Source organism: Vibrio sp. 947 (assembly GCF_033339115.1).
GTDB lineage: Bacteria > Pseudomonadota > Gammaproteobacteria > Enterobacterales > Vibrionaceae > Vibrio > Vibrio alginolyticus.
In genome coordinates this window covers 283,327-398,669 of the sequence record NZ_JAWOTX010000001.1, presented here as the reverse complement: position 1 = coordinate 398,669, position 115,343 = coordinate 283,327, and the positions used below count along the sequence as shown (strand labels likewise).

Annotated in this window: 95 protein-coding genes and 1 riboswitch (1 of these 96 running past the window's edge); of the genes, 43 read left to right on the top strand and 52 right to left on the bottom strand. The window is 45.7% G+C overall.

What is annotated here, in order from left to right:
* The 9 genes from R7Q39_RS01745 to R7Q39_RS01705 form a co-directional block, all read right to left on the bottom strand.
* Positions 1 to 469: the start of a LacI family DNA-binding transcriptional regulator gene (locus R7Q39_RS01745; RefSeq protein ID WP_017820101.1), read on the bottom strand. The gene continues 539 nt to the left of window position 1, outside the view; 469 of the gene's 1,008 nt are visible here — the first part of the coding sequence; it begins with the start codon at positions 467 to 469; the stop codon falls past the left edge of the window.
* 217 nt (positions 470 to 686) lie between these two features.
* Positions 687 to 2,420: a sodium:solute symporter family transporter gene (locus R7Q39_RS01740; protein ID WP_318075697.1), complete on the bottom strand. Its 1,734-nt coding sequence runs from the start codon at positions 2,418 to 2,420 to the stop codon at positions 687 to 689.
* Positions 2,413 to 3,408, bottom strand: coding sequence for an ester cyclase (locus tag R7Q39_RS01735; protein WP_318075696.1), 996 nt, complete (start codon positions 3,406 to 3,408; stop codon positions 2,413 to 2,415). Before R7Q39_RS01735 ends, R7Q39_RS01740 begins: the two co-directional genes overlap by 8 nt.
* Positions 3,409 to 3,457: 49 nt before the next feature.
* Positions 3,458 to 4,432 carry an ester cyclase gene (locus tag R7Q39_RS01730; RefSeq protein ID WP_054574863.1) on the bottom strand — a complete coding sequence of 325 codons (975 nt, stop codon included), beginning with the start codon at positions 4,430 to 4,432 and terminating at the stop codon, positions 3,458 to 3,460.
* 524 nt (positions 4,433 to 4,956) lie between these two features.
* Positions 4,957 to 6,237, bottom strand: coding sequence for a TRAP transporter large permease (locus R7Q39_RS01725; RefSeq protein ID WP_318075694.1), 1,281 nt, complete (start codon positions 6,235 to 6,237; stop codon positions 4,957 to 4,959).
* Complete coding sequence (locus tag R7Q39_RS01720; protein WP_318075692.1) at positions 6,234 to 6,797, bottom strand: TRAP transporter small permease; 564 nt, start codon at positions 6,795 to 6,797, stop codon at positions 6,234 to 6,236. Before R7Q39_RS01720 ends, R7Q39_RS01725 begins: the two co-directional genes overlap by 4 nt.
* Before the next feature lie 58 nt (positions 6,798 to 6,855).
* Positions 6,856 to 7,851 carry a TRAP transporter substrate-binding protein gene (locus tag R7Q39_RS01715; protein WP_318075691.1) on the bottom strand — a complete coding sequence of 332 codons (996 nt, stop codon included), beginning with the start codon at positions 7,849 to 7,851 and terminating at the stop codon, positions 6,856 to 6,858.
* A 267-nt stretch (positions 7,852 to 8,118) separates the two neighbouring features.
* Complete coding sequence (locus R7Q39_RS01710) at positions 8,119 to 9,075, bottom strand: LacI family DNA-binding transcriptional regulator (protein ID WP_005374746.1); 957 nt, start codon at positions 9,073 to 9,075, stop codon at positions 8,119 to 8,121.
* Between the two features lie 150 nt (positions 9,076 to 9,225).
* Complete coding sequence (locus R7Q39_RS01705; protein ID WP_318075689.1) at positions 9,226 to 9,975, bottom strand: HpcH/HpaI aldolase family protein; 750 nt, start codon at positions 9,973 to 9,975, stop codon at positions 9,226 to 9,228.
* 289 nt (positions 9,976 to 10,264) lie between these two features.
* Between R7Q39_RS01705 and hisD the strand changes: the two genes are divergently transcribed.
* The 4 genes from hisD to R7Q39_RS01685 all read left to right on the top strand — a co-directional run bounded on the left by hisD (position 10,265) and on the right by R7Q39_RS01685 (position 14,084).
* Complete coding sequence (hisD, locus tag R7Q39_RS01700) at positions 10,265 to 11,557, top strand: histidinol dehydrogenase (protein WP_237305660.1); 1,293 nt, start codon at positions 10,265 to 10,267, stop codon at positions 11,555 to 11,557.
* A 1-nt stretch (position 11,558) separates the two neighbouring features.
* Positions 11,559 to 12,293 (top strand): SDR family NAD(P)-dependent oxidoreductase, encoded by a 735-nt coding sequence (locus R7Q39_RS01695; protein ID WP_047102420.1) that lies wholly within the window; start codon positions 11,559 to 11,561, stop codon positions 12,291 to 12,293.
* Positions 12,294 to 12,358: 65 nt separating this feature from the next.
* Positions 12,359 to 13,363, top strand: coding sequence for a cupin (locus tag R7Q39_RS01690; protein WP_017634482.1), 1,005 nt, complete (start codon positions 12,359 to 12,361; stop codon positions 13,361 to 13,363).
* 1 nt (position 13,364) lies between these two features.
* Positions 13,365 to 14,084: an alpha/beta fold hydrolase gene (locus R7Q39_RS01685; RefSeq protein WP_130545708.1), complete on the top strand. Its 720-nt coding sequence runs from the start codon at positions 13,365 to 13,367 to the stop codon at positions 14,082 to 14,084.
* A gap of 63 nt (positions 14,085 to 14,147) precedes the next feature.
* Here the strand turns inward: R7Q39_RS01685 and R7Q39_RS01680 are convergent, their stop codons facing one another.
* From R7Q39_RS01680 to R7Q39_RS01670, 3 genes are all read right to left on the bottom strand, one after another.
* On the bottom strand, positions 14,148 to 15,233 hold the full coding sequence (locus R7Q39_RS01680; RefSeq protein WP_017634480.1) for a porin: 1,086 nt from the start codon (positions 15,231 to 15,233) through the stop codon (positions 14,148 to 14,150).
* A gap of 177 nt (positions 15,234 to 15,410) precedes the next feature.
* A complete protein-coding gene (locus R7Q39_RS01675) occupies positions 15,411 to 16,427 on the bottom strand; it encodes a nuclear transport factor 2 family protein (RefSeq protein ID WP_005374772.1) in 1,017 nt (338 codons plus the stop codon).
* Between the two features lie 101 nt (positions 16,428 to 16,528).
* Entirely contained in the window at positions 16,529 to 17,824 is a 1,296-nt protein-coding gene (locus R7Q39_RS01670) for an MFS transporter (RefSeq protein WP_130545709.1), read from the bottom strand.
* Positions 17,825 to 18,163: 339 nt separating this feature from the next.
* Here R7Q39_RS01670 and R7Q39_RS01665 point away from each other — a divergent pair, with 339 nt between their 5' ends.
* A complete protein-coding gene (locus tag R7Q39_RS01665) occupies positions 18,164 to 19,705 on the top strand; it encodes a sodium:solute symporter (protein WP_318075687.1) in 1,542 nt (513 codons plus the stop codon).
* A gap of 11 nt (positions 19,706 to 19,716) precedes the next feature.
* Positions 19,717 to 21,087: an L-serine ammonia-lyase gene (locus R7Q39_RS01660; RefSeq protein WP_318075686.1), complete on the top strand. Its 1,371-nt coding sequence runs from the start codon at positions 19,717 to 19,719 to the stop codon at positions 21,085 to 21,087.
* Positions 21,088 to 21,164: 77 nt separating this feature from the next.
* Here the strand turns inward: R7Q39_RS01660 and glgX are convergent, their stop codons facing one another.
* Positions 21,165 to 23,156 (bottom strand): glycogen debranching protein GlgX, encoded by a 1,992-nt coding sequence (gene glgX / locus R7Q39_RS01655; RefSeq protein WP_318075685.1) that lies wholly within the window; start codon positions 23,154 to 23,156, stop codon positions 21,165 to 21,167.
* 446 nt (positions 23,157 to 23,602) lie between these two features.
* On the opposite strand from glgX, the gene R7Q39_RS01650 reads away from it, so the two are divergent.
* From R7Q39_RS01650 to R7Q39_RS01630, 5 genes are all read left to right on the top strand, one after another.
* Positions 23,603 to 24,874, top strand: coding sequence for a maltoporin (locus R7Q39_RS01650; RefSeq protein ID WP_005374784.1), 1,272 nt, complete (start codon positions 23,603 to 23,605; stop codon positions 24,872 to 24,874).
* 100 nt (positions 24,875 to 24,974) lie between these two features.
* Positions 24,975 to 25,784 (top strand): MalM family protein, encoded by an 810-nt coding sequence (locus R7Q39_RS01645; RefSeq protein WP_005374786.1) that lies wholly within the window; start codon positions 24,975 to 24,977, stop codon positions 25,782 to 25,784.
* Between the two features lie 316 nt (positions 25,785 to 26,100).
* Complete coding sequence (locus R7Q39_RS01640; RefSeq protein WP_017634473.1) at positions 26,101 to 26,607, top strand: hypothetical protein; 507 nt, start codon at positions 26,101 to 26,103, stop codon at positions 26,605 to 26,607.
* A 120-nt stretch (positions 26,608 to 26,727) separates the two neighbouring features.
* On the top strand, positions 26,728 to 28,341 hold the full coding sequence (locus R7Q39_RS01635; RefSeq protein ID WP_318075684.1) for an alpha-amylase family glycosyl hydrolase: 1,614 nt from the start codon (positions 26,728 to 26,730) through the stop codon (positions 28,339 to 28,341).
* A 331-nt stretch (positions 28,342 to 28,672) separates the two neighbouring features.
* On the top strand, positions 28,673 to 30,289 hold the full coding sequence (locus tag R7Q39_RS01630) for an endonuclease (RefSeq protein ID WP_158173269.1): 1,617 nt from the start codon (positions 28,673 to 28,675) through the stop codon (positions 30,287 to 30,289).
* A gap of 99 nt (positions 30,290 to 30,388) precedes the next feature.
* Here the strand turns inward: R7Q39_RS01630 and pulA are convergent, their stop codons facing one another.
* Positions 30,389 to 34,378, bottom strand: a complete 3,990-nt coding sequence (gene pulA, locus R7Q39_RS01625) for a pullulanase-type alpha-1,6-glucosidase (protein WP_213895973.1) — start codon at positions 34,376 to 34,378, stop codon at positions 30,389 to 30,391.
* 546 nt (positions 34,379 to 34,924) lie between these two features.
* On the opposite strand from pulA, the gene R7Q39_RS01620 reads away from it, so the two are divergent.
* The 3 genes from R7Q39_RS01620 (at position 34,925) to pdxY (ending at position 37,420) form a co-directional block, all read left to right on the top strand.
* Positions 34,925 to 36,121 (top strand): tetratricopeptide repeat protein, encoded by a 1,197-nt coding sequence (locus R7Q39_RS01620; RefSeq protein WP_115386840.1) that lies wholly within the window; start codon positions 34,925 to 34,927, stop codon positions 36,119 to 36,121.
* A gap of 139 nt (positions 36,122 to 36,260) precedes the next feature.
* On the top strand, positions 36,261 to 36,449 hold the full coding sequence (locus R7Q39_RS01615) for an AbrB/MazE/SpoVT family DNA-binding domain-containing protein (RefSeq protein WP_047102411.1): 189 nt from the start codon (positions 36,261 to 36,263) through the stop codon (positions 36,447 to 36,449).
* Positions 36,450 to 36,550: 101 nt separating this feature from the next.
* Entirely contained in the window at positions 36,551 to 37,420 is an 870-nt protein-coding gene (gene pdxY / locus R7Q39_RS01610; protein ID WP_042522192.1) for a pyridoxal kinase PdxY, read from the top strand.
* Between the two features lie 65 nt (positions 37,421 to 37,485).
* Here the strand turns inward: pdxY and sstT are convergent, their stop codons facing one another.
* The 7 genes from sstT to malT form a co-directional block, all read right to left on the bottom strand.
* Positions 37,486 to 38,703, bottom strand: a complete 1,218-nt coding sequence (sstT, locus tag R7Q39_RS01605; protein ID WP_005374821.1) for a serine/threonine transporter SstT — start codon at positions 38,701 to 38,703, stop codon at positions 37,486 to 37,488.
* 356 nt (positions 38,704 to 39,059) lie between these two features.
* On the bottom strand, positions 39,060 to 40,136 hold the full coding sequence (gene rsgA, locus R7Q39_RS01600) for a ribosome small subunit-dependent GTPase A (RefSeq protein ID WP_047102410.1): 1,077 nt from the start codon (positions 40,134 to 40,136) through the stop codon (positions 39,060 to 39,062).
* A 275-nt stretch (positions 40,137 to 40,411) separates the two neighbouring features.
* Complete coding sequence (locus tag R7Q39_RS01595) at positions 40,412 to 40,720, bottom strand: PTS transporter subunit EIIB (protein WP_047102409.1); 309 nt, start codon at positions 40,718 to 40,720, stop codon at positions 40,412 to 40,414.
* Entirely contained in the window at positions 40,710 to 41,324 is a 615-nt protein-coding gene (locus R7Q39_RS01590) for an SCO family protein (protein ID WP_042522188.1), read from the bottom strand. The genes R7Q39_RS01595 and R7Q39_RS01590 overlap by 11 nt, the downstream gene beginning before the upstream one ends.
* A 9-nt stretch (positions 41,325 to 41,333) precedes the next feature.
* Positions 41,334 to 41,759, bottom strand: coding sequence for a hypothetical protein (locus R7Q39_RS01585; protein WP_025768641.1), 426 nt, complete (start codon positions 41,757 to 41,759; stop codon positions 41,334 to 41,336).
* A gap of 244 nt (positions 41,760 to 42,003) precedes the next feature.
* Positions 42,004 to 42,921 (bottom strand): DUF368 domain-containing protein, encoded by a 918-nt coding sequence (locus R7Q39_RS01580; RefSeq protein WP_031778872.1) that lies wholly within the window; start codon positions 42,919 to 42,921, stop codon positions 42,004 to 42,006.
* Positions 42,922 to 43,499: 578 nt separating this feature from the next.
* Complete coding sequence (gene malT, locus R7Q39_RS01575; protein ID WP_005374834.1) at positions 43,500 to 46,208, bottom strand: HTH-type transcriptional regulator MalT; 2,709 nt, start codon at positions 46,206 to 46,208, stop codon at positions 43,500 to 43,502.
* Between the two features lie 734 nt (positions 46,209 to 46,942).
* Here malT and R7Q39_RS01570 point away from each other — a divergent pair.
* The 5 genes from R7Q39_RS01570 (at position 46,943) to R7Q39_RS01550 (ending at position 57,223) form a co-directional block, all read left to right on the top strand.
* Complete coding sequence (locus tag R7Q39_RS01570) at positions 46,943 to 49,396, top strand: glycogen/starch/alpha-glucan phosphorylase (protein WP_005374836.1); 2,454 nt, start codon at positions 46,943 to 46,945, stop codon at positions 49,394 to 49,396.
* 117 nt (positions 49,397 to 49,513) lie between these two features.
* Positions 49,514 to 51,694, top strand: coding sequence for a 4-alpha-glucanotransferase (gene malQ / locus R7Q39_RS01565; RefSeq protein ID WP_170893938.1), 2,181 nt, complete (start codon positions 49,514 to 49,516; stop codon positions 51,692 to 51,694).
* 232 nt (positions 51,695 to 51,926) lie between these two features.
* Positions 51,927 to 54,170, top strand: coding sequence for a 1,4-alpha-glucan branching protein GlgB (gene glgB, locus R7Q39_RS01560; RefSeq protein WP_225477364.1), 2,244 nt, complete (start codon positions 51,927 to 51,929; stop codon positions 54,168 to 54,170).
* 137 nt (positions 54,171 to 54,307) lie between these two features.
* Positions 54,308 to 54,982: a monofunctional biosynthetic peptidoglycan transglycosylase gene (mtgA, locus tag R7Q39_RS01555; protein WP_053303908.1), complete on the top strand. Its 675-nt coding sequence runs from the start codon at positions 54,308 to 54,310 to the stop codon at positions 54,980 to 54,982.
* 180 nt (positions 54,983 to 55,162) lie between these two features.
* The gene (locus tag R7Q39_RS01550; RefSeq protein WP_318075683.1) at positions 55,163 to 57,223 is read left to right on the top strand and encodes an alpha-amylase; all 2,061 of its coding nucleotides are present in this window, start codon (positions 55,163 to 55,165) and stop codon (positions 57,221 to 57,223) included.
* A 69-nt stretch (positions 57,224 to 57,292) separates the two neighbouring features.
* Here R7Q39_RS01550 and R7Q39_RS01545 read toward each other — a convergent pair whose 3' ends face one another.
* Both R7Q39_RS01545 and R7Q39_RS01540 read right to left on the bottom strand, forming a co-directional pair.
* A complete protein-coding gene (locus R7Q39_RS01545; RefSeq protein ID WP_053349997.1) occupies positions 57,293 to 58,009 on the bottom strand; it encodes a DsbA family protein in 717 nt (238 codons plus the stop codon).
* Between the two features lie 96 nt (positions 58,010 to 58,105).
* Positions 58,106 to 58,393 (bottom strand): hypothetical protein, encoded by a 288-nt coding sequence (locus tag R7Q39_RS01540; RefSeq protein ID WP_049872671.1) that lies wholly within the window; start codon positions 58,391 to 58,393, stop codon positions 58,106 to 58,108.
* Positions 58,394 to 58,841: 448 nt separating this feature from the next.
* Between R7Q39_RS01540 and R7Q39_RS01535 the strand changes: the two genes are divergently transcribed.
* The 4 genes from R7Q39_RS01535 (at position 58,842) to R7Q39_RS01520 (ending at position 61,735) form a co-directional block, all read left to right on the top strand.
* On the top strand, positions 58,842 to 59,579 hold the full coding sequence (locus R7Q39_RS01535; RefSeq protein WP_005374846.1) for a nucleoside recognition domain-containing protein: 738 nt from the start codon (positions 58,842 to 58,844) through the stop codon (positions 59,577 to 59,579).
* Positions 59,579 to 60,046, top strand: a complete 468-nt coding sequence (locus R7Q39_RS01530) for a YjiG family protein (RefSeq protein ID WP_158173260.1) — start codon at positions 59,579 to 59,581, stop codon at positions 60,044 to 60,046. The genes R7Q39_RS01535 and R7Q39_RS01530 overlap by 1 nt, the downstream gene beginning before the upstream one ends.
* Before the next feature lie 9 nt (positions 60,047 to 60,055).
* A complete protein-coding gene (locus R7Q39_RS01525; protein ID WP_318075682.1) occupies positions 60,056 to 61,180 on the top strand; it encodes a M20 family metallopeptidase in 1,125 nt (374 codons plus the stop codon).
* A gap of 180 nt (positions 61,181 to 61,360) precedes the next feature.
* Positions 61,361 to 61,735 (top strand): YkvA family protein, encoded by a 375-nt coding sequence (locus R7Q39_RS01520; protein ID WP_054390861.1) that lies wholly within the window; start codon positions 61,361 to 61,363, stop codon positions 61,733 to 61,735.
* A gap of 104 nt (positions 61,736 to 61,839) precedes the next feature.
* Here R7Q39_RS01520 and R7Q39_RS01515 read toward each other — a convergent pair whose 3' ends face one another.
* The 3 genes from R7Q39_RS01515 to R7Q39_RS01505 form a co-directional block, all read right to left on the bottom strand.
* Positions 61,840 to 63,144: a dicarboxylate/amino acid:cation symporter gene (locus tag R7Q39_RS01515; protein WP_318075681.1), complete on the bottom strand. Its 1,305-nt coding sequence runs from the start codon at positions 63,142 to 63,144 to the stop codon at positions 61,840 to 61,842.
* Between the two features lie 389 nt (positions 63,145 to 63,533).
* The gene (locus R7Q39_RS01510; RefSeq protein ID WP_042521728.1) at positions 63,534 to 64,799 is read right to left on the bottom strand and encodes a DUF1835 domain-containing protein; all 1,266 of its coding nucleotides are present in this window, start codon (positions 64,797 to 64,799) and stop codon (positions 63,534 to 63,536) included.
* 280 nt (positions 64,800 to 65,079) lie between these two features.
* Entirely contained in the window at positions 65,080 to 65,970 is an 891-nt protein-coding gene (locus R7Q39_RS01505) for a LysR family transcriptional regulator (protein WP_318075680.1), read from the bottom strand.
* A 110-nt stretch (positions 65,971 to 66,080) separates the two neighbouring features.
* Here R7Q39_RS01505 and R7Q39_RS01500 point away from each other — a divergent pair, with 110 nt between their 5' ends.
* Both R7Q39_RS01500 and R7Q39_RS01495 read left to right on the top strand, forming a co-directional pair.
* Positions 66,081 to 66,389 carry a monooxygenase gene (locus tag R7Q39_RS01500; RefSeq protein WP_225491617.1) on the top strand — a complete coding sequence of 103 codons (309 nt, stop codon included), beginning with the start codon at positions 66,081 to 66,083 and terminating at the stop codon, positions 66,387 to 66,389.
* 7 nt (positions 66,390 to 66,396) lie between these two features.
* Positions 66,397 to 66,789 (top strand): hypothetical protein, encoded by a 393-nt coding sequence (locus R7Q39_RS01495; protein WP_262629178.1) that lies wholly within the window; start codon positions 66,397 to 66,399, stop codon positions 66,787 to 66,789.
* Between the two features lie 44 nt (positions 66,790 to 66,833).
* Here R7Q39_RS01495 and R7Q39_RS01490 read toward each other — a convergent pair whose 3' ends face one another.
* The 3 genes from R7Q39_RS01490 to R7Q39_RS01480 form a co-directional block, all read right to left on the bottom strand.
* The gene (locus R7Q39_RS01490; RefSeq protein WP_005374875.1) at positions 66,834 to 69,002 is read right to left on the bottom strand and encodes a polysaccharide biosynthesis tyrosine autokinase; all 2,169 of its coding nucleotides are present in this window, start codon (positions 69,000 to 69,002) and stop codon (positions 66,834 to 66,836) included.
* 51 nt (positions 69,003 to 69,053) lie between these two features.
* Positions 69,054 to 69,494, bottom strand: a complete 441-nt coding sequence (locus tag R7Q39_RS01485) for a phosphotyrosine protein phosphatase (RefSeq protein WP_031780905.1) — start codon at positions 69,492 to 69,494, stop codon at positions 69,054 to 69,056.
* Between the two features lie 129 nt (positions 69,495 to 69,623).
* Complete coding sequence (locus R7Q39_RS01480) at positions 69,624 to 70,742, bottom strand: polysaccharide export protein (RefSeq protein ID WP_017820139.1); 1,119 nt, start codon at positions 70,740 to 70,742, stop codon at positions 69,624 to 69,626.
* A gap of 458 nt (positions 70,743 to 71,200) precedes the next feature.
* On the opposite strand from R7Q39_RS01480, the gene R7Q39_RS01475 reads away from it, so the two are divergent.
* On the top strand, positions 71,201 to 72,094 hold the full coding sequence (locus tag R7Q39_RS01475) for a hypothetical protein (protein WP_318075679.1): 894 nt from the start codon (positions 71,201 to 71,203) through the stop codon (positions 72,092 to 72,094).
* A gap of 65 nt (positions 72,095 to 72,159) precedes the next feature.
* Here R7Q39_RS01475 and nfsA read toward each other — a convergent pair whose 3' ends face one another.
* Positions 72,160 to 72,882 (bottom strand): oxygen-insensitive NADPH nitroreductase, encoded by a 723-nt coding sequence (nfsA, locus tag R7Q39_RS01470; protein ID WP_318075678.1) that lies wholly within the window; start codon positions 72,880 to 72,882, stop codon positions 72,160 to 72,162.
* 194 nt (positions 72,883 to 73,076) lie between these two features.
* Between nfsA and R7Q39_RS01465 the strand changes: the two genes are divergently transcribed.
* Positions 73,077 to 73,718 (top strand): MarC family protein, encoded by a 642-nt coding sequence (locus R7Q39_RS01465; protein ID WP_005374889.1) that lies wholly within the window; start codon positions 73,077 to 73,079, stop codon positions 73,716 to 73,718.
* A gap of 190 nt (positions 73,719 to 73,908) precedes the next feature.
* Entirely contained in the window at positions 73,909 to 74,781 is an 873-nt protein-coding gene (locus R7Q39_RS01460) for a patatin family protein (RefSeq protein ID WP_237305681.1), read from the top strand.
* Positions 74,782 to 74,834: 53 nt separating this feature from the next.
* Here R7Q39_RS01460 and gbpA read toward each other — a convergent pair whose 3' ends face one another.
* From gbpA to R7Q39_RS01445, 3 genes are all read right to left on the bottom strand, one after another.
* Complete coding sequence (gbpA, locus tag R7Q39_RS01455) at positions 74,835 to 76,298, bottom strand: N-acetylglucosamine-binding protein GbpA (protein WP_237305682.1); 1,464 nt, start codon at positions 76,296 to 76,298, stop codon at positions 74,835 to 74,837.
* A 98-nt stretch (positions 76,299 to 76,396) separates the two neighbouring features.
* Positions 76,397 to 76,497, bottom strand: a riboswitch (cyclic di-GMP riboswitch).
* A gap of 272 nt (positions 76,498 to 76,769) precedes the next feature.
* A complete protein-coding gene (locus R7Q39_RS01450) occupies positions 76,770 to 77,270 on the bottom strand; it encodes a fasciclin domain-containing protein (protein ID WP_005384595.1) in 501 nt (166 codons plus the stop codon).
* 80 nt (positions 77,271 to 77,350) lie between these two features.
* A complete protein-coding gene (locus R7Q39_RS01445; protein ID WP_318075677.1) occupies positions 77,351 to 78,832 on the bottom strand; it encodes a deoxyribodipyrimidine photo-lyase in 1,482 nt (493 codons plus the stop codon).
* Between the two features lie 108 nt (positions 78,833 to 78,940).
* Here R7Q39_RS01445 and R7Q39_RS01440 point away from each other — a divergent pair, with 108 nt between their 5' ends.
* Entirely contained in the window at positions 78,941 to 79,246 is a 306-nt protein-coding gene (locus R7Q39_RS01440) for a DUF6482 family protein (protein WP_054700633.1), read from the top strand.
* A gap of 68 nt (positions 79,247 to 79,314) precedes the next feature.
* Here R7Q39_RS01440 and R7Q39_RS01435 read toward each other — a convergent pair whose 3' ends face one another.
* Entirely contained in the window at positions 79,315 to 80,295 is a 981-nt protein-coding gene (locus R7Q39_RS01435) for a rhodanese-related sulfurtransferase (protein ID WP_104976412.1), read from the bottom strand.
* 463 nt (positions 80,296 to 80,758) lie between these two features.
* The gene (locus R7Q39_RS01430) at positions 80,759 to 82,054 is read right to left on the bottom strand and encodes an alpha/beta fold hydrolase (RefSeq protein WP_318075676.1); all 1,296 of its coding nucleotides are present in this window, start codon (positions 82,052 to 82,054) and stop codon (positions 80,759 to 80,761) included.
* Positions 82,055 to 82,264: 210 nt separating this feature from the next.
* Here R7Q39_RS01430 and R7Q39_RS01425 point away from each other — a divergent pair, with 210 nt between their 5' ends.
* Positions 82,265 to 83,422, top strand: a complete 1,158-nt coding sequence (locus R7Q39_RS01425; RefSeq protein ID WP_138939462.1) for a D-alanyl-D-alanine carboxypeptidase family protein — start codon at positions 82,265 to 82,267, stop codon at positions 83,420 to 83,422.
* A gap of 84 nt (positions 83,423 to 83,506) precedes the next feature.
* On the opposite strand, the gene R7Q39_RS01420 is transcribed toward R7Q39_RS01425, so the two are convergent.
* Both R7Q39_RS01420 and R7Q39_RS01415 read right to left on the bottom strand, forming a co-directional pair.
* On the bottom strand, positions 83,507 to 86,164 hold the full coding sequence (locus R7Q39_RS01420; protein ID WP_318075675.1) for an alpha-amylase family glycosyl hydrolase: 2,658 nt from the start codon (positions 86,162 to 86,164) through the stop codon (positions 83,507 to 83,509).
* 129 nt (positions 86,165 to 86,293) lie between these two features.
* Positions 86,294 to 87,757, bottom strand: a complete 1,464-nt coding sequence (locus R7Q39_RS01415) for a helix-turn-helix transcriptional regulator (protein WP_170960398.1) — start codon at positions 87,755 to 87,757, stop codon at positions 86,294 to 86,296.
* Positions 87,758 to 87,924: 167 nt separating this feature from the next.
* Between R7Q39_RS01415 and R7Q39_RS01410 the strand changes: the two genes are divergently transcribed.
* Together R7Q39_RS01410 and R7Q39_RS01405 are read left to right on the top strand one after the other, a co-directional pair.
* Positions 87,925 to 88,578 carry an oxygen-insensitive NAD(P)H-dependent nitroreductase NfsB gene (locus R7Q39_RS01410; RefSeq protein WP_005384588.1) on the top strand — a complete coding sequence of 218 codons (654 nt, stop codon included), beginning with the start codon at positions 87,925 to 87,927 and terminating at the stop codon, positions 88,576 to 88,578.
* A gap of 69 nt (positions 88,579 to 88,647) precedes the next feature.
* Positions 88,648 to 88,938, top strand: coding sequence for a putative quinol monooxygenase (locus R7Q39_RS01405; RefSeq protein WP_005374925.1), 291 nt, complete (start codon positions 88,648 to 88,650; stop codon positions 88,936 to 88,938).
* On the opposite strand, the gene R7Q39_RS01400 is transcribed toward R7Q39_RS01405, so the two are convergent.
* On the bottom strand, positions 88,935 to 89,858 hold the full coding sequence (locus R7Q39_RS01400) for a LysR family transcriptional regulator (protein ID WP_005374928.1): 924 nt from the start codon (positions 89,856 to 89,858) through the stop codon (positions 88,935 to 88,937). The genes R7Q39_RS01405 and R7Q39_RS01400 overlap by 4 nt on opposite strands.
* A 132-nt stretch (positions 89,859 to 89,990) precedes the next feature.
* On the opposite strand from R7Q39_RS01400, the gene R7Q39_RS01395 reads away from it, so the two are divergent.
* Positions 89,991 to 90,209 (top strand): VF530 family DNA-binding protein, encoded by a 219-nt coding sequence (locus R7Q39_RS01395; RefSeq protein ID WP_005374929.1) that lies wholly within the window; start codon positions 89,991 to 89,993, stop codon positions 90,207 to 90,209.
* 426 nt (positions 90,210 to 90,635) lie between these two features.
* Here the strand turns inward: R7Q39_RS01395 and R7Q39_RS01390 are convergent, their stop codons facing one another.
* Complete coding sequence (locus R7Q39_RS01390; protein ID WP_005374933.1) at positions 90,636 to 91,088, bottom strand: acyl-CoA thioesterase; 453 nt, start codon at positions 91,086 to 91,088, stop codon at positions 90,636 to 90,638.
* Positions 91,089 to 91,298: 210 nt separating this feature from the next.
* Here R7Q39_RS01390 and R7Q39_RS01385 point away from each other — a divergent pair, with 210 nt between their 5' ends.
* Positions 91,299 to 92,063 (top strand): ferredoxin--NADP reductase, encoded by a 765-nt coding sequence (locus R7Q39_RS01385; protein ID WP_017820554.1) that lies wholly within the window; start codon positions 91,299 to 91,301, stop codon positions 92,061 to 92,063.
* Positions 92,064 to 92,243: 180 nt separating this feature from the next.
* Positions 92,244 to 92,690: an RDD family protein gene (locus R7Q39_RS01380; RefSeq protein WP_047102393.1), complete on the top strand. Its 447-nt coding sequence runs from the start codon at positions 92,244 to 92,246 to the stop codon at positions 92,688 to 92,690.
* Between the two features lie 59 nt (positions 92,691 to 92,749).
* Here the strand turns inward: R7Q39_RS01380 and R7Q39_RS01375 are convergent, their stop codons facing one another.
* From R7Q39_RS01375 to R7Q39_RS01330, 10 genes are all read right to left on the bottom strand, one after another.
* Positions 92,750 to 93,421: a DUF2057 domain-containing protein gene (locus R7Q39_RS01375; protein WP_017634411.1), complete on the bottom strand. Its 672-nt coding sequence runs from the start codon at positions 93,419 to 93,421 to the stop codon at positions 92,750 to 92,752.
* 216 nt (positions 93,422 to 93,637) lie between these two features.
* A complete protein-coding gene (locus R7Q39_RS01370; RefSeq protein ID WP_005386936.1) occupies positions 93,638 to 94,786 on the bottom strand; it encodes an AI-2E family transporter in 1,149 nt (382 codons plus the stop codon).
* Positions 94,779 to 95,465, bottom strand: a complete 687-nt coding sequence (locus R7Q39_RS01365; RefSeq protein WP_017634413.1) for a potassium channel family protein — start codon at positions 95,463 to 95,465, stop codon at positions 94,779 to 94,781. The genes R7Q39_RS01370 and R7Q39_RS01365 overlap by 8 nt, the downstream gene beginning before the upstream one ends.
* Before the next feature lie 16 nt (positions 95,466 to 95,481).
* The gene (locus R7Q39_RS01360) at positions 95,482 to 96,372 is read right to left on the bottom strand and encodes an HlyD family secretion protein (RefSeq protein ID WP_318075674.1); all 891 of its coding nucleotides are present in this window, start codon (positions 96,370 to 96,372) and stop codon (positions 95,482 to 95,484) included.
* A gap of 12 nt (positions 96,373 to 96,384) precedes the next feature.
* Positions 96,385 to 96,588 carry a DUF1656 domain-containing protein gene (locus R7Q39_RS01355; RefSeq protein ID WP_005374946.1) on the bottom strand — a complete coding sequence of 68 codons (204 nt, stop codon included), beginning with the start codon at positions 96,586 to 96,588 and terminating at the stop codon, positions 96,385 to 96,387.
* Positions 96,588 to 98,234 (bottom strand): TolC family protein, encoded by a 1,647-nt coding sequence (locus R7Q39_RS01350; RefSeq protein ID WP_318075673.1) that lies wholly within the window; start codon positions 98,232 to 98,234, stop codon positions 96,588 to 96,590. Before R7Q39_RS01350 ends, R7Q39_RS01355 begins: the two co-directional genes overlap by 1 nt.
* 10 nt (positions 98,235 to 98,244) lie before the next feature.
* Positions 98,245 to 100,419 carry an FUSC family protein gene (locus R7Q39_RS01345; RefSeq protein ID WP_318075672.1) on the bottom strand — a complete coding sequence of 725 codons (2,175 nt, stop codon included), beginning with the start codon at positions 100,417 to 100,419 and terminating at the stop codon, positions 98,245 to 98,247.
* 388 nt (positions 100,420 to 100,807) lie between these two features.
* Positions 100,808 to 101,677 (bottom strand): DMT family transporter, encoded by an 870-nt coding sequence (locus tag R7Q39_RS01340; protein WP_215810077.1) that lies wholly within the window; start codon positions 101,675 to 101,677, stop codon positions 100,808 to 100,810.
* Between the two features lie 141 nt (positions 101,678 to 101,818).
* Positions 101,819 to 102,787: an HTH-type transcriptional regulator YidZ gene (gene yidZ, locus R7Q39_RS01335; protein ID WP_213895960.1), complete on the bottom strand. Its 969-nt coding sequence runs from the start codon at positions 102,785 to 102,787 to the stop codon at positions 101,819 to 101,821.
* On the bottom strand, positions 102,762 to 103,952 hold the full coding sequence (locus tag R7Q39_RS01330) for an MFS transporter (RefSeq protein WP_318075671.1): 1,191 nt from the start codon (positions 103,950 to 103,952) through the stop codon (positions 102,762 to 102,764). Before R7Q39_RS01330 ends, yidZ begins: the two co-directional genes overlap by 26 nt.
* A gap of 132 nt (positions 103,953 to 104,084) precedes the next feature.
* Between R7Q39_RS01330 and R7Q39_RS01325 the strand changes: the two genes are divergently transcribed.
* Positions 104,085 to 104,555, top strand: coding sequence for a GNAT family N-acetyltransferase (locus R7Q39_RS01325; protein WP_005386917.1), 471 nt, complete (start codon positions 104,085 to 104,087; stop codon positions 104,553 to 104,555).
* Between the two features lie 24 nt (positions 104,556 to 104,579).
* Positions 104,580 to 105,038, top strand: coding sequence for a GNAT family N-acetyltransferase (locus R7Q39_RS01320; protein WP_206957654.1), 459 nt, complete (start codon positions 104,580 to 104,582; stop codon positions 105,036 to 105,038).
* A gap of 34 nt (positions 105,039 to 105,072) precedes the next feature.
* Here R7Q39_RS01320 and R7Q39_RS01315 read toward each other — a convergent pair whose 3' ends face one another.
* Positions 105,073 to 105,585, bottom strand: a complete 513-nt coding sequence (locus tag R7Q39_RS01315; RefSeq protein WP_005374970.1) for a DUF2799 domain-containing protein — start codon at positions 105,583 to 105,585, stop codon at positions 105,073 to 105,075.
* A gap of 259 nt (positions 105,586 to 105,844) precedes the next feature.
* On the opposite strand from R7Q39_RS01315, the gene R7Q39_RS01310 reads away from it, so the two are divergent.
* The 4 genes from R7Q39_RS01310 to R7Q39_RS01295 all read left to right on the top strand — a co-directional run bounded on the left by R7Q39_RS01310 (position 105,845) and on the right by R7Q39_RS01295 (position 109,828).
* Positions 105,845 to 106,555, top strand: a complete 711-nt coding sequence (locus tag R7Q39_RS01310) for a response regulator (protein ID WP_053307945.1) — start codon at positions 105,845 to 105,847, stop codon at positions 106,553 to 106,555.
* Positions 106,555 to 107,997, top strand: a complete 1,443-nt coding sequence (gene creC, locus R7Q39_RS01305) for a two-component system sensor histidine kinase CreC (RefSeq protein ID WP_238970963.1) — start codon at positions 106,555 to 106,557, stop codon at positions 107,995 to 107,997. The genes R7Q39_RS01310 and creC overlap by 1 nt, the downstream gene beginning before the upstream one ends.
* Before the next feature lie 75 nt (positions 107,998 to 108,072).
* Positions 108,073 to 109,413: a cell envelope integrity protein CreD gene (gene creD, locus R7Q39_RS01300; protein ID WP_054730095.1), complete on the top strand. Its 1,341-nt coding sequence runs from the start codon at positions 108,073 to 108,075 to the stop codon at positions 109,411 to 109,413.
* The gene (locus tag R7Q39_RS01295; RefSeq protein ID WP_054730092.1) at positions 109,400 to 109,828 is read left to right on the top strand and encodes a DUF2809 domain-containing protein; all 429 of its coding nucleotides are present in this window, start codon (positions 109,400 to 109,402) and stop codon (positions 109,826 to 109,828) included. The genes creD and R7Q39_RS01295 overlap by 14 nt, the downstream gene beginning before the upstream one ends.
* A gap of 507 nt (positions 109,829 to 110,335) precedes the next feature.
* Here R7Q39_RS01295 and R7Q39_RS01290 read toward each other — a convergent pair.
* Positions 110,336 to 111,010 carry a fructose-6-phosphate aldolase gene (locus R7Q39_RS01290; protein WP_206957656.1) on the bottom strand — a complete coding sequence of 225 codons (675 nt, stop codon included), beginning with the start codon at positions 111,008 to 111,010 and terminating at the stop codon, positions 110,336 to 110,338.
* A 256-nt stretch (positions 111,011 to 111,266) separates the two neighbouring features.
* Here R7Q39_RS01290 and R7Q39_RS01285 point away from each other — a divergent pair, with 256 nt between their 5' ends.
* Positions 111,267 to 112,208 (top strand): glycyl-radical enzyme activating protein, encoded by a 942-nt coding sequence (locus R7Q39_RS01285; RefSeq protein ID WP_033906693.1) that lies wholly within the window; start codon positions 111,267 to 111,269, stop codon positions 112,206 to 112,208.
* A 2-nt stretch (positions 112,209 to 112,210) separates the two neighbouring features.
* Positions 112,211 to 114,649 carry a formate C-acetyltransferase/glycerol dehydratase family glycyl radical enzyme gene (locus R7Q39_RS01280; protein WP_206957657.1) on the top strand — a complete coding sequence of 813 codons (2,439 nt, stop codon included), beginning with the start codon at positions 112,211 to 112,213 and terminating at the stop codon, positions 114,647 to 114,649.
* An 84-nt stretch (positions 114,650 to 114,733) separates the two neighbouring features.
* On the opposite strand, the gene R7Q39_RS01275 is transcribed toward R7Q39_RS01280, so the two are convergent.
* The gene (locus R7Q39_RS01275) at positions 114,734 to 115,279 is read right to left on the bottom strand and encodes a TetR/AcrR family transcriptional regulator (protein WP_025768600.1); all 546 of its coding nucleotides are present in this window, start codon (positions 115,277 to 115,279) and stop codon (positions 114,734 to 114,736) included.
* Positions 115,280 to 115,343: the final 64 nt, after the last annotated feature.

The window sequence follows — 115,343 nt, the reverse complement described above, 5'->3', positions numbered from 1 at the left end:
TAGTACCTTCAACAACTCGTGCGTATTGAACAATTGGGATATTAAACTCTTCACATTCTTCATAAAGGGACTTATTGAAGGTTGCGGAAGCAGCAATGACACCATCGACGCGATACTGGAAGATATTTGGGATTGAGTGGCCCTCTTCTTCATCCACTTGCCATGGAATCAATACGGCAGAATAACCTTTTTTCTGTAACTCACTGGAAATTAACTGCAGTGTTTTCATATGGATAGGGTAATCCGCATCAGGAAACACCAAACCTATCAATTTCGATTCGTTTGTGGTCAGGCTACGTGCAAAGGCGTTAGGGCGGTAGTTAAGGGCTTTAGCCGCTTCAAAGACTTTTTGCTTGGTCTTTTCGGATACTGAGCTACCCGGAACAAACACGCGCGATACAGTAGATTGAGAGACGCCTGCCATCTTTGCCACATCTTTTGATGTGACTACGTGTTTAATTGATTTCATGAATAAAACTTAGTTGCCAGTGTTTGAGGTCATAAGACTAGCATAAATAGGTACGTATTCATAAATGTTCTGACGGGGTATCCTAAGTAGAATAATGGCTTTGGAGTGTTAAAAAGCAAAATGTGGGTTAACCCATTCGATTTGCTTTGAGCTAGCACTAGATCTAGAGCGTAGATACTGTCCGTTTGTTGGACGTACAGTATCTACGTAAAGAACATTAATTTGCTTGTTTGACTGCAACTTTACGTTTCGGGGAGAGGAGTGAATACCCCATGTATCCGATGCAAGCGGTAGCGACAAGAATAGAGCAGCCACGCATAAAGTTAATCAGCATAGGAGCGTTGTCGGTAAACGCGTTGATCTCCCAAAGCATCACGATCGAGAATACAAACATCACTAGTAAGCCATAACATGGAGCATCGATTTTGCCGGGAACGACATACCAACCATCTTCCTTGATTGGTTTATTTAGACGAGCATATTCCGCTTGCTGGCCTTTCACTGTGTAAAGATGCATTTCATCTTGTTTACCCGTCAGGAGAAGGCTAGCAATGTAAGCGACAACGGCATTCACAAGGACGCCAATCACGCAATACCAAGGCCACGCAATATCGGTCGCAACGGCTACATACCAGATCACCAAGAAGCTAGCAGCAACGCCAATTAACAAGCCTTTTTCCGTAATGTGTTTTGAGTAGAAACCAAGGACGAACATACAGAAGCTCGCACCGACAAAGTAAGAGCCTGCCTTACTCAGCACTTCCAGTACCGAGCCTGTGCTGGTGGCAAACATGATCGCTGGAATGATGACCAAAATCGCCCACGCCACCGTGAAGAAACGCGATACCTTTAAGTAATGCTCTTCCGACTCGTTTTGCTTGTAGAAGCGTTTGTAAAAGTCAGCCACAGAAACGGTCGCCATTGAGTTAAATGCGGAATCGAGACTCGACATACTTGCCGCCAGAATCGCAGCGGCAATGATGCCCATCAAGCCTGGCATTCCATATTCACTCGCATAATGAAGAATGATGGTGTTGCCGTTTTCAAACTCTTTACCGTCGTAATAAGCGTTGAACAGGACGCCAAGCAAGATAAAGACAAAGTAAATAAAGAAGGCCACGTAGCCCATCATCAACATTGCCTTTTTCGCATCGCCCATGTTTTTCGCGGCCATACAACGTTGTACCATCATCTGGTTACCGCCATACACGGTGGTGTGGAACATCGTCATTGCGATAACGCCGGCCCATACAGTCGTTACTTGGCTTAGGTCAAAACTTGTTTGTAGGGCATCGGTCATTCCTTTCGCTTTGAGTTCTGCCATGACCTCCGTCATTGGAGCAGGCATGCCATTCCAAACGGCTTCAATGATGATGAATGCGCCAATAAATAAGATTACTGCTTGAATCACATCGGTCCAAATGACAGCCGCGATACCGCCCATTACGGTGTAGATAAGGGCAATTGCAGTGACGATCATGATGCAGTACATCACGTCGATACCAGTAATGAACTCTAAAATCATTGCTGTCGCGTAGAGTACGGCTGCCGAGCTCAATGCTTGTTTGATAAGGAAGATAAAAGACAAAGTCAGTCGTGAAGCCTTACCGAAGCGTCGTTCTTGATACTCGTAGATGGAGGTTAAACCGTTGTTGTAGAAAAACGGCATAAACACAGCCACGATGAAGAAGATCACCAGCGGATAATTGAGGTGAATCGCGATAACCGACAGGCCTTCTTTGTAAGACCAAGCTGGCCCGCCAAGGAAAGACATGGCACTCACGTAAGTACAAACGACAGAAATACCGATCGCCCACCAAGGGATGCTCTTATCACCCAAAGCGAATTGGCTAGCTGAAGTGACTCGCTTACCAATCACCGCACCCAGTACTAGCGTTAGGGCGATGTATCCCCCAAGGATGCTCCAGTTAAGTGCGCCAAACTCATGCATAATTAGGTCCTTCTAACTGTTCTTTCATTTGTGCAAACACGTCATAGCCAAGTTGCAGCAGGATATGAACGATGTCGATCGCCACCCAGTTTTCCTTCAGTAAATCGCCTTCGCGTCGCCAAATGTCCATAACGCGAAGTTCGATGTGTTTTCCGGTTGGGGCAAGACCGAGCCAGCCACTGTGACCAGTGTGAGTACCATGCATATGTGGCCAACCACCTGTGGATACGTAGTCATTTTTGGCCAAAAAATTGACCTCAATATCGACACTTCGATCTGGGAACGCAAACACAAATGGCGCTTGATGCTGGTTACGGAAACCTTTGATACCGCGCGTAGTACCAATACCTGCAGGGCCGTACCACATGAAGTCATTGTGCCAGTAGTTTTCTAAATCCATCGAGAAAAGATCTTTGCCATCAAAACGACCCAAGCAAGACAGCATATCTTCAACCAGCTGGGCGCTCTTTTCACTTTCTTCCAAAGACACAACAGATTGTTGAATACCGTTAGAAGTTGCAGGAGAAGGAACCAAGCCATCGTGACCTAAGCTTTTACGAAGAGGGTTGCAGCCTGCTTGATTCATCGCGTCGATGAAGTCTGGGATCATGTAAGATTCGGTGATTTGGTCGTTCTCCACACACACCATTTCGGTGTAACGCAAGTAGAGTGTTTTCCCTGTTGCTGGGATGCCAAACAGTGGTTGTTCAAATGTACCGATAAAGTAGCCGGTAGAGTTGTACCAAGTGCGGCCTTCGTATTCGCCGTGCATAACAATTATTGGTCGGCGCTCGGCGTCAGGCAAAGCATTAACAAGTGGTGAGAGGAAAGATTCGTGGGTTGCATCTGGGCCATTAAGATCGTTCACAGGGTGCGCCACGCACCATTTTACGTCAGGGTTCAAAGTTTGCAGAGCGGCCTGTTTTTGCTCGATGTCTGCGGCTTTGAAGTAGTTCTGGTAGAACTGTTCGATGATGTTGAGTGACATGTTGCTTCCTTACTGTCTGTGATTTTAATAAATAGTGTTTAGTCAGCCGTTAGCCTTGCTGAAGCAGGATTTGCTTCCAGATTGCGGTCTCGTCAAACAAAGTGAATTCGCGACGAAGACCCCAAGGGCCAAACTCAGCGTGGCTGATCCCCATGATGTAAACCTCTTTTCCTGAAGGCTTACCAAACATCCCATATCCCTCATGCTTACCGTGCAAAGACCATCGAATTGCCGCGCGTGGTGACATCATGTCGTCATCCCGGCCAATACGATGGTGAACGGTAAATTGAGCATTTGGGAAAGACGCACGAAGTGCCATCCAAAAATGATCGACTTCCGAGTGTGATAGGGCATTTTGACCGCCAGTGTATTCGCCGATGCAAGCGCGGTCGTACTCTTTCGGTACTATAGAGAACTCGGCATTCATAAGGCTTCTGAGAATTGCTTCATAGCGCTGACCATATTCGTTGTCGTTGCCTACGCCCAAATAAGGTCCAGGAATGTCGACTTCAGGTGTGAACGGAAATGGGCTTGATTCCACGCCACCTTCAAATTCGATTTGTTGGCGTGCAAACTCTTCTGACGTCATGCCCAGTTGTTTCGCGATATCGGCTTGATCGCGAACCAACCATTCGTCATTGATTTGGTTATTGATAGCATGGCAATCTGCGATAATACGGAAACGAAGCTTGCGGTTCGAAGCTTGCCCATAGAAGCCGTTGCCACTGTGTGTTGCAGTAGAGATGATTCGATGAGAAGAAAGCATGCCTTGTTCCGGGGTGCCTGACCAAATGACGTCTTCGCCATATAGCGTGCGATCGGGAAACTCGGCCAGTGTCGCCATTGTTGCACTGATCACCCCTTCGTTTCCTTGAACGATGGAGAGTGGAGTGCGCACAACAATGTCGGGAGAGTAGTAGTGTTCTAAGGTGTTTAAACCTCGGTCTTCCCAAATCTCTTTTGTGATACCAAGAATGTAGTCGGGAAAGTCACGCCACTTTTCATCGAAGCCAACCATGGCCATAAATCACCTCCGTAATTGAATAATTATGTTTGAATTATGTTTTGATTACGTATTCAAAATATATCATGTTGCCATTTTGTCAACGGATTGTTTTTCGATTGTTTAAATAGCGTGCTGATGATCAGGTTTTTAACAATTGAGCAGAAAACAAACTAAAAAAGCACAGGCGAGATGGAAGCTATCTCTTATCGAGACGTGTTAATAAGAAAGGAGGTCAAAGTTTTTTGTATGAATTCCCTAATATCTTATTGTTTTTTAATCGCTTAATTTATTTTGATTTGTATGAATGGAAACAAATGATTAAGCCAAAACTGATAATCATGCAGATCAAGGCACCCAAATAGACTTTATCGCTAATATTCAGCTATTTTGGTGTCAATTATCCTTATATCTTTCAGCTTTTCCTTTTGCATACGAATGCTTAAAGGCTTTTTTATTAAATCGGAAGTAGATAACGAATAAGCCACTAGAAAGGTGTTTATCTAGTGGCTATAACAGTCATAAGCGCTCTATGAGTGCAACGATCAGGATAAAAGCGCAGGTAACGATAGCGAGATGGCAGGGATGAAGGTAATCAACATCAAGGCCACTATCATTGCACCAATCCAACCCATGATGGCTTTAGAGAGCGACTCTATCGGTACTTTGCCTACCTGACTTGCCATAAACAGGTTGGCACCCAGAGGAGGCGTAACAAAGCCAATGGCCAAGTTCACGATCATCACGATACCAAAATGAACGGGGTCCATGCCGAGTGCTGACGTAATGGGTAACAGAATTGGTGTGAGAATAACAATCGCTGCCAGCGTTTCCATAAAGGTACCGACGAGCAACAACAGGACATTGATGCAAAGCAGTATCAGAAGTTTGTTTTCGGTAATCGATAGAATGAACTGAGCGATCTCGGTCGGTAGACGTTCTAGGGTCAATATGCGGCCAAACGTCACGGACGCACCCACAATGACGAGCACAGCGCCAACTAACAGTGACGACTCTAGAATGATTTTCACCACTTGCGCTGGTTTGAGTTCTTTATAAACAAACATGCCAAAGAATAAGCCATAGAGCACACCAATGGCGGCTGATTCGGTAGGTGTGAAGATTCCGGAATAGATACCGCCGAGAATGATCACGGGGAGTAGCATTGCCCAGCTGGCTTCTTTTAGCGCAGAAAGACGCTCTGACCAAGTGGCTTTGCGTTCGTTACCTGTGTAGCCCCGCATTTTTGAGACAATTAGACAGTAGCCGATCAATACCATACCGACGACCAAGCCAGGAATGATTCCCGCCATGAACATCTTAGTGACGGAGACTTCAGCAGTGATCGCGTAGACGATCATCACCACAGATGGTGGAATAATGACGCCAATTCCGCCGGAGGAAGCGATTAAAGCACCTGCAAAGCTGCGGTCGTAGCCTTTCTTCACCATCGAGGGAATCATCGTCAGGCCGATAGCGGCAACAGTGGCAGACCCTGTACCAGAGATGGAAGCGAAGAACATACACGCCACAATGGCCACGATGCCAAGCCCGCCAGTAAAGTGGCCAAAGAAGACCTCCGCCACATGCAATAATCGTTTTGAGATCCCTCCTTGGCTCATAAGGTTACCTGCTAAGGTAAAAAGAACGACGGCGAGGAGAGGGAAAGAGTCGAGCCCTGTTACCATTCCTTGGACTAAAAACTCGATGTTAAGGAATGGCAGGCTTAATATCGCGACCATACTGGCTGCCGCCAGAGCAATACCGACCGGAACGCCAATGAGCAGAAGCAGACCAAAGCTGCCAAACAAAAGTGCAGACGTCATGCGTTAAACTCCAATAGCCGGTTAGAAGTACGATACTTTGCTTTGATATGGCGATAGCGTTGGCGAGAAAAGCGAACTCGTTCATTGCTGGTGGAGCACGCGTTCACACGTTGATAAAGGCTTGTCACTAGGCGCGCGCAGCTTAATAGTGCGCAAACTAAAACAGAGGCATACAAACACGCAATAGGAATTTCCATTGCGGGTGCAATCTGACCGAGTTGCAGGCTGCGGTTTATAACCTTAAATCCAAACCAGGCGACAGTGGCACTAAAGGCAAGGTAGATAAGATCAGAGACAATCAAACTGAATTGCGTCCAATTGCCCGGAAGTTTATCGATGAACACACGAATGCGGATGTGTCGATCATCTCGGATACAGTAGCTGATGCTCAGGTACATCGCCCATACGAATAAATAACGAGCCAGCTCTTCAGCCCACGCGATCGTTGCATCGAACAGGCGTAGGGCGATTTGCAAGCACAGTAAAGTTGTCATCGTTGAGATCGCGATAACGATAAGGGTTGGTTCTAGGTATTTGTCTAGTAAGCGAAACCACTTCATGTTCACCTCCAAAACGAGAAAGCACGACCTGTTGCCAGATCGTGCAAAAGAGTGGGAGTTATAGGCGTTCTATCTCGGCCATCACGTTGTCAAACAAGTCTTTACCCGTTTTACTGCGCAAGTCCTGGTACACGGCTGCATTCATTTTCTCTTTCATGATGCTGCGCACGTCATCTGGGACGATGTTAACCGTCATGCCTTTTGCTTCGAGCTCTTTGATTACTTCTTGGTTTTGCTGCGCGGCGAGCTCACGCTGTTTTGCGATGGTTTCTTTGCTTACTTCACTGATCAGCGTTTGTTGTTCGGCCGGCAGTGAATCCCAAAACGATTTGTTCATGAACAACACGTAGTTGGTGTATATATGGTTAGTTAAAGAGAGGTACTTTTGTGCCTCGTAAAAACGTTCGGCGTAAATAGAGTAGATAGCACTTTCTTGAGCGTTAATCAGGCCTTGTTGTAACGAGGTGAAAATTTCTCCCCAAGACAGAGGTGTTGGTGCAGTACCAATAGATTTCCACGCGCTTATTTGAGTGGGGTTAGATGCCGAGCGAATCTTTAGCCCTTTCAGGTCCTCAATACTATCAATTGGCTGTTTGTTGTTGGTCACGCTACGAAAGCCGACCTCCATAAAGCCAAGTCCATGAAAGCCTTTTGATTCCATAGCATTCAACAATGGTTGTCCGATCTTCTCACTGTCGAGCGCTTTGTGTGCTTGCTCTTCGCTATCAAAAAGGTAGAACACGTCGAGCACGTTAAACTCTGGGACGTAGGGAGAGAGTAAAACTGACGCACCAAACGTCATTTGTAAGTTGCCTTGCTGCACGAGTTCAGTCGTCTCACGCACATCGCCTAGTTGTCTTGCCGGATAGATTTCAACTTCTATCTCACCGTTTGAGCGAGCTTCCACTTCTTGTTCGAAATAGAGCATTGCTTTGTGTACGGGAGAGGTTTCTTGACTGTCATGAGCAAGACGAATAACACTGGCTGCAAACGTATTCATACTGCTAAATACAAGCCCCAGTGCGGTAAGTGAAGTAAGGATTGCTTTCTTCATCGTTCTTCCTTGTTTCTGGTATGACCTGCCATGGGCATTCGTCGGCAAGTCACACAACTTTTTATGTTTTTATAAATTAGTTGAGCAATTCATATCCATTTTGCATACGAATCCAAAATAAAACATTAAAGTAACAAGTCAATAACAAGATTGATGAATTGATGAGGAATTAAATAACGATTGGTGAAAATTTAATCGTGATCACAGAAAATGCCTTACTCGAAAGCAAGACATTTTGTTTATGAAGAATGAATAAAAATGGATTTATTAAATGGTGCTACTACGTTCGATCAAGGTGCCTTGCTCGAAAAGGTATTCGCCAGTTGCATCCAGGTTGCCGTTGATTCGATTCATCAAGTCTTCAACCGCTCGTTTAACAATTTTGTCGACTGGTTGAGCAATGGTGGTCAAATCATAACTCGGCCATGCAGACATCGGAATGTTATCTACACCCATCACAGAGAAGTCTTGGGGGATCTTTGCTCCGGCTTGTCGCAAGCCATCCATCACACCCATGGCGAGGATGTCGTTTGCACAAAAAATTGCATCGGGTTTGCTAGTGTGCGACAAGATCGCTTTCGCTGCTTCTAAGCCTGCTTCAAAGCTGTACTTGGCTTGGATAAACGTTGGTGATGGAGCGCCGAGTTCTTGCAACTTTGAAGAGAAACCCAGCCAACGCTCTTCACTGGTCATGGAGCCAGCATCGCCACTGATATAAGCACACTGTTTTGCGCCTTTCTGCGTTAAATACTCCGCAGCTTGTTGGCCCGCCAATCGGTTATCAATACCAGAGCTATTGGCATTAATACCCTCGGCGTAGCGGTTAATCAAGCTTAAATGAACGCCAAACTTTTCGCATTGGGCAAACGCGCGTGAGGTTAAACGGCTGGTGGCGATAACGAGTCCGTCCACTTGGTATTCAATGGCGCGTGAAATGGCGAGATCGAGGTCGTCCTTGTCGATAGGGCAAAGCACAACTTGTCCGCCTCGCTTTTGAATTTCGACAGCCAAAGCACGAGATTGCATGTCGTACATTGGGTTTGATTCGCTATCTAACGCAATCGCCACTAAGCCTGAACGATTCGAAATCAGACCTCGGGCGATGGCATTCGGTGTGTATCCGAGCTTAGCTGCGGCATCCATCACCATTTTGCGTTTCTTCTCGCTAATACTCGCAGTCGGGCTGAATGCTCTAGATACCGTCGATTGAGAGACGCCGAGCATCTTCGCGACGTCGATCGAAGTTACTTTCGCTTTAATGGTGATACTCCTTATTTAAGGCCATTGAACCTTCTCATACGTGCTGAGTGTATGGGCTAGGGGATTTCTGTGTCTAGAGCATTACATTGATAAGGCGTAAATATCAGAGAAAACTCAAGAATTCATCACATTTCTCTCTTGCTTGAAGCCATCAATGATCATTTTGTGTTCAGAGCCAACACAAAAGAAGCTAACGCCGAGTTCACGCCATTCCCGAGCTTGTTGAGCCGTCGCGACAAACATGCCAGCAGGTTTATTGGCGGCTCTGGCCGCTTCGATTACTCGCATACTTGCTTGTGCGACTTTCTCATCATGAACGCTATCAGCACCATAAGCGACAGTGAGATCAACTTGGCCAATGAAGAGCGCATCAATTCCTTCAACATTGGCAATCGCTTCAACATTTTCAACCCCTTGAGGGTCTTCAATTTGTGCAATGACAATCGTATTCGCACGGCTGTCTTTTAAGTGTTCAACCATGGGCTTAGTGGCGTATTGCGCTGCTCGACTGGAACCTGCATACCCTCGGCCACCTTCTCCGTAATGGCAGATTTTCGCCAGTTGCGTCGCTTGCTCAGCAGTACAAACATGGGGAATTTGTACACCCGCCGCGCCACAGTCAAGCGCGTTCAAAATGGTTGAAGGAGCGCTGTCTTGTACTCGTACCACGCACGCGAGGTCATTCGCTCTGGCCGCCATGATGCACAGATCAAGCGAGGAACGATCGAAAGGTGCGTGCTCTGCATCCAGTACCACAAAAGGCAACTCTGCCAGTGCCAATACCTCGATAATGTGAGGGTGAGGGGTTTTAACAAATGTACCTAATAGCGTTTCTTTAGTCAGACGTTGCTTAAAATTGCTCATGATTATCTCCTTTGCAAAGGTATGCAAAAACTAACACGGAGAAATGTAAATGATGAGTAAAAATGATGTGATCTAAAACTCATTTTTGATTAAAAATTAAACTCAATCAAGGTCCTTATTACTTGCTTTTATTTGTTTAAATTAATTAATACAAAGGCTTAAGGGTGGTTTTTGTGGTTTGTTGACTTAACTTGTCAAATGTTAATTAAGTGTTTAATCTGATTTTGCATTCGTATCCAAAAGCATAAAAATAACCGTTCGTCAGCCTCAATGTTCAAGGAGAAAACCAATGGCACGCATTTTAAAAAACGGAATCACTGAAGAAGCATCAGCATCAAACGACGCAAAAGTGCGTCAGATTGTTGAAAGCATTCTTACTGATATTGAATCGAAAGGTGATAGCGCTGTACGTGAGTTGTCTGAAAAGTTTGATAACTGGTCGCCGGAGCAATTCCGCCTGTCAGAAGAGCAGATCCAAGCCTGTGTGGATGCGCTTGATGAATCGACTCGTCATGATATCGAGTTCGCTCAGCAACAAGTTCGAAACTTTGCTCAAATTCAACGTGACTCAATGAAAGACGTCGAAGTAGAAACCATGCCTGGTGTGGTACTGGGGCATAAAAATATTCCAGTAAACAGCGTGGGTTGTTACATCCCTGGTGGAAAATACCCATTGGTTGCATCCGCTCACATGAGTGTACTGACGGCGAAAGTCGCGGGCGTAAAACGTGTTATTGCTTGTGCGCCTCCGTTTAACGGCCAGCCGAATGTCGCGATTGTCGCTGCGATGGCAATGGCGGGTGCGGATGAAATCTACTGCTTCGGTGGTGTTCAGGCGGTAGGTGCAATGGCTCTTGGTACAGAGACTATTGCGCCAGTCGATATGATTGTAGGGCCGGGTAACGCATTTGTGGCAGAGGCAAAACGTCAGTTGTTTGGTCGCGTTGGTATCGATTTGTTTGCAGGGCCAACGGAAACCTTGGTCATTGCTGATGAGAAAGGCTGTGACCCGGAATTGGCAGCGGCAGACTTGCTTGGTCAGGCTGAGCATGGTTACAACTCTCCCGCTGTATTGTTGACCAATAGCGAAACATTTGCGCAAGAAACCATTAAAGAGATCGAACGTCAGTTAACCATTCTTCCAACGGCTGAAGTCGCGGGTAAAGCGTGGGCAGATTACGGACAAGTGATTGTGTGTGATAGCTACGAAGAAATGGTGGAAGTGGCAGACGATATCGCTTCTGAACACGTTCAAGTGATGACGGAAGATCCTAAATACTTCCTAGATAACATGACCAACTACGGTGCCTTGTTCCTAGGTCGTGAAACCAACGTTTCTTACGGCGATAAATGTATTGGTACCAACCATACACTGCCAACGAAGAAAGCGGCGCGATACACCGGTGGTCTTTGGGTAGGTAAATTTATCAAGACCTGTACTTACCAGCGTGTAACGGAAGCTGCGTCGCTAAAAGTCGGTGAGTACTGCTCTCGCTTGTGTGCACTCGAAGGTTTCGCAGGTCACAAAGAGCAAGCGGATATTCGTGTGCGCCGTTACAAAGGCAAAGTGGAAGAGGCGTAATATGTCGAAACTTGCCTTAGTCACAGGCGGCAGTGGCGGACTGGGTGCCGCCATTTGTCGCAAGCTAGCTGAATCGGGATATCGCGTAATTCTGACTTACAACAGTAATCAGAAAGCGGCCGAGGATGTGCTTTCCTCGCTGCCACGTAACGAGCATCTAGCATTCAAATTGAACGTGGCAGATTCTAGTGCGATTGAACAGCTTAAACATCAAGTCAGTGAAATAAGCGACAAGCTGGATCTGTTGGTCAACTGTGCGGGGATGACGAAATTCGTCGCGCACTCTGATTTGCAAAGTCTAGATGACCAGCTGTTTGACCAAATTTTCCAAGTGAACGTCCGTGCGCCTTTTGCCATGGTTCGAGCGTTTGAGCCTTGGCTTAAGCAAGCCAATGGTTGTGTGGTGAACATTACTTCTATCGCGGCACAGACTGCGATGGGGAGCAACATTGCTTACTGTGCAAGTAAATCTGCCGCGGAGAACATGACCCGTTCTTTAGCTCGCGCTCTGTCTCCCGAGGTTCGAGTTCTGGCTGTTGCTCCAGGGCTTGTCGACACTGAGTTTGTCAAAGGCTTGGATGACGCATGGCGTAATCAACAAGAACAATCCACACCGCTTAAGCGTTTAGCCAATGATGAAGAAGTCGCTCAAGCTGTGTACGCCGCAGCAGAAGTTTTGACCTTCTCGACAGGCAATACCATCGCGGTTGATGGTGGGCGGCCTCTAGGACTGTAACTAACGCTCGGTTTGTAACTAACAATTCAAAGGCTAGGTCCAAACAAGGACAACAAGGATTTACAATGACTCTACAATCTAAAATGAATAATAACCTGGTCCGCTATATGGAACTGATTCCGGGTACGAGTGCGTTTATTGATGCGCGCACGCCAGGCAGTGATCTCAAAGATAACTTTTGTATTATCGGTGCTGGGGTGGCAGAGAGCAGTCGTCAGCATGTTCATATTCGCGATACGGCGGGCTTTAATATTGGTGCCGCAGGCCAACCGCCGGGCATCAAAAATTCGTTACATTCTCATCGCACCGCTGAGCTTTTCTTGGTGTTCAAAGGTCAGTTCCGTTTTTATTGGGGGAACGATGGAGAGCATGAGGCGGTGTTGTCTCACGGTGACGTCATCTCGATTCCAACCAATCTCTTCCGTGGATTTGAAGTGGTTGGCCGCGATTACGGCTTTATGTTCTCGGTACTTGGCGGCGACGATTCAGGTGGCGGCGTTATTTGGCATCCAAACGTTATTAAAGACAGTCAAGGTTATGGTTTATACCTCAAAGCCGATGGCACACTTGTGGACACTATTAATGGCGACCCGGTGCCACAAGAATCAGAATTGATGCCGCTGCTTACCGAAGAAGAGCTCGCGACCTTCGATACCTACACCGCAGAAGAGATGATGCCATTTGTCGCTCTGCAAAAAGATTATCGTGAAATCAAAGGCGATTTCAGCGGAAGCAACGTGAAACAATACGCCTTAACGGGTCACCCTTTGGCGAGTTATGACTTCCAAGTAAAGAGTGAAGATGAAGTGAGCATCATGGCTTATGAGCTTTCTGAAGGTGGCTCGATTCCTCAACACTGCCGAGAAGAAAAACAAGTGCTTATCAACTTTGATGGCGATACAGAGGTGGTGCTCACACATCAAGGCGAACAAGCTAACGTTGTTTTAACGCGTGGTGATGTGCTGAATGTTCCAGAAGGTGCGTCATACTCACTGACGAACTTGCGTGGTAATAGTTTGACGTATTGCATTCTTGGGTCTGATCAACCAAAGCCGCTTGCAGGAGAATAAAATGACGCAACCCACCTCGTTAGTTTGGCTACCCGGACTACTTTGTGATGGCACATTGTTTGAGGAAGTCAACCGAGCGTTGCCAAGTTGGGTTGAGCCTACATGCCCGACGCTGGCTTCATTGCCGTCAATGGAACAGCTGGCGCAGAAAGTCTTGCAAGATGCACCGCAGGAGTTTGTCTTGGGTGGTGTATCAATGGGTGGGATTCTTGCCTTTGAGGTGTACCGTCAAGCGCCGAATAGAGTTAAAGGCTTGATCCTTATGGATACCAATGCAGCAGATGAAAAACCAGAAGTGACACAAAAGCGTGATGCACTGGTTAGCCGTGCGTTAAGTGGTGAGTTTGAACGCATTACGGCTGACACTCTGATGCCTGTGCTGATTCATCCAAGCCGTTTGCAAGACAAAGCGTTAACTGAGCGTATCGAAGGCATGGCGGTTAATGTAGGTTTGGAGGCATTTGAAGCACATGCTAAAGCGTTAGCAACTCGCCCGGATGCTCGACCTTTATTGGCGGACATTCAAGCTCCTACGTTGGTGATAACAGGTAAAGAAGATAAGCTTTGTCCGCTAGACAATCATCTGCTCATGGAGAGATGCATCCCAAACGTCACGCTTCATGTTATCCCTGAGTGTGGGCATCTATCTACGCTTGAGCAGCCTTTAATGGTTAGTGAAGTGATGACTACTTGGCTTCAAGATAACTTTGCTTTGTGTTGATAAGAACTTCATCACTCACCACCTTAAGGTTACTTGGGTATAGGTGGTGAGTGATGAGTATTATCAGAAGTAGTATCGAATACCTGCCGCGAATTGATCATCACGGTTTTCGAATTTGCTGCCATCGTACTGATCTTTACCTAGGTCGAACTGGTATTCAGTCCAAACTAGGAATTTGTTCTTCTGGAAGTGGTATTCAAGGCCAGGAATCAGCAAGTTACGCTCGTAACCTTGCGTCTCGTCACCACGATCTTCCATGTAGTTGTAGTTCAACGTTGGGCGTAGGCCGTTGTCGAAGTGGTAGTAAGTGTAGATTTCGCCACCTAGGGTATCGAACATTACGTCCGTACCGCCTTGGCTCACAGCTTCCCAGTTTTCACCAACGTGGAAAGTCGCACCTGCGTAGAAGCCACCGTTGCTGTAGTTTGCGCCCAATAACATGATGCGCATGTTGTCGCCGTTTTCTACGCCAACCACGCTTGCGTCTAGATCCGCAACTTCATTTTGATGGTAAGCCGCACCCAATGTTACGCCATCAACCGGTTTGTAAGTGATAGACGCACCCATGCCGTTTTTCAATGAGGCTGTCGCATTGCTTGCTAGAGCAACATCTTCACGCGTGGTTTGGTAAGTAAAGCCGTAGCTCACTTTTTCATTAATTGAATTACGGTACGTAATTGAGTTTTCTGCACGACCTGCACCTGATGCGATACCCCAGTCAGCTAGGTTGTAAACACCTGAGCCACGAGTACCGAATACACGACCTAAATCGGTGTACCATGCTACGTCGTAGAAGGTAGACCACTGCTTAGTACCCGCAGCAATCTTGCCGTATTTTTCGTGATCAACACCTGCGTATAGCAAGCGGTCGTAAATGTTGTCGCCGTTCGCGCCAGAGTTGTAGCCCCATTCCGCGTGACCGAAACCAGTCCAGCCGTTATCCAGACCCATTTGGCCTTTCAAACCGAAACGTGAGCTGCCGCTGTTCCATTCGCCGTTGTCATCACCGCCACGGTCTTGGTAGCGAAGATCGAAACGGCCATCGATGGTTAGGCTGTCGCCAGCGTCATTAACAAAAGTGTGTGCAGCAAAGGCTGAGCTAGAAGTAAGCGCTGCTAAAATCACTGCAGAAAGGGTCGACTTTTTCATCATCAATCTCATTATTTAGGGCGCAGAAAGCCACCGTGCGTTCATGCCCGTTTTGAATAAGGGTTCTATCTTGAGGTTGTGCCCCATCCTTGAGGCACGAGTTGGGAGCATGTCGCTTGAACCGAGAGGGGATTCAGGCAACATAAAGGCGGGTTGACAATCCGCCTCTACGACTTCTTATAGAGAAGGGTTTAGGATCTGTTGAGTACGTTCGAACACGTCTAGACCTTGCTGTTTTAGCCAGTAAGGAAGGTCGATCAGTACCCAGTTCTCAGATAGCTTGTCGCCGTCACGGTAGTAAACGTCAACCACTTGCATGTCTGCACGTACTTCACCACCTGTCATACCTAGGAAACCACCGATTGGCGTGTTAGATAGGTTTGGCCAGCCGAAGAAACAAGAGAAGTTACCTTCTGCGAAACGACATACGTGGCCATTAAACTTCTTGTCTTTCAGGTTGTTACGGAACGGCAATTGGTGCTGCTGTTGGTAACGAGGGATTGTGTAAGACGCACCGATACCACATGGACCGTACCAGATCATGTCTTTAGACCAGCTCTTCTCAAGAACTTCTGGTGGGCAACCCATAGCGCCGCTGTCGTTTAGTGCAGATAGGTCATCAACCATCTTGTTCACTAGTGCTAGTGTTGCTACGCCTTCTTCTGGTGCTGCGTCTTCGAACAGTAGACCATCGTGGTTACGAGGACCAGGGTATACGAAGTGCTTACCTGTTGATGGTGGCAGTGGGTAACAACCCGCTTGGTCCATTGCACCTAGAAGGTCTAGGAATAGGCCAGTCTTAGTGATCTTGCCGTTTTCAACACAGTTAAATTCTGCGTAACGGATGTTCATGATCTTGCCAGTTGGGCGCATGCCTAAGTATTCAGCGTCGAATAGACCCATGAAGTGACCCATGCTCATTACCCAGATTTCACCTGATGTTACTTCGTTCTCACCACCGATGAAGATGTCTTGACGACGCTGCATGCGAGTCATTGATTTCATCAAAGGAGCCCAGAAAACGTCAGCCGCTGCTTGAGCGCCTTGTTGCTCACGGAATGGGTAAACACCACGCCATAGGTAATCTTCTGAAGTGTGTGCTTTTAGTACTTCTGCCACGTTCTCGTGAGTTGCGTTTTCCATTGCGCTGAAGTATTCACGTACAACGCGTTTCGCTTCTTGATATTTAGACATAATAAACTCTCTTATTTGCTGTCGAGTCGGCTTTGGGAACAGGACTCGAAATTAAGTTTTTTCATCCGGCCGGGGAGCCAGCCGGAGTTTTTGAAATTCAGTTACGCTTTTGCTGCTTCGGCTTTTTTGCTCTTATCGAACACGCCGCCTTTTAGTGTCTCTGGCAGTGATAGCCATAGAAGACCAGCAAGGATCCATACGATTGGTGAACCCCACATTGCGGTTTGTAGGTCGGTACGTTCTTGGATGAAGATAAGTACCATTGGTGCCCACATACCGAGGATACGACCACCGTGGAATAGTGCCGCGCCGTAGCTACGTAGGTGTGCTGGGAACAGTTCTGAGAAGTAACCACCCCATACCGCTGAAGAAGACAGACCGAAGTTGTAAATCAGACCAAGTAGAGCCAGCATGTTTAGGCCGCCAATCACCATGTCGCCAGGTGCAACAAAGAAGATTGAAACCATGATGCCCGCTAGGATGAAGCCAAATGCGTTCACCTTACGACCGAATTTGTCAGCTACCCAACCCCAGAACCACGCACCAAACAGTGAACCAAACGCTGAGATAGAGAAGATGAGACCGATGGTTGCACCGTCGAACATACGTACATCACGTAGGTAAGTGGTTACGAAGCCACCAAAGAATTGGAAACCGTAGAAGTTAAGGCCAGCCAGCAATAGACACGTTAGAGTGATCTTACGGTAAGGCTTGCTTAGCATTTCGCCCCAAGAGCCTTTTTTCGCTGGTGCATTTGATTCTTCTGCTTTTGCTTGCTCTTCTTCACCGTAAGCGATCACTTTGCTGTCGCTAGGTAGTACAAAGATCATGACCACAGCGGCTGCCAATGGTGGGATACCACCAACAAGCATTAGGCTTTCCCATGGTGCATCGATGCTTGCAATAAATGCTGCATACGCACCCATTACCATCAGTGCTACAGAGAACATAGAAGACGCGAATGCCGTCAACTTACCACGTACCGTTGGCCTAAATAGGCCGATCATCAAGCTTACTGCCACGGTGAAGTAACCACCCAGTGACAAACCAATGATGAAACGCATTGCTGCCCATGTTGTGTAGTCGGTGAACATCATATTGATGATCGTTGCGCCACCGTTTAGGGCTGTGATGGTAATAAGAGTGGATTTCTTACCAAATTTTGTTGCGAACCAAGCACAGCTCAATGCACCGATAAGTGCACCAACCGACTGCCATGTATAGAACTGGGCAGTGTCTGACAGGCTAATACCATCATACGCTTCAACGATGTATGGGCGTACGTAGTCAATAATTACAAAGTTATAACAATAGAAAAAGTAACCAACCAGTATCGCTAGATAGGCAGCTACCCTTTGAATCATAGGAACTTCGCTCATGTGTCTTTTGGCATTCATGACCGATAAACCTCTATTTCACTTAGGATTTGTTGCTATTCAAACTTAAAGAACACGATCTTATTGGGATCATCTTCGATTTCGTGTCGGTGTGAATCATAGTTTTTTTAAGGTCATTAGATCCGTGATCAATATCAATTTTAAAATGAATGCGTACCCAATTGGTGGTTTTTAGTGATGGGAGTCTCATTAAATCGGTCTTTTTGGCATTTTTGAATATATAACCGTCTATATTGGTGATTATAGTCACAGTTATGGCGGGATTATCGTTTAGATATGCTTTTTTAAAGTAATATCCAAGCACAAATAATTAGCACCCAGAATTATGGAAACCCTGAAATGGTTACGTACTCAAGTTTTGTGGTGATTGCGTTATACGTGTTAATCACCATATTAATCAGCTATTTAGTGAATAAGCGCTACAGCAATGGTGGCGACTTTTCTACGGGTGGAAAGCAATTTGGCTGGTTTACGGCAGGTGTTTCGATACTTGCGACTTACATTAGTGCGATGACGTTTGTAGGGATGCCTGGTTGGGTTTATAGCTCTGGCATGGAAGCGATGAGTATTCACCTTAACTATCCCATCGTTATCTTTTTCACCGTCATTTTCTTTGTGCCTGTCTTTTATAAGCTGGGTCTGACTTCGATTTATGAATACCTTGAGCACCGGTTTGGGGTGTATGCAAGAACCATCAACTCGATTGTGTTCATTGTGGTTCAATGTATCTCTGCGGGTGTGATTTTGTATGCCGTGGCGCTGATCTTAGTGCAAGTTCTGCCTATCAGTATTTCTGAAGCCATCATCTACATCAGTATTTTCACCGCTTGCTATACCTATGCGGGCGGGATTTCCACGGTTATCTGGACCGATATGTTGCAATCTGCAGTATTGGTGGCAGGCAGCATCGCTATCTTTGCCATTCTAATGAAGGAGATTAATACGGCAGATTACCTTTCTCGTGATCACCTGAATATCATCAACTTAGACTTTGATTTGGGCGTGGATACTACACTCTGGGCTGGTATGGTTGCCGTGAGCTTTTTGCATTTGAGTGTGTACGGCACCAACCAATTGATCATCCAACGCACGTTAGCGACGAGATGTGAAAAGACGGCGCAGAAGTCGATGCTGTTGTGTGGTTACGGTGCATTTTTTGTGTACTTATTCTTCGCGGTACTCGGTGTTCTTTTGAGTGTTTTCTATCAAGATCAATCGTTTGAAAACAGCAACGAAGTGATTTTGGATTTCGTCTTCAACCACACTAACCCAATCATCGTTGGTTTGATCATTTCCGCATTGGCGGCGGCCGCAATGTCGACCTTGGATTCTACCTACAACTCAATGGCGACCGTCGCAACGTTCGATATCTACAAGCGTTTCGTTCGCAAGAGTGCCGATGATGAGCACTACGAAAAAGTCGCAAGAAAGATGAGTTTGCTAGCTGCGGCTATGGTGGTAGTGCCAGCTCTTCTGGCGGTATCGAATGAATCGGTACTCAAAACCATCGCTAGTCTGACTTCTATCTTCGTTGGTATCCGTCTTGGGTCATTCGTGCTTGGCTTATTCTGGGCAAAAGCCAATGAGAAAGGCGTGATCGTTGGCAGTATCATGAGTGTGATTGCGGTGTTTACTGCCATGTATCTCGACGTGGCTTGGCCGTGGTTCGCGCCAATTGGTACGTTCGTCTTCCTTTTGTTTGGTGTGTTAGTGAGCCGTCGTTGGGGCGCTGTGACTGCCGAGCAACAAATTTTTATCAATAATCAAAAACATCTTTTTGCAAAGCCAACCGCAAGCCATTACGGGCTATTGGTGTTCGCTGTGGCGACCATCGCCGCTTGTATGGTTCTCCCTGATTGGCTTTATGCTGCATTGTCGTAATAGGTAAGTTTATGCTGTCCATCTTTGATATTTACAAGATTGGTGTGGGCCCTTCTAGCTCTCACACCAATGGTCCCATGATCGCGGGTTACCACTTCACTCGTTTGATTGAATCTAACTTGGCAAAAGTGGTTCGTATTCAAGTTGATTTATACGGTTCACTTTCGTTAACGGGGATTGGTCACCATACAGACCGTGCGACCATTTTGGGTCTGTTGGGTAACAAACCAGATACCATCAAAATCGCTTCTGCGAATAAAGCGATGCGCAAGACGATTGAAGAGGGCATGATGTCTGTCGATGGCCGTCATGAAATCGAATTCAACTACAAAACGGACATGTTGTTCCATGAAGAGAACCTTCCTCTGCATGAGAATGGAATGACGATTACTGCGTTAGATGCGCACGGCAATCAGGTTGGGTTTGAAACTTACTACTCTATCGGTGGTGGTTTCATCGCAACGGCGGATGAACTGCAAAATGGCAGTGCGACTGCGGCCGTAGAAGTTGAGTTTCCATTCTCCAGTGCAGACGAAATGTTGGCACAGGCAGAGAAGAATGGCATGAGCCTTGGCGGCATGATTCTGAAAAACGAACAAGCGTTTCAGGATATGGAAGCCATCAATCAACGTGCAGAACAGATCTGGCGTGTGATGACGCGTTGCATGGAGCGTGGTTTCGAGACAGAAGGTATCTTGGATGGCGGCTTGAACGTGACCCGCCGTGCGCCTAACTTGCTGAAGAAGCTTGAAGCAAATGAAGCAATCGAAAACGATCCGATGGAAATCATGGATTGGATTAACCTGTTTGCTTTTGCTGTGAGTGAAGAAAACGCTGCTGGTGGACAAGTCGTAACGTCGCCAACTAATGGTGCGGCGGGTGTGATTCCTGCGGTATTGATGTACTATCATCGCTTCATCAAAGAGCTTGATACTAAACAGCTTAAAGACTTCCTTGCTGTGTCCGGTGCGATTGGCATTTTGTACAAAACCAATGCGTCTATTTCGGGTGCCGAAGTGGGATGTCAGGGTGAAGTCGGTGTATCTTCCTCTATGGCGGCAGCTGGCTTGACCGCGCTACGTGGTGGCAGCAATGAGCAAATTTGTATTGCGGCTGAGATTGCCATGGAGCACTCACTAGGCATGACTTGTGACCCAATTGGTGGCTTAGTGCAAGTACCGTGTATTGAGCGTAATGCGATGGGGGCAATGAAAGCGATCAATGCTTCTCGCATGGCATTAAAGCGTAATAGTAAATGTTTGATCTCGTTGGATAAGGTGATTGAAACCATGTACCAAACGGGCAAAGACATGAACAAGAAATACCGCGAAACGTCACTGGGTGGGTTAGCTTTGATTCACCTAGCGCCACCTTGCGAATAATGAGTTAGGCACATCTAACCAACAAAAAGCCGAAGCACTGAGATGCATCGGCTTTCCTTTTTTGGATCGTTTATAACTTAGCTATGCGTTTGCTCACCTTTTGGTGTGCTTTGGTTTGGTTGATAGTGCAAAATCACCATCGAGGTGGGTGACAGCAAGACTTCGCCTTCAGCATGTCCTGGGTTGAGGTTACGTACGTTTGTATCACAGATCGTCACCCATTCTTGCTTTCGCTCATTAGGGAGCTTAAAGCGAGCTGTAGCGTTAGTTTGGTTGATGAGGTAGACCAGTTCTTGTCCTTCTTTACCGATACCAAGGTGAAGTGCGACAGAGCTTAAACGGTTCCAATCATCGTGCTCCATTAAGCGACCGTCTGTACGACGCCAGAAAATACGGTTGTTATTGCGGTTTTCGCCACTGAAAGCTCGGATAAATGGCACCATGTATTGATTTCGGTTGGCGACCATTTGTGACATCCATGCTTTGAAATGTTGCTTACGTTCTGTCTCTTCCCAGTTCAGCCAACTGGTTTCGTTGTCTTGGCAATAGGCATTATTGTTACCGCCTTGGGTGTGAGACAGAACATCAGCAGTGAGAATGTGTGTGATACCAAAGGCAAACAGCAAGCTAGCAATAAGGTTGCGTTTTTGCTTCTCACGCGTGGCGATAATCATCAGATTTTCCGTCTCGCCCTCAACACCGTAGTTTTCTGAACGATTGTCACCGTGACCGTCGCGATTTTCTTCGCCATTGGCTTCGTTATGTTTGTGCTTGTAAGACACTAAATCTTGCAGTGTGAAGCCATCGTGATACGTGATGTAATTTACGGTGAGTTTGTATGGCCAGTTCGCTGCACTGTAAATGTCACGAGAGCCCATTAATCGAGTGGCAAACTCTTTTAAATAGCCTTGATCACCGCGCCAAAAACTGCGGGAAATATCACGCAGTTTGTCATTACATTCGTTCCAACCAAATGGAAAGTTACCCACTTGGTAGCCATTTGGACCAATATCCCAAGGTTCGGCAATCAATTTGGTTTCACGCAAAATTGGGTCTTGCGCAACGGCTTTAAAGAAAGCTGCTTCTGGGTTGTAATCATCGCCCTGTCGACCTAACGTTGCAGCCAAGTCAAAACGGAAGCCATCGACTTTAAATTCGCTAACCCAGTAGCGCAATGTATCCATCACAAGGTTTAAGGCTGGTTGGTAGGTGAGATCCACTGTATTTCCGCAGCCAGTGTAATTGGCGAAGTGGTTGCCATGTTTGATGTAAAAACAGGAATCGAGGGCCTTCAGGTTGAAGATTGTAGGCCCTTCACCACCTTCAGCAGTGTGGTTGTAAACCACGTCGAGAATCACTTCGATGCCGTTTTTATGCAATTCTCGAATTGTTGTTTTTAATTCCGTAACGGCGTCTTGTTCTGCGTAGCGCGGATCGGGCACCATAAAGAGATAAGGGTTGTATCCCCAATAATTGACCTTTTCCATCTCTAGTAGATGAGGCTCATGCATGCATGCTGCGACAGGTAGCAATTGCAGCGTGTTGATGTTTTGCTGTTTGTAAAAGGCCAGCATTTCAGGTGATGCAAGACCTAAATAGCGCCCCTTCAGCTTGTCCTCAACCTCTGGGTGGCGTTGGGTAAGCCCTTTGACGTGCGTCTCAAACAACACCATCTCTTCTCTAGGTATACGCGGGTGATCCGTGTTTTGCCAGTCAAAATCATCTTCGATAACGACGCACTTCGGCATATCGAAACTTTTGGCTGGAGAGTAGGGAGGGTGATAGTGGAGGGCTTTATCTATTGATTTTGCGTACGGATCAGAAATTAACAGTGGCTCGTCCTTGTGGGAGACAAGGTAACCGTATTTTTGCCCCAGCTTAATATCTGGAATAAAAGTATGACGTATGCCAGCGTATTCATTCGGTAAACCGCGAAGCTCGTAGCTGCCATCGTCTGCAAACAATGCCAGTTGAATGTCTTTTACGCCCGGAGCATGAATAGAGAAGTTACAGCCTTCTTTATTCAATGTTGCGCCCAGGGGGTAGGGGCGAGAGAGAAGTCGTGTCATCGGAGATACTTTATTTAATATTTATTGCTACCTTTAGGAAACTATAAGTTAAAAACTTTGTCTTACTAAGGTCAACCACCCTAAATATAAAAATATTCGTGTAATTTAATTACTTTATGTGACGGCTTAGAGTCAAAAATATGAAATGGCTATCACTTTGTAGCGGCTCAAAACCGAACAAACTTACTAATTCCTCCCTAGATTGGTGATCTGACTCGAAAAAACACCATTCGGTAAATTTTCTACTCCCTTCTCATCCCCCTTAAATTAGTTTAGGGCGGAGGAAGTCATCCTTGTACGCCTCGGGTAATCTCACAACTGTTGAAACAAACGGGGATTCGTTCCCATCTTACCTCTCTTTCTTTAGGTGTGTTTTTACTGCCTATATTCACCTAAAAGAGTGAGCAGGGAAGACAGAATTATAAATACCCTTAATGGAGTTAAGAATGAAAAAAGTAAGTGCAATTGCTGCTGCTGTAGCTGCAACTTTAGCTGCTGGTTCTGCATTCGCAGTGGATTTCCACGGTTACATGCGTGCTGGCGTTGGCGTGAACGCTGACGGTGGTCAACAATTAACATTCGAAAAGAACAAGATCGGTCGTCTAGGTAATGAAAGCGATATCTACGGCGAGATTCAACTAGGTAAAGAAGTTTACAACAACAACGGCAAAACGTTCTACGTAGACTCTATGGTTGCAATGACTTCTAACGGTTCAAACGACTGGGAAAGCACTTCTGCTAACTGTGGTTTGGATAACGGCGAAGTGAAATGTGTAGACGATGCACAATTCGCACTACGTCAGTTCAACGTTCAAGCTAAAGGCCTACTAAACTTTGCTCCTGAAGCAACGCTTTGGGCAGGTAAACGCTACTACCAACGTCACGACATTCATATCTCTGACTTCTACTACTGGAACATCTCTGGCGCGGGCGCTGGTGTTGAAGGTATCGAAGCTGGTCCTGGTAAAGTTTCTTTCGCTTGGGTTCGTAACGACCGCGGCGATATCGCAGACCCAGGCAACGATGGCGGCGCAACAAACGTAAACACTCTAGACGTACGTTACGCAGGTCTTCCTCTATGGGACAATGGCTCTCTAGAAATGGGCTTGAACTACGCAATTCTTAACGAAACTGACGCTGCGCCAAACGGCACTAAAGATGCGAAAAACGGCGTAATGTTCACAGCAGAATTGACTCAAGGTCTAGACGCTGGTTTCAACAAAACAGTGCTTCAGTACGGTACTGAAGGTTACTCTAAAACAATGGCATTCTACGGCGACGGCAGCTGGTACGGCGCAGAAGCTGACAACGGTGCATCTGGTTACCGCCTAATCAACTGGGGTGTAATCGGCATGGGCGACAGCTGGGAAATGGGTCACCAGTTAGTGTACGGTGTTGGTGAAGACATGTGGGCTGGCCAAGACAAGTGGGAAACAATGTCTGTTGTTGTTCGTCCAATGTACAAATGGGATGACAACCACAAAACTATCTTCGAAGCTGGTTACGCTATCGACGATAACGACGGCGAAGAAAACAAATACGGTAAGCTAACTGTTGCTCAAGCATGGTCTGCTGGCTCTAGCTTCTGGGCTCGTCCTGAAATCCGTGTTTACGCTTCTTACCTAACGGCTGACAAAGAAGACAACTCAAACACATTTGACAACGGCCGTTCAGACGATACGTTCCAATTCGGTGTACAAGCTGAAGCTTGGTGGTAATCATCTAACCACTAAGTCCTAAATTGTCCTAGAATGATACAGCCAGAACTTATCTGGCTGTATTTATTTAAAAAACAATAAAGAGTCGAGGTAGACAGTAATGAAAAAATGGCTTGCTCCCGTACTGCTGGGCATGTTGGCTACTGGTTGTGCGTCTGTAGAACAAGTAGAGATGAGTCCAAAAGGTCAGCAACAAGTGATCACGCAATCGGGTGATATTCAATGGGTACCGCTTAACGTGCCTGTGGTTACTGAATTCGCTTTGACTGATAAAAGCCAAATGTTGTTGGATGGTAACAGTGCTGGCGCTATTGCAGCGTTTGCTCTTCCAGGTAACCGTGGCAGTCTCGATATCAAATTAGAGACATTCGTAAGTAAAGAACTTCAATTTTATGCTCCTAATGTCGCAGTGATGAACTCGGCAGGAGAAACCATTTACCAAGCAGATTTTTCAAAGTTTAAGTATGAACCAGCAAAACTGTTGGACAACGATAAATTCGTACTTGATCTCAATGTGATTCCAGACATGACAGGTAACGATCTGCATGTGTTGGTTTACACGACTTCCGCCGATCTAAAAGGAAGTACACAAGTTTTACACCCTGCAAAAGCCTTCGCCATGGCGCGTCACACTCAGCCGCCAGATATTGCAGACCCTCTAGCGAAACATAGCCCACTCGGTCAGTTCCGCTTTTCGGTATCCGCGAATGATATTGTGAATACTAAGATTGTTGCGAAAAACGACAACATTCCCCAAGGTACGGACCTTACTAGCTACTACTACAGCTCCATTGAAGCGGCAGTCGCAGCGAATGATATTCCGAAAGCGCTCACTTTGCTTGATGAAGCAAAAGAGCTGGGTATCGAAGGTGCACAACAAGTGTTTGTGAAAGCCGTAAATAGAAAATAATCAGATAAAAAAGGTCAGCGAAATGCTGACCTTTTTCATAGAAAATAAACCAATAAAAATACCCCTACATAGAGTTACCTTATTCACATAATTATTTTTATTACTTTGTTTTTTATATAGGTTGGATCAATAATTAATGGCAGTTCCTAACTTATTTTTTGTACTTAGGAAATAAACAAACTTCTCGAAGTGATTTAAATTCGCAATCTGACGATATTTATTTGGCGTTTGATATTTCCATTTTAATAACGATTAATATTTCTTTTAACCGTTGAGTTTATTTTGCTTTGGATATACTAAAAAGGAATTACGTGAAATGAACATGATGAAGACCTCTCTTGCTGCTGCCCTACTTGTTGCCTTAGTAGGTTGTCAATCGACGGCAGAACCTGAAGCGGCCACAGAGCCAGTTGTTAATATGTCTCAAGACGAAGTGGTTGCTTTCATGAAAGCGTGTGACAACCCAGATAGCACAGCGAAAGGACCTATTTCTAAACCACTATTTGTGGTGGGTACGTTTGCGGATTCCGATTGGAAACACGTGCCTCAGCGTCAATACACCTACAAAGGGAATAATTTCTACCAAGCCGTGGTTCAAGAAAAAGTAGGCTCCTACAAAATGCAGTACGCGACCGAGTTGTGGTTCCCACAATTTACCGCAAAAGGTAATAGAATGAACGTTGGTGAATTAACACCATTAACATTTGGTGGTTACGGTACGGATACTTCGGTTGATATTAAAGAAGATGGTAAATATGTATGGAGTCTTCAGTTTGAAGGAAAAGGTAAACCTGTTCATGTCATGGTAAATAAGTGCCAATAATATTCCATTAAATTATTTAAAATCTATTTTTATTTATTAACCCCTGCATGAAACAAATGTCGGGGTTAATTTTATTACTCAAATGTCATTAGTTTATTTGAGTAAGTTAGGGAGAGTAAAATGCGTAATACCCTACGTAACCATCACCTGTCTCGCTCGTTGCTTGCGTTAAGTGTGATTGGTGCTTTATCTGCGTGTAATTCTTCTGGTGGTGGCGACACTAATAGCAGCACTCCGCTACCGGATACCAGTTATGCTTGCCAAGCCAATGTCATGGCGCAAAGTAACCAACTTCGTACTTATCAAATCATGGTAGAGAGTTTTGTGGATGGTGATGCGAGCATTGGTCACGGTACAGGTTATGGCACCAGCCATCATAACGGCGATTTGCAAGGAGTGATTGATTCACTCGATTACATCCAAGATTTAGGGATGAACGCGATTTGGTTGACGCCAGTTTTTGAATCGGAAGCGATAGTGGGCCAAGAACACTGGGCCGATCGTCTGGATGCCACGGGCTACTTTGCAACGGATTACTTCACCATTGATCCACGTTTTGGTGATTTAGAAACGGCGAGAACCTTGGTCGAGGAAGCACACAAACGCGGATTATACGTGTTTTTTGATGGTGTATTTGGTCATCACAAAGATGGTTTGATCAAACCATCTCCCTCCGGTTTGTTGCCATCGGGATCGAGCAATCCCGTTGATTACCCGGCCAGTCTCGATTTCTACAAAGAAGTGGCAACGTATTGGATCAAAGAACTGAAGATTGACGGCTGGCGTTTAGATCAAGCCTATCAAGTTCCGACAGACGCTTGGACACAAATTCGTAAAGCCGTCGATGAAGCCTCACAAAATGTGACGTACACCAATAGCAAAGGCGAACAAGTGAATCCGTTGGGTTACATGGTGGCAGAGATTTGGAAAGGGGAGTCTGAAATCGCGAATGAGGCGTATGGATCGAGCAGCGATCCAGCATTGTGCTCTGCGTTTGACTTCCCTATGCGATATCGCATCGTTGAAACTTTAGCCGTGAATGAGAGCGGCGTGGGTGGTCGCGGTGCGGATTGGTTAGACAACGGCTACAGCACACACAATCAATATCCAACACATGCGCAGCCGAATTTGATGATCGGCAACCATGATTTAGTGCGCTTTGGTGACTTGTTACAGCGTGGAAACTTGGCGGATGTGAATGATGCAGAATATTGGTTACGCCATAAAGCCGCGTTTGCTTTCCAAGCGGCGTACACCGGGCCAATCACGTTGTACTACGGTGATGAAATCGGGGATCAAGTGGATGGTTTTGCCGTAAAAGAAGACAACAGCACCTGCGCCATTCAAGGTTTGTGCGATGATCACGTTGCGCGCAGCAGTGCGAAAATTGAAGGCGTGACGGCGACGCTTGATGCAAACCAAGCCGATCTCAAATCTTATGTGACATCGCTGATGACAATGCGCGATGCGCATCCTGCACTTTATCAGGGGTCACGCACGAATTTAGTTGCGAGTAACGGCAGTTATGTGGACTTGAAACAATCTGGTTCGGACAAAGTCTTGTTTGCGCTAAATACCTTAGAGAGCGCTAGAAGCGTCACTCTTACTCAGGAGAGTGTTGGTACTGGTGAGTTGGTGGATTTGCTCACGAATGAAAAAATTACTCCGAGTAATGGTCAATATCAGATTCTGATGTCGCCACTACAAGGACGATTCTTTGCGGTAAAACCTTAAGGAATTATCCAGAATTGATGCTCACCAGTTGAGCTGACCACAAGCTTTCTTATAAACAAGCCAAGTGTTGTTGCTGACCCCCATAGGCGCACACTTGGCTTTTTTCTGTCTGTTTTACTTTTCCCTTAATGGTTTTACGACGATGTAGCCAACAAGTTGCTTCGCTTTTTGTATTGGCGTTTGTTTTCAGCAGGTGAATATTTGTGAGATAAGCTGCACATTAAAAAGTAAATTAACACTTGTGCAACGTAAAAATGTGACTGAAGGATTACTTATGCCCCACTAATATGTTTATCGTGTTTGGGATTTATATAACTAATGGAAAAGTATAATGAAATCCATAACGAACTCCCTCTGTCTCCTTGCTGCTGTTAGCTCTCCGTTTGCATATAGCCAAATTATCAACGGTGACTTTGAGCAGTGGAATGGCAATGTACCTACGCAGTGGTCAGAGATTGACGCGGGCATTACAGTGTCGCCAAGCAGCGAGCAAATCAAATCGGGTGGTCTGGTTGCCCAGGTCGTCGTGAATACAGGTACCCAAAGCAACACCGACTTTTTGCAAACCATTAATGTGGAGCAAGGGAAAACCTATCCGTTTTCTGTCTCGGTTTATCATACCGAAGGAAATGTAAAAGCACGTCTGGTGGTTGATGGTTATCACAATTACTCGAACCCACAACAGATAAACCAGTGGCAAGAGCTCGCGCACAACTACACAGCGAGCTCGAACAAGACCATCAACGTCGGTTTGCGTTTTTACGATGAAGCCAGTTTTGATGGCTCAGAAGTTGTCTACGTCGATAATTTTCAACCGACTGAGACGAGTACACAACCTCCTGTAGAAAGTTGTAGTGATCACCAAGTGGTCTTGACTCTCACAACAGATGACTATGGTTCAGAAACTAGCTGGACGTTAAAAAACAACCAAGCCGAAGTGCTGTTTTCTGGTCAGGGGTACGAGTCAGCAACCACCATTGAAAAGAGCATGTGCTTAGCTGACGGTAACTACCAATTCACGATTCAAGACGAGTATGGTGACGGCATTTGTTGTGGCAGTGGCGCGGGGTCGTACACGCTGACTGAGGGAGATAAGACTCTTGCTTCTGGCGCTGAATTCTCGAAAAGTGAAACCACCGATTTTAACTTAGGTGACACAACGACGACCCCACCAGTGGTTGATGGTTACTATCAAGCGGCATCTGGTAAGACGGGATACGCTCTAAAAACAGCGTTGTTTAACATTATCAGTAATCACTCCAGCCGAGGCTATTCTGCGGTCTGGACCTTGGTAAAAGATGCCGATATTGATCGTTATTATGAAAATGATGGCTCTATTCTCGATATGTACTCTGAAAAGCCATCTGCTAGCGATACAGTAAGCTTTACCAAAGTCACAGACCAATGTGGCCAATACAAAACGGAAGGGGATTGCTACAACCGTGAGCACTCTTTTCCGAAAAGCTGGTTTGGCGGTAAGGTTGAGCCGATGAACTCAGACGGTCATCACTTGTTTGCAACTGATGGTTATGTAAACGCGAAGCGCAGTAATTGGCCATTTGGTGAAGTGGGCACCGCGACCTACGTGTCTAGTAATGGCTCTAAACTTGGACAAGCAAGCACTAGTCTGGGCTACTCCGGTACGGTGTTTGAGCCGATTGATGAGTTTAAGGGCGACTTCGCCCGTGCTTATTTCTACATGGCAACCCGCTATGAAAATGTTGTAGGTAACTGGGAAGGCAATTCAAGCAATGCGGATGCTGTCCTTGATGGTTCAAGTTCAACGGTTTTTGAACCTTGGATGTTAAACATGCTGAAACGTTGGCACAAAAATGATCCCGTTAGTGAAAAAGAACGAAACCGCAATCAACAAGTGTTTGATTTTCAGGGCAATCGTAATCCATTCATTGATCATCCTGAGTTTGTTGAACAGATTTGGGGAAACTAACACCTTTTTGATTTTGGTATCCACCATTTAGTGACGCCAACAAAACAAAGGGGAAGCGTGATGCTTCCCCTTTTTCATTACGGATGTTTTTAAATGAAACTAGTTTTTCGTTACCGTCACGATTGGCGCCGACTTGTCAGCCGCATTGAAGTGGAAGTTGTAGTTTCCTGCTTCTGCAATCGCAATTTTTAGGTTTGCGCTACCGCCACCGGCTTCCATCGTCAGCGCTTTACCAAGCTCAACACTGCCTTCACCACCGAAGTTGGTGTCTGCTGCCCAGTCTGCGCTCGCAACTTTCATCTCGTAGTTGCCCGCCGCTAGGGTAATGTCTAGCGAATAAACGTCATTTGCAACATAGCTGAACTTCGCTGTTGAGTCTTGTGCTGGAGCATCCCATGTAGTGATAGTGCCACGTAAGTAAAGTGCTGTTTCACCGAATGTTGGTGCATCTGCTGACTTGGTCACTGACACGACCGGTTTTTCTACGCTTTCATCTTGAACATGTAGCGCGTTCAGAGTGAAGTTGTACTTACCTGTTTCAGCAACAGACAGCTTACAGTTACCTTCTGAACCTAATTCTAGTGAACCAGAAGCTATATTCGCAGCATCACAACCGATGTTTGGATTTGCCCAACCAGAGTCCGCGAATTTGAACTCGTGTTCACCAGCTTCAAGAACGCCAGTTACAGAGTACATACCGTTGCCAATAAAGGTCATCGCCCAATCACTGCTATCAGACCAATCGTTCATCGTGCCTTTCACGTAAACAACGGTTTCGCCGTAAGGAGGAATACTCGATACGTCTTTGTTATCCGTGTTTACTGGTAGGCCAGCACCTTGTGCGCCGTTTTGTGGCTGCACGAATACCGCTGTTGTCAGTGCTGGTACTGTGAAGGTTTCATTGGTGAAGCTTGCACCTTTCACGATGTCATCCGCAGAGTTTTGTTGAACTTCATGTAACTCGAAACCAGTTGCGCCGGCAACTTTGAAAGATTTCTCAGTTGATGTTGAGTTCACAACGGCCACGATTGCATCGTAGTTCGAATCTAAATCGGCACCCGCTGAGGTACCATCGTCGATAGACATCACAATCAAGCCTTCCACTTGGTCTTTCCCTACGTTGCGGAAGTCAACACGGTTCATCACTTCTTGCGCGGTATCTAGGCGGAACAGTTCGCTTGTGCTACGGATTTTTAGTAGCTCTAGGAATTGTTGCTTAGTCAGCTCGATGTCGGTTGAATCTGGTTTCGCCGTGCTGTCACCAACGATGGTTTTGATCAGCTCCCAGTTTGCACCGTCTTTGTCTTCACGTGGTAGACCAACGTTCCAGTTATTGTCGCTTCCGTCGAAGAATACACGGTTGAACCAGTCACCAGAATCGTACGAGTCGCGCTGCATAGATTTAGAGCGCAATAGCTCAGAACCCATGTGGATGAATGGAATGCCTTGACCAAGCATCACCGTTGATAGGGACACAGACTGCATACGTGCACGCTCGGCAGATGAAGTGCCTGTCGCAATCTTGTAGGCGTTGTTATCCCACAATGTTTGGTTGTCGTGCTTAGACACGTAAGAGATGTTCTCTGATGGCACTTTTGTGTAGCCTGCAGGCGCACCATTGTAATCAACGTTCTTACCCAGCTTGGTTTCGCCTTTGTAATCAAGAAGGATGTAGTCAGCCAAGTTACCAGCCATACCTAGACGAACCAGATCTTGGTTGTGTAAACGACCATTCACCGACTCTGCGTCAGTTTTGGTTTCTTCGTTAGGGTAAGCGGCGTTACCAAAGCCTTGGTTAAAGCGAAGTGGGTGCTTACCTTCAGAATCTACACCGCCATCAAACGGGCTTCCGCCACGAACTGCGTCACGCAGACGATCAGAGAAAGTACCGATTTCTGTCCCCGCCATGTTGACTTGTGTCGCCTGATCGAAGCGAGCGTTTTGCGCGACTTCACCAAAGTCCCAACCTTCGCCGTAGAACAAGGTATTCGGGTCAATTTCACGGACTTTTTCAAGTGCGTAAACCATCACATCTTTCGGCTGGTGGCCCATAAGGTCAAAACGGAAACCATCGACTTTATAGTCATCCGCCCATACCATCAATGAGTCAACCATTAGTTTACCCATCATCAAGTTCTCGGTTGCGGTGTTATCACAACAGGTTGAGTTTTCGACGCCGCCAGTGTTGACGTTTAGGCGGTGGTAGTACCCAGGGACAATCTTATCCAGTACTGATTTTTCGTTCACACCAGATGCATTTGTGTGGTTGTACACGACGTCCATGACCAGTTTCAGATCCATTTTATGCGTCGCTTGAACCATTTCGCGGAACTCAAGAATACGCTTAGACCCGTTAGGATCGGTCGCATAACTGCCTTCTGGCACGGTGTAGTGGTAAGGGTCATAACCCCAGTTGAAGCTGTCTAGCATGCGAAGATCGTTCATCAACGCTTGTGCTTTGCCCGTTGTTGGGTCGTAGCTATTTAATACCTCTTCAATTACTTTGCCGTCATCTTCGGTCTCACAAATGGAGGCTTCTGGCTTGATGCCACAAAGTTTACCCACGGTGTCGGTGATATCGACTCGCTTGTCAGCGTCTTCATCCACGGTTGCAATATCAAACGCAGGCAGGATATGTAGCGTTGTTAGGCCAGCATCTTTTAAAGCTTGTAAGTGAGATACAGACTCACGCTCAGGTTCTGTAAGCGCCAGATATTTGCCATCAAGACTTGGTGTGCCTTTGCTGTCGTTAAAGCTGAAATCACGAATGTGTGACTCGTAAAGGACGTGGTCTTCGTCTTTTTTAACCGTTGGGCGTGCGTAGTTTTTCCAATCTTGAGGCATTAAGCTTGGATCATCTAAATCAACCACTTGCGAGTATCGTGAGTTCTTAGACAAGCTCATTGAATATGGGTCTGTTACCAAACGCGTTTCAACGACGCCAGTTGTTGGGTGGTATACTTTAACTTGGTAGCGATAGTATTTGTTGACAACGTTGCTTTGTGCCTCAGAAACCCAGATACCTGTTGCTGGGTCTTCCGTCATGGCAACGGTCGCTTCTTCTGCTAAGTTTTCATCGTAGATTATCAGATCAACATCTTGGGCAGTTGGTGCCCATAGTTTGAAGGTTGCGGCACCGCCTTCCACAATCGCACCGAGTTCTTGACCGATCGCGTTACCTGCCTTGGAATCGGCAAACACCGCATCCAAAACGCCCGGTTTTTGCACTTCAGTTGCAGAAATGACGTCACCATTTGCGTTGTAAGCCACCATAACAATTTGTGACTTCAGGATCGTACGCAAGGTCGCGTCATCGACATCGATACCCGCAGCTTGAAGGCTAGCAAGGTGACGGAAGCGTGATTTCAGACCATCAGACAACTCACCAGCTTTTGTCAGCTCAACGGCTGTACCGCCAGAGATTTGCTTATCTTCATCCATTTTGAGGTCATTGCTAAGGCTGTAGAACAGCTTCATGGAATCCGCATTGGCCGCCGCTTCCCACGCGATGGTGTTGGCATCTAGCCAATGCGCTTTTTGACCATCAATATCAACAGGGCGTTCTTCGATTGGCTCGTAGTAAAGCTCACTGCTGCCGTGGAAGCCAAACAACCCTTTAGATTCGCCGATTTTCGTCAGCTCCACTTTTGAGTTTGCACTGCCGAATGCTTTCTCATCACCTTTGTGCAGAATGAAGTTCATGCATTCGTGTGGGTCAGAGGCGTCAGGGTTTATTTTCAGTACGTAGTAAGCACCGTAGGTGTCGTTGATGCCATCGAATGGGTGTGGCGCAGACCAATCCGTTCCTGTTCCCGGAATGCCCATTGCGTCTAAATCTGTGCTGGTACAGCCCTCACCGTTCCATAGGTGCAAGCCCCAACCTTCGTAGTCGCTTGCTGTTGAAGCTGATGCTACGTCACGTTTGTAATAAATGACGACTTCGTTCTCTCCCGCAGGGTACAAGCCTGAGCCAGGGTTCGTCGTATCTTCGTTCGTGCTATCACTACCACAACCGCTGATTACCGCGACGGAAATCAAAGGCAGTACGGTTTTGGCAATTGTTGATAATTTAAATGTCTTATTGTCCACGTTTACAAATCCATTGTTATTGAATTGATATTGAGCTGCGCGCTGCCTTCGCTGACTCAATCATCAAGAAGGTTTTGCACACGCTAGAAAGGCAGATGCCAAAAAAGGAAATGTTCAATTAGATGCTAATACACTGAATCATCAGCAAAATGTGAGAGCAGGCTGTTAAGTTTTTTACAGGTGCAAATTTTCTGTCACAGTCGATTTTGTTCACAAATTAAATAATAAAACAGGCGCATAGTGAGAGATTCTGCACATCATTAAAATGTAAATTTTTATGGGATGAGTAAGGGGGGATGATAGGGGATGAGAATGTCTCAGCCCCAAAACCGTGATTAAGTTCTATAAAAATGAGGGCTATATTTTTCTTTTAAAAATAAGTTGCAGTGATGTTGAATAAAATACCGCCATTAAGTCTTCGCACGCTTCAGATTTTCGCTAAGTGGTCGTTATATAATGAAGGTAGTCGGCGTTACGTCGGCGCGTAATCATAAGATTTCCCTGAAAGGGAGTTGAATTGGGCCCTGAAACCAAAAGAGGCTATTTATGAGTAGTATGGGCATTGCCATTGCGGCAACTGGCCTTTCACTCGTCCTGATATTTGTGTGGATGATCTCGTTGTCGATGCGGAAACAGAGACTCGAGGCAGAGAGGAAAGCTCGCGAAGCCGCTTATCGAAAGGCGATGCATAAAGCGCGAGAGCAAGAGCGTAAAGAGCGAGAGTTCAAAGCCGAAACTGGGCATATCCCCACCATTTTATTTCTAGCGAAAGAAGCCGAAAAGGACAACATTCGTCAAGCGCTGTATTGGTATGATAAAGCCGCTAAACTGGACAATGTGACGGGGATGTACGGCATTGTTCGCTTAAGTGAACGCATGCGCGAAGATGTGATTTTAAAAGAGCAGGCAAACTTCTGGCGTACCGCAATTGCGGGAATGGAAGGGGATACCGAAGCGAAATTTTCGACGGGCAAGGCCTTGGTCTTTGGTCGAGGAACTGAAAAAAATATCCCAAAAGGTAACCAACTGATTGAAACTGCCGCCGAAGAAGGCTGCATTGATGCCATGATTTATATGGGGGAATGGCAGCTTTCACCAGACAATAGTGCAGGACGCAGTGCAGATGCGCTTTACTGGTTTATGAAAGCGGCGGAAAAAGACAGTGCAGATGGCAAGATCCAAGTCGGCTTATGTTACCTAAATGGCATTGGTACAGAAAAAAGCATGGTTAAAGGTTGCTACTGGCTGGAACGGGCCGCGGAAGGTGGCAGTGCTAAAGCGATGTATCATGCTGGCGAAGCGTGGAAGGATAAAGGTAAAACGGGTAATGCAATTGCTTACGTTTGGCTGTTTCTTGCTGCCAATATGGGCTACCAACCTGCGCGTACGTTACGTGATGAAGTGGCAACCAATATTGGTGTTGATGTTGTCGTTGGATTGCAGTCCATAGCGAAGCCGTTGCAAAGAAAGCTGGCCTCAGGAATGGTGAGAAAGCACTCTATTATTCGAGCCCTTAACAAAGTGTACAAACGCGAAGCGTATTTTCCTGCGGAAGAGGAGCTCAATGCGGTGTTGAATGATGAGAATAAAGACGCCTCCGAAGCTTGGGAGGAGGCATCAACACTAGATTTTCAGCCTAACATGACAACGGTAACAGCAGAAGGTCAGGCAAGCACATCGCCCAACGAAAAAAAACTCTCTAAAGATGCGCTCGATTTCACTCAAAACTTCCTTCAGCCATAACCTATCTTATCCAGAAGCCTCAAGATTGAGGCTTTTCTTTTGTCTTTAAAATGTTACGCCAATCCAAGTCAGCTCAATGCATTTGAGGCTAGACATCCAATGACGTGAAAACTCATTTTCGACATTTGGAGGACGAAAGATGATAAGTCAACCTGTTAAAATCGGTGGCGATACCGCCGTAGTCATTCCAAGCGCAATCCTGGCTCAGCTCGGGATAAGGGAAGGAGATACCCTAGAAATCGCACTGAATAAAGACAAAATGGAAATTAAGAAGATGGTGTTGAAAACCAACGCTCCAACTTACTCTGAAGATATTGAGGAGAATTGAGTTAGAGAATCTTGGTTTGTCGGATACACTACTGGTTTCGCAAAACTGGCGCTTGCCGCTGTCTTTGAACTATCGATAACTACAATAAGAGGTAAGGTACTATGCAAGGTATCCTCTCTATACAATCTCATGTTTCTTTTGGTCATGCTGGTAACAGCAGTGCCGTTTTCCCAATGCAACGCATGGGCTTCGAAGTATGGCCGATTCATACCGTTCAATTTTCTAACCACACGCAGTATCAAGAAGGCTGGACTGGGCGAGCGTTTGCGGCTGAAGACATCAGCGAGTTAGTTCGTGGACTTGGTAACATCGGCGCGCTGGAAAAGTGCCAAGCGGTATTGACGGGCTACCAAGGTAGCGCAGAGCAGTGCCTTGCTGTTGAAGATACCGTGACGAAAGTGAAGCAAGCGAACCCGAACGCACTTTACGTTTGCGACCCTGTGATGGGCGCGCCAGACAAAGGCTGCATTGTGGCTCCGGGCATTGCTGAAAATCTTCTAACGCGTTTGATGCCAATGGCGGACGTGATCGTTCCGAACCAATTCGAGCTAAGTCAATTTGCTGAGATGGAAATCCACTCATTAGACGATGCGATCACCGCATGCCAACGTGCGCTAGAGAAAGGTCCAAAAGTGGTGCTAGTTAAGCACCTTTACTGCCTAGAAAATGGCAGCTTCAACATGCTATTGGCTACGCAAGAAGGCATTTACCTTGCGAAGCGTCCTCAATTTGAGTTTGCTAAACAACCTGTTGGCGTGGGCGATCTTATTTCAGCTATCTTTACCGCGGGACTCTTAAAAGGCTGGTCTCCTAAACAAGCTTTCCAACATTGTCACGACGCGTGTTACGGGGTGTTGAGTGCAACGTACCATGCAGGCGAATGGGAGCTGCAAACTATTGCGGCGCAGCAAGAGTTTGTTGAGCCAAGCAAACACTTCCCGATTGAAGAAGTGGCTCTGGTCACCGCATAATTGAGCGCAATTAAACAAAAAAGGGGAGCCATCATCGGCTCCCCTTTCTATTTGTTCTGTCAGTCTTACTGAGCTTTTTGCTGCTCTGATTTACAAACTGCTGCCGTAAAGACAACGTCTGTTGAGCTGTTTAGTGCAGTTTCTGCAGAGTCTTGAATCACACCGATAATGAAGCCAACCGCTACAACCTGCATTGCTACGTCGTTTGAGATACCAAACAGGCCACACGCAAGTGGGATAAGTAGTAGAGAGCCACCTGCAACACCTGATGCGCCGCATGCAGAAACCGCAGCTACAATACTTAGAAGTAGCGCAGTCAGTAGATCAACTTCGATACCCATAGTGTGCACAGCTGCAAGCGTTAGTGTTGTGATAGTGATTGCAGCACCAGCCATGTTGATGGTCGCACCTAGAGGGATAGATACTGAGTATGTATCCTCGTCCAGTTTTAGCTTCTCACATAGTGCCATGTTTACTGGAATATTCGCCGCACTTGAACGAGTGAAGAACGCAGTTACACCACTTTCACGTAGACAACGGAATACAAGTGGGTAAGGGTTTTGTTTGGTTTTAACGAACACGATCGCTGGGTTTACAACGAGTGCGATGATCATCATTGCGCCAAGAAGAACCGCCAGAAGGTGTGCGTAGCTTGCTAGTGCGCTAAAGCCCGTTGTCGCAAACGTTGAAGCAACCAAGCCAAAGATACCAAATGGTGCAAGACGAATGATAAAGCGCACAATGTGAGACACGCTGTGGCTTAGATCTTCAAATACGGCCTTCGTTGTTGCCGATGCGTGGTGTAGTGCAAGACCCAGACCCACACCCCAAGCAAGAATGCCGATGTAGTTTGCTTCTACTAGTGCATTTACTGGGTTGTCGACCAGTTTAAACAACAATGTGCGTAGAATTTCAGCAATACCTTGAGGAGGCGTTGCACCTTCAGCGCCGGTGACAAGCGTTAAATTGGTCGGGAAAAGGAAGCTTAGAACCACTGCTGATAGCGCCGCGAAGAATGTACCCATCAGGTACAGTACAACGATTGGGCGCATGTAAGTGTGTTGGTTTTTCTTTTGGTTTGCAATTGAAGCGGCAACCAAAATAAACACAAGAATTGGCGCGATCGCTTTAAGCGCACCGACAAAAAGGCTACCAATTAATCCCGCGCTTTCGGCATGGCTTGGAGAAATTGTCGCGAGCAAAATACCAAAGACGATACCGACAAGGATCTGGACGACGAGGTTACCACGAGCATATCGGGCAACGAGGCTGTTGTGTTGCATACATCATTCCTGCAATTTTATGCCAGAGTGGCAGGGCAATAGTCCATCATTACACGGCGATAATGCCCTTGTATTGCAAGGGGTGAGCATTGCTTCTGGTCACTAAGACACATGATTATCAATTATCCTGTTTTTATAAATTCAGCCATTTTCTTGCTGAATATCACATATCTTAGCTTGGTAATATTTTGTGTCTAGTTTTAGTTTGTTTTTGGATTAAATGTTTGCTCAATGTTATTTAAATAAGATTTTTATGTTGAAAATTATCATTAGTTATGAGTAATGGTTTTTAATAAAGTTGTTAAAAAGGAGACTTTCGTCTCCTTTGATTTTATTGACAACTCAAACGCAACAAATTAATAACTTTGTTGGCGCCTGCGCTTATCATTCATGGCATTGCGAGCAAGTTTACCGAATTGTCGACTTTGTGCTCGTTGCTCTGCCAAAGTCGCGCCGTTAAAGGCTTGTTCTCGCGTTAGTTTTTGATAGTTATTGAAACGACGAACCTCAAGTGTGCCATTTGCAATCGCAGTTTGAACTGCGCAGCCTGGCTCAGTTTGGTGCTTACAATTGCCAAAGCGACAACGCTGAGCGAGCGCCTCAATGTCAGAAAATGCCTCACTGACCCCCGATTCACAATCTGCTAGTTGAAGCTCGCGCATTCCCGGAGTATCAATCAAGATGCCGCCATCAGGTAATAGATGGATAGAGCGCGATGTAGTTGTATGTCGCCCTTTGCTATCGTCTTCACGAATATGCCCAGTTGCCTGTTCTTGTTGCCCGAGTAATGCATTAACAAGAGTTGATTTGCCAACGCCTGAAGAACCGATAAAAGCGAGGGTTTGTCCTTCTTTGCACCAGGTCATGAGTTTAGAAGCACTCTCTATTTCTAAGCCGTTGACTGTCTCTATAGCTAATAGAGGGTCGAGCTTCTGTACTTGGCTTTTTAGTTCATCAGTATTGTCACACAAATCGGCTTTGGAAAGCACGATGACGGGTTCGACTTCGGCTTCATGAGCCAAGGCAAGATAACGTTCAATACGACTTAAATTGAAGTCGTCGTTAAGGGAACAGACGATAAACACTGTATCCACATTGGCTGCGATGAGTTGCTCTGCCACTTTGCTGCCAGCGGCTTTGCGGCTAAAGAGGCTCAAGCGATCCAGTAAGCGAACAAATTGCTGATCTTCATTTAAGATTACCCAGTCTCCGACGGTCATATTGGGTAAAGAATGGTGGGCATTAAGATGAACTTGCCCAGTTTCTGTTGCCAATAAATAACCACTTCGGTGATGCGCAATTACACGAGCAAAAATAGTGTTGTCGTAATCGTCTAATGTCAGTTGTTGCTGAAAAAATGGTTTCCAACCCAATTGTTTTAGAGGGTTTGAAGTTGAAACTAATGTGTCACAAAAAGTATGTGTTTGATTCATTATTGAATTATCCCTGACGCAACAAAGCGCCTTAATACAAATCGCATTAGGGTCTAATTCGGATAGAGTTGACCCCGGTGAAGACCGGGCAGAGAAGGGGAGTTGTGGTTATGCCACAGAGTTGGTGCTGTTAGGGTTACCCTTGCGATGCCCAGTTAGTGTTATTCAATACAATCATCTTGTGTCCTCTTCGTTGGTTAATAAATAAGTGAGTTAATTAAGCCAAAAGAGTATAGCTGCCCTTTTTTAAAGAGGGTAGCTATACTGCAAAAATATTAACTTTGTTTTGTGATGCGCTCTTCCATAATCTGCGAATACGTGTTGGCTTTTAAGCCGTATATGATTTGGATATGACGATCATCCAATATCACGACGCCATGCGCGCCATGATTTTTGAGTGCGTTCTTATCGATGACGGACGTCGCTCTGAGGGTAAGACGCAGCCGAGTCGCACATGCACCAGTTTCTAGCAGGTTTTCTATGCCCCCAATGGCGTCAATGATCGTATCGACGTCTTGTTCGACATTGGGGTTGGTATGAGTTAGGAAATTGAAAAATTGCTTCAGCACTGACTTAACCGTCATTTGAAGAGCCTTCGGTCGTTAGTTTTGAAATGGCTTCAACAATCGGTGCCGGCGAGAGCGTATGCGGTACTTTAGTGATTAACGTGCCATCCGGCTTCAAGAAGTAAAAGTAAGAGCTATGATCCAGCGTGTACTTTAGTTCCGAGCCTTCCAATTCTGTCTTGCGGAAAATGACACCATAGTTGTGTGCCAAAGGTGTCGTTACATCAAGTGGTGCCGATAGGCCTTCAATCATTGGATGGAAGTAATGGGCATATTTTGCTGATGCATCGGCCTCATCACGCTCTGGGTCTAAAGAAATGAACATCGGGCGTAGTTGTGCTTTTTGCGCGTCGTCAATTTGATTCAGTGCTCCTGCCAGCATTGCAAGAGAAGTTGGGCAAACGTCTGGGCAGCGAGTAAAGCCAAAATAGACGACTCGGATGCGAGGGTCATTCACATCGAAGATATTGACGGCTTGGTTATTTTCCCCAAACAATACCGTTTGTTGAGAGGTGGAACTGTCCACTTGCTCTGGCTTCGTTTTCTGATTATCTAAATAGCTCTTTACGCCAAATCCGAGTGCGAAAGCAGCTACGAGAAATAGGGACCAATTGCGGCTCATAACGATTCCTTATCTTTGCATTTTTATAGCAGGGTAAACGGTATTCTCTCCATCACTGAGTTCACCAACCCAAGTCATTGCATCCTCCGTGCAAACCGGGAGAATGATGTCACCTTGATATTGGCCAGGAGCGATTTGCTTCAGTAAAAACTTAGGCTCACCCATCTCCATTTCTCTTCCTGAAAGACTTAGGATGAGTTGCTTAGCATCGCTTGTATGCCACTCAACATTTAGAGTGGTAGGAACCAAGGGTTGAGCAGTTTCTGAGTTTAGCGTCATCGTAACATTTTCTTGGACGCAAGAGGTTGTAGAGAGAAAGCAGTATTCATCTATTGACTTGCTTTGAGTGGAAGAAGAAAAGCTTTTTATTAGAGTCGGGGCATAAAATCCCGCAACTAATGCGGCTGAAACAGCGGCGATTTGTAACAGTTTCATTAAGGTTCAGCATTTATCACTTAACATTACGAGCATCGTAGCACAGATGCGCCGCTCGCCAACTCGTGACCTCGGTAAATTGTGCGTTATACCTCGGTGACCAGCTTCTTAGTAACGCGACGGACGTTATTGCATCAAATACAGCAGAGTTTTCAATTGAGATGTTTTTGCCCTTAGCCAATAGATAAAAACGGAGCCAATTGGCTCCGTTTTTATTTGGTTCAGTATGTGTTTGATACCAAAGTTATTTATCTGAATCTGCGAATTTCTCTAGACCCAAAACCAGAGCAATGGCTGCAAGCATCATTACGACAGCAAGTACTAACTGAGAAGGTTGTGATGTCACGTGTTCAAATTCAAATGGTGATAGGTTGTGCTGTAGCAATGGCACTTGTTCGCCCTTCGAATTGGTGCGCCAAGTGATGGTTTCTTTCCATGGCCAAATCTTTGGCAACGTACCAATCATTAATCCAGTCAAAAACATCAGGGTGAAATCACGGAACTTGCGTAGTAACCACGACAATAAGTGAGAGAAGGACAGTAAACCGATCACGCAGCCAGACAAAAATAGCGCTAATGTATCGACTTGAAAACCTTTCACTGCGGCTAATACAGGAGCATACATGCCAATCAGCAGCAAAATAAAACTGCCAGAGATACCCGGCAAGATCATCGCACAAATCGCGATAGCTCCAGCGAATAAGGTGTTAATGGCCGTTGGTTCCATGTGTAAAGGTTTGAGCACAGTAATACTATAAGCAAACCCGACACCAACGAGCAGAATGACAAAGCGGACAAGATCGCGTTGCTCAACCTGACGAATAATGTGATACACAGAGACCAAAATCAGACCAAAGAAAAATGACCAAAGTGGGATCGGGTGTGTGTCAAGAAGCCAAGTAATCAACTTTGCTAGCGTTGCAATACTGGTGAAAATGCCGGCAAACAGAGCGATAAGGAAGAATCCGTTGATGTGATTAAACGCGGCTTTAACCCCTTCTTTTCGCCAGATAGAGAAAAGTGAGGGGTTAATGCGTCGAATGCTTTCAAGCAGCGTATCGTAAATACCAGTGATAAACGCGATGGTGCCGCCAGATACACCAGGTACAACATCTGCTGCACCCATGGCGATTCCCTTGAAGAAAGTAATTAAGTAGTTCATTGCTCTAATGCTAAGTCGTTTCGATGGCAGAGAGTATACAAACATTGCGATGAAAAAAGTATGAAATAGTGCTGTAACTACTTGGTTTTATATCCAATCTATTGCCTATCTTTATTACCCGCCAAGAGACAATGCCGCCGTAACGAGCTTTTAATGCTTGGTTTACATTTTTGAGATGATTAACTCTACTATCAATTATCAATCTTGGTTGCATTGTGCAATTGCAATTTGCATTATCAAATTGCATTTTGATAATTTGCGCGTGAATAAATCCAGCTTATATGAGATCTTGTGCCCAAAAATAAGTCTTTGCATTTTGGCATGATTAATGCATAATACTGCTCGACCCTTCTTAAGCCGAGGGTCACCTAGCCAACTGACGTTGTTAGTGAATACAATTTGTTCACACTAAATATAAGCCAATCGCGATTATTGCGGTTGGCTATTTTTTTATATGAACAACGTTACTTACGTGCTTTGCAAATTGCACTTCTCTTACTGTCAGTCATAAAAAAGGGCTGACGTGTTACGCCAACCCTTGTGTTTTACTTTACGTTTTAACCCGTTTATCGAGCAGTTCAGTATCCCATCAACTGCAGCAAATTTTCAGCTGTCACAATGGCTTCTTTACGATTAGCAATATTAAGCTTTTGGTACAGGTTGCGAATGTGGGTTTTAATTGTCGTACCTGCCACATCCAGCTCTTGTGCGATTTGCTCGTTACTAAAGCCTGAATAAATCAGCCCCAGAACCTGCCATTCGCGTTGTGTTAATGGGCTGGTACGTACTAGCTCTGGCACATTAGGGTGATTCACCAACTTTTCAATAAAGTCTTCATCAAAGTGAATCGACCGGCTACGTTGATTCGATGAAATGTCCTTCATTAACTGTTGAGCACGGTGACGCTCAAGATCGCCCAGTTCATGGCGGAGGCTCAACTTCTCCAGCAGACCGCCAATGGTTGCACCATCAATCAGGAAGTTTCCGACCATGCCAGTTTGGTTCGTCATTACTAATGCTTCTTTTAACAGAGCCTTGGCTTGCTCCTCATCTTTTTGGCGAGCAGAAAGGACCGCTTCAACCACTAAGTTGCGATTAGTATCTGTGATTAGGTTAGTGCGACGAGCTTCACCTTGGAGGAAATCTAACGCAGCACGAGCGTCGGTATATTGGCCTAAGTTAATGTGGGCGCGGGCAATGTTACGCCATTGCAATTGAGAAAAGTGGTTGCATGCCGATTCAGGACGAACCGCAGTGTTGAGCCATTCTTGCATTGCATCGGTATTCCCGCGCGCTTGCCAAAATAGAATCAACGATAGTGAAGCGTTTGCAGTCCAATCTACGTGGTAAGTCGACTGTTTCATCAAGTGCTGTATATGCTCAATGAATTTACCGGCTTTGTCTAATTCACCGCGTCCAATCGCAATACGCGCCAACATCGAATAGCTATGTAAGTGCTTGCTTGGTGAATGGTTTTCGAGAATTTGCAGACCTTTGTACGCGCATTCTTCCGCTTCATCAAGTCGGTTCCAGCACCAAAGTACTTGCGCGCGAATACGCAGCAAAAATTCATGAAGAGGAACATGCTGAAGCTGCTGATCTTCAATCAGACGAAATGCGGAATCTTGTAGTTCAAAGGCAGCTTGCACGTAACCTTGTGCAATTAAAATCTCGCTTTGCTGCAATATTGCCCATAACGCTTGGTGATATACCTGATACTGACGAGCTAGCTTTTCAGTTTGTTGCATCATCGGCAAAGCACGGTCTAGTTTACCTAGCACGTGGTTAACTTCACCAACAACCGAAGTCGCCACAATTCGGCTACGGTAAATTGTGTTATCAAGTTGGCTAAGCGCTAACTCCGCTAATTCGAGAGCTTTTTCTGGCTGGTTACTGTTGATAGCCACTTGAGCAAGCAACGCGTTTGCTTGACCTTGATAATGAATATCTAACGCAATGTTACGCTTTTTGTGTTCCTCTTCCGCTTCTTCAAGCAGGTGGCCCACTTGGTTATAACGATGCTGACTTTGAGCCAACCATGCTCGGAGCATCGTAAGTTTTGGGTGGCTGAACAACAGATCATCGTCCAACTTGTTAATTGAGCTTTCCAGCGTGCTGAGTTCGCCTTGGTTAAACATCTTCCAGCCGAATTCGTTTAGGATCTCTACCACTAAGTCCTTATCATTCGATTTTTGTGCATGATGAATCGCTTGGTGTGGTGCTTTTTGCTGTAACCAAGCGATAGCAGCATTGCGGTGGAGATCTTTTTCTTGCTGAGGAATACGAGCTTGGCGCTCATGAGACAAAAACTCGCCAAATAAGTTATGGAATCGGAACCAGTTCTGTTCCCCTTCGAGCGGATAAATGAATAAGCCGTAACGGTTAAGCGATTCAATCATTCCCAGTGCATCTTCGCGTTGGGTAAGGGCAAACACTAGCTCATCATTGAAGTGGTCAAGCACGGATACTTGCATTAAAAAGTGACGAGTTTCGTGATCGAGTAAGTCAAACACTTCTTCGACCAAGTAATCCCACAAGTGCGCGTGATTGAACTGCGATACCGACTCTACGGTTTGTGCCAATGTGCGGTTTTGATGTTGGGCTTGCAATGCGATCAACTGCATCGCCGATGGCCAACCTTCAACATAGGTTCTTAGGCTGTTCGCCATGTCTTCATCAATACCATCGGCGATACGCTGGTTAAAGAAGCGAGTTGTTTCTTCGGTATCAAACGCCAACATCTCGTTGCCTATTTCGATCATTAAATCACGAACACGTAAGTTTGCAGTGCCCAGAGGCGGCGCTGCACGACTGGTTACCACAACGGTGAGGTTGTCTGGCATGTGCTTTAAAAAGAAACGCATGGATTCATGGATTTCATCATTCGTGATTAAATGGTAGTCATCAAGCACCACGTAGCACTCTTGATGAAAGTCAGCCATTTCAGCGAATACTTCGCTAAATAGGGAGCGTAAAGACGAGATCTGACGTTTTTCCGCCAGTTTTTGTGCGTTAGCGCAACTGAAGTTGGTGGCTTTGTTTAATGCTTGAAGCAGATAGTTTACAAAGCGAAAGCCGTCGTTATCGCTGTCATCAATGCTGTACCAACCGACGTTTGGCTTATCGGATAGCCACTGCGCTGCCATTGTTGTTTTTCCGTAACCTGCTGGGGAGCGGAATAAAACCAATTTGTAGTAAGGCGCTTGCTGTAGTAAGTCCAACACTCGTGGGCGCACGATGGCATTGTGCAGGCGTCCTGGTCGAGTAAGCTTAGATGGAATCCACATTAGTAGTTATGTCCTTATTTATGTATACCCAAATGACAGCAACGTGATCATTCTAGTAAAGCTCCCTTGAAAGCCGTCTTACTGAATGATGTCATCAGCATCAAAAACACTGTTTGAATGCCGGATAATGTCGCTACTGTTGGGGCTTGCGTCCGTCTGAAAAACCATTCCATACGGTCACTTAGATATAAAAGCTAGCGAAAACTAGAAATAACTCACATCGCCTAATTCTAGTTTGTATAAAAAGCGTACAATCCTGTGAGCTGAGTGGGATGTTACGACATCAGAAATGTTCGTTACTTTGATCCACTTCCTAATTCTCAAGGGTTGATGGATTTACCATCAACTACGCCCTTTATTTGTGATTGTCGTCACTTAAATATCGTTTGTTTCGTTAGCGTTAAGATCGCGTTGCACATAGATTACGAAAAGTTCTTCTACGCTGACCGAGTTAATGTGACCGATATTACAATTTTCACATCATCAGATGAGTGGACTATAAAAAGCGTCATGAACGGGTTTTAACCTTTCTCACATTCCATTGTGATCAAAATCACTAAGAACTGGTGCAAAGTTCACTTTGTTGAGATTTGGATCACTAACCTAGCAATGGTACCCCCTCTACGCCCTCAGCCCTCCTCCTTCAAAGGATGAGAATTAGGAGGATGTTTATTCACAGAGGTAAATGCACGATGTATGGCAGATGAATTACCAAAAGACGTGAGAATTTCGTAATGAAACCTACTCAACAAAAACAATTTGACAAGAAGTCGTTCCAAGAAAGCGTAAAGAAACACCTATCTGTAACTTACGCTCATACGATTGAAAACGCAGACAGCCGCGCATGGTACCTAGCAATGGGGCATGCTCTGGCTGAATTTACTACTCTAGATTTGCTTGCGACAGAAGAAGATCCACGCATTAAAAGTGCGAAGAGCGTTAACTACCTTTCGCTAGAATTCCTTATCGGTCGTTTGACTGGTAACAACCTAATCAGCATGGGTCTGTACGAACAAGTAACAGAAGCAATGGCTGAACTAGGTTACAACCTAACTGATCTGCTAGAAGAAGAGCGCGACCCATCATTGGGTAACGGTGGCCTTGGTCGTCTGGCTGCGTGTTTCATGGATTCATGTGCGGCACAAGAATTCCCAACTGTCGGCTATGGTTTACATTACGAATACGGTCTATTTAAACAGTCATTCAAAGATGGTCGCCAGCAAGAAGCACCTGACGCATGGCGCGGTGTAGAAGGCTACCCTTGGGAAATTGCGCGTCCAGAACTTGCGCAAGAGATCGGTTTCTACGGTCACGTTGAAGTGATTAACGAGAACGGTAAAGAGGTTCGCAAATGGGTACCAGGCATGACAGTAAGAGCAATGCCTTGGGATCTTCCAATTGTGGGTTACGAATCAGACACGGTTTACCCGCTACGTCTTTGGGAATGTCAGGCGATTGCACCATTCTCACTAGCAAGCTTTAACAATGGTGATTACTTCGAAGCTCAGCACGCACTGATCGACGCAGGTAACATCACTAAAGTGCTTTACCCGAATGACAACCACGAGAAAGGTAAAACACTGCGTCTAATGCAGCAGTACTTCCACTCAGCAGCGTCTGTACGTGACATCCTACGTCGCCACGAAGCTGCGGGCTACTCGCTAGCGGATCTACCTAAGCAAGAGACTATCCAGCTTAACGATACACACCCAACGATTGCGATTCCTGAACTAATGCGCATCCTGATGGATGAAAAAGGTTTAGCTTGGGAAGCGGCTTGGGAAATCAGCTCTAAGACATTTGCGTACACCAACCACACGCTACTTCCAGAAGCACTAGAGACATGGCCAGAGTCGCTAATCCAGCACCTGCTACCACGTCACATGGAGATCATTTACGAGATCAACCACCGCTTCCTACAAGACGTACGTGCAATGTGGCCGGGTGATGTCGCGAAGCAACAGAAGCTTTCTATCATCGAAGAAGGTTTCCACCGCATGGTTCGCATGGCAAACCTATGTGTAATCGGCTCTTACGCAGTAAACGGTGTAGCAGCACTTCACTCTGAATTGGTTAAGAAAGACCTATTCCCAGAGTTCCACGAAATGTACCCGACACGTCTACACAACGTAACGAACGGTATTACGCCACGTCGCTGGTTGAAGTTCTGTAACCCAGGTCTGTCTCAGCTTATCACTGAGAAAGTCGGCCCAGAATGGCCAGCGAAACTAGAGCAACTTGAAGGTATTGCGAAGTACGCTACTGACGCGACATTCCAAAAAGAATTCATGGCAGTGAAGAAAGAGAACAAAGAACGCCTAGCAACTTGGGTGAAAGAGAACATGGGTATCGAGCTCGATACTAATGCAATCTTCGATGTCCAAATCAAGCGTCTGCACGAGTACAAACGTCAGCATCTAGACTTGCTACACGTACTGTCTCTGTACCACCGTATTCTTAATGAACCAGGTTTTGAGTGTACGCCACGCGTTGTGTTCTTCGCAGCAAAAGCAGCACCGGGTTACCACCTAGCGAAAGAAATCATCTTCGCAATCAACAAGATTGCAGACAAGGTGAACAACGATCCTCGCATCGGTAACAAGCTGAAAGTGGTATTCATCCCTGACTACCGCGTGAGCATGGCTGAAATCATTATCCCTGCGGCTGACGTTTCTCAACAAATCTCGCTAGCGGGTAAAGAAGCATCAGGTACAGGTAACATGAAGATGGCGCTAAACGGTGCGCTAACTATCGGTACAATGGATGGTGCAAACGTTGAGATTCGTGAGGAAGTAGGCGATGAGAACATCTACATCTTCGGTCTAGATGTTGAAGGTGTGAAAGCGCTGAAAGCTCAAGGTTACAACCCATTTGATTACTACAATGCGGATCACCTACTCAAAGCGTCAATGGACTTGCTATTGGGTGAAGAGTTCACACCAGGTCAACCAGGCTTACTGCGTGCAACGTATGACAGCCTACTAGACGGCGGTGACCCGTACTTATGTCTTGCGGACTTTGCATCTTACGTGAAAGCGCACGAAGACATGAGCGAACAATATAAAGATCAAGCTGGCTGGGCGAAGAAGGCCATTCTTAATACCGCCCTTGTTGGCAAGTTCACGTCAGACCGCTCAATCCGCGACTACGTGAACAATATCTGGAAACTTGAAGCGGTGAAACGCTAATAGAACCTAGTTTAGACCAAGGTAGCCAAGCGCTACCTTTGGTCATTTTCCAAAAGAAGTTATTGATAACAATAAAACCCTACATGGAAGGTGTTGGTATTACCTTCGGAGAAAGCGATGAAAGAACAAACAGCATTAAAGAAAGTCGCGGAAATGGCGAGATTGGCTGATAGCTATGTCAGTGCTTGGGGAGATGAGGCTAAAGTGTCTGAGGAGACGCTACGCCGCTTGCTCGCTTCGCTTGGCTACGATACTAGCAGTGATGAAAAACTACTGGCTTCTGCTGAAAAGAAACATAAAAAAGACGTACTAGCCCCTGTTCTTGTTTTACGCGACGGCGAACCAGTCGAAGTGGAACTAAACCTAGGTACGAGTGCTCGTGAGAGTGAATTCAGCTGGCGTTTAGAAACAGAACAAGGAGAGGTACTTGAAGGCTATCTTCAGTCCCAAATTGTTCGTGATGAGCGTGCTGAGGGTGGCCCTCTAGTGTTTGCATTGCCAAAGAACTTGGCTTGGGGTTATCACAAACTGATCATCAGTCGTAAGCGTCGTAAAACACCTTACGAGATGTCATTGATCATTACGCCGAAAGCGTGTTTCAAACAAGACGATCTAAACCAACACAAAAAGCTATGGGGTCCTAGTATCCAGCTTTACACACTGCGTACTCAGCATAACTGGGGCATCGGTGATTTTGGCGACCTAAAACAACTGGTGAGTGATATTGCCTCTCGTGGCGGTGACTTCATTGGCTTGAACCCTATTCACTCGCTGTTCCCTGCGAATCCAGAAGGGGCAAGCCCATACAGCCCGTCTTCTCGTCGTTGGTTGAACATCATGTACATCGACGTAAGCTCTGTACCTGAATTCGCGCTAAGTGCAGAAGCACAACAGCGTGTTGGTAGCGCAGAGTTCCAACAACGTTTACAAAAAGCGCGAGACTCTCATTGGGTGAATTACACGGAAGTTTCGCAACTAAAAATGAGCGTTCTTCCGCTGCTATTCAGTGAGTTTAAAGCTCGCCATTTAGACAAGAACACCGATCGCGCTCGTGCCTTCTTGGACTTTGTTGAAAAAGGCGGCGACAGCTTGCTACATCAAGCTGCATTCGATGCACTTCATGCTGATTTACATGCAGAAGATGCAAACATGTGGGGTTGGCCTGTATTCCCTGAGAAATACCGCACATTCGACGCAGCTGGTACTCAGAAGTACATTAAGGACAACCAAGATCGTGTTCACTTGTACATGTACCTGCAATGGATTGCAGACGATCAAATCAAAGAAGCGCAAGCGCTAGCCGAAGAAAAAGGCATGGCTGTGGGTTTATACCGTGACCTTGCGGTTGGTGTTGCTGATTCTGGTAGTGAAACATGGGCTGATGAAGGCGCGCTAGTATTGGATGCAAGCATCGGTGCACCACCAGATGTACTTGGTCCACTAGGCCAAAACTGGGGTCTGCCTCCGCTTAACCCTCAGGTTTTAGAAGCGACTGGCTACGACGCTTACATCAAATTGCTACGTGCTAACATGAAGCATTGTGGAGCATTGCGTATCGACCACGTACTTGGCCTGCTTCGCCTTTGGTGGATTCCAAAAGGCGAGAAAGCGACAGAAGGCGCATACCTGTACTACCCAGTGGAAGACATGCTAGCAATCCTAGCGTTGGAATCTCACCGTCATCAGTGTTCTGTAATCGGTGAAGACTTGGGTACTGTACCTGATGAAATCGTTGATATCCTTCGTGATGCGGGTGTGCATTCGTACAAAGTCTTCTTCTTCGAAACATCAAAAGACGACGGCGGTTTTATTTCTCCGAAGCACTACGCTGAGCAGTCTATGGCTGCGCTGTGTACGCACGATATGCCAACACTACGCGGTTTCTGGCACTGTGATGACTTGAAGATGGGGCGTGAGATTGGTCTGTACCCTGATGAGCAGCAGTTGAAAGGCCTATTCGCTGACCGCTTGAAGTGCAAACAAGGCATTCTAGACAGTGTTCGCTGGCATGGCTATCTGCCAGAAGGCATTGGTCATGATGCTCAGTACGTGCCAATGGATTCATACCTAAGCGAAGCGCTGCAACTGCACGTAGCCGCGGGTGACTCTGCACTGCTTAGTGTGCAGCTTGAAGACTGGCTAGAAATGGATCAACCGGTCAATATTCCTGGTACGGTGGATGAGTATCCAAACTGGCGTCGTAAATTGTCGATGAACCTAGATGAAATCTTCAGCCGTGAAGATGTGAATCGTATTTCTAAACGCCTTACTGAAGTTCGTGCACAGGCGAGTAAGTAAGATGCCTAGAGTGGCGTAGATGGACGAACTGATTACCAATTTTGTTAGCTCAGAGGTACGAAAGTTCCGTCTAGGTCACTCATTCCTAAAACCCAATCCGTTAGGATGAAGTACCGTTATTATGCCCGCGACAATAGCGGGCATTTTTGTATTTTGACGCCGTTTACGCAACGAATGTGAGAAGCGGAGTCTTTTTGTGAGTTCACAACGTTGGCTGTGGAGAAACCGATGTTTGATTCAGATCTCTGGTCTTGAAAAGGATGTTGGCTCTAGGGAGAAAGATTTGAAAACCACCAAAACCAAGAAAATAAAGAAACAACACGAACGCGCATACGAACTGCTTGCTGAGGCGGCTTACTCAGATCCATTTGCGGCGCTGGGTCCATTCATTGACGACGAAGCTTCGCTGAGAGTTTGGATGCCGGGCGCAAACAAGGTTGAACTGCTTGTTAATGGTGAACCTCGCGTGGCGCTTGAGCGTGATGGCGACAGCGGTTTCATCTTAAAAGAGCAACGCGATTTACACCTGACCCACTACCGTTTAGCGGTCGATTGGAATGGTGTTGAACAAATTATTGATGACCCGTACCAGTACCACAATATCTACCAAGAGTACGAGCATCTGCATACGCCAAAAGACATGTATCACTACATGGGCGCACACTTTGTCACGCTAGAACGTGGCGGTGAAAACATCTCTGGTGTGCGTTTCCTTGTTTATGCACCACATGCATCTGCTGTTAGCCTTGTGGGTTGCTTCAACCAATGGGATGGCCGTCGTCATCCAATGCAACGCTTAGACTACGGTATCTGGGGCCTATTCATTCCTGGTTTGGAAGAGGGGGTACAATACAAATTTGAGCTCAAAGGGCCAAATGGGGAAGGGTTGCCACACAAACAAGACCCTTGGGGTTTCTACTCTGAGCAATACCCATCGTTCGCATCCATTACCTACGATCACAAGCGTTACCAATGGCAAGATGCGAAATGGCAAAACCGTGCAGTGACACAAAAGCGTGATGAAGCGTTATCGTTTTACGAGCTACATGCTGGATCATGGAAGCGCGACGAGAACGGTGATTTCCTGAACTACCGCGAACTCGCGGAGCAGTTGGTGCCATACCTTGTGGATATGGGCTACACCCACGTTGAGCTGATGCCTGTGTCTGAGCATCCATTCTATGGTTCATGGGGCTATCAACCTGTTGGCTTGTTTGCACCAACTAGCCGTTTTGGCTCACCTGATGATTTCAAATTCTTCGTGGATGCGTGTCACCAAGTTGGTATCGGTGTAGTGCTGGATTGGGTTCCTGCGCATTTCCCATCGGATGATCATGGTTTAGCTAACTTTGATGGTACGCCTCTGTTCCATGATCCAGATCCTCGTCGCGGTTGGCACCAAGATTGGAACTCCTACATTTACGATTTAGGCCGTGAACATGTACGTCGCTTCCTTGTCTCGAATGCGCTGTACTGGTTTGAACAATTCCATATTGATGGCATTCGTGTCGATGCTGTTGCGTCGATGCTCTATCTCGATTATTCACGTAGCCACGATCAGTGGGTCCCGAACGTTGATGGTGGCAACGAAAACTACGACGCAATCGCAACCTTAAAATGGATGAACGAAGAAGTGTACAAGCACTTCCCGAATGCGATGACGATTGCGGAAGAGTCAACGGCGTTTCCGGGTGTGTCTGCGCCAACCTTTATGGGTGGTTTAGGCTTTGGCTTCAAGTGGAATATGGGGTGGATGCACGACAGTCTTTCATACATCAAAGAAGATCCTGTTCACCGCAAATACCACCACAATACCATCACCTTCCCGCTGGTTTATGCGCACAGCGAAAACTACGTCTTGTCTCTCTCTCACGACGAGGTGGTGTACGGAAAAGGCTCTATCCATAACAAGATGCCGGGCGATGAATGGCAGCAAACCGCAAACCTACGTGCATACTACGGTTATATGTATGGTCAACCGGGCAAAAAGCTGAACTTCATGGGCGCGGAAATCGGCCAAACGGCGGAGTGGAACCACGATGATCAGTTGCAATGGTTCTTGCTGGAATACGAACGTCATCAAGGCGTTCAAAAGCTGATGCGCGATTTGAACCACTTGTACCGAAATGAAGCGGCGATGCACGATCAAGATTGTGTTCCTGCTGGTTTTGAGTGGCGTCTACAAGACGAGGCAGATGCAAGCATCCTAGCGCACGAGCGTATCAGTAAAGAGGGTGAGCGTATTCTCATCATCACCAACTTTACGCCCGTACCACACGAGCGTTTCCGTTTAGGTGTTCCAAATGCAGGTCAATACGAACTGCTGCTGAACACGGACGACAGCAAATACGGCGGAAGCGATTTTAAAGTGCTGACCAGTGTGAAAACGGAACAAGTCGAAAGTGAATCACTGCCTCAATCACTTGAGCTTCGTTTGCCTCCACTTTCAACCGTGTTCTACAAGCTGCACAAATAATTTAGTCTAATCAAATTCTAAGCCCGTTTTACATTGTAAATCGGGCTTTTTTTTAACCAAGTTTTCACTAACGATAAACAGACTGCATACTCTATACTTGCATCATATTGTTTTATGAAATCAGGCTAGGTCGGACTTTGAGAAAGATTAAATCCCTTCTGTTCAATATCTTATTGGTGCTTTTGCTTTTACCAGTGATGCTCGTTGGCATAGTGAAATACATCGATCCACCAATTTGGGGATGGAAGATCAGCCGCATAATTTCTCCTCCTGAAGGATTTCCTGAAGAGAGTCAAAATGAATGGGTGCCTTTGAGTGATATTTCTAAACACATTCAACTGGCCGTGATTGCGACAGAAGATCAAAAGTTCCCGACCCATTACGGAGTGGATTTTGATTCCTTGTTTAAAGTGATCTCAGAGTCTGGCGAGAACGGTCCCTCTCGCGGTGCGAGCACGATTACTCAGCAAACTGCAAAGAACGTGTTTCTGTTTCCTTCACACTCTTATGTGCGCAAAGCGTATGAGCTTTATTTTGCTCTGCTGATGGAAGCAATGTGGAGTAAAAAACGCATTCTTGAAGTGTATTTGAATGTGGTGGAGTTTGGTCCAGGTATTTATGGCGCGGAAGCCGCTGCGCAAAACTACTTTGGTATTCCTGCTAAACAACTTTCAACACGCCAAGCAGCAAGGCTTGCGGTGGTGCTGCCAAATCCGTATCGCATCAAAGTTTACCCTCAGACTTCTTACACCATCAGCCGCGTCAATTGGGCGATGAGACAAATGCGTAACCTTGGTAGCGTTCAGCTTTAAACTCCTTTTTACCCTGCTCATAAGTAGAACTACGCCCCCATAAAAGCAAAATGTGAAGCGTCACAAGCTTTAGGGCGTAGCTTTTCAGAATGATGTGCTCAGTTTTTCATCCATTTACTATTAGTGTGAATAAAACTACAACACGAATACTGCGCCTATGCGCAACCAATGGACTGAACGATGAAACTGAATCTGATTACGACGACCTTATTGCTTGCATCGGCAAGTGCCATCGCCGAGCCAAACATCACCATTTCTACCACGACCAACAGCCGTGACTTTCCTTTAAGTGCAGAGCAACCTTTGGTTGTGCCCTTAACCAAAGACGGATACACGCTCAAAATCACGGGTGTTGAAGGCGACTGTGTCGCGCCTGATGGTCAGAAGGTCAAATTCAACAAACCTATCGCGCTGAACTGCGGAAAACCAACAGAACTGCCGTTAAAAATCCGTTTTACTGGCGATTACTCTTTTGCTTTTGATGCGGAAGCCAAAACTCTACGCTTCAAGCGTGAACCTAAGAAAGCTGCCAAGACAGAATTCAAACGCCCAATCCCACAAGTGCAATGTGAGGTTTACCAAGGCGGCGAAGTCACCATCGCGCTGGGTGACAGTTTCCCCGATGGCACCAAGTTGCGTGATGCCTATTCTGGTCAAATGGTCGAAGTAAAAGATCAGCAAGTATCGCTGACACCAAGCAAAGATTCCGGCGGTTTGGTGCTACTAGAGCCAGTGAAGAAAACCAAAGAAGCAGTACCGTTTGATTACCGTAATGCCAACATTTACTTCGTGATGGTCGACCGTTTTAACAATGCCGATACCAGCAATGATAACAGCTATGGGCGCAAGAAAGACGGCAAAGAAGAGATTGGTACCTTCCACGGTGGTGACCTAAAAGGCGTGATCGAAAAGCTAGATTACATCAAGAGCCTAGGTACAGATGCAATTTGGCTGTCGCCAATCGTTGAGCAAGTGCATGGTTTTGTGGGCGGCGGCGATAGCGGCTCATTCCCATTTTACGCTTACCACGGTTACTGGACGCGTGATTTCACCAAGATTGATGAGAACTTCGGTAACGAAGATGACCTGAAAAAGCTGGTGGAAGAGGCACACAAACGTGGCCTTAAAGTATTGATGGACGCAGTAATCAACCACACCGGTTACTCAACGTTAGCCGATTTGCAATTTGATGGTATTGAGGTGTTAAAACCAAACGCTGAACTACCTAAGAAGTGGGGGGATTGGCAACCAAAAGCGGGTGAAAATTGGCATAGCTACCACCAGAATATTGATTACCAGAGTCCAAACTGGGCGAAATGGTGGGGCGGTGACTGGATAAGAACAGGTCTACCGGGATACCCAGCTCCGGGCAGCAGTGATATCACCATGTCATTGGCGGGTTTGCCTGACTTTATCACTGAATCAGACAAAGCCGTGAAGCCAGCTCAATGGCTATTGGATAACCCTGGCACTCGCGTTGAGGCGCGTGATAATTACACCGTCTCGAACTACCTAATTGAGTGGCAAACTGATTGGGTGAAACGCTTTGGTATTGATGGTTACCGTGTCGACACGGTGAAGCACGTTGAAGGCGATGTGTGGAAACGCTTGAAAGAAGAGGCATCAAGCAGCCTTGAGCAATGGCGTAAAGAGAACGGTAAGTCAGGTCAGCCATTCTGGATGATGGGTGAAGTATGGGGACATACCGCTTATCGCAGCCCTTACTTTGACGATGGCTTTGACGCGTTGATTAACTTCGACATGCAGAAGAAGTTAGACAAAGGCGCGGCGTGTTTCAGCCAAATGGCAGACACTTACCAAAGTTACGCAGATACTATCGCCAATGAGAAAGACTTTAACCCTGTGAGCTACATGTCTTCTCACGATACCGAGCTGTTCTTCTCTCGCTTCAAAGATTACGGTATGCAGCGTAACGCCGCGAATGCACTGCTTCTGAGTCCTGGTGCTGTTCAGGTTTATTATGGTGATGAAATTGGTCGTAACATTGGTCCTTACGCGGATGATTTCCACCAAGGCACACGTTCTGACATGGTGTGGAAGCTATCGGATGAGAAGCAAGCGCTACTCAAACACTGGCAAACCCTTGGTCAGTTCCGTAAAGCGCACCCAGCGATTGGTGCAGGTCAACATCAAGTGATTGAACAAGAAGGTGCGTATGTGTTCTCTCGCTCGCTTGGCAATGACAAAGTCGTTGTGGCGTTTGTGGGTCGCGAAAAGTAGTTAGAACTTCGTTTTAAGCCTAGATAGAAAAAGCCCTTCCTTGAGTTATCAGGGAAGGGCTTTGTTGTTTTAGTTCGCCAGTTCTTGGTCGATGACTTGTTCTAGCTCGTCAAACGGCACATAGCCAGGAATGACTTGATCATTAATGATTAACGCAGGCGTGCCGCGTAAACCAAGTTGCGTGAAATACTGATAGTTTTTATCAAGCAACGCCTTGGTCTCTTTGTCGTCGACAAGCTGCGCTTCTGTCCCCGTTTTTTTCGCGATTTGATTTAAGGAACGTGCGTCATGTGCGCCCGGTTTTTTCACCAATAACTCATGCACTTGTTCGTACTTATCTCGCTGGTTTTGCCAAACATTTAATGCGTAACTTGCCGAGTTGTAGCCGTTTTTCTCGTATTGTTCTTTAAAAGAGACATTGAGGTTAAGCACTTTTACCTGCGGATATTCCTTACCAACTTTGACCAGCTCTCCTTCTAAACGTTTACAAAAAGGGCAGCTGTAGTCTGTTACGTTAATAATGGTTAACTCAGGGTTTTCAGCACCAAAAGAGGAATGTTTGCCATCACTTAGATATTGACGAACCTCCTTCAAGGTGTCGCCAAATGACTGTTGATACGCAATGTACTCTTGAAGGTTTTGGTGCAATGAATCAAGAATTTGAGGGTTATCTTTTAGTATCTGATTAACTTCCTCTAGCTTTTGTTCTGCGGTCTTTTCTGATGCGAAAGATACGGCAGATACGATAGCCATCGTTAACGCCAAAAGTGTACGAGTGAATGTCATAATATTTCCTAAAACTTTTAAATTTCGTTGTTTGTTATGTGAAGTGAATAAAATATGTACAAAAGTCAGGCAGAAAGGTCTCTCGCCTTGCTGGCTTTATTCTCTAAACACGCAAAGTTTTAGGTGAACCCGATACTTTTCCGGTATCGGTTCTGTGTATTCCAGATAACGAATTGCTGTGGTTGTCATCGGCAGCGCCACAATCAAAGCAAACAGAAAAAATGGAATAAGAATATGATCAAACTGATGTTGGTACGCTTGAACCAGCTTTTCTGAAAGGTCGCAAGATGGCGATAAATTCACACTCTCATCTTGCTGACTCTGTATTTGGTGAGCCTTCGGGCAGCTTTTCGAGAAACCAGAATTTTGGCTTAAGCATATCATCACCACCCAAAGCACGAGGGCGAGTGTCCATTTGGCTATTTTATATTGTGAGCGTAACAATGGGTCGTATAGTCCTGTTAATTCTGGTTTATGCCGTTTACATATGACCGGGCCATCCTAACCTAAATTTCGTGGCTGAATGTTACTTTCGAGTTAATCGATATTGCCTCAATGCCAAAGTATGAAGTACGTCATGAATGTTGTAGAAAGCAATATTCGTCAGAATCATTTGTTGAGTTGATGAAGAAGTCGTGAGCTATCGATATAGATTAAAATACCTAATTGTTGGCACAAATTTTTATTATCTTTCAATTGTGATTGGAATCATAAAACAAAACTTCATAACTGAGTCGCGATAATGTTCGGCAGGCGGATTGATTTTGATCATCTCTCTAGCACATTATTCAGGTGAGCATATGTGTTAAGTTCCACATGTGTAGGTAATGTTATGAAAATTCCTGTTCAAACTGAGCGTAAAGTTACACTGGGGTGCTACGTTGCTCTGGCGTTTGCGGTTGTGTTCTTTTCTGGCCTGATGCAATCTAGCGAATGGTACGGTGTATTCGATTTTACAACGCTCAATGGCTCTTTCGGCAAGGTGGCGTATGGTGTCACCGAAACGGCTGACGGTGTGCAAGTTGCAACAACGTCGCTTCGCGGTACTGGTGGTAGCGGTGCTCGCGACGGTTTCATTTTCGCACTTACTTTGATTCCAACTGTTATGTTCGCCTTAGGTATGATCAACGTACTTGAGCACTACGGTGCACTTGAAGCAGCTCGTAAGCTTCTTACTCCTCTTCTACGTCCTCTAATGGGCATCCCTGGTAACTCTGGTCTGGCTTTAATTGCTTCTCTACAAAGTACCGATGCAGGTGCGGCAATGACGCGTCAGCTAAAAGATGAAGGTCACCTAACTAAGCGTGAAACGGACGTATTTACCATGTTCCAGTTCACTGCAGGTGCAACCATCGTGAACTTCTTCTCATCGGGTGCTGTGCTGTTCACACTGACGATGGCTGACGGCTCTCTAGCAGTAACGTCTTCTATTGGTTTAGCAGTTGTGGTGATGTTCGCATTTAAGATCATCGGCGCGAACCTGTTCCGTATCTACCTGAACATGACGGAAGGTAAAGAAGACAAGCAAGACCAAAACAAATCAGAGAACTTAAAAGAGGAGACGGCATAATGGGTGACGTTAAAGCGAAAAAACCAATGGTGACGGATATCTTCGTCGAAGGTGCTAAGAAAGGTTGGGTGATTGCGACTACCTCTACGGTGCCTAACGTATTGATGGCATTTGTTATCATCAAGGCGCTACAAATCACTGGCGCGCTGGATCTGATGGGCACGGTGTTCTCTCCAATCATGGCGGTGTTTGGTCTTCCGGGTGAAGCTGCAGCGGTATTGATCGGTGCTTGGATGTCGATGGGTGGCGCAGTGGGTGTGGTTATCACGCTGTTTGACCAAGGTCTCCTTAACGGCACGCACATTGCGATTCTTGCACCTGCTATCTACCTAATGGGCTCTCAAGTTCAGTACATGGGTCGTATCATGGGGCCAATCGGTACTGAAGGTCGTTACATCCCAGTTATGATTGCAATCTCAGTATTGAACGCATTTGGCGCAATGCTGGTGATGAATCTGTTTGTCTAGGAGTGAGTCATGCAATTCTCTCTAAATGAATATCTAGAAGAGCTACGTCCGCTGATTAATGTGGATTGTGGCACTTACACGACTGATGGTATCGAGTTTATCGCTTCTCAATTTGAAGAGAAGTACCAAGCGATGTCAGGTTGGAGCGTAAAACGCATCGACTGTGGCAAAGCGGGCATCGGTCTTGAAGTTCGAAACAAGCCGGAAGCTGAGCAAATCGACGTGATGCTGATTGGTCACATGGATACAGTGTTCCCCGTGGGTACTGCTGAGCTTCGTCCAATGTCTCAAGATGCAGAGAAAGCTTACGGTCCGGGCGTCTCGGACATGAAATCTGGCTTGCTGAACATCGTATACGCGATGCGCAACCTAGACCAAGCGGTGTTGGATAAGCTGTCTATCGCTATCTGCATGAACCCAGATGAAGAAACGGGTTCTCTGGACTCTGTGGATTGGATTCAATCAGTAGCGAAAAACGCTAAGAATGTACTGGTTGCAGAAGCAGCACGTGCAGATGGCGGTTTAGTGAAAGCGCGTAAAGGCATGGCTCGCTACAAAATGACCTTTAATGGCGTTGCAGCTCACGCAGGTAACGAGCCAGAAAATGGTCGCAGCGCAATCACTGAGATGGCGAATTGGATTCTTGCAGTCAATGCAATGACCAACTTTGAATCTGGTACTACGCTGAACGTCGGTATTGTTTCTGGCGGCAACGGTGCGAACATCGTCCCTGAGCACGCGGAAGCGATCGTGGATGTGCGTTTCTGGAGCAACGAAGAATACGATGATGTCGATAGCAAGCTAAATGGCATGCTGGAAACACCATTCGTTGATGGCGTGAGAATTGAGTTGGTTCGTGAAGCTTATAAGCCTTCTATGGTGCCAAGCCCACAAACAGAAAGCCTGATGATGCTAGTTGAAGAAGCCGCAAGTGAACTGGCTATCGACATCAACTGGAAAGAAGTAGGTGGTGGCTCTGATGCAAACAACACGGCGATTCTTGGTGTTCCAACTTTGGATGGTCTAGGACCTATCGGTGCGGGCTTCCACAGCGATCAAGAGTACTTGTTGCTTGAGTCTATCGAACCACGTATCAAAATGCTGATGCGTGTATTGGAGAAGATTGCTCAATAAGGCATTTTGCTTCTAAAACTTGGTTCCCAAAGCTGTTTGTTTCCAAGGCAATAATCCCCGGACTTCGGTTTGGGGATTTTTTATCTGTGTTTCACTTTACTATCATTTCTTGTTATTAATCTTGCGTTCAGGTTCGATTTATTAATATGTTGGACATAGTCATAAATTTCGGAGGCAACGATGACCACAACAATGTCTGTAAAATCGGCGCCGAAAGACGCCAAAGATCAAACGATGCAAGCGCCAGATGAAAAAACATTCTGGCGAAAAATGAAAGGTTCGGTTAAGAAAGCGGGTGAAGAAATTGCCGTAATGGGCATAAAATCATGGCTCGCGATGACAGATTCTAACACCTCTGTTCGCCATAAGGCGATTTTAGGTGGTGCATTGGCTTACTTCGTATTACCAACCGATATGGTGCCAGACGTACTCGCTGGCGTCGGCTTTACCGATGATATGGCAGCACTTACCTTAGCCGCGAACTCAGTCGGTAATGCCATCACTAAAGAACACGAAGCACAAGCCAGAGAAAAACTGAATTCGATGGCGGATTAGAAAGAATATTTCTAGACGCGGAGAAAACAAAAGCCCCGATGTTTCCATCGGGGCTTTCTTTTAGACAGGACTATATAATTTCAGAATGGTAATCGTAGAACGATTTAGGCGTCAGCGCGTTTAAGATGCACTTCTTCTTCGGCTACGCCTGCCATTGGGTCGTTGAAGCGAGCCTCATCCAATGCACCCTCTGATTTTGCAACGATGACGGTTACAGCACTGTCACCAGTGATATTTACCGCGGTACGAATCATATCAAGAAGACGGTCAACACCCATGATGAGCGCGATACCTTCAAGCGGCAGACCAACTTGGTTCAATACCATAGCAAGCATGACAAGACCCACACCAGGAACACCTGCGGTACCGATAGACGCAAGTGTTGCGGTCATGATAACCATCATGTAATCGCCCATGCTCAAATCAATATTGAATGCTTGAGCAATAAATGCGGTTGCGACACCTTGCATGATGGCTGTGCCGTCCATATTCACGGTTGCACCTAGAGGAACAGTGAATGATGAAATACGGTTATCTACGCCCATGCGGTGTTTTGCTGTTTCCATTGTCACTGGAATGGTCGCGTTCGATGATGCTGTAGAAAAAGCAAACATGATTGCGTCTTCCATCTTACGTAGGAACGTAATTGGGTTTAGACCTGTGAAACCTTTTAACATTAAGCTGTAAGTAACTAGACCGTGTAGGACAAGCGTACCAGCCAGTACTAAGAAGTACTCTGCCAGATTGACGATCGCGCCCAGACCAAGACCAGTGAATAGCTTCGCCATTAAGAAGAACACCCCATAAGGCGCCAAGTTCATCAAAATCGCGACCAGCTTCATGATCACTTCATTCAGATCAGAGAAGAATGCTGCGATGCGTTCGCCTGGTTTACCCGCTGCACTGATCGCGATACCGAATAGCACGGCGAACACGATAACTTGCAGAGTTTTACCTTCTGCCATTGCGCTGATTGGGTTGGTCGGGAACATATCGATGATCACCTGACCTAAAGATGGCGCTTCGGCTGATTTGAATGAACTTGCTGCCGTTAGATCTGCCCCTGCCCCTGGCTGGAATAGAGTACCCATAGTTAGAGCAAGCGTAATCGCGATAGCCGTTGTCGTAACGTAGAAAGCGAGGGTTTTACCGCCCATGCGACCCAGTGTAGAGAGGTCTTTGAGAGAGCTAGTACCACAAACTAACGAAACAAATACTAGCGGTACAACAAGCATTTTTAAGCTGGCAACGAAGATCTGTCCACCAACTTCGAATAATCCATTAACAATGTATGCGTCGACAAATCCGTTGTCGGCAAAAAGTGTGCGAATTGCAAATCCTGTCAAGATACCCGCAACCATACCTAAAATTACGCGGCTGGTAAGCGACATCGGTTTCTTGGTATTCATGAGAACACTCCTTATAGTTATGCACCTTGAGTTCACTTCAAAGCGGCGAGCAGATTAGCAGCGGAGTGAGAAAATACGAAAGAATAATCCTCTAAATGGTTAATAGATGTGAACTTCATCACTAATAAAAATGGGATTTTAACCAAATATTAACGAATTGGCCGGATGAAAAGTTTGTATTTTAACACTTTTATCGAATATACAACCGATAACAAAGAGGATTTACAATAAATTTTAATAAGAGATAGAGTGCATACTCTCTTTGAGTGGATGCATTTCTGCATAACTATTTAAGTTATATTCAGGCTAGCGGTCGCTTCTTTAGGGATAATTTAGTATTGAGTGTTCATCAGAGCCAACGAACCCTTTATGCTTTCATATTTGTCAACTCAATGATGGTTGGCAAGTGTAGTTAGTTGGAGGTGATCCCAGCTCCAATAACTTTGACTGGTATTTTTAATCCCTCCAACCCAATAGCATTGTTTCGCTCGTATTAAGCCTTCCAAACACTGCTTGCCAGCCTCAGTGATACGGACGCTTTGTTCCCACCAGTGCCTTTCACGTGACTCAATCGTGATCAAAGGTGTTTGACACTGTGCTAGAGGGAGGAGTAACGCGTAAAACATCACGTCTCCTAGGTAAGGAAGAGGTTCTAGTTGTTGATATTGCTCAAACCAATCTTTGATGGGAATTGAACGATTTTGCGAGCTCAAGACCTTTAGTGCGAGGTGTTGTGTCAAGCTCAATCCAGTTTGTGAATTAGGTAACTCTTGCAAATGGCGTTTAAGCACGTTGAATATATTGGGCAAGCAATCCAGGTTATGCTGCTGAATCAAATTAACTATGGAAATAGGTGTCGGTGATGTAATAGCGTGCCAACACCGTTTAGCCTGACTGAATAATTTTGCTGTCACAGGTTTACGGTATCGCCAACAAGAACGAATAGCTTCTTCAGGCAACTGCCCAAAGCCGATGAATCGTTCAGTGCCCGGGAACTGGTTCAACTCAATGATCTCTATCACTTTATTCTCTACATTCTCTAACTGTGTTAGAGCACGAATTAGCATCAATTGATCATAACTGTCATGTTCGACCCAAAAGACGATTCGTTCAAATACATCACTTTGCAACAGATCGAGGTTTGATTGTTCCAATGTGACTATATCTTGAACCGAGTCTTCACGCTTCATCACAGGCAGCAGAGTCTCTACGACATATTGGGCACGAATGGCAAGGAAGTTCTGCGGTGTTGCTGGTATGGGGCCAATACAAAGCGGATCGATCAGGGCTAAAAATGTCCCTTCAAATCCACTGGTTTTAAGCTGTTGTTGTATATCGTGACCGCAACGAACGTGTAGCGTTTTTACTTTCGCATCTAGGGGCGGTTTTTGTTGTTTGATGGCTAGTTTGTGCGCTTCTAGCTCTTCGACATGAGCTTTTAGTTTACTCCAACTGGATAAGCCAAGTTCTCTTGCGAGTGCATGTTGAACGTCAGCCAATTGAATTGTATTGGGAGCCAAAGATTCTGGTTTGGAGTGAAATCGCTTAACTAACTCCAACGTGGCGTCATCGTATAGGCGGATAGCTTTGAGCCTTTTTTTAGCAATGGATTTTTGCTGATTGATATTGATCGAGAAGCTATTTGTAGAGTTCATATTTCACCTTTCTTATTTCTTCCACACTCGCCTATATAGAAGCTAAAAAGAAGGTAAAAACAGATTGTGCCTGCTAAACCAAGCAGGTGAGGATATTGCCGTGAACCGAGTTCTTTCCGCGAGTGTTGGGTGCTTTAGGCATGAGCAGAGTGATAGTAGGTGGTCGCTATCCTTCGTGCAACCTTTTGTGAGAGTGTAGCGTCACAAAATGGCCGTTTCTCTATATTTAGGGAGAATCAATAGCCGATAACACTAGCGATTCAACTCAATACCACTGTTGCTAGACTCGAGTTTCTACACTTTTGAGTAAAGTACGATAAAGCGCTTGAGTCGCAGGACCACTTTTGGCTCCTTTGGGCAAAGTGAGGTGCAGCGCAACTTGATATTGATGGGAGTGTTCGATCTCCAATACTTTAATTTTATCGCTCTTGCGGGCTGCGACTAAGTGCGCTGGTAGCCGACAAAGTCCAGCGCCTTGCTCTACGGCGTGAAAAGCGTGGTCGAAGTTATCGACGGTAATACGCTGACGTGCGCGTAACCAACCCACATCTCTTTTCGTTTTGTCTGAATCACCTAAGTCACGGATGACAATTTGGCTGGTGGTTGCAAAATCGTCGATGGAAACATGCGGCTTTTTAGCGAGTGGATGGTGTGCTGCGATTACAGGCAGCATGGTTGTTACGCCAAATGCTTCGGCAGGGTAGTTGGTTATCGGTAAGTTGATGATTGCTATGTCAGCGAGCTCATTTACGACCATTTCGGTTGTTTTGCTCAGTGACGTTTCAACCACTTGAACGGAGGTCGTGTTGTTGTCCTCCAAAAATTGACTGAGTGGTGCATAAAGCCAACAAGGGTCACAAAGATGATCTACTGCGACCGTGATTTGAGATTCCACCCCACTTTTTAACTGCTCGCTGATGACTTCCAGTTCCCGCGCTTGTTCAAGCATGGATTGTGCACGACGCAGTATGGTTTTGCCGTGCTCTGTCAAACCCGCTTTGCGCCCTCGTACTTCGATAAGTTGAATACCAAGTTGGTCTTCTAACTTCCTCACCGAATAGATCAATGTGGTATGGCTCTTGTTGAGCAGTAAAGCTGCGGATTGAATACTGCCTTCTTGATCAATCGCTTGTAGCGTTTGCCATTGTTCTAAGGTCGTTTTTAGTCTCATCAGTCAATTTTTTAGACAGCTAATGGCAAAATTATGAACTTTTTTGTCAGTTTTATAAAGGCAATAATCTTGTCATCGAAAGCGAGTCAATTAAGAAGAGGAGACCCAAGGTGGCGAAATTATTGCAAGTTGATTTTGAATTTCATGGTCCGTTTGGTGAAGAGATGTCGAATGCTTTGGTCGACTTAGCTAAGTCGATTAACCAAGAGCCGGGCATGATTTGGAAAATTTGGACGGAAAACGAAAAAGACAAACTCGGTGGTGGTATCTATCTTTTTGAAGATGAAGCCACGGCGCAAGCTTATCTCGAAATGCATGCCGCACGCTTACGAAAAAAGGGCGTAGTCGAAGTACGAGGTCAAATCTTCGATATCAATGTGCCGTTAACGACGCTCAATCAAGGGCCTATTAGAGGATAAGGAGATGATGACCAACCGCACTTTTCTAACCGTTCATGGTGTCGTATATACGGTATTCGCTTTTGCGTTGTTTTTTGTACCAACCATAATGTGGCCGATGTATGGAGTACAAATTAACGACCAGTACGCGCTGTTTTTATCGCAGCATACTTCGATCTTTTTAGGTGGAATCGCAGCGGTGAGTTTGATGTTACGTAATGTGGAATCAGGGCATACTGCGAAACAGCTGTTTAAAGCATTATTGATTACTAATGGCTTAGGGGCAGTGATTACTACCTATGCCGGCATTATCGGAGTATTTGTCGGTTTTGGTTGGAGTGACCCAATATTCTTTGTCTTGCTTAGTTTGATTACGTACAAGCAATTAAGAGTGCAATCGAAAAAGCCCTGCTGTTTCTAGCAGGGCTTTGTCATATTTGGTTTAATTAGCGATCTAAATTCAAGTTATGATTCGCTTTTGTACGCGTAGTTATAGTAGCCGTATCCATAGCCGTATGAGTTAGATGCTTTTTTCTCAACTGCATTGAGAATCACACCTTTAACTTCAACGCCTGATTGCTCGAAGCGACCTTGCGCGACTTCAATCTCCTTCAAAGTCGTTTGATCAAAACGAGCGACCATCAGAGTTGTTCCTGCAAGCGCGCCAACAATGCTTGGGTCGGTAACTGCGAGTACAGGCGGCGTATCGATGATGACTAGATCGTATTGTGCAGACATCTCGTCAACAAAGCTCTTGAAGCGAGGGTGCATAAGAAGTTCTGACGGATTTGGTGGTACTTGGCCGCGAGTCACAACATCTAAATTATCAATGGATGTAGATTTAATGATGTTGCTAAGGGATGTCTTACCGCTCAAGTAATCAGAAAGACCGTTGTCCCAACGTAGACCGAAGCATTGCTGCAAATAACCTTTACGCATATCCGCATCAATAAGCAGCACTTTCTGACCGGTTTTCGCAGCGACGGCCGCAAAGTTGGTCGATACAAATGTTTTGCCGATAGATGGTGCAGGACCTGAAATCATAAGAACGTTATTCTTCGCTTCCATCATTGCAAAGTGCAAGCTAGTGCGAAGACTACGTAGAGCCTCAATGGAAAGATCGGCTGGGTTAGCTTCCGCTAGAAGGACTAGCTCATTGTTGCTGCCTTTGTTGCGCTTAAGCTTGTTTGCAAATTCCAGTTGTTGAATAGATTTTGGAACGCTTGCGTAAACTGGCATGCCAATCTGTTCAATTTGATCTGGTGTTTCCACACCACGGTGGAATGCTGCACGAATTAATACGAAAGCAACGCCTGCCATACCGCCAAGCAGTGTTGCTAGCACAACGATAAGCGCTTTTTTCGGCTTAATTGGCTTAGAGAAAGATTGAGCGTTATCTAAGATTCGAACGTTGCCAACTGTTCCGGCTTTAATAATGTTGAGCTCTTGAACCTTGTTCAATAGTTGGATGTAGATTTGTTGGTTTACTTCTACATCGCGTGTCATACGTAGAACTTCACGCTGTGTTTTCGGTAACTTTTGAACTTGTTTATTAAGACGTTCTTTCTCTTTTAGTAGTGTTTCACGTTTATCAAGTAGCGACTTATAAGCTGGGTGATCCTGTGTGAAGCGTTGGCTGATCTCACTTTCTTTGAATGTAAGCTCATTTAGCTGTGCTTCTAACTCAACCATTACTTTCAGCGTTGACTGAGCTTCAAGGCCTAAATCGATAGATTCATTTTCTTGACGGAATCGATTTAAAACGTCTTCAGAAGCGGTCAGTTTTGTTTTGATGTCTGGGAGGTGACCTTTCAAGAACTCGAGGCTTTGCTCTGCCTCTGCAGAATTTCTTTGAACGTTTTGTAAGAAGTAGTTTTGGCTAATGTCGTTCAAGATATCTTGAATCTTAGCGCGGTCTTCACCAGAGAAGCTTAAAGATATAATCCCGGTTTGCTTACCACGTTCGCTAATCGATAAGTTTTCTTGAAGTTTATTAATTGCATCTAATTTACTGATTTTGCTGACCGTGAATGAGTCACCAGTTTGAGCCACAAGTTCAGTCGCCAAAAATTGGTATCCATTCTTCTCAAGCAGTTCACCAACTTTACCTTCTAAAATGACGTTATTGTCATCTTCTAAGAGCCTGAACGTCTGTTTTTCAGAATCAATAACTTCAAGAGTTAAAGGAACGCCAACTGCGTAAGAAGGAGCATTAAATCGTGAAACGCTCAGACTGATTTGCTCACCTTGTAGTCGAGCTAGGCCTTTACCAATAATTGGCATGTAGTTTGGAGAAACGACAGTCGTTAAGTTGAACTTATCAACAGTACCGCCCAAGATCATACGAGATTTGATGATCTCTATTTCTGTTGTCGCTGATGATTCTGCTGAAAACAGCTCTCCCATATCACCAACCATCGCTGAAATACCACCTGAACTCTTACTTTCGATTTGGATAAGAGCGTCAGCTTTATAGATAGGTGTTGATAGAATGGCAACGCCGACGCCTATAATTGAAAATAGGACTACGGTACATAGAATGAGCCATTTGGCATCAAGAATGATCCCAAATAACTTTCCCAAATCGATCTCATCGTCGGCTTGACGTGATTGCTTAATAGTTTGTGTTGTCATTACTTTAACTTCTTAAATACCTTGCCATTGGCGTTTATTTAGCCTTGCGGCTTATAGTTTTTGAGACCACGCTTTTGCTGCTTTTTCTATAAGCGTATATGCATGTTCGAAAGCTTCTCTACTTTGTCTGTATGGATCAGGGATGTTTTGTTCATTTATCCACTGTCCAAACAGCATCGTTTTACCTCGTGCCTCAGGAGCGATTTTGGTTAAGGCTTCTAAATGACCTTTTTCCATAACCAATATCAGATCGTATTGAGCGCAAAGCTCAGGTGTTAATTGTCGTGCTTCGTGTCCATCTAAGCTTACGCTATGTTCGTTCGCGATAGTGGTTGCCATCTCGTCAGCAGCTTTTCCCGTTAGATGGCTCTTATCTACTGCGATTCCTGCTGATGCGACATGTTTGTTTGGTAGTAAAGACTGCAAAAGCCGCTCTCCTGTTGGAGAGCGGCAAATATTACCGACACAGACGACAAGAATATTAGAAAACAAATGCTTACCCTACTTTAAATTGTATGCTTGTGATCTCAACTGAATTGCTGGCTTCTTTATATTGCGCAATTGAGCTGAGTAGCTATCGATTACGTGCCGCAAGAGATAAGTTTCTTGCGGCACGTTGTTTTACGGCCAAGTGCGTACTCGTAGTACACCTTCAGTTAGTTCATTAAAGCCGGAAATGGTTGGAACGAGCTGAGCAATCACACGATTCCAACGACTAACAGGTGCAGCCGTCACATAGACTATGTCGTAAGGGTTGAGATCAAACTCAGTACCAATCACCAAAGCAGAAGCGTCAGAAACATCTAGCTGATAAATGTCCGCCATTTTAGCTTCTTCTTTTGAACGTCTGATGACAAACACACCGGTAGCATCTGCGGAGATTTCACTGATACCACCAACGCTGCTAAGAGCCTCAGTAAGGCTCATGCCGCTACGATCAATTTTGAGTAATTTCGGATCGTTAACCTCGCCCATAACAAATACTTTTTGCGCATCGTTTCGAGGAATATGAACAATATCGCCAGGCTTTAGAAGGCGGTTTTGAGTTAAATCGCCTTGTTGCATCAGAGCATACAAAGAGACGTTTTCAACAACGCCATTGCGTGTCAGTGTCGCATTACGCCAATCAGCCTCGGCAGCCAGTCCGCCAGCTCTATTCACAGCATCTAGAAGTGTAAGGGGGATGTTTGTAATTGGTTGTTGTCCTGGCTTGTTAACTTCGCCAGTTACATAAGTCTTTTTAGAGCGAAATGCCGCAACGCTTACATCGACCTGTGGGCTCTCAATGTATTTTGCAAGGCGGCTTGCAATGTCTGCACGAATCTGACGTACGTTTTTGCCTTCAACATGTACGACACCTATGTAAGGGTAGAAGATCGTGCCATCCGAATGCACCCAGTTACCCGCTTCGGCTGAGCTTCGGTATGAGCCCGCTGGGATCGTTAGCTCTGGGTGATCCCAAATAGTGATATTTAGGATATCGCCAGGTCCTACTTCGTATTCATATTTTGCGATTTCAATATCTAACTCTGGGTTTGGTTTTGAAAAAGGGTCCACTGAATTTAAAGACGTTACGCGCTCCAAAGTTAAGGGATAAACGGTAACCTGAGACTCTATATCACTCGATTCAGTGCTCATGACTGTTTTGTCACTGACCGAAAGGTGGCTACCAGGCAAAGTACACCCTGTAAGAAGGATTGGAAGTACTGATATCCCCAAAAATTTATTAAATGTGTTCATTGGTTTATAACTACCGAAAGAAAGTTTGCCGACTGAAATTGATTCATTCTAATTGAACTGAGTTTCATCAATATTGACGATTTACTGCAGTTTTAAGCCTTTAGAAAGCGAGTCCATTCAGAATTATTTGTGTAATAAACACTCCAAATGGCTGCTAGCGACTTAGAGCTCTTAGTTTCATTAATGAAGGTGTAAAAATCTGACCCACAAAAAATAGTCAACTATTATCCATCTGGTTGCAATAAAGGCAACAAGTTACTCGAAAAAATACTGACGAATACATGACAAAATTGTGTCTATTTAGCGTTATTGAGATGAATGCATGATTTTGCACAAGCAAACAGGCGGTAATGTGAAAAAACTCATGCCAAAGTTGTATGCATCCTATTTACACTATATGCAACTGCCGTTATGCTTCGTGTTGCGGTCGGATATAACAACAAATATTGGAGCTAATTTTGAAAATCAAACTTTTAACGGCAAGTGTGGCTGCTGTTCTACTAGCAGGTTGTGGTAGTGACAGCGATCCTGAGGTAAAAACATACTCAGTACAGGCTTATGACCCAGCTGTTATCGGCATGGAAGTATCTTATGACTGTGGTGGAGATTTACAAGGTAAGGCTGATGAACTGACAACAAACTACAAAGGTATGGTCGGCTATGCGCGCATTAGTCACATAGATGTAGTTAGTGCTCCAAGTGAATGTACTTTCACATTGAAGCATACTGATAAGAGTGTAGATGCATCTAATGGTAAACGTATTACAACTGATTACAAAATTCCAAAAGGTCTAGCGCAAGCAGATGCACCTGTAACAGGTTCACCGTTTACTACTCTAGTAACGGATACTTTGGAAGAAGGTGCAATTTACACGCCAGAGGTTGCAGAGCAAGTGTTTGCTGACTTAGGTCTTGATGTCAATGCGATGGGCGTTTCAGTTAATGATTTGCTTCGCAATACTGAAAGTGTAGTTAAGCAGTTAGATGAGAGTGGTGATGCTGCAACAAAAGCATTAGCGACTAAACTGGTTGCTACAGCGAATGTAGTTTCAGATGTCATTAAAGCGAATCCTACGGCTTCTCCGAAAGCAATTTCAGTAGCAGCTAAAGCTGTAACTGAAGAGGTAATTAAGAAGAACCCAAATTACCCTAAAAATGATTCTGGTGACGTTATCTACGTAGAGATATCTGAAGAAGATACTAAAGATGTTGTTAACCAGGTTGAAAAAGAGATCGAAGCAGAAAAACCTGTAGATGATTTCAAACCGGTAGTGCCACCGATTCCAGATGCGAAGCCAGGCAAACCAGTTGATCCTGTTGATCCGCCATCAGGTGGTTCAGGCGGTAACTAATTAACTTTACTGATAATGAAAAGGCCTCTTCAGAGGCCTTTTTTGATCCTATCGTACTGTGGTCATCACCTTTTAGTGAGCCCTTTTCTGTTTAAGTAAGGCAGGATGTGCGGACGTGATTCGCCAGCCAGTTTACTGGTGACTTCTTGCGACCAAATACTCTGTTTTTGATTGCTCGAACGGTTTGCATAGTAGTTTTGCATAGTTTGGTCATACGTCTGAATATCATCCAAGTTTAGGTCTTGATACTGATTTTCATGCACCACGACATGCTTAGGTAGGCGAGGTTTTACTTCAGGGGCTTGATCTGGATGACCAAGACACATACCAAACAAAATGGCGGTATTTTTAGGTAAACCTAATAATTCGTCTACTTTTTGGGCATTGTTTCGTAAACCACCAATATACACACCTCCTAGTCCCATCGACTCCGCCGCTAGCAAGCAATTTTGTGCCATGATGCCCGAGTCTACAGCGCCTATTAACGTTAACTCGGTAAAGTCAGCTTGAACATCTGGGTTGATACTGGCATGGCGCTGGTAATCAATACAAAACACCAAAAACTCAGCCGCGCTTTCAACGTACCCTTGATTTCCGGCATATTGAGCTAATAGCGTGCGTTTTTCTGTGTCGGTCACGCGGATAATTGAAACGACTTGCAACATGCTTGATGAGGATGCCGCAAGGCCGGCTTGAAGAATGGCATCTAATTGTTCACTCTCAATCGGTTGTGAGGTGAATTTTCGAATTGAGCGGTGATTGAGAATTGTTTGAATCGTGCTGTTCATGGTGACTTAACATCCCCTGTTACGTTAAAGGCTGAAGACTCACCTTAGCGACATTTGATGAGTCGGTAAACTATCTCAAAAGAAAAACAATGCTTGGCGCATAAGTGTGAAGGCGAATCGAGAATACACCACTCTTTCTGTTTGAGAGCGTATATACTGTTTTTAGAATCAATAATTTAAATGCAGTGGAAAATATGAAAGAACTCATTGTTCATACAGTTACGGTGTTTATGGGCTTCTTTGCCATCATGAACCCTATCGCCAATATCCCCATCTTTTTGAGTTTAACTGCTGATGAAGATAAAGAAACCATCCGTTCCATTGCGCTCCGCTCAGTCTTTATTGCATTTATTATCATCGCGATATTTTCTATTGCCGGTAAGTTAATTTTTGATTTGTTTGGTATCACGCTTTATGCATTGCGAATAACAGGCGGTATTTTGGTGTTTTTGATAGGTTTTAACATGCTTCAAGGTGATTCGACGCATCAGAAAACCAAAGAGAAGGCGTATTCACCAGCTCAGCAACGGGCGGCATTGAGTATTGCAGTGTCTCCATTGGCGATGCCAATATTAGCTGGGCCCGGAACGATTGCTACCGCGATGAACTTTGCGACAGCGGGTGGTTTCGATCAAACCATTATTACTATCGTTTCTTTCGCTGTCCTTTGTGTGATCACCTATGTACTGTTTTTGTTTGGAGACAAATTGGTCAAAGCGGTTGGACCAAGTGCTCTAAATGTTGTGACTAAAATGATGGGCTTAATTCTAGCGGTTATTGGTACTCAAATGTTTATTGATGGCGCGGGCGAAGCCTATAAAACGGTTTTCTCCTAGATTTCTCTTAGACCTTGCCACCTTGGTTAAGCCCGCAATTACATTTCTAACGGGTACGGATTTTTTGAACTTTAGTTTTCATTTTCTAAGAGAGAAATAAATAGACTTCACCTATTTCAATAATAAGAATATTCAATTGTTGTGATTGCACGAATTTCATTACTCTTTTGGCAAGGAGAATGGGGGAAATATGGCAACAAAAGCAATTGTAGTAGAAGGTGGCGCGATGCGAGGCGTCTTCGCAAGCGGAGTGTTAGATGCGTTTTTAGAGCAGAGTTATAAACCGTTTGATTTTGCAATCGGTGTATCTGCTGGTGCATCAAATTTGATTGGGTATTTGACCGACTACCCGCATCGCAGTATTAACGTCATTACTAAGCTGGCCACAAGTAAACGCTTTTTTGACCCGACTCGCTTCGTTAAAGGTGGGGACCTCATCGATGTGAAGTGGCTGTTTGAAGAATCTAATCGCTTGTATCCCGTCGATGAAAATAAACTGTTTAATGGCGTTCCTTTTCTCGCAGCGACAACAAATGTAGATACAGGGCAGGCAGATTATTACCGCGTGACACGTGATAATTTTCACCATGCGATTGAAGCGACAACAGCATTACCGATTGCCTACAAGCATACCCCTTGTTTTTCTGGCGGTTGTTATACCGATGGTGGGGTCGCTGACTCTATACCAGTGCGTGAGGCTTATCGTCGAGGGGCTCGCGACATAACCGTAGTACTCTCTCACCCGCTGAATTATGCCAAAAAGCCAGTTAAGACCACATGGCTGATGAAGAAACTGTTTGCGGAGCACCCCAAAATGGCGGATGCGATGTTAAGACGTGCAGATAACTATAATCAATCATTGGAGTTTATTCGTAACCCTCCACCAGGAACACATGTTAGGGTAATTGCCCCACCAGATAATTTTCATGTTCAGCGCTTATCAATGCGACAATCCGTTTTACTAGAAGGGTATGAAATGGGGCTGATTGAGGGGCGAGTGCATCTCTCTAGTTTATCTGGTGTTTATGGTTTAGACCGGGAAAATTGTCATTTTTGCGTTTGATTATAAAAGAGCCTCATAGTGAGGCTCTTTTTACTTAACGTTCAAAGGGTGATTTAGTTGACTTTATCCCAAGCCATCTCCCAGTGTGAACCTATTCCAGGCTCGTAATGGTTTGCGGCTTCTTTCCACTGCATACAGTAACCAGAGTATGGGAAAGGTTTACATTGATAAATGCCCCCGTCGCTGGCAAGCACTTTTGTGCCCGCAGTGTAGCTAGATAGTCCTTCAGGGAAGACAAAATCGTACTCACCAGATGGTGGTGGAGTAACTGACTCTTCTTTTAAGTGAAAGTCGAGTGTTTGCTGATCCACCAAGTTGCCATCTTTGTCCTTAATACGTGTCACGAGCATATGGTGACCCGGCTCTGATTTACTTAAAGCGAGCGATATCGCCTCTACCGAGCCGTCTTTCATTTCGTTTGCCCAACTTGCAAGTGGTTCGCGATGGTGATTGTAAACGGTGAGTTCTGCATTTAAATCGCCTTCAGCAGTTAGTGTCAGATCCAACGTTGTCGGTGTTGACTCAATGATATACTCGTCTGCTAAGCCATCTACTGTGAGTGAGTATTCTGGGACAGGAGTTTCAATGTTATAGCCGATCTCTACTCGCTCAAGGCCGCTATTTGCTTGCAGATACACCGGATTAGTACCATAAACAGGAGTGAATTTATCCTCTGCATACTGCCCGGCTTGCAGTTTTGCTTGTTCTTGGTTTAGCTTAGTCGCGAGTGCGTAAGACCAGTTTTTCGCTTGGCCCATTGCTGCATCGGTAATTTCTAGTTCAGTTCTATACGCCACGTTTTCACCTGCTTGATCAAATACGCGTGTATAAACCGAATCCCCAATATTTAAATCCATTGTAGGAATAATTTGACCGCCTTGCTTCCAATCTGGAATAACGGGACTGTCACCATCAAATTTCACATCGATCACGTTATAAAATGAGGCTGCAGTGTCGCCAACATCCCATACTGCCAGGATGACATGGTATCCCTCGCGAGTAGGCACATTACATTGATGGCTTACCTGTTTCGGGGGTTGAACCATATTGCCGTCGACGACACAGAAAGGAGTTAGATCAAAAGAGTCTCGTGATAGTGAAGCGTTTGGGTTCCAATCAGGCTTGGTGATGTAATATTTCCAGTCGCGCGTCACGTGGTTAGCGGTAAATGTCCATTCAAAAGTTTGTGTACCTGCTTGAATAGGGCGTTTTACCCAACGGTCGGCAGTTTGCTCATCAAGGGCAGCTGCTAAAGCGGTTTCGGCACTCGCTATTTTACCATCGCGAGGCCCTGTTTCGGGAAAGCCATCAGGGCCTTCAACGCTTTGCGGTTCATATTGAATCGCACCGCAGTTATTATTTTTTTCGTTAGTATCTGGCGTTGGATACTTACATAGTGCCGAGCGACTTGCAGCGACACCACCATTGGTTTCTGATACATAACCGTGAGCCGCAGCACCTGAGCTAATGCTTGCAAGTGCTAACGCGAGTACGGATTTGGTTGGAAATGATTTCATCACATGTCCTCTGTTATGGCTGACAAACTAGTGTCACACCCCGGCGCATGCTGAGCATAAAGCAACGCTACAGAAATTGGACTTCTGTAACACTGCGTCATGGTAACCCCGCTATCATGAGCATTCTTTTAGATTTTTAAATGCTGACAGACCGGAAGCTTTGCGTCCCACCCTTTCGAATGGTTTGCCGAAATGTGATTGAGCAGCCAAAATTTAGCTTAAGAATTTACATGTGGAAAAGTAAACGTCACTGACATGGAATCCTGTTCTCAAATTGAAAGATAACGATATCTTAACCTCGTCAATATTGTGCAGTGTCTTCTTACAAGGTATTGATTTTAATTTTGTTTTTATATTTTTTATAGCCACAGTGAATGAATGGAGGTTTGTTGGGGATAAGTGGAGAGGAACCGTGCTAAGGGTGGAAGAAGTTCTGTCTAAAGGGCGGAGTGTCCCGCCCTTTGAATGGTGTTATTTCGGCATGATGACAGTATCAATCACGTGAATGACACCGTTTTTAGCTTTCACATCGGTTGCAATGACATTTGCATCGTTAACCATGACTTTATCGCCCATGGTTTTAATCATCACATCTTGCCCCTGAACCGTAGTCGCTTTGTCTAGCTTAACAACATCGGCAGCCATCACTTTCCCTGGGACGACGTGATAAGTCAAAACAGATACTAACTTGTCTTTGTTTTCCGGCATTAAGAGCATGTCGACTGTGCCGTCTGGCAGTTTTGCAAAAGCGTCATCCGTTGGTGCAAAAACAGTAAATGGGCCTTCCCCTTTGAGAGTGTCAACCAAGCCCGCTGCTTTCACCGCAGCAACAAGCGTATTGAAAGAGCCGTTTTCAGCGGCAACGTCGACAATATCGGCTTTCATCATGCCATGCTCATGAGCCTTGACGGGAAGCATAAAAGATAATGTCGCCATCAGTGTAGCCGCGATAACTAAGATACGTTTGAACATAGTGTGTTCCTTACTAGTTGAGGGTACAACGGGTTCCCTGGAGTGTGTTTGCATTTGTACGCATTGTGATTGAAAGATGATCATCGCGCCCTACTTTCTTTTGAGGGTCTAACATGTCGCGCAAGAATTCGTCTGCCTTCTTGTTTCACATCGGCTCGTTTCCGCCACGTCCATAAGCGCTCTCTTGCTGCCTTAGCTGCGTTGTCTGGTGCGATAATAGGTGCAAGGTAACGGCTATCTGGCTGCAATTGATACATGACAGCTTCCATCTGGGTCATTGTCCAGGGCTCGAATAAAAGAGGGGGAGGAACCATTTGTAACTCAGGTACCCACTTGTAGATGAACGTACCGTTAGGATCATGTTCTTGGGCTTGCTTGATCGGATTATAAATACGGATTGTGTTAGTCCCGGTTACTCCTGCTTGCATTTGGAATTGTGGGTAATGAATTCCAGGCTCAAAGTCGAGAAACAGTTGCGCTAAATGCGTTACACCTACTCGCCAATCCATGTTCATGTGGTGAGTAAGAAAGCTAACCAGCATGGCACGCATGCGAAAGTTAATGTAACCAGTGTGGTGCAAACAGCGCATGCAGGCATCAATCAAAGGTACGCCAGTATGCCCGGATTTCCATGCTGCTAACTTTTCTTCATTGAAAGTACTACTTTGTTTAATCAATGGTTCGTAAGCCCGATTAACGCAGTAAAACTCCATGTCGTATTCCGATTCGAATTTTTGGATGAAGTGACAGTGCCAATGAAGCCGTGAAGACAATGCAATTAAGCTGCGACGAAATCCAGCGACTTGCCAGTGTTTCAAAAGGTATTGATAAACTTCACGCAAGGATATGTTACCCCAAGCGAGGTATGGAGAAAGTCGAGTACAGGCTGTGCGTGAGGCTGTGGGACTAGAAATGCTTCGATAGTAATCACGACCTCGACGATGAAAAAAGTCCTCTAGTGTTTTCCAAGCGAGCCGGCTTCCTCCCGTTTGCATTCCTTTGCATTTTGATAGCCAGGATGATGGTGGCGAAAACGAACAGCCGAGAGCTTCTGCATCCAATGAATGCAATAAGTCGGTTTGGAGCTCAATAGGGCTTATTGAGGCTCTCATGACAGAGTCCCAATGTTTGTCCCAACCTTGCCGGTTTTTTGCACCTCTGATAACAGCACCGTGTTCGAACTCAAACCAGTCGATGTTCTGCTCATACAGCCAAGCGGCAACTTGTTTGTCGCGCTCAAAGGTGCAGTTGAGTCCTATTTCTTGGTGAGAAAAAACAGCGTTGATTTGATATTGCGCTTGAATTGATTGGAAACATGCTAAGGCATCGTCATACAGCACCGTGATTCGATGCCCATAGGCTTTGAGCGTCTCATCCATGTCTTGCAGTGATTGCCAAACAAATCGCCAGTGGCGCTCAGAATAGTGTGGGTTATTCAATAGCAATGGTTCAACAATATATAAAAGCACAGTTGGGTGCTTTGTTGATAATGCTTGAGTTAGTGGTTGATGGTCAGTCAGCCTTAAATCTCGTTTTAACCACACGACATTGATTGTTTGCATCGGAATCCTCTTTGTTTCCGATGTTGTACGCAAGTAAACCGAAGCAATCTCATCCAATGATCGGTTTTATTCCACAAAACGTAGAGGTAACTTTTAGGGAGGTGACACATGGCAATACCATTGAGTAAGTTACAAAAATACTTCTATGTAGACAAATTGGTCATTCATTCGCTTGATCTCGCATTGTACCAGGCATCTGTCGTGATTGATGGAGAAGCGCAATTTATCACTAATGACAACGGTACCTTTTTGAGGGCTCATTCCCTGATCGAGATGCAAAAGAAGTGCAGGAATATCAAAGCAAATAAGCAGGTTTTAGTGCATCAAAGTGCTTATGATGAAATGGTGGGGTTACCCGAAGGTAAAAGAGGCAATCAACTAGAAGTATTGGTGAGGGATACAAAATTGTATTGAAAGAGTATTGGTGCGTAGTAAAAGCGAGCCACCTTACGGCAGCTCGCTAAATATAAGGAGAGTTGGGCTTAGTCTTGTTTACGCTGCGCTTCTTTTTGCGCGTACTTAGCGGCACGTCGAGCTTCTCTTTGCTTGGCACTTTCACCACCAATATGCTGCTCGCCTCGCTGCTCTGCAAGAACAATTTGTTTTTCACGCTCGCGGAATCGAGCAATTTGTTCTTCTGAGTGTGTGCCGTGACATTTTGGACAGCTCACGCCTTGCTCGAACAATTCTGACTGTTTGTCTTCTTCAGTTATCGGTAGACGACAAGCGTTGCATAAATCATAATCTGCTTTTTCTAGCTGGTGGTTCACTGCAACACGCCCGTCAAATACGTAACAATCGCCTTCCCACATGCTCTCTTCTTGAGGAACTTCTTCAAGATATTTAAGAATGCCGCCTTCTAGGTGGTAGACCTCATCAAAGCCCTGTTCTTTCATGTAAGCCGTTGATTTTTCGCAGCGGATACCACCGGTACAGAACATCGCAACTTTCTTGTGTTTTGCCGGGTCCATGTTTTCTTTTACATAGTCTGGGAATTCACGAAAGGTTTCAGTATTTGGGTTTACAGCGCCTTTGAATGTCCCGATCTCGATTTCGTAATCATTACGTGTATCGACAACAAACACTTCAGGATCAGCAATAAGATCGTTCCACTCTTGAGGTTTCACGTAAGTCCCCACTACGTGGCGAGGGTCTATACCTTCAACACCTAATGTTACGATCTCTTTTTTCAATTTCACTTTGGTGCGATTGAATGGCTGGGTCTCAGAATACGACTCTTTGTATACGGTGCCAGTCAAACGAGGTTCGTTGTTTAGCCACTCCAGTAGCGTATCAATACCTGCACGATCAGATGCAACAGTACCGTTGATACCTTCACTTGCCAGTAGTAATGTTCCGCGAATATGGTGTTTTTCCATCAACGCAAGTAATGGCTCGCGTAGCTCTTGATAGTTATTCAGCTCAACAAACTTGTACAGCGCACAAACTACATACTGACTCATGAGGTTTCCTTTAAAAATACAGGTGGTCAACGACCTTAAAATTTTAGCGGCACGAAGTATACCTGACTAAACTAGTCGGAAATACGGACAAATTATACGGATATTATGAGTAGGCGGGGCCTGGCGGTCTTTGATAGGGGGGGCATGTCCGCAGGTGAAGCCGCTATGTGTTCAAATTATAAGCATTAATTATAGTGAGTCAGGTAGGTTGGGGCCGATACTTTTGGTTTAAATTTATGTTGTTATTCTGTTTTAGGCCCTTCAAAAAAGTTAGGCGCAAGAAGCACCAAATAATCACCGGAGTCATTGACAAGGAAAGGACATGTCGCAGTTTTATACATGAGGTGGTGAGGGATAAAGGTTTAGGGACAAAGAGTGAATGACTGATCGCCATTGTTCATAAACCGCTATAAACGCCTTTTCATCAAATACTAAAAAGGCGTATTTCTAACGTCTGTCCTGCTTATTTCAACGCAGCTGCGGTCTGTTTACCCATGGCAATGAGCCTGTCGAGAATGCGTTCACCGTCGGCACGTAAACCGTTGTGCTCGTACTCATTGGTGATCCACGCTTTTGAATTTGGTATTAACGCGAGCGTCTCTCGACTGATATCCATTTCAACAAACATATCATCGGCGTAAACGGCGCAACTGACAGGCACTTTGTTTTGAGCCAATTGTGTTTGATCGTACAGCGCAGCCCAATCTTCTTTCGCTGCCAATATTTCTGCGGTGTCTTTTAGTGGCTTGAGGTTAACGTATTGGTCGAACATCCATGGGAAGACCATTTCCCCCGTAAAGTAAAATGGCTTGCCAGATTCATAATTAAACTCTGATCGGGTTTGGCGAACGCGGTGCGCACTCCAATTCGACGCGAAGCTTTGACAGTAAATCGATTCATGCAAAATGGCGTAGATCGGGTTGGTTTGGAAGTTTTGCTGCGCCAACATATCGTTTAAGAACTCATAACGAAGTTGTGGTTTGCCGTTCACTTCAATCAACGCGCTTTCTAGCCAATAGTAAGTTGGTAAGAAAGTATCACTCACACCAAAGTTGATGCCGATTTGTTGAAATTGTTCCACCGTGAAGCGTTGACCATTTGGTAGGTACTCTTCATTTTCTAGCAAGTGATTCGCAATGTTTTGGCAAAGTTGCTGTGCATTGGGAAATTGTTGGAAGAATGCTTGGTTTTTCTCCATGGTGCGTTTGAAGGTGGCTTCATACACATCGTCGGCATGACGCGAGACTGATGGCACGCCACCCGTGATGTAGCTTTGCAGCAAGCTGTCTGGGAACAAAGACAAATAGGTGAGGGAACAAAAACCACCAAAGCTTTGACCTAAGATCGCCCATTTTTCGACGCCAAATTGCTCACGAATGTATTCCGCGTCGCGCACGATGTTATCCGCTCGGAAGTGGCTCAAGTAGTCTGCTTGTTTTTCTGGCCTGAGGTGAGCAAGCGTCTGGTGATTAATTACGCTGCTGTTGCCCGTACCGCGCTGGTCGAGGAGCAAAACTCGGTACTCTTGTAGGGCGCGTTTTACCCAGCCGTTATTGCCGTTTTGACGTGGAGAGGGAAAGCCAGGCCCGCCCTGAAAGTAAACCAACCAAGGTTTGGTCGATTCTTCATCGCCAACTAGGCAAACCGAACGGGCGAAGACTTCAATGGTGCCTTTGCTCGCGTCTTGGTAATCCAGAGGAACGGTAAAACTGTGGGGAGTGTAATGCAATCCTGCGTCGATAAATGATTGAGCGTTCATTGTTATCTTTATTTCCTTATTGAGGGGTAGCGCTACTTTACTGCGAATGGCGCGAAGAACCAATGCTATTTCCCAATTGCCTCTTCAGTTCTATACCTTGGTCAAATCAATGTAAGTTCAAGAAAATGAAACGATTAGCGACTGGTGCAACTGGTTGAGTGAGCTATGCTCAATAGAGTTGCGACAAAGTAAGAGCATGGAGGAAGTCGGATGAAAGTGTCACTGGCTCGATGGACAATTGTGACTTGTTTAATAAGCGTACCTACTTTTGCCGTTGTTACGCCCAACCCACCTCAGTTACAGGCAAAAGGCTACGTATTAATGGACTTTCAATCCGGTGCCATTATTGCCGAGCATAACGGGCGAGCAGGCCTTGCTCCGGCGAGTTTAACCAAGTTGATGACCGCTTATGTAGTTGGACAAGAAATTAAAGCGGGGCGTTTGAAATGGGATGATGTTGTCACCGTGAGCGAAAACGCGTGGTCGGCCAAGTTTCCCGGTTCTTCTAAAATGTTCATCAAACCGAAAGATGAAATTAGTGTTGCGAACTTAATGCGCGGCGTGATCATCCAATCAGGAAATGACGCGTGCGTTGCACTGGCTGAGCATGTTGCAGGCAGTGAACGCGGCTTTGTTGCCTTGATGAATGGTTGGGCGGAGAAATTAGGACTGCAAGACACCTATTTTGTGAACTCCCATGGTCTTGATAGTGATGGCATCCAAACCTCACCAACCGATATGGCAAGACTCATGCAGTCGATCATCAGCGATGTTCCTGATGTGTACGCGCTATACAGTGAGAAAGTCTTCAAGTGGAACGACATTACGCAGTACAACCGCAATAAGTTGTTGTGGGACAATTCCATTGATGTCGACGGGGGAAAAACCGGCTACACCAGCAATGCCGGATACAGCTTGGTGAGCTCGGCCAAAGAAGGAAGAATGCGCCTTATCTCGGTGGTGATGGGTACGCCAAGTAAACAGGCTCGGATCAGCCAATCGAAGAATCTACTCAGCTATGGTTTTCGCTTTTATGACACCAAGCAAGTTGCTAAACAGGGGGAAGTTGAGTCTAAAGTTCGCGTTTGGAAGGGAAATGCTAATCAAGTTGAGGCGATCTTTGCTAAAGATGCCTATCTCACTTTGCCTCGTTCAATGACGGCTGGGCTTGATAAGAGTGTGGTGTTAAATGAACCGTTGATTGCGCCGATCGCGCAAGGAGATGAGATTGGTAAGGTCGTTTGGAAAAGCGATGACAGTACCGTGGCGAGTTATCCCTTGGTCAGCAGCCAAGCGGTAGAAGAGGGCTCGTGGTTCGCTCAGCTTTGGGACAGTCTGGTGCTGTGGGTGAAATCGTTCTTTAACTAGAATAAAAACGAGCAGAAGTGTCTTTCTGCATTTTTTTGTTGATGGCCGCCCAGCTAAACGCTGGGCGGTGTTTTATTTAACGGTTTATTCCGACAAGGTGATGATTGGTAAATCGTCCCAAATCTTACTTTCATCCGATGCGCCACCGGAGAAGTTCCAAGGGCCTTTGTCTTGTTCTAGCGGACGGTAAGTTGCCGAAAGGCCGTCTAAGTCCCAAGTCGTGACATAGAAGCGGATACCATCGAGCGAATCTGGGCGGCCTAGTGCATCGCTAGCAAAGTCCATTGAAATGGTGTTGTTGGCTTTGTCTACTGTCACTGTTGGTGCTGGCGTTACGGCTTCTCCCCATGTCGTCGTATTTGCTCCTTTGGTGTTGTAAATCGAGCTTTGCCAGCCAAAAACAACCGCATTGCGACTCCAGGTTCCGCTTGGCATAGAAGCGTTGATCTTCGGTAGCTCAGACAAGTTGGTTGCGGCTTCTTCCGGTAAATCAATAAAGATGGTGAAACCCACGTGGTCGAAGCCGTTTGGTGGCAACCAAGTGTCGGTGATTTTGTCCATAGTGAAGGTCAAACGTACGTTACTGCCAACGGTAAACACTTCTGCTTTGTTGATCGCGAGTTGGCTGTTGTCTTTGTCGAACGTTGGATCGGTTGGTAATGAGTAGTTGCCGTTTGGGCCGCCCACGCCGTCTTGTGCATCGCCCGCATCATCAATGGTGTCGTCCGGCGTGTTTGACCAGCTTAGGTTGGAGACAAAATTCACGTCCTCGATGCCTGCTTTTTTCTCGGTGGAATAAATCGCGAAGCGGTGCTGTTGCTCGCCAATCGCAAAATGACGAGTCGACAGCGTGACACTAAACTGACCATCAGCACCTACAGTAATGGTTTGCGCTGTTTCCAAGTTACCATCGACGACAAGGTTCAACTTCTCGTTGGCGTTCGCACTACCCGCGATAACAATATCACCAGTGATGGTTTTTCCTTCCCAATCCTGCGCCAGTTGTATGTTGAGGTCTGGGGTATCTACCGATTGGGTATCGTTAGTTTTTGAGTAAATCACGGCAGATTTGGCTGGTAGCTCAAGGGTTACGTGACCGTTTTCATCTGCGATTAACTGCTCTGGAGCGTCTACCCAGTTCGACATGATTTGTTGTTTGAAGACGGTGCCACCAACTTGTTCTACATCGAGTTGGTTCATCAACATTGGAGAGTTAGATGTGTTCATTACCACTAAGACTTCGTCGTTATCCAAAGTGCGGGTAAAGGCGAACACACCTGCACCAGCTTTATCGCTGCCAATGACTTTCATTTCGCCGCGTGTCATGACTTTGTTTTCGGTACGTAACTTAGCAAGCTCTTGGATGAACAAGTACATCTCGCTGTTTTGGTCGAATGAATCTACGTAGTCGCCGTCTTCACGGTAACCGCCAGCAAACATCGCATCGCGCGCTGCTGGCATCGCTTGCTCTGTACCTTGGTAAATCACAGGAATACCGGGTACGCTCATCATGGTGATCAGAGCTTGCTTCATATCGTTGACACTGCCTTGCGATAGAAAACGCGGCATATCGTGGTTATCAATGAAGTTCGGCATGATGTATGGATTTGGGAACATCTCCATCATTTTCTCAAGACGGAAGCGTAAGTAATCGGTCGGTTGCCCTGCTGCAAATACGCGCGTCATGGTCGCTTGCAATGGGAAGTTCAGTACCGAGGTTAACTGCTCCGGCGAGCCGCTTTCGCCGATGTAAGTCAGCATCTTCTCTTCGCCTTCTGTGTTGTAAGGCGTAGATGTTTCGAAGACTTCACCAAAGGTCAGGAAGTTATCGCGACCAGTATCAACCGCTTGAGTCATCACACCATCGTCGGCGTGCAGGAAGTCGTTCCAGAAATCGTGCTCAACAAACTTCACCGTATCGATACGGAATCCGTCGACGCCGACTTCGCGAATCCATTTTCGGTAGCTCTCTTTTAGATAAGCGCGTACTTCAGGATCGGACGTATTAAGGTCATCCAAATCAGAGAGCTGCCAGGTTTTTTCTTGTACCGGATCGTTGTGGTCGGTGATGCTTGGCGTCCAGTGGTAGCTGCCTGTGCCATCTTCTTTACACTCATTCTTGTTGAGCGGGTAAGGCAGTTCTTGTCCTGCTGGTAGCGCATTTTCAATCAAACGGAAACCTTGGCAAGGTAGGCTAGGATCGTAATTGTATGGGTCATCGTAAGTGAAGAAGTTACCTACGTGGTTGGTCACGATGTCTTGAATCAAGAACATGTTACGAGCGTGCACTTCTCGCGCTAACGCTTGGTAGCTTTCCATGTCACCAAAGTGCTCATCCACTTTTTGGAAGTCACGCGCCCAGTAACCGTGGTAGCCACCATAGTTTTGTTCTGCATCCCACCATTGGTTTGCCACTGGCGGAGTAATCCAGATCGATGTGGCACCGAGAGTTTCGATGTAGCTTAACTTATCACTCACGCCAACGAGGTCGCCGCCGCTGAACTTTTTATCCGAAGTCGGATCGAATTCGTTTTGCCCTTGATCATTAAGAGCGCTGTCGCCGTCGTTAAAACGGTCGATCATCAGGAAGTAAATGATTTGATCTTGCCAATCAGGAGATGCCACGTGGCTGCCTGTATCGACTGGTGCGGTTTCGTCGCTTCCACAGCCAGAAAGAGCTAGAGCGATCGATAAAGGAAGTATTTTTATTTTATTCATTGAGTTAGGTAGAGTTTCAAACACGGTCTTTGCCTCCGTTATGCAGCAATGCAGAAACGATAAAGCAAAGGTTTGAAATTGAGAGTGTCATTTCACGCCAAAAAAGACGTGATATGATGTCACGAAGAGACGATTTTGATCTGACCGACAGTTTTAATTGAGAGGTTGCACAATAGGATATTGTATCGGGTAATGCTCTTTCGCGAGCTCGTTGTCGGATTCATCATAAAGGCGGAAACGGCACTGCTTTGCAGTTTGAGTGAGCGATAATTGCAGCACCCAACAAGCATAATGTAGCGAGTGTTGGGTCAAGCGCATTACGTGAGGTGTAGGGGCATCATCGACGTAACAGTCAATCCTCGCAACGTTTTCAAGTCGGCATGCCAGTTCGACAAAGAGCGTGTATTGCGCCCCAATATTAATAAGCTGCCGAGTCGGGACAATGTATTCCGTTGCGCCAATTAAAAGCCCCTTAGAAACCACGTAATCACGCTGGTGGTTATTCTCAATGTAACGTTCCCCATCGACTTCATAACAAAGGCGAAAGGTAAGGGGGTGCGCTACCGGAAGTTCGGTCGTTGCCCAGAGTTCGATGCCATGACTTAAAAAGCGCTCGAAGAAGGCGGGATAGCGCCGCCATGCACCATCACGGTCTCGACACTCAACTGAGACCACTTTTTCAAACGCAATATTATCTACTTCCATCCAGATTCTACCGACGGGTTGGTCAATGTCGTGATCGGCTAAAGTATTCGCTTTGGCGTAGTACAAGCGGATCGGTTGCTGATTTAGCTGAGTTCGGTTATCCAAACATTGTTGGCGATACTGCATGGGTGAAAACGGATACCAACGGCGAAAAGTGCGGTGAAAGTTCGATGGTTCTTCATAACCGAGTTGATATGCGATTTGCTGCGTTGTGAGTTGGGTGTCGGCAAGCAAAGTGAGTGCTTGCTTTCTTTTAGCGAAATCAACGCATTGAGAGTAGCTCATTTGCTTTTCTTGCAGTCGACGTTGCAAGGTGCGTTTGGAGACGCCCAGTTGCCTTGCCGCTTGCTCTAACTTGAGCGCGTAATTACTGTTTTTGATGAACAAGGCGTTCAAAACACTCAGCAATTCTGGCTGTTCAATTGGTTGGTGAGAAAGCAGCAAATAAACATGTTTCACCAGTTCAAACACGCTTGAACTCGTTTTAGAATCTCGCGTTTCCACTAGAAAAATATTGGCCGCGAGTGGATTGTTGGCGTGAACTTGTACCTGTATTGATTCGCTTAACTCAAGCATTTCCAACTGCATTTTGAGCAAGCCAAACACCGACTCCGCCCAATTTGGCATATCGCCCGTTCTACATTCGACTTGCAGATGGATTTGGGCATCACCATGCTGCAATGTGACGTACAAACGGCGGTCGAATAATGAGACACTTTTACTCCACCAAAGCAGCCCTTCTTGGAGGTTAGGCGCTTCTTTCAACATCATGCATTGCAAGGCCACCAACTTCTCAATGTGCCAATATTCGCCGGCAATTCGAAGGTGATTGTGACCGAGCTTTTTGCACAGAAAGGATGTAATAACGTTATCTTGAGGCAGCATGAGTTGAGTTTGGTTGCGAGCAAACATGCATTATTGCCGAAAAGATGAAGAAGTCCAGTGAGAACGCTCAAAGCCTTTCTTATCGTTTTATTTTCAAATTTATTTTGAAAATGTTTTTAATCGAAATCGGTTTTTCCCTTTATCTCATGAGGTTATGCTGTTACTCAGCTTAAACTCATTAATTGGAGAGCCTCATGGATATCGTACAAGCTGCAAAATCTCGTTACTCAACGAAAGTGTTTGACCCAACGCGCAAGCTATCTCAAGAAAAAATCGATGCAGTTAAAGAGCTGATTCGTTTTAGTCCATCGAGTGTGAACTCCCAGCCTTGGCATTTCATTCTGGCAAGCACAGAAGAAGGCAAACAGCGCATCGCTAAAGCGGCGCAAGAGAATTACGCGTTTAACGCGGCGAAGATTCTCAACGCATCTCACGTATTGGTGTTTTGTGCAAAAACAGGCATCGATAACGACTACATTGAAGCGCTAATGGTGCAAGAAGAAAAAGATGGTCGATTCCCAACTGAAGAAGCGAAAGCGGCTGTGCGCGGTGGTCGTAGCTACTTTGTGAACATGCACCGTTTTGATCTGAAAGATGCAAACCATTGGATGGAGAAACAAGTTTACCTCAACGTGGGTACGTTGCTGTTGGGTGCTTCGACGCTAGAAATTGATGCAGTACCAATTGAAGGGTTTGATCCAAAAGTGCTGGATGAAGAATTTGGCTTGCGTGAAAAAGGTTATACCAGTGTTGTGATCGTGCCGCTTGGCTACCACGCGGAAGATGACTTCAACGCGAAAACGCCAAAGTCTCGCTGGGACGCAGAAACCGTATTCACCGAGATCTAATTCGAGCTTACTTACAGGTGACGTAGAACCCCGTAATCAATATATAAATCGCAAAAGAGTGATAAAACGATGATCCACTTAGTCGCAGAAGTGAAAGCCTATCCAGATAGTAAGGATCAGGTGGTGAATTTGCTTGCTGGTTTACTAGAGCCAACTCGTAAAGAAGAAGGCTGTTGCCAATACGAGTTGTATCTCGACGAAAAAGTTGATGGCCTATTTATGTTCCAAGAAATCTGGGCGTCGCAAGAGGCCTTGGATAAGCATTTGCAAAGCCCGCATATGGCGACGTTTCTTGAAACATTGGAAGAGAATGATTGGGTTGAATATACCCAGATTCGTCCTCTTCGATTTATCGCCTAATGACAGAAGGTTGCCAGCACGTTGGCGCGTTGCTGGCAGCATTTTTGTTGGATAAAGTCGCGGAAAGTCCGAATCGTTGGCGTCAATAATCGACGATCGGCACATACCATGTAGAGCGGCACTGGGCCGCAATCCCATTCTGGTAACACTCGCACCAATCTTCCCTCGATTAAGTCTCGGCTAATGTCCATCAATGATTTATTCGCAATGCCTTTGCCTTTGATCGCTAACCGGTGTGGCAAGTCACTATCGTTGCTCAACAAGTTACCGCTGACCACGATTTGTTCTTTCTCGCTGCCACGAGTGAGCGTCCATTTGTTGTAGACCGAATCCGCGACCATGTAGCACAAGCAGTTGTGTTGCGTTAAATCGGCAGGAGAGGCGAGTTCTGGATGTGTAGCTACGTACTCTGGCGATGCACATAATATCCGTTCGTTTGACCCACACAATGCCAATACGACCAGATTGGAGTCGGCCGGTTCGCCGTAGCGAATCGCAATATCGACAGGCTTTGTGTACATATCCGTCAAGCTATCGGACAGCTCTAGTTTGATGGAAACATTTGGGTAGAGATCGATGAACTCATCCACCCAATCGAGCAACATATTGCGACCAAAATCGGAGGGTGCAGTAATGTGCAGCTGACCAGACAACTCCCCGCGCGCACTTGAGATCTGATCCAACCCCTCTTGCAATGTTGCCAACGCTTGCGTGGTTTTGTCTAAAAACAGTTCGCCCTCTGAGGTTAAACGCAGGCTTCGGGTGGAACGCACAAACAACGGGAAACCGATTTGCCCTTCAAGACGCTTAATCGATGCGCTAATGGCGGCAGGTGTCATGTCCATACTGTTAGCGGCTTTTGAAAAGCTGCCTTGGCGCGCGGTTTCGACAAAAATATTGAGGTCGTTGAGGGCTTTCATAATGAAAAGGGCTTTTAAGAAGTTTGGGCTACTATAGGGGAGAGTCGTAGGCCAATTCAAGGTTAAAACATTAGGTTGCACGGCGAGTTTGAGTTAGATTAGCGCGCAACTTCACTTTACCGGATCAATAGCATGAGCCAACAGCAGCCGAATAACCCACTTCACGGGTTGAGTTTAGAGAAAATCGTCACCCGACTAGTTGAACACTTTGGTTGGAATGGCATGTATGAGCGCGTTCGTGTGAACTGTTTCAAGAAAGATCCTTCAATCAAATCGTCGCTGAAGTTCCTGCGCAAAACGCAATGGGCGCGGGACAAAGTCGAAGCGCTGTACATCGAGACGTTCTGCTAACCGCTCTATGGTCTGCAGCAAGCGGCAAGTAGATTCTTAGTCTCGTTAGAATGACGTAGCTTTTCTTATCGCGTAGGCTGAAAGAGTCGCTCTACTGTTACGTCTAAAGCGAAATTCCGGATGGTCACATAGGTTCTTCTGGAATCGCTTTTTTAGATGGTTTTGTAGAGATCAGAGCCAAACTCGAACCGTCATTCTGAACAGCGAGGAACGAGCGTGATTCAGAATCTACTCTCAGATTGTATTGAGTTTATTTATATCTCTATAGGCCTGCAGCAAGCGGTAAGTAGATTCTTAGTCTCGCCTTGGCTCGCTAGAATGACGCTAGTTCTCTTATCGCGTAGGTTGGAAGATTAGCCATACGTTATTCCCGACAGCGATGAAGAATCGCTGTCGGGAACCTCGCCTTTAATCTCTCATTTCTTGCTACTCTAAATGATGCGTGCTACCCACAGTTCCTTCCAAATCTAAAATCGACTGGCGAACGTGGTCTGGAATCGCCGCTTTTACGTTGTTCTTAAAATCAAACATCACACCAGTGGCGGTCGCGATGGTCGCAATTTTACCCCACTTCTTACTCAGCACTTGGTACTCCATCGTGATGCGATCTTCTTGCATGTCGATTACGCGAGAACCGACTAATAGCGTGTCTGGGTAAGTAACAGGCAATTTGTAGCGGCATTGAGTCTCGCTCAGTACTGGCCCAATTTGCGAGGTCTGCAGGTCGACCAGCAGGTTAATTTTGTTGAAGTAATCTAAACGTGCGGTCTCGAAGTAGCGAAAATAGACCACGTTATTAACGTGTTGCAGAGCATCCATTTCACCCCATGCGACTTTTATCTCTGTGATAACGGGAAAGTCCTTTAACAGTGTGTCCATTTCTATTGCTCCTTTTTCATCTGCTTTGCCACAAATTGCGACGCGACTTATCACTTTGAGCATTTATTCTAGATGTAATCATTTAATATGTAATAAAATTGTTTTTAAAATGTGAAATGAAATAGTGGTTTGATTATGTAAACCAGAAACTTTACATAATCGAGTTGAAGGCGTAAGTTTAACTAAGAGTAACCAGATAGGAGGTGTCTCATGATTGAACTCAAAGGTTTCAACCTCGCAAGAGTTGAGAAACGCATCGATTGGACAGGTGAGCTGTTCAGTTTGAGAATATCTGGCGCGCCTCTTTCCTTTAAAGCTGGCCAATTCACCAAGCTTGCTTTGCTTGATGATGAAGGTAAGCCGATCAGCCGCGCTTACTCTGTGGTTAATGCGCCAAGCGAGCAATTCGATTGGTTGGAGTTTCTAATAGTAGCCGACCCTCAAGGACAACTTTCTCCACGGCTCCAAAAGCTTAAATCTGGTGATAGCATTTATGTCGGTACCACCGCACATGGCGATTTAATCCATGATTCTATTCCTAAACAGGCTCATGACCTGTGGCTGCTATCTACAGGTACGGGGATTGGACCGTTTTTGTCGCTGCTGGATGATATAAACTTACCGCCTCACAATGAGCGCATTGTGCTGGTTCATGCCGTTCGTTTCGAAAAAGATCTGGTTTATAAATACCTAATTGAACAGCTTCAGCAACGATATGAAGGCAGATTAAAGTATATACCGATAGTCAGCAGGGAAGTGGTTGATGGTAAATTACAAGGCCGAATTCCTGAACTCATCGAATCGGGTTTACTGTCCAACGCCGCTGATGCGCCATTCTCAGCTCAGCGTAGCTTTGTCATGATGTGTGGGAATCCACAAATGATCAAAGATACCGTGCCCGTTTTACAAGAGCTAGGCTTGGAAAAGTATCGCCATCAAACTGGGGGAAATATCATTTACGAACGTTACTGGTAGCGTTTTGTTAAATTGATACGGTTATGCTCAAGATGTAATGATTACTTTTGAGATACGACCGCGATTTAGTATGTTCTTAGTTGAATATTATGTTGGCAATACCTAAACTGCGCTCACCATTGCGCGTCTGTACACTCAGTCATTCTCGCTTAACCAATTACATTGAGGTGACTGAAGTCCATGTATGCTTTTATCGCGAGCAAGCAACAGAGAATCATTGCTGGTTTTATCGACCTGCTCTTTACGATGGTGGTCGTGTTAATAATTGCATTGAGTATTAACTCTTTTCTTAACGACTTTCAGCTCTCTTTAGCAGATAACCTCACGCTTGTTCGTGAAACTCAGGCGTTTTACTTGCTTTCTTTACCAACGGTTTTAATGATCAACTGGAATGCATTGAGTCATGGGCAAACCATTGGTATGCGCATGATTGGTATTAAAGTTGTAATGAAAAATGATAGTAAGGCAACGAAAGTTACAGCAGGGTTAAGGCTTGTTATTAGCTACTTGCTGGAGATGCTCATTCCGGGGATCCCGTTGGTAAATTTGGCATTGTTGTTCTTTCATCCGGAGCGACGATTGTTGCATGACTTGATCGCCAATACTAAAGTTGTCCAAGCTTCCTAATTTTTGATCAAAAAAGCCACGTGAAGTGGCTTTTTTAATATCGATAAAGTTAACCAGATTTACTGTTGATTAACATATTTCTTAAAGCGAGCTTTGGTTTCTGCGTCTGCTTTTTGGTACCAGAAGTGCAGCATCTCTTCAGCTGTCGAATCCGCTTTAACCGCAGTTGCTCTCACTTGCTTCATATCCGCAGGAACCTTTGCAGGAAGCGTGACTGGCTGCATGGTTGCTGCGCCAGCAAAAGCCACGGCTGCTGCACCGCCAGCTTGGTTATAATCTTCGATTTCACGTACGTAATCACGACCGATTTGCATACCCGGTTTGAGCAACTTGTCTTGGTCAACCGCGATTGCGTTGCCAGAATCATCAACCAGTTTCCAATCTAAGTCTTTGATCTTCTCTTCCGCATCACGTAGGTTGCGGTATTCTGGCATTTGTAGAGTGAGTTCGGCATTGGTCGCGTCAAATCGTGTAACGATAACATCGCTTTCAACACTTAAACGGTCATTACCTTGGTTGAAGTAAGGGGCGAAACGAAATACGACTTGGTTAAGGCCATCAGGTAACGTCAGTGTTCTTTCAGAGGCGAAAAAACCACCCGAAAGATCTGCTTTTTCACCGTTAGCCGCTAATACTGAAACGTTGTCAGGAACACTCACGGTTACATCTGCGAATGCCATGCCACTCATTGCGAGAGCAAGCGCACAAGTTAAAGGCTTGATCAATTTCATTGTTTTTATCCTAAGCAAATTAGTGGTCATCGAGAGTGCATCGTTCATTGCCCGATTGCAACTCCCAAGTGTAATAAGTATGAAAATTTAACAAGAACGTCATTTTTATCGCATTTATTACGACGAAACTGTGATCCAAATAGAATCAAACCGCTGAAATGCAGCGGTTTGATATCATAAGTTATGGATTAAATTTCTTTCTAACTTATTGATTTATTAAATGCCAGCACCGTGTCCAGGTTCTGATTGGTCATCAGAAGCGTCTTGTTGTTCTGCCATTTCTTCTTGCTGTTGTGCTTTCTCAATGCTCAACCACCAAACAAATAACTCATACCAAATTGCTAGGATAACGGCACCTAAGAACAGACCAACGATGCCGTAGAAAAGCATACCACCGATGGCACCGAGCAGAATCACAGGCATTGGCACGTCGACGCCACGTCCCATTAACATTGGTTTGAACAGGTTTTCAGAAAGAGCAGCAACTACGACCCAAACAGTAAACATGGTTGCTGTTGAGGTGTCTTGGGTCATGTACATGAAGCCAATCACAGGTAGCACAGCGAGCAACGCCGGGAGCTGAGCGATACACAAGATCATTAGAAGCAGTGTGAGTAAACCTGCTGCGGGAACGCCAAATACGAAGAAACCAGCACCGATCAACAGTGCTTGAATCGCCGCTACACCGACTACGCCAAGCAGTACGCTTTTAATTGTCGCAGCGATAAGCGTGGTCCAGCTTTTTGCGTTTTCACCAGCGGTTCGAATCGCGATGGTTCTTAGGCCTGATGCTGCAGATTCAGAGTACGTCATGAAACCTGCTGCAATCGCAAGTGACAAGATTGAAAGCAGTAAACTTCCCAATACGCCCCCAAGTGTACCCAGTAAAGATGTGAGTCCTGCCTTTATTTGTGGCATAAAGGTTTGAATCGCTTGCTCAAGATTAGTAGCGAATAGGGTCCACACTTCGTAGAGCTTATCACCCACGATAGGCCAATCCGCTACGGAAGGTTTTGGCCCTGGTATTTTCACTTGTCCATTTTGTAGTACTTCAAGCGCGTGCGTTGCACCATCCACAATGGAGCCTGATACCATAACAAGTGGCGTGACAAGGAGGGCAATACCAAGTAAAGCAATGGTTGTGGCTGCCAGACCTCTGCGACCACCATATACACGCTGCAATTTTTGGGTAAGCGGCATTAAAGCGACGGCTATAATAGCGCCCCAAATAACCGGAAGGATGAAGGGTTTGATGATGTCGTACGTAAACATCAGCAAGACAAAGATCAAGCCAATGCGTATTGCCGATTCCACCATATTACTGATGAAAAGCTTACTGTCGATTTTTACCGATTGTTTATCCATTTTTGTTTACCTGATGATCAATGTTAGAACTGACGAGACTTGAAACAACAATCGCCATATAAAAAACACCTGTGATGGCCTCTAAATACACCACGACTTGAGCCAGTGGTGTTAGAGGACTAATGTCGCCATAACCGAGCGTGGTTAAGGTAACGAAACTGAAATACGCTGCATTGGAGAAGTTCTGCCCCCAAGAAATCGCTTCCATACCGGTAAAGGCTTCAGGCGAAAACTCAAGCAGAATGAGGTAGGCAATCGCCCACATCAGACCAAGCAGCAAGAAAAGCGCGACCGAGCCAATGACTTTGTTGCTGTTGACATGGCCGGTGAAAAGAATCTGTCTTGCGATGGATTTAAAAGTGCCGAAAAAGAACGCAAAGGTAAGGGCAAGCATCACCACATTCATCTCTCTGATGTCGAAAACGGTCTTGATCACAATCACAAGAACCCAAACACCAAACAGGCTGTAGAGGAAACGAGACCAGGTTTTGTCAAAGCGAAGGCTCGCAAAACAGACGATAAACGTCAGAACCGTGAAAGCCTGAAGTATGTGTTCAATCGTCCCTTCACCTACGACTTGTGCCATCGCACTTCCTAACAACAAAATCACTAGCGCTAAGGTTAGATAGAAGAAGTTGTTTTCTTCATTAATGTTTTTGAGGTTTTTACCAATGACCATGGCTCTTCTCACTTAGTTATTGTTTACTTTCTGCGGATGACTCTTTCATCACCATGATGGACGCAGAAAGCCCGAATCGAAGATCAACATCTTCAGGAAGTTCTTGTAGGGAGATTCGCACCGGAATACGTTGTGCTAAGCGAATCCACTGAAAAACAGGGTTTACGTTTGGAAGAAGGTTGTAGCCGACCGTGCCGTCTTTGGGCGCAATACCCCAACCAATCGAGTCAACCGTCGCGTCAATTGGCGTGTCTGGGTGAGACATCAAAGTGACACGCGCTTGGCTGCCAGGTTCGATTTGCGCAAGTTGGTTTTCACGGAAGAAACCAAATACCCAAAAGCTGTTTTTGTCGATCAGTGCGAGCAGTGGTTGGTTTGCGACCGCTTGCGTACCGTTTCTAATATCGAGGTTAGATACAAAACCATCGACGGTCGCATAAACTTTGGTAAAGCTGAGATTAAGGCGTGCTGATTTTAGTTGCTCTTCTGCAGATTTGATTTGCAGTAGCGACTCTTCGTAAGCGATTTCACGACGAATCAGATCCTTGTGAGAAACCGCGCCACGGTCTTTGGCACGAATGTCTTTTAAGCGGTCATATTCGATTTTTTTACCGCGAGAGCTAACAATGGAGCGCTCCAGTGCTACTTCGGCTTGAGATAACGCAACCTGGTAAGTCGCAGGGTCGATTTCAAACAGTAAATCCCCCGTTTTTACTTCTTGGTTGTCTTGCACCGCGACATTTACAATTGGGCCTGATACGCGAGGAGCCACTTTGATGACGTTAGCACGCACTTGCCCATCTCGTGTCCATGGGTTATTAAAGTATTCCTCAAACTTTTGATAGCCGAGCCAAGCTGCGCCACCAAGAATGACAAGATTGAGTGCGATTACGAATAGTTTTTTCATCTTGTTTGGCACCTAAAATTGAATATAAAAGCTGTCGATGGCCACCACATAACCGACCATGATGGCAATAAACGTCAGAGACGGAAAAGCGATGAAGCGAGACAAACGTGTCTTGTTCAATATCATCACCGTTATCCACGTGGCCGTGACGGCGAGAAAGAGCACGAGTAGCGTAGGAGAAAAGTAAACGTCTCCCCAAGAGAGTTCATGAGGCATTACCGATCCTCCGTTTTGTTTTCATCACTGGTCTCAGCCGGAGTTTCGAGTCGCAAAGGCGGCAATACGCGGTTTTCTTCATTTAAATAACTTCCCCAGTCAGTGCGCTCTGTCATCTGCGTGGCAATCGATTCACTGATGAAAGGTTTGCCTGTTTGGGTTTGCCAGCCTCCACCGAGGGCTTTGTAGAGCGCGACAACTTGGTTCGCAACATTACCTTTGATCGTTGCGTAGCTGTCTTCTGCGCGGGTCATTTTTTCTACCGAGTTAAGCAGACGTTCGAATGAAATTTGTCCGTTTTCGTACTGTGTCATGGATATGTTGAACGCACGAATGGAAGAGTTGACCGATTGCAAGCGTAAATCTTTTTGCTGCAAATACAGGTCATATGCTTCGATTGCATTGGTGACTTCATTAACGGCTTGTAGTACCTTTTTGTTGTAGTTCGTCAGCGTTTCTTGGAAGCGAGCATCTTCGAAACGAATGTTATTTTTCACGCGTCCGTATTGGAAAATGTTCCAACTGAACGTTGGGCCAACCACCATGGTGAGCGAATCGCTAAAACTGAAACTGCTGCCATCGGGAACCGTACTGTCGATACCGATGGAACCGATCAACGAAAAGCTTGGGTACAGAGCGGTTTCTGCCACGCCAATCTGCGCACTTTGCGCGCGAGCTTGCATCTCAGAGACTTGCAAATCCGGACGTCGCATCACTAAGTTAGCATCCACTTGCGTATCCAAAAGCGGTGGACGTGGCACAATGGAGCGCTCGTCGGTGCCCGATAGCGCCGATTTTCTGCCCGTTGATTTGAACTGGGCTTCGTACTCAGCGATTTGCTTGTGCATCCCATCCGACTGTAGCAGTCCATCTACTTCTTCTGGTAACAGACCCAGTAGCAAAGCCAACACAGTACGTGATTGCTTCATTGCCACTTCGAGGCTCGGTAACGCTGCTTTGGTGGTGTAGAGTTGGTTTTTAGCTTGTTGAACGTCCAATTCTGTAACGTTGCCAGAGTCGAACTGCACCTGAGTAATACGTACGACACGCTCTTGAATCTCGATATTGCGGCGAGACAGCAAAATACGTTCTTGGAATGTGCGATAGTTGATGTAATTGCGCGCCACTTCGGCGGTTATAGTGACCATGATGTCGTGATACGATGCGATGGATGCGTAGTAACCCGCTTCTGCCGACTCAATACCGCGAGCATACTTGCCCCAAACATCCATTTCCCAAGCAGCATCAAACGACAAAGTGGCGTTATTCACGCCCTGATCATTTACGTAGGCACGCGCTAGGTTTCCTGACACGGTTTGAACTTGTGGGTATTGCAAGCCCGTCGAAATACCAAGCAATGAACGTGCTTGTACAATTCGTAGCCCTGCGGCTTCTAAATCGAGGTTTTGTTTGCTCGCCAACTCAACCAGCTGATTAAGAGTCGAGTCATTAAATTGCTGCCACCATTGTTGTAGCTGTTGCTCTGATTGCTGCGTATCTTTGGCTGCTGCTTTTTGCACCGACCAGTCACTTGGCAGTGGCGCTTGCTTTGGATGAACATAATCTGGTCCTACCGTGGTACACGCACTGAGTTCGAGCAAAGAAAGTATGGCGAGGCTTGGTTTGGTTAGTTTTGGAAGCATCATATCCCCACCTTTAAAAACGCTTCTGTTGTAAGTTCACCCAATCGATATCCTCGTAGGTTTGCTTGCAATGCTTGATTGCTTCGAACACGTTCCGTTTTAAATTCAGCAAGATATAAAAACCGGCTATCTCTGAATAAGCGTAGTCAGATAAATCCAACTCACTAAAAAAATCTTCCAGTTTATCTTCGAATGTTTGGTAATCTTGACTGTATTGGTCGAATACGGAGTCGAGTTCTTGTGTTGCTTGATGGCTGGCTAAAGCGCCCGCCATCAAAGGAATGATGGAATCGCGGTGCTGTTGGCGAAGCTGAGTAATTAGTGGATTGGTCATCAACTTTTTCTCGGCGGCCATTAAGATGTTGATGTGATTACTGAGTACATCACACGCTTTGCTAAACGCGCCGATCGCTTCTGGCGTGGTTTTATCAAAGTGTTTGTGGTTGATTTTCGAACCCCACACTTTGAGCTTTTTCGATGAGACATTGAGCGTCACCAAGTGCAAGGCCCGTTTGAGCGGCGTAACAACCGAGCTGGACTGCTGTTGATAGGTAGTGAAGAGCTCTCGGGTATGTCGGAAGTAGCGTTCTTTTATGGTCAAAAAGAGGTGTTCTGGTCGTGAGCTAAACGGGAAGTAGTGCGCGAAAATAATCATGAACACCACCATGTAAAACAACAGCATGATCGTCATGAGGATCCCGAAGTGATAGAACATGTTGTTATCTAAACCGAGAACAAACAAGCCAATCATATAGAAAATCGTCACTGGCCCGTTAAACAGATAAAAACCGATAAAGGTGTAGATAAAGATAAACAGGCCAAGTTCTAATCCGAGATCCAATTGCGGAAGGATGAAGACGTAAGAAGGTACCGCGAACAAGAAGCCGAAAGTGAACAGCACAAGCAACAAAATTGGGTGCACAGGCACGAACGACAGCAAAGACATAAACATGGTCGAGAAGACCACGAATGAGTAGCCGCCTGGTGGATTGAAGTAAATCCAAATCAGTCCTGCAACCCAATAGGTAACAAAGGTTTTGACCGCAGTTTTAAAGTTTTCTGCGTCCCACCATAGAAACTTGCCTTTCGGTTTCGGCAGTGGCACGTCAAAGGAGACATTATTCGTCACAGAGTCAATACAGCTAATGCTCTCAGCTAAACGTGACAAGTTTTGATGCATCAGTTCCAATAGGTGACCAAGCGTAAGCGCAGAGCCTTTCTCTAGGTGAGCTGCGTCCTCAAGCAACGCTTGGTTGTATTTGACTTTGAATTCCTGAGCACGATAAGCGGGTTCTTTTTCGTCCCAGACTTGTTGGCAGGTATCAAATAGCGCGTCAATTTCCGCCACGGCTTGATCAAAGTTGCTGATGCTTTCACGGTCTTGCTGGTGGCTAAAGTGGCTGTGCGCCGCGACGGTCAATTGTTGCGTTACTTGCTTGTTCAAATGAACCGCCAAGCGCCACTCTTTCATGTAGGCCGATACGTCACTGCATTCCACACTGACCGTAGCAAAGCGCTGTTCGAGCGCATTTTGAGCGGCAAACATCTGTTCGATGAGAGTGTCCACGCTAGGTTGTGGCTCTTCAGCTTCTGGATTTTCTTCTCCGCCTTCTTGAGGAGAGATTTGCCCTGCCGATTTTTGCTCGAAATTTTGCAAGATAGCGGTGAACAACGCGCGTTGTGCTTGGTTGAGTTGTTCGATGAGCTGCCTTAGGTTTTGTTCTGTTTTGGTCGGGAATAAGAAAGTCCCCACGAGTGTGTAAACCACCACCCCAAACACCGTCATATAGGCGCGGTCAACGCCATAAAGAAACGCACCCTCTGCGTCACCGCCATTGGACATCATCAACGTCATCACACCGGTCAGCATGAGTAGCGTTGGATCTTTTTGATAGGCATTACGGAAGTAAAAAATGAATGAGACCACAACCGACACGCTCAGCATGTACAACAAGCGGTCTTGAGCAAACAATCCCACCAGTAACAAGCCAACGACGGCGCCAACCAACGTACCAAACACGCGTAAGGTACCTTTGGTGAGTGATTCACGACGACTGCCTGTGGATGCAATCAGCATCACTGTGGTTGCGGCCGTCGATGCTTGCGGCCAACCCATGGCAAACGGGATCAGATAAGCCAGAGTCAGGCTAAGCGATACTTTAATAGCGAATTTTATTTTGTCGTTCATAGTGTCAAAGTTTGCTCAGGCTTATCGTTATAAGTTGATGAATTTCTTATATTAATAATCAGAATCTTGTTCTGAATAAATTCGGGGGGCGGAATATAGCGGGTGAAAAAGTGTGCTTTGTAAACCCTTTGTCAAAACAAAAAGTGCGTATTTGGCTTGATCTCGTGCTAGCCCTTGGCGTTATTGGCGAAACGCCTAAAACGAGCAAATTCGCGATCTGTGACGATTCTCATTTTTGAAACAAAATCGTTGCATTGTGTGAGCCAATTCTCACCTTATATTCTTTGCCTGGTACCAAAGCAGACCACTTGTACCATCTGCAATGAGCTTTACTGCTTTAAAAAGCATAGATGATGAATGGGTATTTGAGAGGGAAAGTTATTACTTTTTATCGGCTTGCTGATTGTTCGTTTGTTTTTTTGGATCGAGATAAAAAAACCAAAGCGATCCCACCAAGAATGATGCCGCTGGTTAAAAGAATATGCAGTGAAAGAGGCTCGTGGAGTACGATGCTGCCGAGTAGCAAAGCAATGGCTGGCACGGAAAGTTGGCTGACGGCGGCTTGAAGTAAAGAGAGCTTACGCACGACTTGGTACCAAAGTGTATAACCAAGGCCAGAGGCAATGGCACCAGATGCGATAGCGAGCAACATTCCGCTCAAAGAAAGTTGGATTGAGGACAAGATTAATGGCGAAAGGAGCACGCCAATTATTGATGCAGCGATGAATCCCCACGTGATGCCACTACTTGGAGAAGGCGCTTGTTTACCGAGCGCAGTAAACGCAGCCCAACAAACGCCAGAAATCAACATGAGAAGTGCAGAGCTAATATCGGGGCGCGTGGCAGATGGCAACATCAACCAAACAAATCCAACAATTGAAAGGCCGATACCGATGATTTCGAGAAACTGAAAGCGCTCACCTTGCCACCAATAGATTGCCAGTAACGTAAGTTGCACGGCACCAAACAAAAGCAAAGCACCGGTTCCTGTCGCCAGTTGTAAGTACGCGAAAGAGAAAAGGGCAGCGTAACCAAATAACGCCACGCCAGCAAAAAAGCGAAAGCGAGAAGTTGGCCGATCGGTTTTCCACTGACCTCTCACGACAAGCAATGCGATTAAGATAACAGCGCCAGATATCAATCGAACGAGAGTGAAGCTTCCTGCATCAATTAACCCTTCCGCCAATGCAAGTCGGCACAATAATGAATTGGCAGCGAACGCCAGCATTGCAATGGCAGTGAGTAAAAAGGTCGACATCCTTGATCCTTAGCGTGTAAATGAACAGCTAGTGTAGATCCAAAAGAACATTTTTATTAGTTGATAAAGTGATTAGTTATAGCTATCAGAGCAAGAAAGTCATTAAAAATAACCAGAGAAAACCTGACCTTAGCCTGAGTCTTACTGTGGTTGGGAAGGTTGTTTGTACAATGACTTAATGGTGTTTTTCAACCATAGCAATTTGGGATTGTACGCATTGCGTTTATGCCAAATCATGGTAAATGGAATCAGTAACTTGTCTTGTTGAGCTTGGTCTAATGGAATTGGCAAGCACACCAAATCGAGATGCAGCTTTTCTGTGTAACTTTTGCAATAGTGCGGCGCGGTGGTGATCATGTCATGCGTCGGCTGCGCTGCCATAAAAAGGGATTGCTCAAAGTTGGACATCGTCAGCCCGATAGAGCGCTGTAGCCCTAGTTCCGTTAATACTTCATCCAACGCCCAAGTTTCACTTTTTTCCCAAACAATATTGATGTGTTGGTAGCTCAGAAAGGTCTCGAGATTCCACTCTTGCTGTAATGCCGGATGATCTTTATGTAAATACACTATCGGCAGGTCATAAAATAGAATCTCAAAATCCAAGAAATACGGCAGAAGATCCAACGACTCTTTTGATCTCGGGTGACTCTCTCGGCCGGTAAAACCGATATCCGCCTCGCCTCGAATGATGGCGTCGAGTGAATCGTAATCCCAGTTACTGGTTTTTACTTTCGCTTCAGGGTATCGCTGGTGGATAGCGACGATGAGTCTGTCCAGCACTGTGAGCACTAATGGCGACTCAATCGTGATATCAAAACGCACTCCTTTAGGCGTAATATCGCTGCGTTTTTCTGCAATTTGGCTGCCAATTTGCAGCCATTCTGCGAGATCTTGCTCCATGCTTTGTGCCAAAGGCGTTGGCGCAAGACCTTTAGGTGTTTTGACAAACAAAGGATCATCGAACCAATGACGAAGTTTGTTGAGCGACTTACTTACGGTAGAGGGCGTAACGTTCAGCTTTTTCGAGGCTTTCGAGACGCTTTGCTCTTGCAGCAATAATTGCAGAGTGAACAGTAAGTTTAAATCAAGTCGCGCTAGGGATTTCTTCATAATGGGTATCGTGAACAGGCTTTGGAATCAATAGTATTAGAGCAAGGCTGATTACGCTACCTAACACTAAGATAAACACCAACATATTCAGTGCACTAACGCCGATGAAACCCATAAACCAAATATAGAACGCGGAACTACAAACTTGAGCAATGCCCAGTAGTGAGCTCGCCACGCCAGCTTGTTGAGAGAATGGGCTGAGCGCTTGGCTCATGGCCACGCCAAAGCCACAAGCGAAGCCAGCGCAAATCAGCCCAAGTCCTAACACATAGTAATGAGATTGTCCATCATGGAAATGGGCTGCACTGAGCACGATGGCTGAACAAACGAGCAATACTTGAGAGCTCATCATTAAGGTTCGCTGCTTGAAAATCCCCAATGCCAATGGCGCCGAGAACGAAATCAACATACTGATCGTCGCAGTCCCCGCCATGATGGAAGAATAGCCACCGCGATCAAAACCAAGCATGCTCATCACGACAATTGGTGAAGCGTTAACAAAGGTCAGAATGGTGGTCACTCCAAGTGCAGTAATGATCAGCCTACTGATAAAAAATCGCTCGAAGAAAGTCTCTTGATGGCTCTCTGGCGCTGTCTGTTCTTCACCTTGTTGGCTGGGTAGTGATTCCTTGAGAACAAAAATGGCCAATACACTGACGAGAATGCCCATTCCTGCCATTGTGGTAAACAAACTCGGCCAAGGAAATTTCAGCATAATCAAGTGACCAATCACGGGTGCGATCACTGGAATGATACAGGTGATGCCATTGAGCATCGACAATACTTTCGCGCGGCGTTCATCGTCTAACGTGTCGCGTAAAATCGCGAACGCGACGACATAGCAAGATCCAGCACCGACGCCTTGGCAAAAGCGAGCAATCAAGAAAGTGTTTGGTTGTTCAGCCATCCCGCCGAGAAAAGATGCGAGCACGAAGATCATCGCGCCGACGACGGCAACAGGCTTTCGTCCCACAGAGTCTGCAATTTTTCCCGCGAATAACATCGTGGTAGCCATGCCAGCTAAATAGATCGAAAACGCAATATGCAACTGAGATTCACTGGCGTTGAGATCTGACGCAATTTGAGGCAAACCAACAAGATACAAATCAATGGCAGTAGGGTAGAGTAAGACGAGTGCAAAACTGCAAAGTAAAAAACGGGACATGGAAACCTCTCTATCGAATGGCGAGGATAATAGAGTGCTAAACGTTTGCCTGCGAGTGGGAAATACGACACCAGGTATTTCTATTTACGACATACCCTGTATGAATTGAGCATAAAAACAACAAGGAAGATTATGATTACCATTGAAAAGTATTCGCCTGAGCGACATGAACAAACTTGCGAACTTAGTGTGCTAGAAGAGCAATCGCAGTTTACGGTCGCGGATGTGGGTGAAATGCTTACGCGTCTTGAACCTACAGAACTTCCGCATCTGATTTTGACAGACGATGATGTGGTTGGCTTTTTTCTATTTGATGCTGCTTACAGCGAGAAATACGATTTTTGCCCGAAAAACAGTTTAGGCGTACGTGCTTTGCTGGTGGATCACCGTCATCAAGGCAAAGGCATCGCCAAGCAAGCCATTCAACAGTTTGCCGATTTCGCCAAACGCCATTATCCCGAGTTTGATGCGCTTTATCTCACTGTGAATTGCCGCAACATACCCGCTTATCAGTGCTATTTAAAATCAGGGTTTGAAGATACCAATGAGCTTTACCACGGCGGCCCCGTTGGACCGCAACACATTATGAGACAGCCGCTTTAGCTAGGAAAAACCAAGGATGGAAAGATGAGGATTGAAATCGACAATTTAGAACGGCTGCAAGTGATAGCGCTGTTGGAAGGACATTTACAGGACATGTACGCCACGTCACCACCAGAAAGCGTGCATGCGTTAGATTTAGATAAGCTCAAAGCGCCAGAAGTGACATTTTGGACCGGATGGAAAGGTGAGCAACTGCTTGGGTGTGCAGCGATTAAAGAGTTGGATGACCAACACGCGGAGCTGAAATCCATGCGCACCACGCTTACGGCAAGAAACCAAGGTGTGGCATCTCAATTATTGATTCATGTGATTGAGCAAGCGAAGCAAAAAGGTTTGCAGCGCTTGAGTTTAGAAACGGGCTCGATGGAGTTTTTTAAACCAGCGCGCCTGTTGTATGAAAAGCATGGCTTTGTGTACTGCGAGCCGTTCGGGGATTACGAACTCGATCCGAACAGTCAATTCATGACCCTAGAACTGAGTTAGGGCCATGAATTTTTAGAAGCTAAATCCAATCGATTTAGAAATTCAGATTCAAGTTGATGGTTGGCGACAAGAGGCTTGAACGCTCGTCAGCCAATCGCTTTCTCTTCTCTTTCAGTCTCTTGGCATTATCTTTGTCTGGATTGCCATCAAGCTGATTATCGATGACCGAGATTTCAGTATCGATTTGTTGGATGCGTTGCTGGCGTTGATATTCTTGATGACCTAACTGGTAGTTCTCAATAAACTCTTTGCTGCTGCATACACCGTAATATTCTTTGCCTTCGATACCGACAGTGTACCCATTGTCTGGTGAGCAATATTGGATAGTGCCTTTATCAAAGCCTTCTTTCCATTTCGCTCGGTCGGGTGTCACACCCGCTTCACCACAGTCTTCGGTATAGCTATTGATAATGTTTGGATCGTTGCCGTCTCGGCCATCTTGATAACCTACGTTGTACCAGTTTGCCGTTTTGCACTCATCCGGAGACATGCTGGCGCAACCTGAGAGCAAAGTCAGTAAAGCCAGGGGGATTAGCGCTCTTTTCATCAGTGACTGTCCTTTAAATAAAATCGAATTGATAACTTGAGTTTAAAATGAACACTGTTCATATCAATGGTTGAAATCATTGTATTCACAATTATGGTGACTCATTAATCTAAGTGATAAATTTATTATGCTGAATAGAAGTGTGTTTGATTAGTATTATCCACGAACTGCGCCTTTGCTGCATCAATCCACTAGCCTTGGCCCCAAATTAAGTGATAATACCAACATAAAGATAAACACCGTCAATGAGGCTAAGACATTGAGCGAACAACCCACCGTCCTTATTATCGAGGATGAATCTGCTATCGCAGAGAACCTGATTCATGTATTAGAGATGGATGGCTACCACGCAGAGTGGTTTACAACAGCAGGAGAGGGCTTAGCTTTTTTGCAGCACAACTCCGCAGCGTTACTTGTCTTAGACGTAGGCTTACCGGATGGCAATGGTTTTGAATTATGCAAAACCATCCGTGAGTTTTCTGATATTCCCATAATCTTTCTCACCGCAAGAAGCGATGAAATTGATCGCGTAGTCGGTTTGGAAATTGGCGCGGATGATTACGTGACTAAGCCATTTAGCCCGCGCGAAATGTTGGCTCGCATTAAACTTCGAATCAAAGCTAAAGCGCCAATGATGGAGGACAAACCAGAGCCTGTAGCTGTTCCAGAACAACCTCATTTGAACCATGATTTAGTTGCGCAGAACTTCGACTACGGTGTTGGCGGGCAAATGCTTGGGTTAACTGCGGTCGAATTTAAGATTCTCGATAAACTGATTTCTGTCTCTTCCAATGTATTGAGCCGAGAGCAACTTATGGTCGCTGCTGACATGGCGCCGGAAGCTGCGTACGAGCGCAATATTGATACCCACATCAAAGCCATTCGCCATAAGTTGAAGCCGTTTGAGATGTCTGAACGCATCTGTACCAAGCGTGGCTTTGGTTACTTTTACTGCATTAAAGGTGAATGATGAATCGCTGGCCGAAGATCCCTCTTGGACTCAGACTGTTTTTTCTCTACTTCATCTTAGTCGGAATGACGGCTTACATGGTGAGCAAAACGGTCGTCCAAGAACTTAAGCCAACCGTGCGTCAAACCACCGAAGAGACGCTGGTGGATATGGCGAACTTGCTTGCAGTATTGGCAGAAGAAGATGTTGCGAACGGAAAGTTGTCTGAAAGTCGCTTCTCCAAACTACTAGCGGCTTATGGGCAGCGAGAGCCTCAAGCGCGCATTTGGGAAATTGGCAAAAAAGCGATTAACCATCGAATTTACATTACCGATAAACAAGGCATTGTGATTGCGGATTCTTGGCAGCAAGACGTAGGCAAAGACTACTCGCAATGGAACGATGTATATCTCACGTTGCGTGGTCAATACGGCGCGCGCAGTACCATCGAAGACCCGAAAGATCCGCTCTCAACCGTTATGCACGTGGCTGCGCCCATTTACCACAAAGGTGAAATCATTGGCAGCGTGACGGTGGCAAAATCCAATCGCTCAGTACAACCCTTCATCGATCTTTCTAAACGCAATGTGCTGTTTTGGATGGTGTGGATGAGTGGTTTAGTGCTATTGGCAGGGGCATTGTTTGCTTGGCGAATTCACTCAGCACTGAACAAGCTAGAAGACTACGCGACCAAAATGGGTGAAGGTGAAAAGGTCTCTAAGCCGACATTTCGTATCTTTTATGAGTACGGCACGCTAAGCGACGCATTAGAGAAGATGCGCAATCAACTCGATGGTAAACAATATGTGGAAGAGTACGTACAGACGCTGACTCATGAGCTGAAAAGCCCGTTATCAGCGATTAAAGGCGCGAGTGAAATATTGCAAATGCCGTTGCCTGAAGAAAAGGTCACGCGCTTTGCTGGCAACATTGAGCGAGAAAGCGATCGCATGCAGTCATTGATTGATAAGTTGCTAGAACTTGCTCGTCTTGAAAAGCGCCCTGAACTAGAACAAGTTCAAGCTATCTCGCTAAAACAAATGGTCAATGAAGTGGTTGAATCGGCGGATGCGCGCTTGAGTGCTAAGTCGGTCACTGCCAACATCCAAATTGATGACCATCTCTCCGTGCTTGGTGATGCCTTCTTACTGAAACAAGCCGTTTTTAACTTGATGGACAATGCGCTGGATTTTGTTGATTCAGAGGGACGCATTGAATGGAAAACTGAGGTCACGAAAGAGAAAGTGTGCCTGTCGATTTTCAATTCAGGTCCTCACATTCCTAACTATGCGATGCCTCGTTTGACCGAGCGCTTTTATTCCCTCGCTCGGAAAAATGGTGTTAAGAGCACTGGGCTTGGGCTTAATTTTGTTGAGCAAGGGATCAAGCTGCACAAAGGTCAGTTGCAAGTAGAAAACGTCGATTCTGGCGTGAAAGTGACCCTGATTTTACCAACTCCATAGAAACTCCACATTAGCTCCATTCGTTCTCCAAATTGCTGATTTAGATTACTCCCATCAGCAAATGGAGAATGAAACATGAAAAAGATCCTCAATAACCAACTCGGCACAAAGTTCGCCTTCGTGCTGTTTTTGTTTGTCTTACTGCAAATCCCGCTTTCAATGGTCACAGGGCTGATCTCAGAACGCTCATATCGCCAAGATGAAGTCAGAAACGACATCGCACGCAGCAGCAGCGGCGAACAGCGCATCATTGGTCCATTCATCATGGTTAACTACACCGAAACCAGTTACCGAGATGACAAAGTACAGATTAAAGAGCGTCGTAAATTCCTCCTACCTAGCACTTTTGATATGAGCGCGAATCTGGACAGTTTTGAAAAGTACCGAGGCATTTACCGTGCGCGTTTATACAAAGCACAAGTGGCGCTGAAAGGTACTTTTGATGCAGACGATCTCTCGGCATTGCAGGGGCTTGATATTGAAAACATGAGCCTAGTGGTTGGCATTGAAGACAGCCGTGGATTGATTCGTTTGGATGACATGACCATGGCGAGCTCTGATATCGACGTCGCACCGGGAACGGGGTTAAATCAGTTACCACAAGGCTTCCACAGTGATCTGACACTTGCAGACCTAAACCCAGCACAACCTTTGGCTTTCGATCTTAACTTCTTGCTGCAAGGGATGGCTCAGCTTCAAGTCACACCAATCGGCAGTCAAACAACGGTTGAGCTCTCTTCAACATGGGCTCATCCAAGCTTTATCGGTGATTACTTACCAGTGTCGTCAGAGGTATCCGAAGATGGATTTAATGCACAGTGGGCGAGCAATAATTTCTCTACCAATATCGCGCAGCTGTTCCAAAGCTGTTTGTCATCGAGTCACGCTTGTCACGAGCTTGAACAGCGACAAATGGGCGTAGATTTGATTGATCCCGTGGACCACTATTTGAAATCCCACCGAGCTGTGAACTATTCACTATTGGTTATCACATTAGTGTTTGCGAGTTTCTTCTTACTGGAGCTGTTCCAAGCGCGTCCGGTTCACCCAGTGCAATACGGCTTTATTGGTCTGGCTTTAGCACTTTTCTATCTATTGCTGATTTCGATGAGTGAACACCTCGGCTTTAACTGGGCATATGTGGTGTCAGCAGTCGCATCGACGGGGCTTTTAAGTGTTTACGTGAGCGGTATGTTGAGCAACACCAAACACGGCGCGATCTTCGGAGCGTGTTTGCTCACTCTCTACGGATTACTGTTTGGCTTGCTACAAGCAGAAAGCTACGCATTGGTTATGGGGACATTGCTGTGTTTCGCGATTTTGAGCTTCACTATGGTCATTACACGCAACATCGACTGGTACGCACGAAATAAGAAAGCGGAAGAAAGTGCAAAGGCGAATCATGAAGACGTTTAAGCGAGCAACTCTCACTGGTCAGCCAAGTGATATGGTGGAAGAGACGTCCGCTATCCACCTGCGATTTTCTGCAAAAAACGGACTCAAAAGCTTGGTGTGTTTTATCGCATTGGTCGTTATTGCGCTCTATGTTCGAGACAGCTTTATTCGTCCGACATTTGGTGATGTTCTGGTTGTGGTTTGGCTCTACTACTCTCTTGCAAGCTTGTTTTCCATGCCCGTTAACTGGCTGGTTTCACTGGTGGTGTTGATTGCTTTTGCTGTTGAGTTAGGGCAACTGTTACAGGTTGTAGTTTGGCTTGGTATCGAATCTTCATCGCCTCTGGCTGTGATTTTGGGCGCCACATTTGATTGGAAAGATCTGCTGGCTTATTGCATCGGAGGTCTACTGTGTTGTTGGATAGAAAAGAAATGAAAACCGAGATGAAAGCTATTGCGATACCAAACCGACTCCGCAATTCCAAACGAGGTATTCGTAAGAGGTTCAAAATCAGTTTACTCAAGCGCGTGTACCTGTGGTCACTGACCAACAGAGAACTGCTGTAAACCTCACCTGTTTATATGAAATACAAAAGGGAACCTTAAGTTCACCGGCGCACAGGGTGAGTTAAGATTCCCTTTATTAATAGGGTCTATTGAGCTTTCAAGCTGATTTTTGCAGCTGTTTGTGGGTAATTTATATGAGGCAGAGACATTTGAAATGTAGTTGGTGTAACTGATAAGCCGGTAATGAAGTAGAAATGAACCACAAACGCTGCCCGAAGGGTTCGGCTAAAAGCGTTTTACTCTTTGTTGAGAGGTAATTGCTTAGAATGACTAGGCGGCAAACCTCTCGCCGCGATTAAAACGCTTTTATCTCGAACAAAATTTAACCATGAAAGTTCAATAGACCCTAACTAAGACATCTAGCTGCTACTTTTAATTAGCTTTCAAATGAAAGTTTCTCGCCGAACGTCTCTTTCCAGTCTTTATCGAACTGTTCAACTGCTGGTTTTACTGCTGGGTGAGCGAACATTTGTGCCGCCACATCGGTTGGCAATGTAATGGCTTCGATGCCTAGTTTCATCACCTCCATCGCTTGTTGAGTGTTTTTGAAACTGGCTGCCAAAATCTTCGCTGGTAGTTGGTTTTGATCGAGCAACAATTGAAGATCCGCGACCACTTCAACACCGTTGCCGTTCATCGCATCAATGCGGTTTACGTAAGGTGCTAGGTAGTCTGCACCGCACAGTGCTGCAAGGAAGCCTTGTTGAGCTGAATAGATAGCGGTAGCAAGAACCTGAATTCCCTCTTCTTTCATTAGCTTAATTGCTGCTAAGCCCGTTTCTGTTGCTGGCACTTTTACCACCATATCGTAAGGAAATTCATTAAGTTGGCGCGCTTCTGCCAGCATGCCTTCGACGGTTGAACTCACGACTTGAGCATGAAAGCGAGGTGTCCCGCCAAGTGCTTCTTGCATGCCTGCTAGGGTTTCATTCAGTCCCTGCTTTGACTTCGCCAAAATGCTTGGGTTTGTCGTCACGCCTTTTAGCGGTAGGCACTGGTTAAAGCGTTTTACTTCTGCCACATCAGCAGTATCTAAATAAAGTTCAATCATGGTTTCTACCTTAAACAAAATCTTCGTTTTGATGATGGGATCACTATAGATCTGACAATCGAACGAGATCTTGATTTTGATCAATTGAAATTTCATTTGAAGCCATAATAATTTCATTAAATGAAAGTCAAGTGAAACTTGTAAACGCTCAAATGAAGCTTTCAGTTAGAAAACACAAAAGCTGTTCATAAGACTCAACGAGCAAAAGAAACGAATTAGGTACACAGCAGTAGCACAAACCAAGAGGCAAGCAGAGATGTATTTCAATATCCAACGATTCTCTACCCATGATGGCGATGGCATTCGTTCCATTCTTTTTCTTAAAGGATGCAGCTTGTCTTGCCCTTGGTGTCAAAACCCAGAAAGCCGCAGCGAAAAGCATTCACTCTTATTTGATCAGCGAAGTTGTATGGAAGGTTGCCAGCTGTGCGTTTCTGCTTATCAAGCCACAACTCAATCTACAGCGGGTAGTGAAATGATGGGTGATGGTATTCAACGTATCGACAACCAGATCATCATCAATCGCAAAGCCATCAAAGAAGACCAACTGATCGCGCTGCGAGACGTCTGTCCTACGCAAGCACTGACTGTCTGCGGTGAAGAGGCGAAATCAGACATGTTGTTCGACACCTTAATGAAAGACAAACCTTTCTATGACCAAAGCCAAGGTGGCGTGACATTCTCCGGTGGTGAGCCACTCATGCAAGCGGATTTGGTGGCAGAACTCGCACAGCGTCTGCATGACAACCAAGTCTCGACTGCGATTGAATCGTGCATGCATGTGCCGTGGAAGAACGTCGAAAAAGCCGCGCCGCATATCGATTGTTGGTTGGCGGATTTAAAACACACCGATGAAGAAAAGTTTCTTAGCTGGGCGAAAGGTTCACTAAAACGCATCAAAGACAATTTCCGAAAACTGGCACCTATCGCGAAACGCATTGTGATTCGCGTTCCAGTGGTGCCGGGGTTCAATGACACCATCGAAGAGTTGAAAGACATCATCGATTTTGCGGCTTCACTAGAAAGCTGCCAAGAACTTCACTTGCTGCCGTACCACACGCTCGGCATCAATAAATACCGCTTGCTCGATATGCCTTACGAGTGTTCTGACAAGCCATTAAACAAACCAGAACTGCTAGAAAGCGCCATGCAATACGCAAGCGAAAACACCCAACTTAACGTGATTGTAAGAGGTTAACTATGGACCTGAATTACCTTCCTGAGCGTATCAAAGCGCACAAATCGGCACTGGTAAATATCGTAACGCCACCTGTCTGTACCGAGCGTGCAGAGGCATACACTCGTGCTTATCAAGCAAACGAAGACAAACCTGTGATTGTCCAACGTGCGCTAGCACTGCAAGAGCACTTACGCACTCGTACGATTTGGATTAAACACGATGAATTGATCGTCGGTAACCAAGCGAGCAAAGTGCGCGCTGCGCCTATTTTCCCAGAATACACTGTACGTTGGATTGAAGCGGAAATTGATGAGCTAGCCGACCGACCAGGTGCTGGCTTTGCTGTCACCGAAGAAGATAAACAAAGCATCCACAGTATCACGCCGTACTGGCGCGGTAAAACCGTTCAAGACCGTTGTTATGGCTTGTTCACTGATGAGCAGCAAGAAATCTTAGCCAGCACCATCATTAAAGCCGAAGGCAACATGACTTCGGGTGACGCGCACCTTGCGGTGGACAACGAGAAAATCTTGAAGCTAGGCATGAACGGTTTGTTAGAGGATGTTCGTCAGCACCGTGCTAACAATGATGTTTCGACCTTTGAAGGCTTGAAGAAAGAGCAGTTCTACAAATCGGTCGAAATCGTACTGCTTGCGATTCAAGATCACATAGTGAGCTACGCTGAATTGGCGTCAAAAATGGCGCTAGAAGAGACACGCCCGCTGCGCAAAGCTGAGTTAGAAAGCATTGCGGCAAACTGTCGTCATGTCGCGAGCCACGCACCAGAAAACTTCTGGCAAGCACTGCAGTTGAGCTATTTCGTTCAGTTGATGCTACAAATCGAATCGAATGGTCACTCGGTTTCTTTCGGTCGTATGGACCAATTCCTAAACGAATTTTATGTTCGCGATATCGAAAACGGCGCGATTGAAAAAGACTTTGCACTAGAGCTATTACAAAGCTGCTGGTTGAAGCTGCTTGAAGTAAACAAGATTCGCTCTGGCGCGCACTCAAAAGCCTCCGCAGGTTCTCCGTTGTATCAAAACGTGTGTATCGGCGGTCAGAAGTTGAATGACAAGGGTGAGCCTGAAGACGCAGTGAATCCACTTTCTTGGGCGATTCTCGAATCTTGTGGTCAGTTGCGTTCGACGCAACCTAACTTGAGTGTGCGTTACCATGAGGGTTTGAACCAAGAATTCCTGATGGGCTGTATCGAGGTGATTAAGTGCGGCTTCGGTATGCCTGCGTTCAACAACGATGAGATTGTCATCCCTGAATTCATCAAGCTTGGCGTAGAGAAAGAAGACGCTTACAACTACGCATCTATCGGCTGTATCGAGACGGCGGTTCCGGGCAAATGGGGTTACCGTTGTACGGGCATGAGCTTCATTAACTTCGCTCGTATCTTGCTTGCCTCATTGAACGAAGGTGTGGATGCAACAACGGGTAAAGCTTTCTTGCCGCACGATAAGTCATTAGCAAAAGGCAACTTTGAGAACTTTGAGCAAGTGACAGCTTCTTGGGCAGAGCAAATCCGCTACTACACCCGTAAATCGATTGAGATTGATACGGTAGTCGACAGCGTACTTGAACAGCAAGCACAAGACATCTTCTGTTCAACTCTGGTGGATGACTGTTTGGCTCGTGGTAAAACTGTGAAAGAAGGCGGTGCGAAATACGACTGGGTATCTGGCTTGCAAGTCGGTATCGCAAACTTGGGCAACAGCCTAGCCGCCATCAAGCACCTTGTTTTCGATGATGCGCAAATCACCCAGCCCCTTATCTCACAACAACAGCTAGCAAAAGCATTGGCTGAAGATTTCGACGGCATGGAGAACGAACAGCTTCGCCAACGTCTTATCAACTTTGCACCAAAATACGGTAACGATGATGACGCAGTAGACCAACTACTGGCAGACGCTTACCAAGTGTACATTGATGAGCTAGAACAGTTCGTTAATACGCGTCATGGGCGTGGTCCAATTGGCGGCGGTTACTACGCAGGTACATCAAGTATCTCGGCAAACGTCCCATTCGGTGCTTCAACCATGGCAACGCCGGACGGTCGTAAAGCGAAAACGCCATTGGCAGAAGGTGCAAGCCCGTCATCTGGCTCAGACCGTTTAGGTCCAACGGCGGTGTACAACTCGGTCGGTAAGATCCAAGCGAATAAGATCCTTGGTGGCGTGCTGCTTAACCAGAAGTTAAGCCCTGCGGCAGTTGAGTCTGAAGGGGATAAGCTCAAGCTATCTATGTTGATTCGCACCTTCTTCAACCACCACAAAGGTTGGCACGTGCAGTACAACATCGTCTCTCGCGAGACCTTGCTAGCTGCGAAGAAGAACCCTGAACAATATCGTGATCTGGTTGTGCGAGTTGCAGGCTACTCAGCCTTCTTCACCGCGCTATCACCAGATGCTCAAGACGATATCATTGCTCGTACCGAGCACGAGCTGTAAGTACACTCACTAACTAAAACGAAAGGCACCGATTGGTGCCTTTGGTTTGCATACTTAATCCGCAAATGACTATACCTGAACGCATTAAAGCTTGTGCAAAATGGTCACGCATTTCTTCGTGATGTTGTCGTACTCTTTCGTCATGTAAGCGGTAGTGATCGCGCCCTCTTTCATGATGCAAATGGCATCGAGTAATGCAGCGTTGTCTGATTTGAGATAGTGATGAATTAGCTCTCTGACTTGCTGCTTATGGTAGCGGCAATACGTTGCGATCTCGCCACTGTCGTCACTGAATTCCGCGGACGTATTGATGAAAAAGCAACCGCGAAACTCGCCCAACTTTTCTTCAGAGCCATGAAACCAGCCGTTGAGTGCTGTAAATAACTGATCGATCACCTCCGCGCACGTTTGTGCTGAAGAAAGCTTTTCCTCCAACCATTCCATAAATACTTGGTGGCGTTGTTCTAATGCGGCGATGATAAGCGCTTCTTTGCTCTCAAAATGGTTATATAGCGTGCGTTTAGCCACGCCGGAAACATTGAGGACTTCATTGATGCCAATAGAGTTGATGCCTTGTTTATAAAACAGTGACAAAGCTGTGTCGATCAATAACTGTTTCTTTTTGTTCATAACTACGTCCTCAAAAAGTTCCATAAACACATATTGACAAAGGTAGACAGATTTGTCTATTTTA

Excerpts from the sequence above, each read along its gene's own strand:
- R7Q39_RS01740 (WP_318075697.1), bottom strand. The coding sequence starts at position 2,420 with ATGCATGAGTTTGGCGCACTTAACTGGAGCATCCTTGGGGGATACATC.
- R7Q39_RS01735 (WP_318075696.1), bottom strand. The coding sequence starts at position 3,408 with ATGTCACTCAACATCATCGAACAGTTCTACCAGAACTACTTCAAAGCC.
- R7Q39_RS01730 (WP_054574863.1), bottom strand. The coding sequence starts at position 4,432 with ATGGCCATGGTTGGCTTCGATGAAAAGTGGCGTGACTTTCCCGACTAC.
- R7Q39_RS01725 (WP_318075694.1), bottom strand. The coding sequence starts at position 6,237 with ATGACGTCTGCACTTTTGTTTGGCAGCTTTGGTCTGCTTCTGCTCATT.
- R7Q39_RS01720 (WP_318075692.1), bottom strand. The coding sequence starts at position 6,797 with ATGAAGTGGTTTCGCTTACTAGACAAATACCTAGAACCAACCCTTATC.
- R7Q39_RS01715 (WP_318075691.1), bottom strand. The coding sequence starts at position 7,851 with ATGAAGAAAGCAATCCTTACTTCACTTACCGCACTGGGGCTTGTATTT.
- R7Q39_RS01710 (WP_005374746.1), bottom strand. The coding sequence starts at position 9,075 with ATGCTCGGCGTCTCTCAATCGACGGTATCTAGAGCATTCAGCCCGACT.
- R7Q39_RS01705 (WP_318075689.1), bottom strand. The coding sequence starts at position 9,975 with ATGAGCAATTTTAAGCAACGTCTGACTAAAGAAACGCTATTAGGTACA.
- hisD (WP_237305660.1), top strand. The coding sequence starts at position 10,265 with ATGGCACGCATTTTAAAAAACGGAATCACTGAAGAAGCATCAGCATCA.
- R7Q39_RS01695 (WP_047102420.1), top strand. The coding sequence starts at position 11,559 with ATGTCGAAACTTGCCTTAGTCACAGGCGGCAGTGGCGGACTGGGTGCC.
- R7Q39_RS01690 (WP_017634482.1), top strand. The coding sequence starts at position 12,359 with ATGACTCTACAATCTAAAATGAATAATAACCTGGTCCGCTATATGGAA.
- R7Q39_RS01685 (WP_130545708.1), top strand. The coding sequence starts at position 13,365 with ATGACGCAACCCACCTCGTTAGTTTGGCTACCCGGACTACTTTGTGAT.
- R7Q39_RS01680 (WP_017634480.1), bottom strand. The coding sequence starts at position 15,233 with ATGAAAAAGTCGACCCTTTCTGCAGTGATTTTAGCAGCGCTTACTTCT.
- R7Q39_RS01675 (WP_005374772.1), bottom strand. The coding sequence starts at position 16,427 with ATGTCTAAATATCAAGAAGCGAAACGCGTTGTACGTGAATACTTCAGC.
- R7Q39_RS01670 (WP_130545709.1), bottom strand. The coding sequence starts at position 17,824 with ATGAATGCCAAAAGACACATGAGCGAAGTTCCTATGATTCAAAGGGTA.
- R7Q39_RS01665 (WP_318075687.1), top strand. The coding sequence starts at position 18,164 with ATGGTTACGTACTCAAGTTTTGTGGTGATTGCGTTATACGTGTTAATC.
- R7Q39_RS01660 (WP_318075686.1), top strand. The coding sequence starts at position 19,717 with ATGCTGTCCATCTTTGATATTTACAAGATTGGTGTGGGCCCTTCTAGC.
- glgX (WP_318075685.1), bottom strand. The coding sequence starts at position 23,156 with ATGACACGACTTCTCTCTCGCCCCTACCCCCTGGGCGCAACATTGAAT.
- R7Q39_RS01650 (WP_005374784.1), top strand. The coding sequence starts at position 23,603 with ATGAAAAAAGTAAGTGCAATTGCTGCTGCTGTAGCTGCAACTTTAGCT.
- R7Q39_RS01645 (WP_005374786.1), top strand. The coding sequence starts at position 24,975 with ATGAAAAAATGGCTTGCTCCCGTACTGCTGGGCATGTTGGCTACTGGT.
- R7Q39_RS01640 (WP_017634473.1), top strand. The coding sequence starts at position 26,101 with ATGAACATGATGAAGACCTCTCTTGCTGCTGCCCTACTTGTTGCCTTA.
- R7Q39_RS01635 (WP_318075684.1), top strand. The coding sequence starts at position 26,728 with ATGCGTAATACCCTACGTAACCATCACCTGTCTCGCTCGTTGCTTGCG.
- R7Q39_RS01630 (WP_158173269.1), top strand. The coding sequence starts at position 28,673 with ATGAAATCCATAACGAACTCCCTCTGTCTCCTTGCTGCTGTTAGCTCT.
- R7Q39_RS01620 (WP_115386840.1), top strand. The coding sequence starts at position 34,925 with ATGAGTAGTATGGGCATTGCCATTGCGGCAACTGGCCTTTCACTCGTC.
- R7Q39_RS01615 (WP_047102411.1), top strand. The coding sequence starts at position 36,261 with ATGATAAGTCAACCTGTTAAAATCGGTGGCGATACCGCCGTAGTCATT.
- pdxY (WP_042522192.1), top strand. The coding sequence starts at position 36,551 with ATGCAAGGTATCCTCTCTATACAATCTCATGTTTCTTTTGGTCATGCT.
- sstT (WP_005374821.1), bottom strand. The coding sequence starts at position 38,703 with ATGCAACACAACAGCCTCGTTGCCCGATATGCTCGTGGTAACCTCGTC.
- rsgA (WP_047102410.1), bottom strand. The coding sequence starts at position 40,136 with ATGAATCAAACACATACTTTTTGTGACACATTAGTTTCAACTTCAAAC.
- R7Q39_RS01595 (WP_047102409.1), bottom strand. The coding sequence starts at position 40,720 with ATGACGGTTAAGTCAGTGCTGAAGCAATTTTTCAATTTCCTAACTCAT.
- R7Q39_RS01590 (WP_042522188.1), bottom strand. The coding sequence starts at position 41,324 with ATGAGCCGCAATTGGTCCCTATTTCTCGTAGCTGCTTTCGCACTCGGA.
- R7Q39_RS01585 (WP_025768641.1), bottom strand. The coding sequence starts at position 41,759 with ATGAAACTGTTACAAATCGCCGCTGTTTCAGCCGCATTAGTTGCGGGA.
- R7Q39_RS01580 (WP_031778872.1), bottom strand. The coding sequence starts at position 42,921 with ATGAACTACTTAATTACTTTCTTCAAGGGAATCGCCATGGGTGCAGCA.
- malT (WP_005374834.1), bottom strand. The coding sequence starts at position 46,208 with ATGTGGATTCCATCTAAGCTTACTCGACCAGGACGCCTGCACAATGCC.
- R7Q39_RS01570 (WP_005374836.1), top strand. The coding sequence starts at position 46,943 with ATGAAACCTACTCAACAAAAACAATTTGACAAGAAGTCGTTCCAAGAA.
- malQ (WP_170893938.1), top strand. The coding sequence starts at position 49,514 with ATGAAAGAACAAACAGCATTAAAGAAAGTCGCGGAAATGGCGAGATTG.
- R7Q39_RS01550 (WP_318075683.1), top strand. The coding sequence starts at position 55,163 with ATGAAACTGAATCTGATTACGACGACCTTATTGCTTGCATCGGCAAGT.
- R7Q39_RS01545 (WP_053349997.1), bottom strand. The coding sequence starts at position 58,009 with ATGACATTCACTCGTACACTTTTGGCGTTAACGATGGCTATCGTATCT.
- R7Q39_RS01540 (WP_049872671.1), bottom strand. The coding sequence starts at position 58,393 with ATGATATGCTTAAGCCAAAATTCTGGTTTCTCGAAAAGCTGCCCGAAG.
- R7Q39_RS01535 (WP_005374846.1), top strand. The coding sequence starts at position 58,842 with ATGAAAATTCCTGTTCAAACTGAGCGTAAAGTTACACTGGGGTGCTAC.
- R7Q39_RS01530 (WP_158173260.1), top strand. The coding sequence starts at position 59,579 with ATGGGTGACGTTAAAGCGAAAAAACCAATGGTGACGGATATCTTCGTC.
- R7Q39_RS01525 (WP_318075682.1), top strand. The coding sequence starts at position 60,056 with ATGCAATTCTCTCTAAATGAATATCTAGAAGAGCTACGTCCGCTGATT.
- R7Q39_RS01520 (WP_054390861.1), top strand. The coding sequence starts at position 61,361 with ATGACCACAACAATGTCTGTAAAATCGGCGCCGAAAGACGCCAAAGAT.
- R7Q39_RS01515 (WP_318075681.1), bottom strand. The coding sequence starts at position 63,144 with ATGAATACCAAGAAACCGATGTCGCTTACCAGCCGCGTAATTTTAGGT.
- R7Q39_RS01510 (WP_042521728.1), bottom strand. The coding sequence starts at position 64,799 with ATGAACTCTACAAATAGCTTCTCGATCAATATCAATCAGCAAAAATCC.
- R7Q39_RS01505 (WP_318075680.1), bottom strand. The coding sequence starts at position 65,970 with ATGAGACTAAAAACGACCTTAGAACAATGGCAAACGCTACAAGCGATT.
- R7Q39_RS01495 (WP_262629178.1), top strand. The coding sequence starts at position 66,397 with ATGACCAACCGCACTTTTCTAACCGTTCATGGTGTCGTATATACGGTA.
- R7Q39_RS01490 (WP_005374875.1), bottom strand. The coding sequence starts at position 69,002 with ATGACAACACAAACTATTAAGCAATCACGTCAAGCCGACGATGAGATC.
- R7Q39_RS01480 (WP_017820139.1), bottom strand. The coding sequence starts at position 70,742 with ATGAACACATTTAATAAATTTTTGGGGATATCAGTACTTCCAATCCTT.
- nfsA (WP_318075678.1), bottom strand. The coding sequence starts at position 72,882 with ATGAACAGCACGATTCAAACAATTCTCAATCACCGCTCAATTCGAAAA.
- R7Q39_RS01465 (WP_005374889.1), top strand. The coding sequence starts at position 73,077 with ATGAAAGAACTCATTGTTCATACAGTTACGGTGTTTATGGGCTTCTTT.
- R7Q39_RS01460 (WP_237305681.1), top strand. The coding sequence starts at position 73,909 with ATGGCAACAAAAGCAATTGTAGTAGAAGGTGGCGCGATGCGAGGCGTC.
- gbpA (WP_237305682.1), bottom strand. The coding sequence starts at position 76,298 with ATGAAATCATTTCCAACCAAATCCGTACTCGCGTTAGCACTTGCAAGC.
- R7Q39_RS01450 (WP_005384595.1), bottom strand. The coding sequence starts at position 77,270 with ATGTTCAAACGTATCTTAGTTATCGCGGCTACACTGATGGCGACATTA.
- R7Q39_RS01445 (WP_318075677.1), bottom strand. The coding sequence starts at position 78,832 with ATGCAAACAATCAATGTCGTGTGGTTAAAACGAGATTTAAGGCTGACT.
- R7Q39_RS01440 (WP_054700633.1), top strand. The coding sequence starts at position 78,941 with ATGGCAATACCATTGAGTAAGTTACAAAAATACTTCTATGTAGACAAA.
- R7Q39_RS01435 (WP_104976412.1), bottom strand. The coding sequence starts at position 80,295 with ATGAGTCAGTATGTAGTTTGTGCGCTGTACAAGTTTGTTGAGCTGAAT.
- R7Q39_RS01430 (WP_318075676.1), bottom strand. The coding sequence starts at position 82,054 with ATGAACGCTCAATCATTTATCGACGCAGGATTGCATTACACTCCCCAC.
- R7Q39_RS01425 (WP_138939462.1), top strand. The coding sequence starts at position 82,265 with ATGAAAGTGTCACTGGCTCGATGGACAATTGTGACTTGTTTAATAAGC.
- R7Q39_RS01415 (WP_170960398.1), bottom strand. The coding sequence starts at position 87,757 with ATGTTTGCTCGCAACCAAACTCAACTCATGCTGCCTCAAGATAACGTT.
- R7Q39_RS01410 (WP_005384588.1), top strand. The coding sequence starts at position 87,925 with ATGGATATCGTACAAGCTGCAAAATCTCGTTACTCAACGAAAGTGTTT.
- R7Q39_RS01405 (WP_005374925.1), top strand. The coding sequence starts at position 88,648 with ATGATCCACTTAGTCGCAGAAGTGAAAGCCTATCCAGATAGTAAGGAT.
- R7Q39_RS01400 (WP_005374928.1), bottom strand. The coding sequence starts at position 89,858 with ATGAAAGCCCTCAACGACCTCAATATTTTTGTCGAAACCGCGCGCCAA.
- R7Q39_RS01395 (WP_005374929.1), top strand. The coding sequence starts at position 89,991 with ATGAGCCAACAGCAGCCGAATAACCCACTTCACGGGTTGAGTTTAGAG.
- R7Q39_RS01390 (WP_005374933.1), bottom strand. The coding sequence starts at position 91,088 with ATGGACACACTGTTAAAGGACTTTCCCGTTATCACAGAGATAAAAGTC.
- R7Q39_RS01385 (WP_017820554.1), top strand. The coding sequence starts at position 91,299 with ATGATTGAACTCAAAGGTTTCAACCTCGCAAGAGTTGAGAAACGCATC.
- R7Q39_RS01380 (WP_047102393.1), top strand. The coding sequence starts at position 92,244 with ATGTATGCTTTTATCGCGAGCAAGCAACAGAGAATCATTGCTGGTTTT.
- R7Q39_RS01375 (WP_017634411.1), bottom strand. The coding sequence starts at position 93,421 with ATGAAATTGATCAAGCCTTTAACTTGTGCGCTTGCTCTCGCAATGAGT.
- R7Q39_RS01370 (WP_005386936.1), bottom strand. The coding sequence starts at position 94,786 with ATGGATAAACAATCGGTAAAAATCGACAGTAAGCTTTTCATCAGTAAT.
- R7Q39_RS01365 (WP_017634413.1), bottom strand. The coding sequence starts at position 95,465 with ATGGTCATTGGTAAAAACCTCAAAAACATTAATGAAGAAAACAACTTC.
- R7Q39_RS01360 (WP_318075674.1), bottom strand. The coding sequence starts at position 96,372 with ATGAAAAAACTATTCGTAATCGCACTCAATCTTGTCATTCTTGGTGGC.
- R7Q39_RS01355 (WP_005374946.1), bottom strand. The coding sequence starts at position 96,588 with ATGCCTCATGAACTCTCTTGGGGAGACGTTTACTTTTCTCCTACGCTA.
- R7Q39_RS01350 (WP_318075673.1), bottom strand. The coding sequence starts at position 98,234 with ATGATGCTTCCAAAACTAACCAAACCAAGCCTCGCCATACTTTCTTTG.
- R7Q39_RS01345 (WP_318075672.1), bottom strand. The coding sequence starts at position 100,419 with ATGAACGACAAAATAAAATTCGCTATTAAAGTATCGCTTAGCCTGACT.
- R7Q39_RS01340 (WP_215810077.1), bottom strand. The coding sequence starts at position 101,677 with ATGTCGACCTTTTTACTCACTGCCATTGCAATGCTGGCGTTCGCTGCC.
- yidZ (WP_213895960.1), bottom strand. The coding sequence starts at position 102,787 with ATGAAGAAATCCCTAGCGCGACTTGATTTAAACTTACTGTTCACTCTG.
- R7Q39_RS01330 (WP_318075671.1), bottom strand. The coding sequence starts at position 103,952 with ATGTCCCGTTTTTTACTTTGCAGTTTTGCACTCGTCTTACTCTACCCT.
- R7Q39_RS01325 (WP_005386917.1), top strand. The coding sequence starts at position 104,085 with ATGATTACCATTGAAAAGTATTCGCCTGAGCGACATGAACAAACTTGC.
- R7Q39_RS01320 (WP_206957654.1), top strand. The coding sequence starts at position 104,580 with ATGAGGATTGAAATCGACAATTTAGAACGGCTGCAAGTGATAGCGCTG.
- R7Q39_RS01315 (WP_005374970.1), bottom strand. The coding sequence starts at position 105,585 with ATGAAAAGAGCGCTAATCCCCCTGGCTTTACTGACTTTGCTCTCAGGT.
- creC (WP_238970963.1), top strand. The coding sequence starts at position 106,555 with ATGAATCGCTGGCCGAAGATCCCTCTTGGACTCAGACTGTTTTTTCTC.
- creD (WP_054730095.1), top strand. The coding sequence starts at position 108,073 with ATGAAAAAGATCCTCAATAACCAACTCGGCACAAAGTTCGCCTTCGTG.
- R7Q39_RS01295 (WP_054730092.1), top strand. The coding sequence starts at position 109,400 with ATGAAGACGTTTAAGCGAGCAACTCTCACTGGTCAGCCAAGTGATATG.
- R7Q39_RS01290 (WP_206957656.1), bottom strand. The coding sequence starts at position 111,010 with ATGATTGAACTTTATTTAGATACTGCTGATGTGGCAGAAGTAAAACGC.
- R7Q39_RS01285 (WP_033906693.1), top strand. The coding sequence starts at position 111,267 with ATGTATTTCAATATCCAACGATTCTCTACCCATGATGGCGATGGCATT.
- R7Q39_RS01280 (WP_206957657.1), top strand. The coding sequence starts at position 112,211 with ATGGACCTGAATTACCTTCCTGAGCGTATCAAAGCGCACAAATCGGCA.
- R7Q39_RS01275 (WP_025768600.1), bottom strand. The coding sequence starts at position 115,279 with ATGAACAAAAAGAAACAGTTATTGATCGACACAGCTTTGTCACTGTTT.